101 protein-coding genes, 3 tRNA genes, 4 pseudogenes and 2 riboswitches (2 of these 110 cut by a window edge) are annotated in these 115,343 nt (G+C 58.9%); of the genes and pseudogenes, 55 read left to right on the top strand and 53 right to left on the bottom strand.

Going from position 1 to position 115,343, the window contains the following annotated elements; all coding sequences use genetic code 11:
- On the top strand, positions 1-214 hold the final stretch of the coding sequence (locus tag K3819_RS15760; RefSeq protein WP_221397424.1) for a hypothetical protein. Its footprint begins 233 nt before the window's first position; only the last 214 of its 447 coding nucleotides appear in the window; the start codon falls outside the window, past its left edge; it ends in the stop codon at positions 212-214.
- Positions 215-283: 69 nt separating this feature from the next.
- On the opposite strand, the gene K3819_RS15765 is transcribed toward K3819_RS15760, so the two are convergent.
- The 3 genes from K3819_RS15765 to K3819_RS15775 form a co-directional block, all read right to left on the bottom strand.
- Positions 284-2,638: an autotransporter outer membrane beta-barrel domain-containing protein gene (locus K3819_RS15765; protein WP_221397425.1), complete on the bottom strand. Its 2,355-nt coding sequence runs from the start codon at positions 2,636-2,638 to the stop codon at positions 284-286.
- A 191-nt stretch (positions 2,639-2,829) separates the two neighbouring features.
- Positions 2,830-4,839 carry a hypothetical protein gene (locus K3819_RS15770; RefSeq protein ID WP_085610395.1) on the bottom strand — a complete coding sequence of 670 codons (2,010 nt, stop codon included), beginning with the start codon at positions 4,837-4,839 and terminating at the stop codon, positions 2,830-2,832.
- 133 nt (positions 4,840-4,972) lie between these two features.
- A complete protein-coding gene (locus tag K3819_RS15775) occupies positions 4,973-5,779 on the bottom strand; it encodes a hypothetical protein (RefSeq protein WP_221397426.1) in 807 nt (268 codons plus the stop codon).
- A gap of 257 nt (positions 5,780-6,036) precedes the next feature.
- Between K3819_RS15775 and K3819_RS15780 the strand changes: the two genes are divergently transcribed.
- From K3819_RS15780 to K3819_RS15800, 5 genes are all read left to right on the top strand, one after another.
- Entirely contained in the window at positions 6,037-7,065 is a 1,029-nt protein-coding gene (locus tag K3819_RS15780) for a LacI family DNA-binding transcriptional regulator (RefSeq protein ID WP_311736281.1), read from the top strand.
- A 258-nt stretch (positions 7,066-7,323) separates the two neighbouring features.
- Positions 7,324-8,106 (top strand): sugar phosphate isomerase/epimerase, encoded by a 783-nt coding sequence (locus tag K3819_RS15785; protein ID WP_221399709.1) that lies wholly within the window; start codon positions 7,324-7,326, stop codon positions 8,104-8,106.
- Positions 8,099-9,121, top strand: a complete 1,023-nt coding sequence (locus tag K3819_RS15790) for a sugar kinase (protein ID WP_221397427.1) — start codon at positions 8,099-8,101, stop codon at positions 9,119-9,121. Before K3819_RS15785 ends, K3819_RS15790 begins: the two co-directional genes overlap by 8 nt.
- Positions 9,122-9,179: 58 nt before the next feature.
- The gene (locus K3819_RS15795; protein ID WP_085610399.1) at positions 9,180-10,478 is read left to right on the top strand and encodes an MFS transporter; all 1,299 of its coding nucleotides are present in this window, start codon (positions 9,180-9,182) and stop codon (positions 10,476-10,478) included.
- 21 nt (positions 10,479-10,499) lie between these two features.
- Entirely contained in the window at positions 10,500-11,477 is a 978-nt protein-coding gene (locus K3819_RS15800; protein ID WP_221397428.1) for a D-glycerate dehydrogenase, read from the top strand.
- A 57-nt stretch (positions 11,478-11,534) separates the two neighbouring features.
- Here K3819_RS15800 and K3819_RS15805 read toward each other — a convergent pair whose 3' ends face one another.
- The 4 genes from K3819_RS15805 to K3819_RS15820 all read right to left on the bottom strand — a co-directional run bounded on the left by K3819_RS15805 (position 11,535) and on the right by K3819_RS15820 (position 16,967).
- The gene (locus K3819_RS15805) at positions 11,535-12,722 is read right to left on the bottom strand and encodes a pyridoxal phosphate-dependent aminotransferase (RefSeq protein ID WP_221397429.1); all 1,188 of its coding nucleotides are present in this window, start codon (positions 12,720-12,722) and stop codon (positions 11,535-11,537) included.
- 41 nt (positions 12,723-12,763) lie between these two features.
- Positions 12,764-14,389 carry a methyl-accepting chemotaxis protein gene (locus tag K3819_RS15810; protein ID WP_221397430.1) on the bottom strand — a complete coding sequence of 542 codons (1,626 nt, stop codon included), beginning with the start codon at positions 14,387-14,389 and terminating at the stop codon, positions 12,764-12,766.
- 222 nt (positions 14,390-14,611) lie between these two features.
- Positions 14,612-15,751, bottom strand: coding sequence for a glycerate kinase (locus K3819_RS15815; RefSeq protein ID WP_221397431.1), 1,140 nt, complete (start codon positions 15,749-15,751; stop codon positions 14,612-14,614).
- Between the two features lie 91 nt (positions 15,752-15,842).
- The gene (locus tag K3819_RS15820; RefSeq protein WP_085610403.1) at positions 15,843-16,967 is read right to left on the bottom strand and encodes a sugar diacid recognition domain-containing protein; all 1,125 of its coding nucleotides are present in this window, start codon (positions 16,965-16,967) and stop codon (positions 15,843-15,845) included.
- Positions 16,968-17,138: 171 nt separating this feature from the next.
- Between K3819_RS15820 and K3819_RS15825 the strand changes: the two genes are divergently transcribed.
- The gene (locus K3819_RS15825) at positions 17,139-18,449 is read left to right on the top strand and encodes an MFS transporter (RefSeq protein WP_221397432.1); all 1,311 of its coding nucleotides are present in this window, start codon (positions 17,139-17,141) and stop codon (positions 18,447-18,449) included.
- 110 nt (positions 18,450-18,559) lie between these two features.
- Here K3819_RS15825 and K3819_RS15830 read toward each other — a convergent pair whose 3' ends face one another.
- From K3819_RS15830 to K3819_RS15840, 3 genes are all read right to left on the bottom strand, one after another.
- Positions 18,560-19,429 (bottom strand): hypothetical protein, encoded by an 870-nt coding sequence (locus tag K3819_RS15830; protein WP_221397433.1) that lies wholly within the window; start codon positions 19,427-19,429, stop codon positions 18,560-18,562.
- A gap of 171 nt (positions 19,430-19,600) precedes the next feature.
- The gene (locus K3819_RS15835) at positions 19,601-19,972 is read right to left on the bottom strand and encodes a DUF6124 family protein (protein ID WP_085610405.1); all 372 of its coding nucleotides are present in this window, start codon (positions 19,970-19,972) and stop codon (positions 19,601-19,603) included.
- Positions 19,973-20,446: 474 nt separating this feature from the next.
- Positions 20,447-20,809 (bottom strand): hypothetical protein, encoded by a 363-nt coding sequence (locus K3819_RS15840; protein ID WP_221397434.1) that lies wholly within the window; start codon positions 20,807-20,809, stop codon positions 20,447-20,449.
- Between the two features lie 97 nt (positions 20,810-20,906).
- Here K3819_RS15840 and K3819_RS15845 point away from each other — a divergent pair, with 97 nt between their 5' ends.
- The 4 genes and pseudogenes from K3819_RS15845 (at position 20,907) to rarD (ending at position 25,434) form a co-directional block, all read left to right on the top strand.
- Positions 20,907-21,806 carry a LysR family transcriptional regulator gene (locus K3819_RS15845; RefSeq protein WP_221397435.1) on the top strand — a complete coding sequence of 300 codons (900 nt, stop codon included), beginning with the start codon at positions 20,907-20,909 and terminating at the stop codon, positions 21,804-21,806.
- Between the two features lie 21 nt (positions 21,807-21,827).
- Positions 21,828-22,160, top strand: a pseudogene (locus K3819_RS15850) (aldo/keto reductase); the annotation flags it as partial.
- Positions 22,161-22,266: 106 nt separating this feature from the next.
- Positions 22,267-24,384 carry an acyltransferase family protein gene (locus K3819_RS15855; RefSeq protein ID WP_221397436.1) on the top strand — a complete coding sequence of 706 codons (2,118 nt, stop codon included), beginning with the start codon at positions 22,267-22,269 and terminating at the stop codon, positions 24,382-24,384.
- Between the two features lie 168 nt (positions 24,385-24,552).
- Positions 24,553-25,434, top strand: a complete 882-nt coding sequence (rarD, locus tag K3819_RS15860) for an EamA family transporter RarD (protein ID WP_085610410.1) — start codon at positions 24,553-24,555, stop codon at positions 25,432-25,434.
- Between the two features lie 63 nt (positions 25,435-25,497).
- Here rarD and hppD read toward each other — a convergent pair whose 3' ends face one another.
- Entirely contained in the window at positions 25,498-26,574 is a 1,077-nt protein-coding gene (gene hppD, locus K3819_RS15865; RefSeq protein ID WP_007958955.1) for a 4-hydroxyphenylpyruvate dioxygenase, read from the bottom strand.
- Between the two features lie 246 nt (positions 26,575-26,820).
- Entirely contained in the window at positions 26,821-27,768 is a 948-nt protein-coding gene (locus K3819_RS15870) for a DMT family transporter (RefSeq protein WP_221397437.1), read from the bottom strand.
- Between the two features lie 77 nt (positions 27,769-27,845).
- On the opposite strand from K3819_RS15870, the gene K3819_RS15875 reads away from it, so the two are divergent.
- From K3819_RS15875 to K3819_RS15885, 3 genes are all read left to right on the top strand, one after another.
- Complete coding sequence (locus tag K3819_RS15875; RefSeq protein ID WP_085610412.1) at positions 27,846-28,718, top strand: LysR family transcriptional regulator; 873 nt, start codon at positions 27,846-27,848, stop codon at positions 28,716-28,718.
- 106 nt (positions 28,719-28,824) lie between these two features.
- Entirely contained in the window at positions 28,825-30,360 is a 1,536-nt protein-coding gene (locus K3819_RS15880; protein ID WP_221397438.1) for an EAL domain-containing protein, read from the top strand.
- Positions 30,361-30,594: 234 nt separating this feature from the next.
- Entirely contained in the window at positions 30,595-30,960 is a 366-nt protein-coding gene (locus K3819_RS15885) for a histone-like nucleoid-structuring protein, MvaT/MvaU family (protein ID WP_011334329.1), read from the top strand.
- Positions 30,961-31,166: 206 nt separating this feature from the next.
- Here K3819_RS15885 and K3819_RS15890 read toward each other — a convergent pair whose 3' ends face one another.
- Positions 31,167-31,685 carry a DUF4946 domain-containing protein gene (locus K3819_RS15890; protein ID WP_039768724.1) on the bottom strand — a complete coding sequence of 173 codons (519 nt, stop codon included), beginning with the start codon at positions 31,683-31,685 and terminating at the stop codon, positions 31,167-31,169.
- A 142-nt stretch (positions 31,686-31,827) separates the two neighbouring features.
- Between K3819_RS15890 and gloA the strand changes: the two genes are divergently transcribed.
- On the top strand, positions 31,828-32,349 hold the full coding sequence (gene gloA / locus K3819_RS15895; RefSeq protein ID WP_065260490.1) for a lactoylglutathione lyase: 522 nt from the start codon (positions 31,828-31,830) through the stop codon (positions 32,347-32,349).
- Positions 32,350-32,430: 81 nt separating this feature from the next.
- On the opposite strand, the gene ahpF is transcribed toward gloA, so the two are convergent.
- The 3 genes from ahpF to K3819_RS15910 all read right to left on the bottom strand — a co-directional run bounded on the left by ahpF (position 32,431) and on the right by K3819_RS15910 (position 35,762).
- A complete protein-coding gene (ahpF, locus tag K3819_RS15900) occupies positions 32,431-33,993 on the bottom strand; it encodes an alkyl hydroperoxide reductase subunit F (protein WP_221397439.1) in 1,563 nt (520 codons plus the stop codon).
- Between the two features lie 130 nt (positions 33,994-34,123).
- On the bottom strand, positions 34,124-34,687 hold the full coding sequence (gene ahpC, locus K3819_RS15905; RefSeq protein ID WP_007958941.1) for an alkyl hydroperoxide reductase subunit C: 564 nt from the start codon (positions 34,685-34,687) through the stop codon (positions 34,124-34,126).
- Between the two features lie 136 nt (positions 34,688-34,823).
- Positions 34,824-35,762 (bottom strand): site-specific integrase, encoded by a 939-nt coding sequence (locus K3819_RS15910; RefSeq protein ID WP_085610415.1) that lies wholly within the window; start codon positions 35,760-35,762, stop codon positions 34,824-34,826.
- Between the two features lie 177 nt (positions 35,763-35,939).
- Here K3819_RS15910 and K3819_RS15915 point away from each other — a divergent pair, with 177 nt between their 5' ends.
- A complete protein-coding gene (locus K3819_RS15915) occupies positions 35,940-36,944 on the top strand; it encodes a DNA-binding protein (RefSeq protein WP_221397440.1) in 1,005 nt (334 codons plus the stop codon).
- Here the strand turns inward: K3819_RS15915 and gorA are convergent.
- Positions 36,941-38,299 (bottom strand): glutathione-disulfide reductase, encoded by a 1,359-nt coding sequence (gorA, locus tag K3819_RS15920; RefSeq protein ID WP_085610417.1) that lies wholly within the window; start codon positions 38,297-38,299, stop codon positions 36,941-36,943. The genes K3819_RS15915 and gorA overlap by 4 nt on opposite strands.
- 129 nt (positions 38,300-38,428) lie before the next feature.
- A complete protein-coding gene (gene galU / locus K3819_RS15925) occupies positions 38,429-39,268 on the bottom strand; it encodes a UTP--glucose-1-phosphate uridylyltransferase GalU (RefSeq protein ID WP_039768735.1) in 840 nt (279 codons plus the stop codon).
- Positions 39,269-39,515: 247 nt separating this feature from the next.
- Here galU and K3819_RS15930 point away from each other — a divergent pair, with 247 nt between their 5' ends.
- Entirely contained in the window at positions 39,516-39,704 is a 189-nt protein-coding gene (locus K3819_RS15930) for a hypothetical protein (protein WP_064596939.1), read from the top strand.
- 139 nt (positions 39,705-39,843) lie between these two features.
- Complete coding sequence (locus K3819_RS15935; protein ID WP_064596941.1) at positions 39,844-40,140, top strand: hypothetical protein; 297 nt, start codon at positions 39,844-39,846, stop codon at positions 40,138-40,140.
- Positions 40,141-40,142: 2 nt separating this feature from the next.
- On the opposite strand, the gene K3819_RS15940 is transcribed toward K3819_RS15935, so the two are convergent.
- Together K3819_RS15940 and K3819_RS15945 are read right to left on the bottom strand one after the other, a co-directional pair.
- Positions 40,143-40,373 carry a hypothetical protein gene (locus K3819_RS15940; protein ID WP_011334337.1) on the bottom strand — a complete coding sequence of 77 codons (231 nt, stop codon included), beginning with the start codon at positions 40,371-40,373 and terminating at the stop codon, positions 40,143-40,145.
- A gap of 72 nt (positions 40,374-40,445) precedes the next feature.
- Positions 40,446-40,802: a hypothetical protein gene (locus tag K3819_RS15945; protein ID WP_085610682.1), complete on the bottom strand. Its 357-nt coding sequence runs from the start codon at positions 40,800-40,802 to the stop codon at positions 40,446-40,448.
- Positions 40,803-41,012: 210 nt separating this feature from the next.
- Here K3819_RS15945 and K3819_RS15950 point away from each other — a divergent pair, with 210 nt between their 5' ends.
- The 5 genes from K3819_RS15950 to ada all read left to right on the top strand — a co-directional run bounded on the left by K3819_RS15950 (position 41,013) and on the right by ada (position 44,155).
- Positions 41,013-41,315, top strand: coding sequence for a DUF1883 domain-containing protein (locus K3819_RS15950; RefSeq protein ID WP_007958929.1), 303 nt, complete (start codon positions 41,013-41,015; stop codon positions 41,313-41,315).
- A gap of 34 nt (positions 41,316-41,349) precedes the next feature.
- Positions 41,350-41,520 carry a hypothetical protein gene (locus K3819_RS15955; RefSeq protein ID WP_178076440.1) on the top strand — a complete coding sequence of 57 codons (171 nt, stop codon included), beginning with the start codon at positions 41,350-41,352 and terminating at the stop codon, positions 41,518-41,520.
- Between the two features lie 91 nt (positions 41,521-41,611).
- Complete coding sequence (locus K3819_RS15960) at positions 41,612-42,325, top strand: 2OG-Fe(II) oxygenase (protein WP_409348353.1); 714 nt, start codon at positions 41,612-41,614, stop codon at positions 42,323-42,325.
- 5 nt (positions 42,326-42,330) lie between these two features.
- Positions 42,331-42,993: a DNA oxidative demethylase AlkB gene (alkB, locus tag K3819_RS15965; protein ID WP_409348303.1), complete on the top strand. Its 663-nt coding sequence runs from the start codon at positions 42,331-42,333 to the stop codon at positions 42,991-42,993.
- Positions 42,994-43,081: 88 nt separating this feature from the next.
- Positions 43,082-44,155, top strand: a complete 1,074-nt coding sequence (gene ada, locus K3819_RS15970) for a bifunctional DNA-binding transcriptional regulator/O6-methylguanine-DNA methyltransferase Ada (protein WP_221397441.1) — start codon at positions 43,082-43,084, stop codon at positions 44,153-44,155.
- On the opposite strand, the gene K3819_RS15975 is transcribed toward ada, so the two are convergent.
- Positions 44,156-45,139, bottom strand: a complete 984-nt coding sequence (locus K3819_RS15975) for an MDR family oxidoreductase (protein ID WP_085610421.1) — start codon at positions 45,137-45,139, stop codon at positions 44,156-44,158.
- 213 nt (positions 45,140-45,352) lie between these two features.
- Here K3819_RS15975 and K3819_RS15980 point away from each other — a divergent pair, with 213 nt between their 5' ends.
- The 9 genes from K3819_RS15980 to K3819_RS16020 all read left to right on the top strand — a co-directional run bounded on the left by K3819_RS15980 (position 45,353) and on the right by K3819_RS16020 (position 53,007).
- On the top strand, positions 45,353-46,414 hold the full coding sequence (locus K3819_RS15980; protein ID WP_221397442.1) for a nitronate monooxygenase family protein: 1,062 nt from the start codon (positions 45,353-45,355) through the stop codon (positions 46,412-46,414).
- A 173-nt stretch (positions 46,415-46,587) separates the two neighbouring features.
- Complete coding sequence (gene modA / locus K3819_RS15985) at positions 46,588-47,343, top strand: molybdate ABC transporter substrate-binding protein (RefSeq protein WP_221397443.1); 756 nt, start codon at positions 46,588-46,590, stop codon at positions 47,341-47,343.
- Positions 47,344-48,024: a molybdate ABC transporter permease subunit gene (modB, locus tag K3819_RS15990; protein WP_085610424.1), complete on the top strand. Its 681-nt coding sequence runs from the start codon at positions 47,344-47,346 to the stop codon at positions 48,022-48,024. It abuts the gene before it with no gap.
- Positions 48,025-48,027: 3 nt separating this feature from the next.
- Positions 48,028-49,107: a molybdenum ABC transporter ATP-binding protein gene (gene modC, locus K3819_RS15995; RefSeq protein WP_221397444.1), complete on the top strand. Its 1,080-nt coding sequence runs from the start codon at positions 48,028-48,030 to the stop codon at positions 49,105-49,107.
- 73 nt (positions 49,108-49,180) lie between these two features.
- Positions 49,181-50,218 (top strand): DNA topoisomerase IB, encoded by a 1,038-nt coding sequence (locus K3819_RS16000; RefSeq protein WP_085610426.1) that lies wholly within the window; start codon positions 49,181-49,183, stop codon positions 50,216-50,218.
- A 143-nt stretch (positions 50,219-50,361) separates the two neighbouring features.
- Positions 50,362-51,987, top strand: coding sequence for an ABC-F family ATP-binding cassette domain-containing protein (locus K3819_RS16005; RefSeq protein ID WP_221397445.1), 1,626 nt, complete (start codon positions 50,362-50,364; stop codon positions 51,985-51,987).
- A 71-nt stretch (positions 51,988-52,058) separates the two neighbouring features.
- Complete coding sequence (locus K3819_RS16010; RefSeq protein ID WP_039768766.1) at positions 52,059-52,289, top strand: hypothetical protein; 231 nt, start codon at positions 52,059-52,061, stop codon at positions 52,287-52,289.
- A 120-nt stretch (positions 52,290-52,409) separates the two neighbouring features.
- Complete coding sequence (locus K3819_RS16015) at positions 52,410-52,640, top strand: hypothetical protein (RefSeq protein WP_039768768.1); 231 nt, start codon at positions 52,410-52,412, stop codon at positions 52,638-52,640.
- 82 nt (positions 52,641-52,722) lie between these two features.
- Entirely contained in the window at positions 52,723-53,007 is a 285-nt protein-coding gene (locus K3819_RS16020; RefSeq protein WP_085610429.1) for a hypothetical protein, read from the top strand.
- A gap of 125 nt (positions 53,008-53,132) precedes the next feature.
- On the opposite strand, the gene K3819_RS16025 is transcribed toward K3819_RS16020, so the two are convergent.
- From K3819_RS16025 to K3819_RS16035, 3 genes and pseudogenes are all read right to left on the bottom strand, one after another.
- A complete protein-coding gene (locus K3819_RS16025) occupies positions 53,133-54,182 on the bottom strand; it encodes an acyltransferase (protein ID WP_221397446.1) in 1,050 nt (349 codons plus the stop codon).
- Between the two features lie 67 nt (positions 54,183-54,249).
- Complete coding sequence (locus K3819_RS29695; RefSeq protein WP_085610431.1) at positions 54,250-54,651, bottom strand: hypothetical protein; 402 nt, start codon at positions 54,649-54,651, stop codon at positions 54,250-54,252.
- A pseudogene (locus tag K3819_RS16035) lies at positions 54,651-55,075 on the bottom strand (cell wall hydrolase). Before K3819_RS16035 ends, K3819_RS29695 begins: the two are co-directional and overlap by 1 nt.
- Positions 55,076-55,290: 215 nt before the next feature.
- Between K3819_RS16035 and K3819_RS16040 the strand changes: the two are divergent.
- Positions 55,291-56,241 (top strand): acyltransferase, encoded by a 951-nt coding sequence (locus K3819_RS16040; RefSeq protein ID WP_158090082.1) that lies wholly within the window; start codon positions 55,291-55,293, stop codon positions 56,239-56,241.
- Positions 56,242-56,322: 81 nt separating this feature from the next.
- Here the strand turns inward: K3819_RS16040 and K3819_RS16045 are convergent, their stop codons facing one another.
- A complete protein-coding gene (locus tag K3819_RS16045; RefSeq protein ID WP_143492853.1) occupies positions 56,323-56,460 on the bottom strand; it encodes a tail fiber assembly protein in 138 nt (45 codons plus the stop codon).
- A gap of 663 nt (positions 56,461-57,123) precedes the next feature.
- On the opposite strand from K3819_RS16045, the pseudogene K3819_RS29470 reads away from it, so the two are divergent.
- A pseudogene (locus K3819_RS29470) lies at positions 57,124-57,216 on the top strand (integrase); the annotation flags it as partial.
- An 85-nt stretch (positions 57,217-57,301) separates the two neighbouring features.
- Here the strand turns inward: K3819_RS29470 and K3819_RS16050 are convergent.
- The 7 genes from K3819_RS16050 to K3819_RS16080 form a co-directional block, all read right to left on the bottom strand.
- A tRNA-Leu gene (locus tag K3819_RS16050) sits at positions 57,302-57,388 on the bottom strand.
- Between the two features lie 195 nt (positions 57,389-57,583).
- A tRNA-Cys gene (locus K3819_RS16055) sits at positions 57,584-57,657 on the bottom strand.
- A gap of 46 nt (positions 57,658-57,703) precedes the next feature.
- A tRNA-Gly gene (locus K3819_RS16060) sits at positions 57,704-57,779 on the bottom strand.
- 60 nt (positions 57,780-57,839) lie between these two features.
- Positions 57,840-58,400 (bottom strand): CDP-diacylglycerol--glycerol-3-phosphate 3-phosphatidyltransferase, encoded by a 561-nt coding sequence (pgsA, locus tag K3819_RS16065; RefSeq protein WP_064596971.1) that lies wholly within the window; start codon positions 58,398-58,400, stop codon positions 57,840-57,842.
- A 32-nt stretch (positions 58,401-58,432) separates the two neighbouring features.
- Positions 58,433-60,256, bottom strand: coding sequence for an excinuclease ABC subunit UvrC (gene uvrC / locus K3819_RS16070; protein ID WP_085610433.1), 1,824 nt, complete (start codon positions 60,254-60,256; stop codon positions 58,433-58,435).
- Positions 60,257-60,258: 2 nt separating this feature from the next.
- Positions 60,259-60,900 carry a UvrY/SirA/GacA family response regulator transcription factor gene (gene uvrY, locus K3819_RS16075; protein ID WP_032829778.1) on the bottom strand — a complete coding sequence of 214 codons (642 nt, stop codon included), beginning with the start codon at positions 60,898-60,900 and terminating at the stop codon, positions 60,259-60,261.
- A gap of 127 nt (positions 60,901-61,027) precedes the next feature.
- Positions 61,028-61,471, bottom strand: coding sequence for an N-acetyltransferase (locus K3819_RS16080; protein WP_085610434.1), 444 nt, complete (start codon positions 61,469-61,471; stop codon positions 61,028-61,030).
- A 616-nt stretch (positions 61,472-62,087) separates the two neighbouring features.
- Here K3819_RS16080 and K3819_RS16085 point away from each other — a divergent pair.
- Complete coding sequence (locus K3819_RS16085) at positions 62,088-63,164, top strand: 3-deoxy-7-phosphoheptulonate synthase (protein ID WP_085610435.1); 1,077 nt, start codon at positions 62,088-62,090, stop codon at positions 63,162-63,164.
- Positions 63,165-63,225: 61 nt separating this feature from the next.
- Here the strand turns inward: K3819_RS16085 and K3819_RS16090 are convergent, their stop codons facing one another.
- Entirely contained in the window at positions 63,226-64,338 is a 1,113-nt protein-coding gene (locus K3819_RS16090) for a hypothetical protein (RefSeq protein WP_256575324.1), read from the bottom strand.
- 340 nt (positions 64,339-64,678) lie between these two features.
- Here K3819_RS16090 and K3819_RS16095 point away from each other — a divergent pair, with 340 nt between their 5' ends.
- The 10 genes from K3819_RS16095 (at position 64,679) to K3819_RS16140 (ending at position 77,518) form a co-directional block, all read left to right on the top strand.
- Positions 64,679-65,542, top strand: coding sequence for a triacylglycerol lipase (locus K3819_RS16095; protein ID WP_085610436.1), 864 nt, complete (start codon positions 64,679-64,681; stop codon positions 65,540-65,542).
- A gap of 96 nt (positions 65,543-65,638) precedes the next feature.
- The gene (locus K3819_RS16100; protein WP_007952068.1) at positions 65,639-65,920 is read left to right on the top strand and encodes a peptidylprolyl isomerase; all 282 of its coding nucleotides are present in this window, start codon (positions 65,639-65,641) and stop codon (positions 65,918-65,920) included.
- Between the two features lie 134 nt (positions 65,921-66,054).
- A complete protein-coding gene (locus tag K3819_RS16105; protein WP_221397448.1) occupies positions 66,055-67,923 on the top strand; it encodes an extracellular solute-binding protein in 1,869 nt (622 codons plus the stop codon).
- Positions 67,923-68,984, top strand: coding sequence for a microcin C ABC transporter permease YejB (locus K3819_RS16110; RefSeq protein ID WP_007952064.1), 1,062 nt, complete (start codon positions 67,923-67,925; stop codon positions 68,982-68,984). The genes K3819_RS16105 and K3819_RS16110 overlap by 1 nt, the downstream gene beginning before the upstream one ends.
- Positions 68,984-70,006 (top strand): ABC transporter permease, encoded by a 1,023-nt coding sequence (locus K3819_RS16115; RefSeq protein ID WP_085610438.1) that lies wholly within the window; start codon positions 68,984-68,986, stop codon positions 70,004-70,006. The genes K3819_RS16110 and K3819_RS16115 overlap by 1 nt, the downstream gene beginning before the upstream one ends.
- Before the next feature lie 13 nt (positions 70,007-70,019).
- Positions 70,020-71,594: an ABC transporter ATP-binding protein gene (locus K3819_RS16120; RefSeq protein ID WP_221397449.1), complete on the top strand. Its 1,575-nt coding sequence runs from the start codon at positions 70,020-70,022 to the stop codon at positions 71,592-71,594.
- Positions 71,595-71,634: 40 nt separating this feature from the next.
- On the top strand, positions 71,635-73,050 hold the full coding sequence (locus K3819_RS16125) for a sigma-54-dependent Fis family transcriptional regulator (protein WP_221397450.1): 1,416 nt from the start codon (positions 71,635-71,637) through the stop codon (positions 73,048-73,050).
- Between the two features lie 273 nt (positions 73,051-73,323).
- The gene (locus K3819_RS16130) at positions 73,324-74,715 is read left to right on the top strand and encodes a GntP family permease (protein ID WP_064596987.1); all 1,392 of its coding nucleotides are present in this window, start codon (positions 73,324-73,326) and stop codon (positions 74,713-74,715) included.
- Between the two features lie 7 nt (positions 74,716-74,722).
- A complete protein-coding gene (gene hbdH, locus K3819_RS16135) occupies positions 74,723-75,496 on the top strand; it encodes a 3-hydroxybutyrate dehydrogenase (protein WP_085610441.1) in 774 nt (257 codons plus the stop codon).
- A 63-nt stretch (positions 75,497-75,559) separates the two neighbouring features.
- Positions 75,560-77,518, top strand: coding sequence for an acetoacetate--CoA ligase (locus K3819_RS16140; RefSeq protein ID WP_221397451.1), 1,959 nt, complete (start codon positions 75,560-75,562; stop codon positions 77,516-77,518).
- Between the two features lie 33 nt (positions 77,519-77,551).
- Here K3819_RS16140 and K3819_RS16145 read toward each other — a convergent pair whose 3' ends face one another.
- Both K3819_RS16145 and K3819_RS16150 read right to left on the bottom strand, forming a co-directional pair.
- Positions 77,552-81,415, bottom strand: coding sequence for a hypothetical protein (locus tag K3819_RS16145; RefSeq protein WP_221397452.1), 3,864 nt, complete (start codon positions 81,413-81,415; stop codon positions 77,552-77,554).
- 218 nt (positions 81,416-81,633) lie between these two features.
- Positions 81,634-82,746, bottom strand: coding sequence for a PilT/PilU family type 4a pilus ATPase (locus K3819_RS16150; RefSeq protein ID WP_221397453.1), 1,113 nt, complete (start codon positions 82,744-82,746; stop codon positions 81,634-81,636).
- A 128-nt stretch (positions 82,747-82,874) separates the two neighbouring features.
- Between K3819_RS16150 and K3819_RS16155 the strand changes: the two genes are divergently transcribed.
- A complete protein-coding gene (locus K3819_RS16155) occupies positions 82,875-85,412 on the top strand; it encodes a PAS domain-containing protein (protein ID WP_221397454.1) in 2,538 nt (845 codons plus the stop codon).
- Between the two features lie 50 nt (positions 85,413-85,462).
- Positions 85,463-85,738 carry a peptidylprolyl isomerase gene (locus tag K3819_RS16160; RefSeq protein ID WP_007952044.1) on the top strand — a complete coding sequence of 92 codons (276 nt, stop codon included), beginning with the start codon at positions 85,463-85,465 and terminating at the stop codon, positions 85,736-85,738.
- Between the two features lie 124 nt (positions 85,739-85,862).
- Here the strand turns inward: K3819_RS16160 and K3819_RS16165 are convergent, their stop codons facing one another.
- The 9 genes from K3819_RS16165 to K3819_RS16205 form a co-directional block, all read right to left on the bottom strand.
- A complete protein-coding gene (locus K3819_RS16165; protein ID WP_221397455.1) occupies positions 85,863-86,795 on the bottom strand; it encodes a sugar kinase in 933 nt (310 codons plus the stop codon).
- Complete coding sequence (locus K3819_RS16170; protein ID WP_221397456.1) at positions 86,795-88,015, bottom strand: amino acid deaminase; 1,221 nt, start codon at positions 88,013-88,015, stop codon at positions 86,795-86,797. The genes K3819_RS16165 and K3819_RS16170 overlap by 1 nt, the downstream gene beginning before the upstream one ends.
- 39 nt (positions 88,016-88,054) lie before the next feature.
- Entirely contained in the window at positions 88,055-88,819 is a 765-nt protein-coding gene (locus K3819_RS16175) for an IclR family transcriptional regulator (RefSeq protein WP_085695953.1), read from the bottom strand.
- A gap of 157 nt (positions 88,820-88,976) precedes the next feature.
- Positions 88,977-89,366 (bottom strand): RidA family protein, encoded by a 390-nt coding sequence (locus K3819_RS16180; RefSeq protein ID WP_007912330.1) that lies wholly within the window; start codon positions 89,364-89,366, stop codon positions 88,977-88,979.
- Between the two features lie 31 nt (positions 89,367-89,397).
- A complete protein-coding gene (locus K3819_RS16185; RefSeq protein ID WP_085610448.1) occupies positions 89,398-90,195 on the bottom strand; it encodes an amino acid ABC transporter ATP-binding protein in 798 nt (265 codons plus the stop codon).
- Positions 90,192-90,854, bottom strand: a complete 663-nt coding sequence (locus K3819_RS16190; protein WP_007960241.1) for an amino acid ABC transporter permease — start codon at positions 90,852-90,854, stop codon at positions 90,192-90,194. Before K3819_RS16190 ends, K3819_RS16185 begins: the two co-directional genes overlap by 4 nt.
- Before the next feature lie 9 nt (positions 90,855-90,863).
- Complete coding sequence (locus K3819_RS16195) at positions 90,864-91,526, bottom strand: amino acid ABC transporter permease (RefSeq protein WP_007960243.1); 663 nt, start codon at positions 91,524-91,526, stop codon at positions 90,864-90,866.
- A gap of 51 nt (positions 91,527-91,577) precedes the next feature.
- On the bottom strand, positions 91,578-92,426 hold the full coding sequence (locus K3819_RS16200; protein ID WP_064381340.1) for a transporter substrate-binding domain-containing protein: 849 nt from the start codon (positions 92,424-92,426) through the stop codon (positions 91,578-91,580).
- Positions 92,427-92,699: 273 nt separating this feature from the next.
- Positions 92,700-92,846, bottom strand: coding sequence for a hypothetical protein (locus K3819_RS16205; protein WP_221397457.1), 147 nt, complete (start codon positions 92,844-92,846; stop codon positions 92,700-92,702).
- A gap of 203 nt (positions 92,847-93,049) precedes the next feature.
- On the opposite strand from K3819_RS16205, the gene K3819_RS16210 reads away from it, so the two are divergent.
- Positions 93,050-93,481 carry a co-chaperone YbbN gene (locus K3819_RS16210; RefSeq protein ID WP_221397458.1) on the top strand — a complete coding sequence of 144 codons (432 nt, stop codon included), beginning with the start codon at positions 93,050-93,052 and terminating at the stop codon, positions 93,479-93,481.
- A 174-nt stretch (positions 93,482-93,655) separates the two neighbouring features.
- Positions 93,656-93,820: pseudogene (locus K3819_RS29475) on the top strand (UDP-N-acetylglucosamine 2-epimerase (non-hydrolyzing)); the annotation flags it as partial.
- A 12-nt stretch (positions 93,821-93,832) separates the two neighbouring features.
- On the opposite strand, the gene K3819_RS16215 reads toward K3819_RS29475, so the two are convergent.
- The 6 genes from K3819_RS16215 to cobW form a co-directional block, all read right to left on the bottom strand.
- Complete coding sequence (locus K3819_RS16215; protein ID WP_221397459.1) at positions 93,833-95,389, bottom strand: TerC family protein; 1,557 nt, start codon at positions 95,387-95,389, stop codon at positions 93,833-93,835.
- Between the two features lie 335 nt (positions 95,390-95,724).
- Positions 95,725-97,371, bottom strand: a complete 1,647-nt coding sequence (locus K3819_RS16220; RefSeq protein ID WP_221397460.1) for a phospholipase D-like domain-containing protein — start codon at positions 97,369-97,371, stop codon at positions 95,725-95,727.
- A gap of 40 nt (positions 97,372-97,411) precedes the next feature.
- Positions 97,412-98,074, bottom strand: coding sequence for a VWA domain-containing protein (locus K3819_RS16225; protein WP_221399712.1), 663 nt, complete (start codon positions 98,072-98,074; stop codon positions 97,412-97,414).
- 2 nt (positions 98,075-98,076) lie between these two features.
- A complete protein-coding gene (locus K3819_RS16230) occupies positions 98,077-99,090 on the bottom strand; it encodes an ATP-binding protein (RefSeq protein WP_221397461.1) in 1,014 nt (337 codons plus the stop codon).
- Between the two features lie 8 nt (positions 99,091-99,098).
- The gene (cobN, locus tag K3819_RS16235; RefSeq protein WP_221397462.1) at positions 99,099-102,980 is read right to left on the bottom strand and encodes a cobaltochelatase subunit CobN; all 3,882 of its coding nucleotides are present in this window, start codon (positions 102,978-102,980) and stop codon (positions 99,099-99,101) included.
- A 3-nt stretch (positions 102,981-102,983) separates the two neighbouring features.
- Positions 102,984-104,057 carry a cobalamin biosynthesis protein CobW gene (cobW, locus tag K3819_RS16240; protein WP_064597024.1) on the bottom strand — a complete coding sequence of 358 codons (1,074 nt, stop codon included), beginning with the start codon at positions 104,055-104,057 and terminating at the stop codon, positions 102,984-102,986.
- Between the two features lie 98 nt (positions 104,058-104,155).
- A riboswitch (cobalamin riboswitch) is annotated at positions 104,156-104,366 on the bottom strand.
- 689 nt (positions 104,367-105,055) lie between these two features.
- Between cobW and K3819_RS16245 the strand changes: the two genes are divergently transcribed.
- From K3819_RS16245 to cobM, 5 genes are all read left to right on the top strand, one after another.
- A protein-coding gene (locus K3819_RS16245; protein WP_139834536.1) for an IS3 family transposase occupies positions 105,056-106,593 on the top strand; the annotation gives its coding sequence in 2 pieces (ribosomal slippage) (positions 105,056-105,506 and positions 105,506-106,593; 1,539 coding nt in all).
- A gap of 184 nt (positions 106,594-106,777) precedes the next feature.
- Positions 106,778-106,999: riboswitch (cobalamin riboswitch) on the top strand.
- A gap of 121 nt (positions 107,000-107,120) precedes the next feature.
- Complete coding sequence (locus tag K3819_RS16250) at positions 107,121-107,318, top strand: CbtB domain-containing protein (RefSeq protein ID WP_007959524.1); 198 nt, start codon at positions 107,121-107,123, stop codon at positions 107,316-107,318.
- An 11-nt stretch (positions 107,319-107,329) separates the two neighbouring features.
- The gene (locus tag K3819_RS16255; protein ID WP_039768821.1) at positions 107,330-108,031 is read left to right on the top strand and encodes a CbtA family protein; all 702 of its coding nucleotides are present in this window, start codon (positions 107,330-107,332) and stop codon (positions 108,029-108,031) included.
- The gene (locus K3819_RS16260) at positions 108,028-108,441 is read left to right on the top strand and encodes a cobalamin biosynthesis protein (protein ID WP_039768823.1); all 414 of its coding nucleotides are present in this window, start codon (positions 108,028-108,030) and stop codon (positions 108,439-108,441) included. Before K3819_RS16255 ends, K3819_RS16260 begins: the two co-directional genes overlap by 4 nt.
- A 91-nt stretch (positions 108,442-108,532) precedes the next feature.
- Positions 108,533-109,279 (top strand): precorrin-4 C(11)-methyltransferase, encoded by a 747-nt coding sequence (cobM, locus tag K3819_RS16265; protein ID WP_064597028.1) that lies wholly within the window; start codon positions 108,533-108,535, stop codon positions 109,277-109,279.
- A gap of 144 nt (positions 109,280-109,423) precedes the next feature.
- Here cobM and nfuA read toward each other — a convergent pair whose 3' ends face one another.
- The 3 genes from nfuA to K3819_RS16280 all read right to left on the bottom strand — a co-directional run bounded on the left by nfuA (position 109,424) and on the right by K3819_RS16280 (position 113,455).
- Complete coding sequence (gene nfuA / locus K3819_RS16270; protein ID WP_007959519.1) at positions 109,424-110,008, bottom strand: Fe-S biogenesis protein NfuA; 585 nt, start codon at positions 110,006-110,008, stop codon at positions 109,424-109,426.
- A 91-nt stretch (positions 110,009-110,099) separates the two neighbouring features.
- Entirely contained in the window at positions 110,100-111,101 is a 1,002-nt protein-coding gene (locus K3819_RS16275) for an acyltransferase (protein ID WP_085610456.1), read from the bottom strand.
- Positions 111,102-111,160: 59 nt separating this feature from the next.
- Positions 111,161-113,455, bottom strand: a complete 2,295-nt coding sequence (locus tag K3819_RS16280) for a fatty acid cis/trans isomerase (protein ID WP_221397463.1) — start codon at positions 113,453-113,455, stop codon at positions 111,161-111,163.
- A gap of 158 nt (positions 113,456-113,613) precedes the next feature.
- On the opposite strand from K3819_RS16280, the gene metH reads away from it, so the two are divergent.
- Positions 113,614-115,343, top strand: the 5' end (the start) of a protein-coding gene (metH, locus tag K3819_RS16285; protein ID WP_064597034.1) for a methionine synthase. 1,981 nt of this gene lie beyond the right edge of the window; only the first 1,730 of its 3,711 coding nucleotides appear in the window; the start codon lies at positions 113,614-113,616; the stop codon falls past the right edge of the window.

Consider the following 115,343-nt stretch of genomic DNA (forward strand, 5'->3'; position numbering starts at 1 on the left):
AATAACCGACGACGATCTTGATTCGAACGTGATCTTTAACAACTACGAAGATCCGGAGAATCCGACACTGCAAAAAGCGACTGGCGGAATTCTGAGTTACAAGCTGGACATTGCCGAAAATCAGTTCAGCGGATCCTTCACAGCCGATGTCACCAAAGCCGATGGTAGTGGCACGTTTCCTTGCACTGCGAATTTTGATACCTGGCTCAGCTGAAGATGTGAAAAAAGGCCCTGGCTAATAAACCAGGGCCTTCCTTTTGTTACGTGAGCCTGCGCCAGTGCTCTACCATTTGTATTGAACCCCCACGGTTCCTCCCAAAGGCATCTCTATATTTTTACCACTCATGTATTCGAGTTCTACATGCGCCTGCCAGCGCTCCGACAAATTGTACGCTACACCGCCCCCCAACTCGCCACGAGACCCGGAAAGGTCGTTATTGAACACATTGTTGTTGACCTTGACCTCATTGTTTTTGGAGAACTCGTGAGCAAGCGCCAAGCGAACATAGGGCTGCACGGTTGCGCCGTTAATCAGTTTCACATCGCGTCCAGCCGTAACACCCACTTTGCCGCGCAATGAGCGGGTACGGTCACCCTTAACGCTCAAGCCATTATCCAGACCGTAATCCTTGCCCTTGATTACAGCAGCAGAACCCAGAATAAAGGGCTCCAAGAAGGATCCACGATCAAGCTTTATATGACGGCCGGCTTCGACCGATCCACTGATACCGTTGTTGTCATAATCGCCCTTTGACCGCGAGCCATCGGTCATGCCGACTTTAGCCTCGTTCTGGAAGTGGTTGAGCTTTACAACGCTATCGACATAGTAACCACTCGTTTCATCGATGAAGGTCAGGTACGAACCTATGTAACTGCTAGTGATCGTGCCACTGGTTCCTCGATGCAAGTCCAGATTCGAGGTACTGCGCCCGGCCATCACTCCGAGCAGCCACTGCCCGGCACCCAGGCGTAAAGGCGCATCGGCGCCCAGTGTGAAGCCTTGCTGGCTCTGCTGGTACCCATCACCAAAGGCGTCGGAGACGTTGATCTTGCTGCCATAAACTCTGCCCCAGGCACCGGACTTATCCTGGTTGAATCGGACCTCTCCCATGCGACTGCGGAGTGACATCGCCTCCCCATCCAACACCGTAATGGCGGTGTTGAACAGCGCTGTTACCGCTCGCGTGGATGGGCTGACATTTCGGGCAGTCGGGTCGAGAAACCAGTCGTGACCACTGTCGCTCTGTTTCAATCCGTAGACAAACGCACCGCGATCGACTTCGCCATTGACATTCGCCAGGGAGAAACTGGCGTCTCCTTGTGCAGTGCGTACCAATTGCACGGGTTGTCCGCTGGCCGGCTCTGCTCCGGAACTGTTTACCAGCAGTTGATGATTGCCAGTGGCTGTACCCGTGACGTTCAGGGTGTCGGCCTGGTTCGTCGCGAAATTGACATTCATTTCAAACACGCCGTTACCGGAGAGGTTCTGCACGTCCAATTGATGAAAAGCGCTATCGGTGCCGATCTTGACCGTGCCACCGTTCAGAATCAGGTTTCCGACCTGACTATTGTCCGTCATGTTCCAGCGCGATGAGGAATCAATGGTGGACGACGCCACCCCCGCCATGGCGCCGGTCAATTGCGAACCTTGCGCAAGAGCCACCGAGGCAGTCGCTCCGGTATCCGCTTTCACATCACCGGTCAGCGATCCCTGAGAAAAACTCAATGCGGCCACACTGCTATCTGATACCAGTACGTTACCCGTCAGGTCACTTCGGTCAACGTTCATGCTGACATTGCCGGCGCGCCTGACCTCAAGAACAGTTCCATTACCCCCCTTCAGTGTCGAACCGTTTGAAACATCGATCGATGAAGCAGGCGCGGAGAGGTCCGCGTAGTCAACGACGATGGCCGATCCGCTCTGGCCCTCCACGCTCGAACGATCCAGATGCAATTGGCTCGCCGGGAGTCCGGCCCCTTCAAGCCCCAGTGTTACACCGTTCTGTCCACCCGAAATTTGCGTGTTGTTGCTGGCAGATGCAGTCCCGCTCAGAAGGCTCACACCAGAACTGGCAGCGCCAGTACCTGTGATCGAGGAGTTGGAAAAAGTGAGATTGCTGAATGCCGTCGCGCGTGCGCCGCCCGTTACGCCAGTAATGATGCTATCGCTGACAGTCGCACTTGACCCGGTCGAGGTACTGGTGTTGCGGGCTGCCTGCAACCCGAGACGATTGCTCGAAATAATACTGTTGCCCGAAATGGTCGCGGTACTGTTGAGGAGTTCAAGCCCGGCACGTGCATTACCGCCGCTCACCGTAGTCCCTGCCAGACGCACATCCGAACCTGCGCCTGCGGAAATCTGCTGAGTCCGTGCACCGGTGGCATTCACTTGAGATTGCTGGGCGCTAATATCAAACGTCCGGGCTTGATTGATATTCAACGTTGCATTCTGTGAGAGCTGCCATGATTCCTCATTGTCACCGTTGTTGACGGTGTGAGGCGGGCCACCAACGAGCCCCCCGGCAGTAGCAGAACCGCTGGCTAACAATGAGAAACAGAATGATGAGCTCGTCAGCCAGATTGCCGTCCTTACGCTGGAAGCCACATGTGTGATTTGCCACATAGTAAAAGTACCCAAATTCAGTCCTCCCGAAGGAACGACGATGCTATTTGAACGGGTAAAGATCCTTCACCCACGGCGGCGTTAGCCTACAGGTCCACTTCGTGATGGTCTGTAGGAGAAGTCTGTGAATACCTGCGGAAAATTTTCCGGGCTGAATGAAAGGAGCCTGTCGGAAAACCTGGTTCCCGACAGGCGATTTTATTTCGTTATGGGTTAACCTCGTCACAGTATTTGAAATCACCGTTCAGCAAGGAAACCTCATTGAAAAACTCTTCTGAAGGATTTGGGTGACCGGCGATCAATATCGAATACCAGACTTTGATATAACCGTTGGGCAACCCGGAACCGTTCGGAGGTTGAATAGGCTTCAACCTGGTCAAATAAGGTTTTACATTCAACACAAACTCCGATGGATTCTCACTACCTGTAACCGTGTAAGTATCCTTAAAATCGGTATCTTTAACTGGCTTGGTGCCCAGTGCGTCTTCATACCCCTGTGAATAAACCGTAACGATGGTACCCTCCGGCATGAGCGTGGTATCGATATCTACAGTAACCGGCAATTCAAAATCTGGCCGCGTCAAATATCTGCAGGAGACGAAACCATTAAAGAGCCGAACTCTAGGCTCTGGCAGATCGACTGTTGCCAGATCTACCTGGACTTCAGTCTCTGATGACTCCATGACAGCCGAGCTGAGCGCAGGATTCTCAATCGTCCAGTAGGCATATTTTTTACCAGGCGCTCCAATCACGGCATCAAATTCAGCAGGTGTCATCGTATGGGTCAAGAGCGTCGTCGTCGGTGTCAAATCCAGATCGAAAACTTCAGCGCCATTGATCCAGAGTCGCGCAACGTCCCCCGTTACCGGCACCCAGGGATCGGCTACTTCCTTCATCGGCGTACTGATTGTCACATCCGCAAGTCGATCACTCGAGGTGATATGGTTCAGCTTGTCTGAGGCACCCCTAACCTCAACTTTGACCATCTTTGGATTTTTGATATCCGGAAAACCCGGATTTACCGGGCCAGGGTACAGGAGATTGAGTACAGAATTGACGTCGACGGAAGGCACTGCCGGCTCTATTCCGCGAAGGAAATTATATCTGCCCGTGATCGGTACGGGTGCTGTGGCGTTATTCCAAAGTGCCAGTAATCTGCTGAGTGATATCTGGAATTGCAATAGATTGGCATTATTCAGCGGTAAAGTACCCAAGCCGATTGAGAGAGAGCCATTGGATACAGTCGGAGAAATACGATCAGTATTTCGTGCATTGTCCGGGCGACGGACGTTCAGATAAACCGTTCCCTGCAAATCATTCAGATCAATCGGATCCGGTGAGATACCCTGCGGGAATTCGCAATCGTGAAGCGTGGGAGGTGGAATGCGAGAAACCGTAAAATCGTTCGCAATAGATGGCTCGCTTACATTCCCCGTCAAGTCTTTCAATGTGTACCAGAGGTAATTGAACCCATCCACTTTTGGCAGTTCGCTTGATGGAATATCGACTATATCCGCAATCAATGCTTGACTCAGGAGCAACGTGCCACCTGTGCCATAGTTTTCACCATAGTAAACATCGATCGTGTCATCGTCACTATAGAACTCATAGATTCGACTGACCTGAAGTTTTAAAGTCAAATTATTCGCCAGCCAATCCTCGTCAATTGTTTTGCTCGGGAGGTTTTGATAAATCGCTCTTTCCGGTTGAAATTTCGTACCGGACACCTTATCAACTTCGGGTGGATTCCTATCAACTTCTGCAATCAGCCAATTGGATTTATCTTCATTGCCATCGGTCCCTTTGAATTGCCTTAGCTGAAACTGCCAGGCTGTCGAAGACCGCACCATATCATCATCCAGAAGTGCTGCCGTAGGGATGTCAATAAGAACTTCCGCAGGACGACCCGCGACATTGCCCAGAGTGTCATTGTCGACCATTGTTTCTGTTCCGGTAGTGCCCTTTCTCTGCCACAACTCCCACTCATCACCGTCCTGCGGATCCTGAATCGTGTTCGTTAGAAATTGTACTTGCAAGGTTCCTGAATCCAGGATTGTCTTCGGGACCAGTCTACGCGCCAGCAACCCTACAATCGGGGGATCGGGTAGCCTTGCTCCGAGATTTGAACTGGCAGTACGCAATGCAAAACGCGACTGTTTGGCGAGTTCAACCGACGTCAGCGTCTGACCGCCAGTTGTTGTGGCTTTAACATTCATTTTGGTTTCTCCATGTAAGACAGACAATCCAAGACGTTCAGCAACAAACCCAGAACTGCACAATGGGAAACTTAAATTGCTGTAGCCCAGGGCACAACTTCTTCAGATACATCAATTTTCTATAGTGAAAAACTCAAGGAAACCCCCCGCATGGAATAGGTTCACCTGCAATCATCCGTTCAATTTTTACTACACTTCTGCGAGACCTATAAACTGGAACTCCATTTCGACATATCGTGTACTGGGCTGCTCCGGAATGACCACTTACCATTGGTTTAACATAGGGATCAAACGCAATATCGACAATAAATCCATTAGCAGGATCGCTTCCGGTGATCGTTTTTTTAAACTTATGAATCGGCGTGAGTGCGGGTGGTACGCCGGTTATAGATGCAAAACCTTGCCAATCAAGCTCAAACTCATCCTGATCGGCAAATACCGACTCAGGTAGTATCTTTACTCGAATTTTTTGCGAGACAGGCGTCAAGGAATAACAGTTCAACTCACCATGAATGTTTGCATCAGGAAATTCCGGCCCATGAAGCGACGGTACCAACGTGTGGTCGATGATCAGGGAACGCTTTGGCGAAGGATCCTCATTACCGTTACGCCCCTCCAGAATGTAATAAAGAAGTGCAGAGCCATCAACGCTTATATGCTCTGGTGTTATTGAAAATGTAAACTCGGGTTTATAGTCAAGGTACGTATAGGTCTCGGTAAAAATCTCTGTCTCGTTGCCATTTTGAAACCAGTAAACATGCAAAATGTAATAGTCCGCTGGCTGGCCCGGAGCCGGTTGCACAGGAAAATTTGGCCAAGCTGGCAGTCGTCCGACAGTCCCGCTTATTAAAACCTCGAACGGTATCTTCGCCGGATCGATATCACTTACACCGTCTATTTTTAGAGGTGCGGCAGTTATCTGCTGATCAGGCTTTGACATGGGTATTTTCTCTGGCGAAAGTGTTGTCAATGCACAAGTCGTTCAATCGCGTCTTATGGTTGATTAAGCGCCGACTTCCTGCCGCTGCATACTGTCAGATCTGACAGGTAAAACGACCACCCGTCGGAATAACCTCACTGCGAATCCAAAACACCCATCAAGCAAACTTGACGAGGGAGTAATTTTTCAGGCCAACTGAAACCGGTTTCAGCTTCTGTTTCAGTTGCTGCACAGACATAAAAACAAGGTCCATCACCGTGAACGATTTCTCCGCCGCCCAGCGCAGCCGCGTCACCATGCTCGACGTTGCCGAACACGCTGGCGTGTCCAAGGCCAGCGTCTCGCGCTTCATCGGCGATGATCGCGCCCTGCTCTCCGATGCCATTGCCCAGCGCATCGAGCAGGCGATTGCCGAACTCGGCTATCGCCCCAATCAGATGGCCCGTGGTTTGAAACGCGGCCGCACGCGCTTGATCGGCATGCTGGTGGCCGATATCCGCAACCCTTACTCGATTGCCGTGATGCACGGCGTGGAAACCGCCTGCCGTCGGCACGGCTACAGCCTCGTGGTGTGCAACACCGACCGCGATGACGAGCAAGAACGCCAGCACCTGGCGCTGTTGCGCTCGTACAACATCGAAGGGCTGATCGTGAACACTCTGGGCCATCACCGGGATGAGCTGGATGAGTTGAAGCGGGAAATGCCGCTGGTGCTGGTGGATCGCAAGGTCGATGGGCTGGAAAGCGACATGGTCGGGCTGAACAACCCGCAAGCCATCGAGATGGCGCTCGAACATCTGCAGCAGCGCGGCTATCGCGATGTACTGCTGGTGACCGAACCCTATGACGGCACCAGTTCGCGGATCGAGCGGGTCAGCAGCTTTCAGCAGCAGATTGGCCAGCGCGAAGACATGCGCGGTGCAGTGCTGGAAACCGGCTCCAGTCTGGTTAAAGACCTTCAAACCTTTTTGAACACAACTGCTAACGGCCCGAAAGCCCTGTTCTGCGCCAACGGCGTGGCGGCGCTGGCTTGCAATTTGGCCCTTCGCGAGATTGGCTGCCGGTTGTTCGAGGATATCGGGCTGATCGCGCTGGATGATCTGGATTGGTATCCGTTGGTGGGTAGCGGGATTACTGCCCTTGCCCAGCCAACTGCCGAGATCGGGGCGCAGGCGTTTGAGTGTTTGCTCAAGCGGTTGCGTGGGAATGATGAAGCGGCGCGGACACTGGATTTTGCGCCGGTGCTTATTGAGCGCGGTTCGACCCGTGGGTTTTGTAGTGACTAATACGGCCTCTTCGCGGGCAAGCCCGCTCCCACAGGTATTGGGGTGTACCTGAGATTTGTGAGCGACCCGCTATCTGTGGGAGCTGGCTTGCCAGCGATGAGGCCAAAAAGAACAACACAGCCTTGGCTGATTTTTTTTGAACAAAAATAAAACCGGTTTCAGAGGTAAATAACAATGAATAAACCCGCCGTTTCCAGCAATTTCCCCAACCAAGGCTCGACCCATGTGTCATGCACGGATCATGACTCTTTTGCCCAAGTGACTAAACCTGCCGTTTCCATCAGCCTGTCCAGCTACGGCGCTGACCTCGTTCGCCGCAATGGTCAGGCTTCGTTCATCGAGGTGCTGGCCGCTGCCGGGGCCAATCGCATCGAGTGGCGCGAAGAACTGCTGACCAACGAAATCCCCGATCTACTCGCCACCGCCACACACGCTCAAGGCCTGCAGAGCATCTATTCCTCACCCACCGAACTGTGGCTGGCCGGTCAGTCGCGACCCAATCCCGAACTCATCACCGCGCTGCAAAATGCCGAGGTTTTCCATTCCAAGTGGCTGAAGGTTTCCCTCGGTTTTTTCACCGGCAACAACGATTTGCAGACGCTCGCGCAAATCCTTGCGCATAGTCCTGTTCAGCTTTTGGTGGAAAACGACCAGACCCTGCACGGCGGTCGCATCGAGCCGTTCCAGCGTTTCTTCGCCGCCGTCGAGCAGCACAACCTGCCGATCAAGATGACCTTCGACATCGGCAACTGGCAGTGGCAAGACCAGTCCGCCACCAGCGCCGCACGCTTGTTGGGCCGTCATGTCGGTTACGTGCATTGCAAAGCCGTGGCCCGCCGCGCCGACGGCAAACTGGTGGCCGTGCCGCCCTCCGCCACTGACCTGCATCTGTGGGAACAACTGCTGCGGCACATGGCCCAAGGCGTTATGCGCGCCGCCGAATACCCGTTGCAGGGCAATGACCTGGTGCAACTCACCACCGAACACGTCGCCGCCCTCGCCCGCCTCGGCCAATCCCGTCTGGAGCCTGCTCATGTCTGAGATCGATATTCTGTCGTTCGGCGAAACCATGGCCATGTTTGTCGCCGAACAGAGCGGCGATCTGGCAGCGGTCGAGCAGTTTCACAAACGGATTGCCGGGGCCGACAGCAACGTCGCCATCGGCTTGTCGCGGCTGGGCTTCAGGGTCGCGTGGCTGAGCCGGGTCGGTGCTGATTCGCTGGGACGATTTGTCGTCGAAAACCTGGCCCGCGAGGGGCTGGATTGCAGCCATGTCGAAGTCGACAACGCGCACCCGACCGGTTTCCAGCTGAAGTCGCGCAACGATGACGGCAGCGATCCGACGGTCGAGTACTTCCGTCGCGGCTCGGCGGCCAGTCATCTGTCACCGCAGTCGATCAACCCGACGTTATTAAGCGCCCGGCACCTGCACGCCACCGGTATTCCGCCGGCGCTGTCCGCGTCGGCGCGGGAAATGTCCCGTGAACTGATGACCCGCATGCGCAATGCCGGGCGCAGTGTGTCGTTCGACCCGAACCTGCGCCCGAGCCTGTGGACCAGTCAGCGGGAGATGATCACCGAGATCAACCGCCTCGCCGCCCTCGCCCACTGGGTGTTGCCGGGGTTGAGCGAAGGTCGCTTGCTGACCGGATTTGAAGACCCGGCGGATATCGCGGCGTTTTATCTCGATCAAGGTGCCGAAGCCGTGGCGATCAAACTCGGGCCGCAGGGTGCGTATTACCGCACCCATCTGGATCAAGGGTTTGTCGCCGGCGTGCCGGTCCAGACCGTGGTCGATACGGTGGGTGCCGGGGACGGATTTGCGGTGGGGATGATCAGCGCCCTGCTGGAGCACCAGAGTTTTCCCGAGGCGGTCAGACGCGCCAACTGGATTGGCAGCCGTGCGGTGCAGAGCCGTGGCGACATGGAGGGACTGCCCACCCGATCCGAACTCACCGCTGAATTCGAGGCCGCCTTCGCGAGCAAGCTCGCTCCCACAGGTCTTGTGTACGCCACGGACATTGTGGGAGCGAGCTTGCTCGCGAAGGGGGCATAACAGACACAACATTTTTTGAACCTGCTGCGACAAAAACAACAAGCTCAGGAGCAAGACCATGAAAACCGCAACCCTCGCCACCCGCCGCTGGTGGTACATCATGCCGATCGTGTTCATCACCTACAGCCTGGCGTACCTGGACCGGGCCAATTACGGGTTCGCCGCCGCCTCCGGGATGGCCGCCGACCTGATGATCACGCCGGGCCTGTCCTCGCTGCTCGGCGCGCTGTTCTTCCTCGGTTACTTTTTCTTCCAGGTGCCCGGCGCGATCTACGCGCAAAAACACAGCGTGAAGAAGCTGATTTTCGTCAGCCTGATCCTCTGGGGCGGGCTCGCCACGCTGACCGGCGTGGTCTCCAACGCCTATTGGCTGATTGTCATCCGCTTCATGCTCGGCGTGGTCGAAGCGGCGGTGATGCCGGCGATGCTGGTGTACCTGTGCCACTGGTTCACCCGCGCCGAACGCTCGCGGGCCAACACCTTCCTGATCCTCGGCAACCCGGTAACCATGCTGTGGATGTCGGTGGTCTCGGGCTATCTGGTGCAGCATTTCAGCTGGCGCTGGATGTTCATCATCGAAGGTCTGCCGGCAGTCCTTTGGGCCTTTATCTGGTGGAAGCTGGCCGATGATCGTCCGGCCCAGGCCAAGTGGCTCAACGACCAGGAAAAGCACGATCTGGAAAGCGCGCTGGCGGCCGAACAGGTCGGGATCAAAGCGGTGAAGAACTACGCCGAAGCCTTCCGTTCGCCGAAGGTGATCATTCTGGCGCTGCAATTTTTCTGCTGGAGCATTGGCGTCTACGGCTTCGTGTTGTGGCTGCCGTCGATCCTCAAGGCCGGCGCGCAGATGGACATGATCGAGGCCGGCTGGCTGTCGGCCCTGCCTTATCTGGCGGCAGTGATCGGCATGCTGCTGGTGTCCTGGGGCTCGGACAAACTGCAAAAGCGCAAACGCTTCGTCTGGCCGCCGCTGCTGATTGCCTCGGTGGCGTTCTACGGCTCCTACGCCTTGGGCGCGGAGCATTTCTGGTGGTCGTACACGCTGCTGGTGATCGCTGGCGCCTGCATGTACGCGCCTTACGGGCCGTTCTTCGCCATCGTCCCCGAGATCCTGCCGGCCAATGTCGCCGGCGGTGCGATGGCGCTGATCAACAGCATGGGCGCCCTCGGTTCGTTCGGCGGCTCGTATCTGGTCGGCTACCTGAACAGCTCCACCGGTTCGCCCGGCGCTTCGTACTTGTTGATGAGCGGCGCACTGATGCTCTCGGTGGTGCTGACGATTTTTCTCAAGCCCGGCGCCAGCGACCGGGTGACGGCCAAGCGCGTCGCACCGCGTCCGCAGCCGGCCCATTCCTGAATTGATAGAGAGATGACTGCGATGAAAAAGCAGGTTGTGTTGTACAAGAAACTATCGCCGGCGCTGATGGCGCGCCTTGAGGAACAGGTCAATGTGACGCTGATCGACAGCCTCGACGCCGACGGCCTGATGAAACTGCGCGACGCCCTGCCCGGTGCCCACGGCTTGCTCGGCGCGAGCCTGAAACTGGACGCGGCGCTGCTCGATCTGGCACCGCAGCTGGAAGCGATTTCCAGCGTCTCGGTGGGCGTCGACAACTACGACATCGACTACCTGACCCGGCGCAAAATCCTGCTGACCAATACCCCGGACGTGCTCACCGAAACCACTGCCGACACCGGTTTCGCGTTGATCCTGGCCACCGCCCGGCGCGTGGTGGAACTGGCAAACATGGTGCGCGGCGGTCACTGGCACCGCAGCATCGGCCCGGCGCATTTCGGCACCGATGTGCACGGCAAGACCCTGGGCATCATCGGTATGGGGCGAATCGGCGAGGCGCTGGCCCAGCGTGGGCATTTCGGGTTCGGGATGCCGGTGATCTATCACAGCCAGTCGCGTAAACCGGCGGTCGAGGCGCGCTTTGATGCGCAGTACCGCAGTCTGGAGGATCTGTTGCAGCAGGCGGATTTCATCTGCCTGACCTTGCCGCTGACAGCGCAGACTGAAGGTTTGATTGGCGCCGAACAGTTTGCGTTGATGCGGCCGGACAGCATCTTCATCAATATTTCCCGGGGCAAGGTGGTGGACGAGGCGGCGCTGATCGACACCTTGCGCCATAACCGGATTCGCGCGGCGGGGCTGGATGTGTTCGAGCGTGAGCCGCTGAATCATGACTCGCCGTTGTTGCAGCTGAACAACGTGGTGGCGACACCGCACATGGGCTCGGCGACCCATGAGACGCGCGAGGCGATGGCGCGGTGTGCGGTGGAGAATCTGTTGGTGGCGTTGGCTGGGGAGAAGCCGATGAATCTGGTGAACTCATCAGCTTGGCAGAGCTGAAGCTTTCAGCGCTTGTACCGGCCCGTCGAAGGGGCCGGTACTGTCGGTGCAAAAAATTCAGGCACTGCGCACTTGCAGAAGCTGCCCAGCACAAAAGGCAATCCGCGAACACGCATCCGCCAGTTTCACTCTATCCACCACCAGCCCGATGCGAATATGCCCCGCCGCACTGGGCCCGAACGCTTCCCCTGCCAGCACCGAAACCCCATACCCCTCCAGCAGGCGCTCGGCAAAGTCCTGCGCGCCGAGCCCGGTCTGGCGCACGTCGACCATTACAAACATCCCGCCATCCGGCTTGATCGGGTACAACCCAGGACACCCACGCAACCGCTCGCACACCAGATCCCGACGCAAGCGGTATTCCTCGCGCATCTGCGTCACTTCCGGCAGATCTTTCTCCAGCGCTATCTGCGCCGCTTTCTGCACAAAATCCGGCAACCCGAACAACATGCTCAGCGACAGATTCACCAGATGCTCGGCCAAGGGTTTCGGCCCGATCATCCAGCCGATCCGCCACCCGGTCATGGCATGGGATTTGGATAGGCTGTTAATGGTCGCCGTGCGCTCGGCCATGCCCGGCAGGCTCGCCGGGCTGACGTGCTCGCCTTCGTATAACAATTCGCTGTAGACCTCATCGCTGATCAGCCACAAGTCATGACGGATGCACAGCGCTGCCAGCTCTTGCCAGATCAGCAGCGACAGGCTCGCACCGGAAGGATTGTTGGGACTGTTGAGCAAAATGGCGCGTGTCCTGGGAGTGATCCGCGCCGCGACATCCGCCGGGTCGACGCGAAAACCATTCTCCGGACGAACCGGCACCGGCACCACGGTTGCGCCGCAGGCACCGAACACGCCTTCGTAGGTCACGTACATCGGTTCGGCGACGATCACTTCATCGCCCGGATCCAGCAGACATTGCGCCACCGAATACACCGCGCATTGCGCGCCGGGCAACACGATCACATGCTCGGCATCGACGTCCTGGCCGCTGTTGCGCCGATGGCGCTCGGCGATCTGCTTGCGCAGCTCCAGCCGGCCGCGCACGTCGGAATAATGGGTATCGCCCGCCAGCAGGCTGTCGATGGCGCCGTGGATGATCGGCAGCGGCGTATCGAAATCCGGATCACCCACGGACAGCAGCAACACATCAATCCCTTCGGCGCGCAGCTCCAGCGCTCGGTCGTGAATCCGCCAGGCCGCGGCTCCCTCCCCGGCGATTCGTTGGGTCAAGGCTGAATAGCGCATGTACGTCTCCTGATTGCGCGGTCTCCAGCCTTCACCCTAGGTCAAATCACAAAGCGCGCCACCATCGCATTCAAATCCACCGCCAGACGCGACAGTTCGTGGGTCGAGGCGCTGGTCTGGTTGGCGCCGGCGGCCGATTGGGTGGCCAGATCGCGGATGTTGACCAGATTGCGGTCGACCTCGCGGGACACCTGCGCCTGCTCTTCCGAGGCGCTGGCGATCACCAGGTTGCGCTCGTTGATCTGGTGAATCGATTGGGTGATCTGCTCCAGTGCAACACCGGCGGCGCGGGCCATTTCCAGGGTGGTCTGGGTGCGCTGGTTGCTTTGCTGCATCGACTCGACCGCTTCACCGGTTCCGTTCTGGATGCCGGCGACCATTTTTTCGATTTCCTGGGTCGATTGCGCAGTGCGATGGGCCAGTGCGCGAACTTCGTCCGCTACCACCGCGAATCCGCGCCCGGCTTCACCGGCACGGGCCGCTTCGATGGCGGCGTTGAGCGCCAGCAGGTTGGTCTGTTCGGCGATGGCGCGGATCACGTCCAGCACCTTGCCGATGTCGCGGCCCTGAGCGGCCAGGCCTTCGATCATTTGCGCGGTGTTCTGCACGTCGTGGGTCATGGTCTGGATCGCGTCGACGGTTTTCACCACCTGATCGCGACCTTCACGGGCGGCGTGGGTCGACTGGTTCGAAGCTTCGGAGGTCGATACTGCGTTGCGTGCCACCTCTTCCACCGCAGCGGTCATTTCGTTGACGGCGGTGGCGGCCTGTTCGATTTCGTCGTTCTGCTGTTGCAAGCCACGGGACGCTTCTTCGGTCACGGCGCTCAGTTCTTCGGCAGCAGCGCCCAGTTGCGTGGCGGAGCCGGCGATCTGTTCGATGGTTTTGCGCAGGTTGGTCTGCATCGCCGCCAGCGCTTCAAGCAGGCGCGCCGGTTCGTCCTTGCCGTCGATTTCGATGGCTTTGGTCAGGTTGCCGCCAGCGATGGTTTGCGCGGCAGCGACGGCGCGGTTCAGCGGGGTGACGATGCTGCGGGTCAGCAGCCAGGCCAGCAATACGGTCAACAACGCGGCAATTACAGACACGGCGATGATGCCGGTAATGGCACTGTTGTAATACTCACCCGCCTGAGTGGAAGCGGTCTTCGCGTCGGCGGCGTTGATCGCGATCAGCTTGTTGAGTTGTTCGCCCATCTTGTCGGTGCCGTCCTTGATCTTCGTGTTGATCAGGGCGCGCATCTCGTCGAGCTTGTCCTGGCGCGACAGCTCCATCATCTGGTTCTGCGCCTGCACGTAGTTGTCGAGAGTCGTCGAAAACTCCTGATATAACGCGCGTTCCTCCGGGCCGGCCGGCAGTACCGCGTAACTGGCCTGGGCAGCGCGTACCTTGTCCACCAGCACACCGATGCGGGTCTGGGCTTCCTGCAAACCGGCCGGTTCGCGGTTGACCAGAATGCGGAACGAGAGAATCCGCAGGCGCAACACGTTCTCCGTCACCACCGCGAGTTGGGTGACGCTTGGCAACTGCGTCGAGTCCATCTCCAGGGAAGCCTGACGGATGATCGACATGCGATTGACGGCGAACACGCCGAGCACGATCACCAACAAGGCAATGAAGGCAAAACCGAGGAAGGCACGGGGCGCGATATTCAGATTACGCAGGGACATAGGAGGACTCTCGGATAGTTGAAACTACGAGCGTCCATGCCGTTATCACGGGCCCGTGGGCGGGCTTCGTTCCGGCGTCACTGTTTTGGAAAATCTTGTGTGCGCCTGATTTCTGTATCGGCCAGGCTTGAGGAAGTTTGCGGGGAAAGATGAAATATTTTTCACGGCGCTGCAGGTGTTTCAGCGATGAAACACCCGTTGTTTTAGATGATGGATGACAGGTCAGGTCGGGGATGCCAGGCGCCAGACGCGAGCGATGTCGGTGGCGCGTTCGCGCAATAGACGTGGAGCTTCAGCGCAGGCCTGTTCGAGGGTCATCGGGCCGCTGGTGACGGCGAATGCAGCGTCGATGCCGTGATCGTAGAGCGCTTGATAGCCCTCGCCCAACGTACCGGCAATGACGATCACCGGTACGCCGTGTTGCTTGGCGATCCGCGCCACGCCAAACGGGGTTTTGCCGCGCAGGGTCTGGGCATCGAAGCGCCCTTCTCCGGTAATCACCAGATCCGCGCCCTTCACAGCTTCGGCCAGTCCGACCAGCTCGGCGACCACTTCGACACCGGCTTGGAATCGCGCACCGAGAAACGCCTTGGCAGCAAAACCCAATCCACCTGCGGCACCGCTGCCCGGTTCATCCCGTGCATCCTTGCCCAGCGCTTGCGCGCAGAGCTCGGCGAAGTGACCGAGGGCCTGATCCAGTTGTTGCACTTGCGCCGGGGATGCACCCTTCTGCGGGCCGAAAATCGCCGACGCGCCGTGGGGGCCGCACAGCGGATTGTTGACATCGGCGGCGATGTCGAAACGCACTTGCGTCAGACGCGGGTCGAGCTCGCTCAGGTCCAGACGTGCGAGTTGCGCCAACGCCAGACCTCCCGGCACCAGCGATTGCCCTTGAGCATCCAGCAGTTTCACGCCCAACGCTTGCATGGCGCCGGCGCCACCGTCGTTGGTGGCACTGCCGCCGATGGCCAGAATGACTCGCTGCGCGCCGGCATCCAGCGCGGCGCGGATCAGCTCACCGGTGCCGAAGGTGCTGCTGATACAGGCATCGCGCTGCCCCGGCGGCACCAGTTGCAAGCCGCTGGCCTCGGCCATTTCGATGATTGCGGTGTGGTTGTGTGGCAACCAGCCCCAAGCGGCTTCGACCGCTGCGCCCAACGGGCCACGTACGCGAGTGCGGCGCAGTACGCCTTCGCACGCGGCGAGAATCGACTCCACCGTGCCTTCGCCACCGTCAGCCATCGGGCACTTGACCAGCGTCGCCTGCGGCCAGACCTGCGCCAGGCCCAGCGCAATGGCTTCTGCAACGCCTTGGGCACTCAGGCTGTCCTTGAACGAATCGGGGGCGATGACGATTTTCATGCGAATTCTCCAGTTCCAATGCCCCTCATGCTGCCAGTCGCCTTGCCGGTTGACGCCTGTCCGCTGCACAAGTGGCGCAGGCGTTTATTGTTCATTTCGACAAATCGTCGGTCTGCGGCAGCAATTGCACACCCAGATACAACGCCAGCATCCCGTCGAGCTTCAACGGATCGACCCCGCTCAACTCGGCAATCCGCTCCATCCGGTAACGCAGGCTGTTGCGGTGGATACCCAAGGCATCGGCGCAAGCCTGGCTCTGCCCGTCGTGATCGCACCAACTGCGCAGGGTCGCGAGCAACTGGCCGTTGCTGTCCTTGGCGATCACCTTGCGCAACGGTTTGAGCAGTTCATCCAGCGCATCGTCGTTGCGATGGCGCCAGAGCATCACCGGCAAGCGATAGCGATTGAGAGTCAGGAGCCGTGAACGCGGCAGCACTTCGCGGCCGTAAGCGAGCAAGTCGCCGACCCGTCGATAGCAACGGCGCAACCCGGCCAGCCCATCGGCCTGCCCGCCAACCGCGATACGCAGAATGTTCCAGCCCAGACCATCGAGTTTTTCCAGCAGGCGATCATGCTCGACGTTCTGACTCGCCGGCCGGCACCACAACAGTGACGACTTGGCCGAACTCACGCACCAACTGTCGGGATAGCGCGACATCAGCCAGGCACTCAGCGCCTCGACGGTTTGCCCCGCTCCGTGTTCCAGACCCAGCTCGAACAGATACGGCACCCGCGTCAGTTGCGGTTTGAGCCCTAGCTGCTGGGCTTCATCCACCAAACGCGGCGAATCCCCTGCTTCACTCAACAGCAGTGCCAGCAAATCATCGCAACGCTGCCGCCGCCATTGCTGTTCGGATTGCTGGTTGCGCTGGCCGACCAGCATTTCAGCCGTCATGCGCACTAGCTCGGCGTAAGTGCGCAATTGCTCCGGCTCGCCGGTGATACCCAGCACGCCGATCAAACGCTGATCGAGCAGCAGCGGCAGATTGATCCCCGGCTGCACACCTTTCAAATGCACCGCCGTCTGCGCGTCAATCTCCACCACCCGACCGTTGGCCAGCACCAGTTGCGCGCCTTCGTGGCGGGTGTTGATCCGCTCCGGCTCGCCACTGCCGAGGATCAGCCCCTGGCTGTCCATGACGTTGACGTTGTACGGCAAAATGGCCATGGCCCGGTCGACGATGTCCTGGGCGAGGTCGTGATCGAGTTCGAACATAGGGGCTGGAATCCTTGAAAACAGGCGCGGACGGTTGTTCACCCGCACAGGGTCTGGCGGCAAACCCTGTGCTCAGGCACAAAGACAATCCGGCCAAAGGTGGCCGAGACTCTCAGGGCGATCAACGTTACCCTTTGCATCGCAAAAAATCATAATAAAGAGAGAGCCGCCATGTCGCAGAGCGCCGCTGCCGCCCAGACCATCGTTGACGATAAAAATGCCGTCTACAAACGCATCACCCTGCGTTTGATCCCCTTCATCTTCATCTGCTACCTGTTCAACTACCTCGACCGGGTCAACGTTGGATTCGCCAAACTGCAGATGCTCGACGCGCTGAAATTCAGCGAAACCGTGTACGGCCTCGGTGCCGGTATCTTCTTCATCGGCTACGTGCTGTGCGGCGTGCCGAGCAACCTGGCGCTGACCAAATTCGGGCCACGGCGCTGGATCGCGCTGATGATGATCACCTGGGGCACGCTGTCGACCTGCCTGCTGTTCGTCACCACACCGACCGAGTTCTACACCTTGCGCCTGTTCACCGGCGCGGCCGAAGCCGGGTTCTTCCCGGGCGTTGTGCTCTACCTTTCGCAGTGGTTCCCGACCTTCCGCCGTGGCCGGATCATGGCGCTGTTCATGTCGGCGATCCCGGTGTCCGGTCTGCTCGGCAGCCCGTTTTCCGGCTGGATCCTCAATCACTTCGCCGCCGGCCAGGGCGGTTTGGCCGGTTGGCAGTGGATGTTCCTGCTGCAAGGCATTCCGACCGTGGTACTGGGCGCCCTCGCCTATTTCCTGCTCAGCGACAACTTCGCCAACGCCAAGTGGCTGACCCCGCATGAGCGTTCGGTGCTGGAAGCCGATCAGGCGGAAGACCTGGCGAACAAGCCGAAAACCACCTCCGACTCGCTGATTGCCGTGTTCAAGAACCCGGCGATCTGGGCCTTCGGCCTGATCTACTTCTGCATCCAGAGTGGCGTGTACGCGATCAACTTCTGGCTGCCGTCGATCATCAAGAGCCTCGGCTTCAGCGACAATCTGGTGATTGGTTGGCTGAGTGCGATTCCGTATCTGCTGGCGGCGGTGTTCATGCTGGTGGTCGGGCGTTCGGCAGACTTGCGTAAAGAGCGTCGCTGGCACTTGGTGGTGCCGATGTTGATGGGTGCTGTCGGCCTGCTGATCGCGGTGAACTTCGCGGCGAATCCGGCGATTGCGATTCTCGGTCTGACCATTGCGACTATGGGTGCGTTGACTGGGTTGCCGATGTTCTGGCCGGTGCCGACTGCCATGCTGAGCGCGGGTGCTGCGGCGGGTGGGTTGGCGTTGATCAACTCCATGGGGCAGATGGCGGGGTTCTTGAGCCCTTACCTTGTGGGTTGGGTCAAGGACAGCACTGGGTCGACCGATGCGGCGTTGTATCTGCTGGCGGGCGTGATTGTTGGCGGGAGTTTGCTGGCATTGCGGATGACGCGGACGTTGCGGGCCTGATTACTGGCGAACACACAAAAACGGCCCATTTCGGGCCGTTTTCGATTTCGGGTGTTCTGTTCCGCTCTCTTGGGGGAATACAGTCAAGAACTCCCCGGATCCCCGCGGCCCTAGAATGTGAAATTATCTACAACAATGGCGTTGTTGCGCGGAGTAATAATGTCACATCGGGATATATCTCTAGCATTAAAAACCATTGGATGTGCTATTGGGGAGTCATACGGCCCTGTCACTTGAAGAGGTAGTGTTTGAATCATATTTTGCAAACGGTCATAGAAGACGACCGATCCGCCTGAAAACAAAACTCGCGAGTAATAGAAGGCGATTGTGTTCGTCGGGACTGATAAATCACATCTGAAAACGCCCGTTGCACCTCCGTTTGTCAGTAACACAGCCGCCCTCCCATCGATCTTGCCTGGAAGCAAAGGAACTTCATTGGCAGGCGCGGCATATACCCCCACGCCATGTGCCCCGGAAGTTACCGCTATCTTGAGTCCAGGCGTCGTAAGCAACTGTGGATAGATGGCAATGGGTACATTGTTAAAATCCTCATTTCTTACGGGTGCGACGGGCGCCACAGTCAGAGTCCAGATGTCTGTCGCCGGCAAACTGGCATTTTCCCGCAGTTCAAAGCGATGAGGCCCTTGAGACAGATTCATCAACTGCTGGAGAAGCGCACCGCTTTGATTGAACACTCCACTGGACACCATCACGCCGTTATCCGTGATCACAAATGGAACACCCGCCGGCCCGCTTCCGCCGAACTCTACTCCAGAAGAGGGGGTACTGGTGCCAGGCGGGATCGGGGATCCGCCGGGATACGTCGTGCAGTAAGTAAAGAACGGATTCTGGAATGGAACTCCCGCGGGCCCGCTTCCGCTGAACCCGACTTCAGTGGTGGGGGGAATGGTGCCAGGTGGGATCGGGAGTCCGTCGGAATACGGCGTGGAGTCCGTTGAGAACGGATTTTGGGCACTCATGGGGGCGCTCCTTCATGGGTCGGGTTCAGTCCGCGTGGGCTATGCCATCAAACGTCAATTGCCGAGCGCCCCGCTACTGTCAACTTTGACAGTAGCGACAAGCGGTCATGATTGATTCACCCTTTTTTCTACATAGAAAAACGGCCCGCAGGCCGTTTCTTTTTCAACGCATCAGACAGCCGAACCCGCCGCCACCTCCAGATTATCCAGCACCCGATTTACCGCCAGTTCCGCCAGCATGATCAGTTGCCCGATGCCCAGCAGCACATGCCGCTGCGGCGCGTCGAGCATCCCGGCGAAATCGCTGGCCATGGTTTTGGCGCAGGTCAGGGTTTCGCAGGCGTCGGCCAACAGTTCTTCGCTTGGGATGCCGGGGGCGATGAGGTAGCGGGTGTTAGGTTTGAGCAGCGGCTTTCTGGGGTGGAACGGATTGAGGTAGTGATCGAGCGCGCGTTCGGCGGCTTCGTGAAATTTCTTGGAGTCGAGGGTTTCGTAAGGCGAGGTGGTGTCGGTTTCGGGTGGGTTGGGTGTTGGTTTGATCATCGTGAAACTCCTAAGGCACTTATATAGAGCCACCACTCTCGCTACCAAACGATGGTGGTGGCCAGACGCAGGTTGGTAGACCGGGCCTTAGGAGAAACGGCGCACCCGAAGGTGCCCTGCGAATGACCACCATAAAACAGAGACAAAAGACTCTACAAAATGGAGCACTCTGCACTTAAAGACCCGGGCTACCAAACCCGATCGCTGTTCTTTTCAGCGACGGGACAACGATAAAACCCGGCCCTTGAGCGCACAAGCCGGCGGATTCTGGCGCAGTCGTAGGCAACGGCGCAAGGTTGTGTAGCCTGGGGTGCGTGTCTGAACGTGTCCTTTAAACACCCCTCTTAAACACCCCTACTCCGATCGTTCCCACGCTCCGCGTGGGAATGCAGCCCGGGACGCGGAGCGTCCCTTCCAGAGCCGGAACGCGGAGCGTCCCTTGAGGCATTCCCACGCAGAGCGTGGGAACGAGCATCACGCACTACTTTTCGCGTCCAGCTCAAGCACCACTCCCCCGGGTATCTGCACAAAAATCTGCCAGATCCCGTCCTCCGGCACCTGCGCCACCTGATACGGCAACCCACTGCCCTGCACCCGCTTCAAAACCACCGCCGCGTTTTCATCGGTACGAAACGCAATATGACTCAACGCCGCCTCATCCAGCACGGGCTGTTCAATCACATGCACCAACGCCTCCCCATCCTGATACAACCACCGCCCGGGAAACGGAAACGGCGGCCGCCGCCCCGGCGTCAATCCCAATAACCCGCCGAATGCGTCCTGCAGCATCTGCCCATCAGCAGTGTTGAAGGCCAGATGATCAAATGTCCACGTCATGTCTGTCTCCTGCGGTTATTCAGGATTCCAGTATCTGCGCTTGCCAATCGCGGAAAAATCCCGCAAAACGCCAAGGATCTTCAACGGATTTTTACTAATGAGCTCAATCCTCGATCTGGAAATCTTCGTCCGCACCGCCGACTCCGGCAGCATCTCCGCCGCCGCCCGGGCGCTGGAGCTGACGCCGGCAGCCGCCAGCATCGCGCTGAAACGCCTGGAAACCCGCCTCGGCATTCGCCTGTTCGCCCGCTCCACCCGCAGCATGCGACTGACCGAAGAAGGTCGGCGCTATCTGGAAAGCGTGCGCTTGGCATTGGCCACACTGGCCGAGGGCGAACAGGCACTGAAGCAGCAGACCGAAGGCCTGAGCGGCGTACTGCAACTGGCGGCGCCGTCGGACTTCGGGCGCAATGTGTTGCTGCCGTGGCTGGACGATTTCAAGCGTGAGCATCCGCACATTCAACTGCAATTGCTGCTCAACGACCGGCATGCGGATCTGTTTCGCGAGACGGTGGATGTGGCGCTGCGCTTTGGCGTGCCGAGTGATTCGACGATGGTGGCGTTGCCGATTCTGCCTGAGCATCGCCGCGTGGCCTGCGCCAGCCCTGCATATCTGGAGCGTCACGGCACGCCGCAAAATCCCACCGAGTTGAGCGAGCACAGCGCCCTGCTCTATCTGCGCAATGGCCGGCCCTACAACACCTGGCGTTTTCATCGCGAGGACGAAACGGTCGAGGTCGAAGTACGCGGTGACTACCTCAGCGACGACGGCGAAGTCGCCCGCCGCTGGGCGCTCGCCGGGCATGGGATCGCCTACAAGGCCTGGCTCGACGTCGCCGAAGACGTGCGCGCCGGGCGGCTGCTGACACTGTTCGATGACTGGCATGGCGAGAGCGTGCCGTTCAATCTGTTGTGCCCACATCGCGTGCAAGTCTCGGAACGGGTCAAGGTGTTGCAGGCGTTTTTGCGCCAGCGCTGCGAGGCACTGCGTCGATAAATTCACTTTGCCGCGCCGGGCGCCGGGCGTCAGGACAAACGGATTCTGGAAACCGAATGGCGGGTGGAATCGTTGCGCATTGCCCAGCAGATTCAGCAATACACCCAGGAGCGTGGGGTCGGGATTGTTGAATTTGCGATTGCCTGGGTGCTGAACAACGGCGCGGTGACATCGGCGATCGTCGGGCCGCGCACTGAGGAGCAGTGGGATGCGTACACCAAGGCGCAGTCGGTGAAGATTACAGCCGAGGATGAGGCGTTTATCGACTCGCTGGTGACGCCGGGGCATGCGTCTACGCCGGGGTTTAATGATGTGAGCCATTTTGTTTCAGGCCGCAAACCCCATCAGGCGTAGGATTTCCCCTGAACCTTGAACAGCCGATACAATCGGCTGTTTTTTTTAATCAAGCGCGATCAAACGGAAGCTGATTGATCGTTCGGAATTTGCCAGGGATCAGCACATGTCCAATCGCTCCGCCGAGCTCTTCAGAAAGCCACTGCGCGGGCTGCTGTTCAAATTAACGGGCGATAAAGATCCGCGCCCCCTCACTTGCGCTATAGAGCCCGCAACTTTCGGCCATCGCCGCCCTTTCCTCGCGTACCGGGCCGACATTGACGGACTTCGCGCCATCGCTGTTCTACTGGTGTTGATCTTCCACGGCGGAATGGCGCTTTTCCCGTCCGGTTTCATCGGCGTCGATATCTTCTTCGTGATTTCGGGTTATTTGACCACCGCTATCATCATGAAGTCGCTGCACAACGGTACGTTCACTTTCTCGGGATTCTACACGCGCCGGATCTGGCGACTGCAACCGGCCGTTATTGCATTATTGATCGTCACATTGATGCTCACGACGCTGCTGTACTTGCCCAATGATTACGTCGATTTTTTAAAAAGCGAAAAGTACACCTCGTTAATCATCTCCAACCAGTACTTTTCCAAAGTGACCACGGGTTACGCCACACCGGATGCAGCAAGCCTGCCGCTGTTGCACACCTGGTCTCTGGCCATCGAATGGCAGTGGTATCTGATACTCCCCCTGGGCATCTGGCTGCTCAACCGCTATCTGCCGAACGTTATTTTCAAAGCGGCGGTGCTCGGCCTGACCGTGGCAGCAATGGTGCTCGCGCTGTACCTGTCTTACGCCACTCCTGAGAAAAACTACTACTTCTTCGCTGCGCGGATTTTCGAATTGATGATCGGCTCTTGTGCGGTCATCTTCAGTACGGGCAAGTTCCGGCTCAATCGCCTGAGCGCCTCTGTGGTCTGTGCACTTTCGCTGGTCACGATCATCTATTGCGCCACCCGGGACGATATCTTGCCGGGATTCCCGCAATACCATGCCATTGCCGTGTGTCTTGCCACTGCAGCGTTGCTGTATCAGGGGATTGGTGATGCAAGCATTTTCGCCAAGCTGCTCGCGTTTAGACCCTTGGTGTTTATCGGCACGCTCTCGTACTCCTTGTATCTATGGCACTGGCCGATCCTGGCGGTGATGAATTACATGGGAATCGCGCTAACCCCGTCGATGACAATCATTTACTTCGTTTGCACTTTCGTCACGGCCTGGCTCTCGTATGTGCTGATCGAAAACAAGTTCCGCAAGGCACGATTTGGTTTTGCCAAAACGCTCGTGGTACTGATGATATTGCCCGCTATCGGCCTGTCGCTGCTGCACTCGGCCAGTGTCAGGCACGAGGGCTGGCCGGGCCGCTTCAATCAGGGCTACAGCAACATGCTCAACGATTTGAAAGCATCCGTGCCAGTTGCTCGGGAAGGATGTCTTGGTGTCAGCGATGGTGCCGATCCTGGCTGTATATCGGGCGCCGATCACGCGGCGCCACAAATATTTCTGATGGGCGATTCGTTTTCGAATCACTACTGGGGCTTTGTTGAAACGCTGGCCAGGGATGCCAATCTTGCTGTACTCGCACAGGCTTACCCGGCGTGCCTGGCCTTGCCCGGGATCTACCAGTACGACGCGAAAAAATACAAGAACGCGTTGTTTCAAAAATGCCACGACGCCGCTCAACGCTATTACGAGATGATTGCGAACAAGCACTTCAAGTATGTGATTGTGGGCCAGTTCTGGGAGGCTTATCTGAACGGTGACATCGTCACTAAACGCGATGATCCTCACAGCCTGGAACTGTCTCGACAACGCTTTGGCGTAGCAATCCGCCAAGCACTGGATATTATCGTCGCATCAGGCGCTATCCCGGTGTTTCTGGAGAACACGCTGCCCATGCCATCTGGGATCAACGCGTGCCTGCTGCGCCAGGTCAAATTGCGTGGGTTGATGGGCAGTGTCGAGCAAGGCAATCTCTGCGCTACTACGCCATGGTCCGGCAGCAAAGAACCAGCGCTGGAAACACTCTTTAATGACCTGAAGACTGAGTACCCCGGGTTAATTGTCATTGACCCGAAAACCGTGCAATGCACAGATGATGCGTGCATGAACACGGTCGACGGTTTTCCGGTCTATCGTGACATAGGGCACATCACCGATTACGCCTCTTATAAGTTTGGCGAGATGTACCTCATGAACTTCGGCAATCCCTTGCAAGTTGCGCAGTGATGATTCGTGCCTCCGGACGGGCTCCGCAGCAAGGCTGAACGCTTCGCGCGCAGGCGAAGGTCTACAGGCTGTTTGATGTGTGGCAAATATTGAGCATCTGCCCAATATTCAGCACAAAAACCACGTATCCTTCGCTCCCCGTTTGACCATCACCCCCGCGAGGACAGTTTGTCTAAAGGTATCGCTCTCTCGGTAACAGCCTCGACGCTGTTTGCCGTCATGTATTACTACACCTCGCTGCTCACCCCGTTGAGCGGCGTGGAAATCTTCGGTTGGCGGATGCTGCTGACCGTGCCCTGCATGACCGTGTTCATGCTGGTTTCCGGCGAATGGCGGCGAGTGCTGGAACTGCTGCGCCGGGTTCCTGCGCTGCCCAAATTGATCGCAGGCCTGTTCCTCTCGTCCGCGTTGTTGGGTGTGCAGTTGTGGCTGTTCATGTGGGCGCCGCTCAATGGCTACAGCCTCGATGTGTCGCTGGGCTACTTCCTGTTGCCGCTGGCCATGGTGCTGACCGGGCGCATCGCTTATGGCGAAAGCCTGTCGTATTTGCAAAAGGTCGCGGTGTTCTTTGCCAGCCTCGGCGTGTTGAACGAGTTGTATCAGGTTGGCGGGTTTTCCTGGGCGACGCTGGTCGTGGTCGTCGGTTACCCGCTGTATTTTGTGCTGCGCAAATACCTGAAGTCGGACAACCTCGGCGGCTTGTGGCTCGACATGACCCTGATGCTGCCGGTGGCGTACTGGTTTATACGCGGCGGCGAACAGGGTTTCGGCGTGTTCGATCAGTACCCGGCGCTGACGTGGCTGATTCCGCTGCTCGGTCTGATCAGTGCGTCGGCGCTGGTGGTGTATATCATTGCCAGCCGCTTGCTGCCGTTCAGTCTGTTTGGTTTGTTGAGCTACGTTGAGCCGGTGTTGCTGCTCGGAGTGGCGCTGCTGCTCGGCGAGAGCATCAAGCCCGGTGAATGGCTGACCTACATCCCGATCTGGCTCGCGGTGGTGGTGCTGGTGTTTGAAGGGTTCAAGCACCTGATGCGCCAACGGCGCCCATAAGACGCGCAATAAAAAGCCCGGCCTGCATTTCTGCAGGCCGGGCTTTTTTACATCTGATGCGGATTACTCGGTGGCAAGCACGCCACGACGCACCTGGTCACGCTCGATCGATTCGAACAGTGCCTTGAAGTTGCCCTCACCAAAACCATCGTCGCCCTTGCGCTGGATGAATTCGAAGAACACCGGGCCCATCAGGGTTTCCGAGAAGATCTGCAGCAGCAGACGCTTGTCTTCCTTGTCCGACGCGCCGTCGAGCAGGATGCCGCGCGATTGCAGCTGATCGACAGGCTCGCCGTGGTTCGGCAGACGACCTTCGAGCATTTCGTAGTAGGTGTCCGGCGGCGCGGTCATGAAGCGCATGCCGATCTTCTTCAACTGATCCCAGGTCTTGACCAGGTCATCAGTGAGGAACGCCACGTGCTGGATGCCTTCGCCGTTGAACTGCATCAGGAACTCTTCGATCTGCCCGGCCCCCTTCGACGACTCTTCGTTGAGCGGGATGCGGATCATGCCGTCCGGCGCGGTCATCGCTTTCGAGGTCAGGCCGGTGTATTCGCCCTTGATGTCGAAGTAGCGGATTTCGCGGAAGTTGAACAGCTTCTCGTAGAAGTTCGCCCAGTAGGCCATGCGGCCGCGGTACACGTTGTGGGTCAGGTGATCGATGATCTTCAGGCCGGCCCCGACCGGGTTGCGGTCAACGCCTTCCAGAAACACGAAGTCGATGTCATAGATCGAGCTGCCTTCGCCAAAACGGTCGATCAGGTACAGCGGCGCGCCGCCAATGCCTTTGATCGCCGGCAGGTTCAGTTCCATCGGACCGGTTTCGATGTGGATCGGCTGGGCGCCGAGTTCCAGCGCGCGGTTGTAGGCCTTCTGCGAATCCTTGACCCGGAACGCCATGCCGCAAACGGACGGGCCGTGCTCGGCCGCGAAGTACGAAGCAACGCTGTGGGGTTCGTTGTTGAGGATCAGGTTGATCGCGCCCTGGCGATACAGGTGCACGTTCTTGGAGCGGTGGGTCGCGACCTTGGTGAAGCCCATGATCTCAAAGATCGGCTCTAGGGTGCCAGGTGTCGGCGATGCGAACTCGATGAACTCGAAGCCCATCAGGCCCATTGGGTTTTCGTATAAATCTGCCATGGTTGGCGCCTCATCATTCTTATCAATTAACCAGAGTTATTTGTCAGTAATGCTGAGACCGGTGGGTGGCGCACAGGAGATGCCACGCACACTGCGGGCGAGGAAGTCACCGTAGATCAGTTGAAACCCGAATATCTTCATTGTCGACCCAAGGCTCTTGCGGGCGAGGCTTCTGCTGCCAGAAGACGATTATTATTGTATGCGTAACCCGATTCTACACAGCGTAAATAGGGTTGTCTGCCCTCTCTATAAAATCCGCTTTTTTCGGCCCGGTGCAAGGGGTTTGTTGCACAGCCAGATGCCCGCCAGAATCAGCGCGCCGCCCAGGCACATGGACAGCGTCAGCTGTTCTCCCAACAGGATTGCACCGGCGAGCACGGCGGTCAGCGGATTGAGCGCAATGAACACGCCGGAGCGCGTGGCGCCGATTTTACGGATACCATCGTAGTAACCGATGTAGGCCAGCGCCGAACCGAGTACGCCCAGATAGGCCAGGCTCAGCCATTGGCGTGTGCCAAGAGCGGCCAGCGCTGCAACGTCAACTTCGCCCCGGCTCAGGGCGAGCATCCACAACATCAGAGTGCCCAGCATTATCGAAAGGGTCACGGTCTGCACCGGACCGATGCTCTGGTTGAGACTGCGGGAGAACAGCGAATAAACGCCCCAGCTCAAAACGCAGCCGAGAATCAGCAGATCGCCAATCCACGCGTCCGGCGTTGCGCTCAACAACTGCGGGGTGCGACTGACGATCACCACTCCTGCCCCGCCGATACAGATCGCGATGCCGATGACCTTCAGCCGGCTCAGCCGCTCCTTGAACAGCAGCCACGATGCCAGACCGATCACCGCCGGATTCAGAGCCACGATCAACGAAGCCCGGGAAGCGTTGATGTATTGCAACCCGTAAAAGAAGCACAGGTTGTAGAAGAAGATCCCGAAGAACCCCAGCAGCATCAGTTGCAGCCATTGCCGGGGCGTGGGCCGCACCATCGCAATCCGCGCCAGCCGCAGGAACCCGAGCAACGCCACGCTGGCCAGCAGAAACCGAAGGCTGGCGGCAAACACCGGGCTCAGGCTGCCGGCCAGAAATCGCCCGGCAACCCACGTTCCGCCCCAGATCATGGTGACCAGGGCCAGGTTCAGGTAGACGGGCATGTCCGAAGTGGCCGGACGATCAGGTTCATGACAACTCATAACGCTCCCAACGATGAGACTGACGGATGACGTATCATTCGATTGATTTCTCATCATCGTAAAATGAGTCTTTACTCATGACCCTGACCCAACTCGAAATCTTCTCGCTGGTGGCCGAGCTGCGCGGTTTCACCCTCGCCGCCCATCGTCTGGGAATTTCCCAATCAGCGGTGTCCCACGCCTTGAAATCGCTGGAACAGGAACTGGGCGTCGAACTGCTGCGCCGTCACCAGTCCCAAGTGGAACTGAGCGATATCGGCGAGCAACTGCTGTTGCGGGCCCGGGCGATGCTCGGGCTGGCCAACACCTTGCGTCAGGAGGCGGCGGATGCGCGTGGCATGAAACGCGGAACGTTGCGCATCGGCTCGTTCGGGCCGACGTCCTCGGTCAAGTTGTTGCCGCGGATTCTTCAGCAGTATCGCGAGGCGCATCCCGGGATCGAAGTGCACATCGATGAAGGCCCCGATCGGCAGATCATTCAGTGGCTGGAAGAGCGGCGGATCGATATTGGTTTTGTGGTGCTGCCCGAGGAACGCTTCGACACGTTCGCCTTGATTGAAGATCAGATGGTTGCCCTGCTCCCGCTCGGTCACCCGTTGGCGGCGCACGAATCAGTGACGCTGAAAGACTTATGCAACGATCCGTTCGTGCTGACCGAGGCCGGCTCATCGGAACTGGTTTCACGCCTGTTCAATGCCGCCCGGTTGAGCCCGAACATCCGCTTCCGCTGCTCGCAGCTGCTCAGCACCCTCGACACCGTTGGCCGGGGCGATGCGATGACCGTGGTGGCGGAAGGCTCGTTGCCTTTCGATCCCGACCCGCGCTATGTCAAGCGACCGCTGTCTCCCGCCGTCACCCGGCAAGTCGGTCTGGCGGTGCTGGATCAGCGCCAGGCATCGCCCGCCACGCTGGCATTCATTCAGCTGGCAACTCGGCTGGATTATCGTTGAGCGGCGCAGCTGTCATTGGCCATCTATCATGGGCTCAGACCTTGGGCTTTGCGCGCACGCTTCGCCTGCAATCAAGAGCCCCACTCCATCGCGACAGGATGCGCCCATGCCACTGACCGTCAGGCCTCGCCGCAAGCGCAGCACCCGGATTATCGTGACATTACTGTGTGGCCTGCTGCCGATCGTACTCGGGAGCGTCATTCTCTATATGCAGGCTGAACGCGCGCTCCAGCAGAGTTCGCAACACACTGCCGATGAAGCCCTGCGCCAGTTCGAACTGATGCTCGACAACACTGCCCAGGCCGCCCGCGAACTGTTGCCTCTGGCCGGCCAGACCTGCGAGACCGTCAAGCTGGCCTTGCGCGAACAAGTCACCCGTCGCCCGTTCGTGCGCTCGACCAATCTGGTGTGGGACGACAATCTCTATTGCAGTTCGCTGTTCGGCGACTTCAAGGAAGCCGTGAATCCGGGCGATTACGCCGAAGGCAAGCTGTGGCTCATGAACGGCAACCCGGTGACACCCAATACCGCGCTGCTGGTGTATCGCCTGAGCGAAGGGCGCGGTGGCGCGCTGACCACGCTGGACGGCTACCACCTGAGCAACATCCTGCGCCTGATCGGCCGGCACACGTTGTTGTTGCTGCAAGTCGGCAACAACTGGCTCTCCGCCGACGGCAAAGTGCATCAAGGCGCCCTGCCGGCGTTGCCGGTGGCGCAAAGTACCTTGCACTCGTCGCACTATGCATTTTCGGTCAGCGCCGCGTTTCCGGAAGGCGAAACCTGGCGCTACATGAAAGATGAATACCCGCCGCTGTTCAGTCTGCTGATGTTTTTCGGCGCGGTATCGGGAGCGATCGGCTACATCGTTCAAAAACGCTCCACGTCGCCCAGTCATGAAATGCAGCGAGCGCTGGAGGCAGGAGAATTCATTCCCTACTTTCAACCGGTGGTGCACGGCGACAGCAAACGGTGGTCGGGCACGGAAGTGCTGATGCGCTGGAATCATCCCAAGGAAGGACTGGTGCGTCCGGACCTGTTCATACCCTTTGCCGAACACTCCGGGCTGATCGTGCCAATGACCCGCGCCTTGATGCAGCAGACCGCTTTCATTCTGGGGCCGCTGTCACCGACCTTCGAAGCCCCTTTCCACATCGGCATCAACATCACCGCCAGCCACTGCCACGATCTGGAACTGGTAGAGGATTGCCGTGAATTTTTGTCAGCGTTCCAGCCTGGCAGCATCAGCCTGGTCCTGGAGCTGACCGAACGCGAGCTGATCGAACCGTCCGACATCACCCAACAACTGTTCGCAGAGTTGCGTGCGATGGGGGTGAAGATCGCGATTGACGACTTTGGCACCGGCCATTCAAGCCTTGGCTACTTGAGAACCTTCAATGTCGACTTCCTCAAGATCGACCAGACATTCGTGGCCATGATCGATAAAGATGCCCTTTCCCGGCACATTCTGGACACCATCATCGAGCTCTCCACCAAGCTGGATCTGGGCATCGTGGCCGAAGGAGTGGAAACGCAAGCCCAATGTGATTATCTGGCCGCCCACCATGTCAACTTTCTGCAGGGCTACCTTTTCGGCAAGCCCATGCCAGCGGCCGACTTCATCGAAGCATTAACTCATCATTAACTTGTCTGAATAAATCCTGCCACGCCGACAGCCCGCACCAAATTGATACAAAACAACGTTGTTGTTACATGAAGAAAAAGTCAGGATTTACTCTTGCCACATTAACTACTACAATTTTTCTTACCTGTTGCAAGATGGGCAGGTGAGCCATTATCACCGAGTCGCTTCAAGGCTCTTGGCTTATAGCTTTGTTTGCGGTTGGTATCAGCCAAACACACTATTGGAGTAAAGATATTGTCCAGACTCGCTGAATTTCGTGCAGCTGAAAAGGCCCTTCAGGAACAGCTCAAGCAGCTGGAATCGCTGAAGAACGATGCCGGGCTCAAGAAAGAAATCGAATTCGAAGAAAAGCTCCAGGGGCTGATGAAAACCTACGGCAAAGGCCTGAAAGACATCATCGCCATTCTCGATCCGAACCCGGCGAAATCCGGTCTGCAATCGACCGCCGCACCTAAAACCCGCCGAGCTCGCGTGGTCAAGGTCTATCAGAACCCGCACACCGGCGAGCTGATCGAGACCAAGGGTGGCAACCACCGTGGCCTGAAAGCCTGGAAGGAACAATACGGTGCAGCCACCGTTGATTCCTGGTTGCGCGGTTAATCTCTCGCAAACATGAAAGCCCTGCATATGCAGGGCTTTTTTTGGACAATATTTAACAAATGAAACGATTTTTCTGGCGGGGAAGTTGATTCTCAAACCGCTCCGGTACTGAAACTATGCTTCGGAATGTTGCCCCCAGTACCCAAGATTAACTTTATGTTTAATCAATTCAGGTATCTAACACCACGCTGGCCACGAACAGACGACTAAAATTTCAAGCTGTTTCGCGCAGCCACTATGTCGTCGCCGCTGGCCTTATAAACCTCCGCCTGCCCGGCATACGAAAGTACGTACGCTTTATCCGCCTCGACCGCTGCAACCAATGTTTGCGACAAAACATGACGGCCGTTTTCAGTCACCGTACAAGTGGTCTCAAGCGCTGTGAGCGAACCCAGCGTACTCGGATGAACCCTGTTGCAGACACTCTGATAACCGCTCTGGAAAAAGTCTTTTTGCACCGACTTGCGCATCTCCAGCAACACGCCCTGCAAGTTGACCTGATGACCACTTTCCACGCGGGTCATCGTCAACTCCATCACCATCACCTGATTGCCATCGGCGTCAGTCTTCACTGCCCGCTGACGGGAGACTTCAGGGGAGGTTTCGGGCAGCGCCTCGACCTCCCAGCCGGCGGGCCAGGTGATGCTCGGCGCCTCGGCAAAGGCCGGCAGAGCAAGCAGGGAAAAACCCAGGAAAACGAACAGCGATTTGAAAGGTCGGATCATTACCAGAGGCACTCGCGGATTGAGCCGTAAAGTCTGAGGCCCGCCCGCTCGCAGGGCAAGCCCGCGCTTTCGGTTTGGCGATGCTGCCTGGCATGCGTATCATTGCGCCCATTCACTCGCCCCAATTTGTTACGGAGGGCTCATGAGCCTGCAAGAACTGAACACCTTCCCCGGCGTCACCGCCACCCCGGACAGCGCAACCCGCAACTTCGTGTTCAACCACACCATGCTGCGCGTCAAAGACATCACCAAGTCGCTGGATTTCTACACCCGCGTACTGGGTTTCTCGCTGGTAGAGAAGCGTGATTTCCCGGAAGCGGAATTCAGCCTGTACTTCCTCGCCCTGGTCGACAAATCGCAGATCCCGGCCGACGCCGCTGCCCGCACCGAGTGGATGAAGTCGATTCCCGGCATTCTGGAATTGACCCACAACCATGGCACCGAGAACGACGCAGACTTCGCCTACCACAACGGCAACACCGACCCGCGCGGTTTCGGTCACATCTGCATTTCGGTACCGGACATCGTTGCAGCTTGCGCACGTTTTGAAGAGCTCGGCTGCGATTTCCAGAAGCGCCTGACCGATGGCCGCATGAAGAGCCTGGCGTTCATCAAGGATCCGGACGGCTACTGGGTCGAGATCATCCAGCCGGCACCGCTGTAACGCTGACACCGGGTAGAAAGCACCCCACAAAGAAAAAACCCCATCATCGCTGATGGGGTTTTTCTGTTTCAGGCCCGGGATTTACGCCGGAGCCGAAGTGCGGATCAAGTGATCGAAAGCACTGAGGGAAGCCTTGGCGCCCTCGCCCACCGCAATCACGATCTGCTTGTACGGCACGGTGGTCACGTCACCGGCGGCGAAAATGCCGGGGATCGAGGTTTCACCGCGATTGTCGACGATGATCTCGCCGCGCGGAGACAACTCGATGGTGCCTTTGAGCCAGTCGGTGTTGGGCAGCAGACCGATCTGCACGAAGATCCCTTCCAGCTCGACCGTGCGCAACTCGTCAGTATTGCGATCCTTGTAGCGCAGGCCGTTGACCTTCTGCCCGTCGCCAGTGACTTCAGTGGTCAATGCACTGGTGATCACGGTGACGTTCGGCAAGCTGTGCAGCTTGCGTTGCAATACGGCGTCGGCGCGCAGCTGTACGTCGAACTCCAGCAAGGTGACGTGAGACACGATACCGGCCAGGTCAATGGCCGCTTCGACGCCGGAGTTACCGCCGCCAATCACCGCCACACGCTTGCCTTTGAACAGCGGACCGTCACAGTGCGGGCAGTACGCCACGCCTTTGTTGCGGTATTCCTGCTCGCCCGGCACGTTCATTTCACGCCACCGCGCACCGGTCGCCAGAATCACGCTCTTGGCCTTGAGGGTCGCGCCGCTGGCGAAGTGAACTTCATGCAGCTCGCCATTCTTGCCCGGGATCAGCTTGTCGGCGCGTTGCAGGTTCATGATGTCGACGTCGTATTGCTTGACGTGTTCTTCCAGCGCGGTCGCCAGTTTCGGGCCTTCGGTTTCCTGCACGGAAATGAAGTTCTCAATGGCCATGGTGTCCAGCACCTGACCGCCGAAGCGCTCGGCCGCCACACCGGTGCGAATGCCTTTACGCGCGGCGTAGATCGCCGCCGAAGCACCGGCCGGGCCACCGCCGACCACCAGCACATCAAAGGCTTGCTTGGCGCTGATTTTCTCGGCCTGACGCTCGATGGTGCCGGTGTCGAGTTTGGCGAGGATTTCTTCCAGGCCCATGCGGCCCTGGCCGAAGTTTTCGCCGTTCAGGTAGATGCTCGGCACAGCCATGATCTTGCGATCATTGACTTCATCCTGGAACAGCGCGCCGTCGATGGCGACGTGGCGGATGTTCGGGTTCAGCACGGCCATCAGGTTCAGCGCCTGAACGACGTCCGGGCAGTTCTGGCAGGACAGCGAGAAGTAAGTCTCGAAGTTGAACTCGCCCTTGAGCGAGCGGATCTGTTCGATCACTTCGACACTGGCCTTCGAAGGGTGGCCGCCGACTTGCAGCAGGGCCAGCACCAGCGAAGTGAATTCATGGCCCATCGGAATGCCGGCGAAACGCAGGCTGATGTCAGCACCGGGGCGGTTGATCGAGAACGACGGTTTGCGTGCATCGTCGCCGCTGTCGATCAAGGTAATCTGGTGCGAAAGACTGGCAACATCTTTCAGCAGATCGAGCATTTCACGGGATTTCGCACCGTCGTCGAGTGATGCAACGATCTCGATCGGCTGGGTGACCCGTTCCAGGTACGATTTCAACTGGGCTTTAAGATTGGCGTCCAACATACGGGCGATCTCCTGACTTTATTTGAGGCGAAAAAAAGCCCGAGCGAATCTCGCCCGGGCTTTTCTATTGGGCGGTGCAGCTTACTTAAGTAGGTGCGGAGTCCCGCCCTGCATTGCGCTTGTCACAGACTTAGATCTTGCCGACCAGGTCCAGGGACGGAGCCAGAGTGGCCTCGCCTTCTTTCCACTTGGCTGGGCAAACTTCGCCTGGGTGAGCAGCAACGTACTGAGCAGCCTTGATTTTGCGCAGCAGCTCGGAAGCGTCACGGCCAACGCCGCCATCGTTCAGTTCAACGATTTTGATCTGGCCTTCAGGGTTGATCACGAAGGTGCCACGATCCGCCAGGCCAGCTTCTTCGATCAGCACGTCGAAGTTGCGGGAGATGACCTGAGTCGGGTCGCCGATCATGGTGTACTGGATTTTGCCGATGGCTGGCGAAGTGTTGTGCCAGGCAGCGTGAGCAAAGTGGGTGTCGGTCGAAACGCTGTAGATCTCTACGCCCAGTTTCTGGAAGGCGGCATAGTTGTCAGCCAGGTCTTCGAGCTCGGTTGGGCAAACGAAAGTGAAGTCGGCCGGGTAGAAGAACACTACGGACCATTTGCCTTTCAGGTCAGCGTCCGAGACTTGTACGAAGTCGCCGTTTTTGAACGCGGTAGCTTTGAACGGTTTTACTTGGCTGTTGATGATAGGCATTGATGACTCTCCGTCAGGGTTGTGAATTCGATGGGTGAATCCTACCCAGTCACTCGACGGATGGCTCATTGGCAAACCTGATGCTGCTGATTTGTTTTCGCTATTAGCTGAGGATATTAATAGAAGAAAACGATATCTACGGCGACAGCGGCTTATCCGTAATCCGGGCCATCCCGTGAAAGGGGCTCGCTTCAACATAGCGCATGGCGGACTTCATATCCTTCCATCCCACGTAACTCATCAACGATTTGAGGTCCCAGCCGCTTTGATGGGCCCACGTTGCGAAGCCGCGACGCAGGGAATGGCTGGTGTAGCGCTCGGCAGAGATCCCGGCGCGCTCCAGGGCCTGACGCAGCAACGGAATCACGCTGTTGGCGTGCAAGCCCTCTTCGCTCAGATTGCCCCAGCGATCGACGCCGCGAAACACCGGGCCCCGCACCAGCGCCGCTTCGGTGATCCATTCGATATAAGCCTGCACTGGGCACAGCTTCAACAGCGCCGGGGCCTGATAGGTCTGCCCGAGGTTTTCCCGATCGCCCTTGCTACGCGGCAGGTACAGGGTGATGCCGCTGCCGGCGTGCGCCTGCACGTGCTCGATCTGCACCCGACACAGCTCATCGCTGCGAAAGCCACGCCAGAAGCCCAGCAGGATCAAAGCGCGGTCGCGGCAGGCTCGTAGCAGCAGCGGCCGGTCCTGTTTTTCCCGGGCGTCTTTCATTTCCTGCTCTAGCCAGGTGACGGTCTGCTCAAGATCTCGCAGCTGGAGTGGCTCGGCCTGTTTTTCCTGCGCGGGATGCAGGGCGCGAATGCCCTTGAACACTTTGCGTACCACCGGCGACTTGGTGGGATCGGCGAAGCCCTGACTGTTGTGCCACTGCGCCAGCGCCGACAGGCGCAACTTCAGCGTGTTGACCGACAGCACGCCCGCATGCGCCACCAGATACCGCGCGATGCTGTCCGCTGTCGCCGGCAGAAAACCTCCCCACGCAGATTCGAAGTGTTCGATGGCCGCGCGATAACTGCGGCGAGTGTTGTCACGGGTGGCGGCTTGCAGATAGCGATCGATATCGCTCATGGGCTGATTTTCTCGTGGTGTACTGAGGGTTCGTGCGAAAACCGATTTTATGGGTTTCACATGGGGTAATACCAGTATATCCCGTCCGTTTATCGGTGCTTCTTTTACTTTATTTTCAACATAGTACACTACATACTTTAGTGGCATGTACCACAGTACGAAATGGTAGGAGCAAATATGGCCCGTGGCGGCGTTAATAAAGCAGTGGTCCAGATCGCGCGCGCAGCGATCCTCGCCCGTGGCGAACACCCCAGCATCGACGCAGTACGCATCGAACTTGGCAATACGGGTTCAAAAACCACGATTCATCGCTATCTGAAAGAGCTGGATGACGGCAGCGAACCGGCCGATCCTTCGGCAGAACCCATCGATGACGAGCTGCTGGCACTCGTTACGCGCCTTGCCCAACGCCTGAAAGAACAGGCGCAGGAACCGATTGACCAGGCGCGCGAGCAGTACGAGCAACAGCGTCAGGCACTGGAGGACGAACTGAATCAGCTTCGTCAGGATCATGTGCAACTGGAGAAGAAGCACGACATTCAGGCTGCCGCGCTGGCCAAGGAATCCGAAGCGCTGAGCGATACCCGCTCGATGTTGCAGACCGAGCAGACCCGCAACGCCGGGCTGAATCAGGCACTGTCAGACTTTGAATTGCGCCTGCAGGACAAGGACGAGCAGATCCGCTCCCTGGAAGAGAAGCACCTGCATGCCCGCGATGCGCTTGAGCACTACCGCAACGCCATCAAGGAACAGCGCGAGCAGGAGCAAAGCCGTCACGAAACTCAGGTTCAGCAGTTGCAGATGGAGTTGCGCCAGGCGCAGCAAAGCGCACTGGTACGTCAGGACGAGATCACTCAGTTGCACCGCGACAACGAACGTCTGCTGACCGAGAATCGCGGCACCGTGCGCGAATTGAGCCTGGTGCAGGATCAACTCAAACAAAGCAATCAGCGCCAGGATCAACTGCTGGAGCAAGCGTCTCGCGTCGACAGCGAACGCACCCTCCTCCAGGAACGTTTGCGTGTGGCACTGCTGGAAAGCCAGACGCTCAAGCAGAACGTCGACGAGCAGTCGCAGCTCAATCAGTCACTGGAAAAGGAATTGGCCACGGCACAAGCCAGCCTGCGCCTGGCCACCACCGTTGCGGCAGCACCAGACGCAGTAGAACCGAAAAAGACTTAAGCGCCGACCGGCGTACGCATGGTGACAAACTCTTCGGCCGCCGTCGGGTGCACCCCGATGGTGTCGTCGAAGTCACGCTTGGTGGCGCCAGCCTTCAATGCGATTGCCAAACCCTGCACAATCTCGCCGGCATCCGGCCCTACCATGTGACAGCCCAGCACCTTGTCAGATTTGCCATCGACCACCAGCTTCATCAGCGTGCGCTCCTGGCAATCCGTCAGAGTCAGCTTCATCGGCCGGAAGCGGCTTTCGTAAACCACGACTTCGTGCCCCGCTTCCCGGGCCTCTTCTTCGGTCAGGCCGACGGTGCCGATATTCGGCAGGCTGAACACCGCCGTCGGGATCATCTTGTAATCCACCGGACGGTATTGCTCAGGCTTGAACAGGCGTCGCGCCACTGCCATGCCTTCGGCCAGCGCCACCGGCGTCAACTGCACGCGACCGATGACATCACCCAGTGCCAGAATTGACGGCTCGGTGGTCTGGTATTGCTCATCGACCTTGATGAAGCCCTTGTCGTCGAGCTGCACATCAGTGTTTTCCAGCCCCAGATTGTCCAGCATCGGACGCCGACCGGTGGCGTAGAACACACAATCCGCTTCCAGTACGCGACCATCCTTGAGAGTCGCTTTCAGGCTGCCATCCGACTGCTTGTCGATGCGCGCAATATCGGCATTGAATTGCAGATCCATACCGCGCTTGATCAGTTCTTCCTTCAAATGGTTACGCACCGAACCGTCGAAACCGCGCAAGAACAGATCCCCGCGATACAGCAACGTCGTGTTGGCGCCCAGCCCATGGAAAATCCCAGCAAATTCGACGGCGATGTAACCGCCACCGACCACCAGCACACGCTTGGGCAGTTCTTTGAGGAAGAACGCCTGGTTCGAGCTGATCGCATGCTCATGCCCCGGTATCTCCGGGATCTGCGGCCAGCCACCAGTGGCGATCAGAATATTCTTCGCAGTGTATCGCTCACCGTTGACCTCGACTTCGTGCGGACCAACGATTTTCGCGTGCGCTTCATGCAGGGTCACGCCACTGTTGACCAGCAGATTGCGATAAATGCCGTTCAGGCGATTGATCTCGCGATCCTTGTTGGCAATCAGCGTGGCCCAATCGAAATTCGCCTCGCCCAGGCTCCAGCCAAAACCCGAGGACTGTTCGAAGTCTTCGGCGAAATGCGCGCCATACACCAACAGTTTTTTCGGTACGCAACCGACGTTGACGCAGGTGCCGCCCAGATAACGGCTCTCGGCCACCGCCACTTTCGCACCGAACCCGGCAGCAAAACGCGCAGCCCGCACACCGCCGGAACCGGCGCCAATCACATAAAGGTCAAAATCGTAGGCCATTTCTATCTCCTCGGCAGGCGATCAGCATACCCGCCGTCGTCCGTTGGGCAAGCACTCCTGCCGATATAGGGGCGGAAAATGAAAAAGCCACCCGAAGGTGGCTTTTTCGTACAGGCAGATCAGGCTTTATCAGTAAGCCTTGCCAGTCTTGTAGAAGTTCTCGAAGCAGAAGTTGGTTGCTTCGATGTAGCCTTCCGCACCACCGCAGTCGAAGCGCTTGCCTTTGAACTTGTAAGCCATCACACAGCCGTTCTGGGCTTGTTTCATCAGGGCGTCGGTGATCTGGATTTCACCGCCCTTGCCTGGTTCGGTCTGTTCGATCAGGTCGAAGATGTCCGGAGTCAGAATGTAACGACCGATGATCGCCAGGTTCGACGGCGCGTCTTCCGGCTTTGGCTTCTCGACCATGCTGTGTACGCGGTAGATGTCGTCGCGGATCATTTCGCCAGCGATCACGCCGTACTTGCTGGTTTCCTGCGGATCGACTTCCTGAATGGCAATGATCGAGCAGCGGAACTGCTTGTACAGCTTGACCATCTGGGTCAGTACGCCGTCACCGTCGAGGTTGACGCACAGGTCGTCCGCCAGTACCACGGCGAACGGTTCGTCGCCGATCAATGGGCGACCGGTCAGGATCGCGTGACCCAGGCCTTTCATTTCGGTCTGGCGGGTGTAGGAGAACGAGCACTCGTCCAGCAGCTTGCGGATACCGACCAGGTATTTTTCCTTGTCAGTGCCCTTGATCTGGTTTTCCAGCTCGTAGCTGATGTCGAAGTGGTCTTCCAGGGCGCGCTTGCCACGGCCGGTCACGATGGAAATTTCGTTCAGGCCAGCATCCAGAGCTTCTTCGACGCCGTACTGGATCAGTGGCTTGTTTACCACCGGCAGCATTTCTTTGGGCATGGCCTTCGTCGCTGGGAGGAAGCGAGTACCGTAACCGGCTGCTGGGAACAAGCATTTCTTGATCATATAAGTCCTTGAAAGGGCTGTGTGTACGAGTTTCGGCGCAGTCTAATCAGGCGGCGTGCACCTTACAATGCCCCGCACTGGCTAACCGATGTCAACATAGAGAAATAATCTGGCGGATAGTTCAATCCGCTCACAGAGGCTGCGCATTCAGCTTAGCCCAAAGATCTCGGAACGCCGCATCGACCTGCGCCCGCTCGCCCATTTACCGTTATCATGGCGCCTTTGAACCAGCCAACGAGGCCGCTAGATGTCCGCAGCAAAAATCATCAACGGGTACACCGTCGCCAAGGCGAAAGATGGCCAGTGGCATATCACTGCCGCCAACGGCGAAGACGTGTCCGGCCCGTTGCCCACAGAGGCGATGGCGATTGAAGTCGCCGCGGTGCTCGATTACACGCCCGCAGCTCCGAAACGTCGCGGCAAGGAACAAGACTGATCGGTAATGATGAAGGCCGGCCCTGCCATTGTGCAGGGCTTTTTTTGACTGCGCGAAAAGAAGTGGCCAATCGCTATAACCTTTTCCTGCCGGCGCTGTCATAGCGTCTAGCCCCCTCCTCCTCGAAGATGACATTGCCATGACCAACCGTTCCCTCATCAGTTTCCTGCCGCTGATTGCACTCGCCGCCCTGACCGGCTGTGCCACTTCGCAGACCACTTACCTGAACAATGGCGAACAAGGGTTGAGCATCGATTGCTCCGGCGAGGCCAATTCCTGGGCCACCTGCTATGAAAAGGCTGACGCGTCCTGCGCCGGCACCGGTTATCGCATCGTCGGGACTGACGGCACACCGGCGCCCAAGGAAGACGACAAGACGCTGGGCGTCGACGTCGGCAACTACAAAAACCGCAGCGTGGTAGTGGTCTGCAAGTAGACTTACATGTGAATTTCGGCGAACTTGATCCCCAGCCCGCGCACGACCTCGATCAGGTCGTCGAGCCGATTGAATGATTCGACTTCGTCGTTATCGTCGACCAGGAAGTAACTGCGGCCGGCGCTTTTCTTGAAAAACACGATCCACTCCCCCGGATTCGCCGGGTTCTGGATCACATGGGTAGCCGCAATAAGCCCTTCCTTGTGTCGCTCCCGCACCTGCTCTCTCTTCATTCACCGCTCCGGAAATGAAAATGCCGCCACAGCAACGCTGTGACGGCATCAATGTTGACTGATGACAGTCTATCAGCCGGAAATGCAGGCGGTGGCGGCTTTGCGCACATCCCCTGGACGCAGCGGCACATTGGACATCCGCTCATGCAGCTTGATGCTACTGCCACCGGAACGATCCTCGATATCGAACACCGCTGCCGGGCCCGACCCCAGCTTGCCCGGCACAATGACCCGAACCTCGTCCTTGTGCCGCTCTACCTGCAAGGCACCCCGGCTGTCGGCCAGCTTCTCTGACAGGCACTCAGCATATTCATGGGGCTTCTTGCCGGAAATGACGTTCATGGTCGGCAGTGTTTCATTGATTTCCGAAACGCTTGCGCAACCACCCATTGCCAATGCCAACGGCAGAATCACCACACCCCACTTCATACAAAACCTCCAATAAAGACCCTCCGACAGCATGAATGCCGTTTTTCTCCGAGGCTCACTGCATTTAACCCACATCGAATCGTGAATTCTGTTTTTAATTGTCAAAGCGCTGCCCGACGGCCGGATAATAACCTGTCCGGGCTGATAAACTGCGCCGATCGACAATGCTATCGTTTTGATTTTGTAGAAAAAGCCCTTCTGGAGGCGCCCATGAAATTCATTCACCAGCGCGAGCACCTCAACGAAGACGACATCGTCGTCATTCAATGCTCGCAAACCTGCAACATCCGCTTGATGAACGACGCCAACTTCCGAAGCTTCAAAAATGGCGGGCGCCACACCTATCACGGCGGCGCCTTTGACACGTTTCCAGCCCGCATCACCGCACCCAGCACCGGTTTCTGGAACATCACCATCGACACCGTCAACCGCCGCGCGATCAGCGTGACCCGCAAGCCAACCCTGACGCACTCGATCAAGATCATTCGCCGCTCGAGCTCCAAACTCAGCTGAGCGGTTCCGCCAACGCAGACAGGTAAGCATCAACGTGGCCCAAACAACCAAATACGTGATCAAGTACAAACTCAACGGTGAACGCCGCTTCGAGTTCGCCCAGCTGGAAAACGGCACGACGGAAGAAGCCAAGGCCGCACTGGATGCCCTGCACGGCCAGAGCGCTGATGAGATCAGCGACATCAGCGTCAGCAAGGCCCTGTAAGACCCGGGTGACAATTCGACCGCAAGCGGCGGAGTGTTGCGGCCGGGTGGACGACCCAGACTGATACCTGAATGCAAGCCAAGGAATCAGCATTTCACCCTCACCCGCCTCCCCGCTCGATGAGCTCGACTGGATCGCCCTGGAGCAGCAACTGGATCAGGACGGTTACGCCGTCATCCGCACGCTGCTGCGCCCGGAGACCTGCGATCGATTGAGTGCGCTTTACCCACAAAGCGAACCGTTCCGGTCCCAGGTGATCATGGCCCGCCATGGTTTCGGACGCGGGGAATACAAATACCTGCGCTATCCGCTTCCATCCGTGGTGGAACGCCTGCGCAGCGCGCTTTACTCGCGACTCGTGCCTCTGGCCAACCGCTGGCATGAACGAATGGGGCTGCTGGAGCGTTTTCCAGCGCAACACAGCGAATTTCTCGAGCGCTGCCACGCCGCCGGTCAACTGCGGCCTACCCCGCTCTTGCTGCAATACGGCCCGCAGGACTACAACTGTCTGCATCAGGATCTGTACGGCGAACATGCGTTTCCGCTGCAAGTGGCGATTCTTCTGTCAGAACCTGGCGAAGATTTCACCGGTGGCGAGTTCGTCATGACCGAACAACGTCCGAGAATGCAGTCGCGCCCGCTGGTGATGGACCTGAGAAAAGGCGACGCGCTGATCTTTGCTGTCAATCAGCGGCCAGTCAGAGGCGTGCGCGGTGATTATCGGGTGACCATGCGCCACGGCGTCAGCCGACTGCACAGCGGAAAACGGCATACTCTGGGCATCATCTTCCACGACGCGACCTGACGATCATGCAAACCACCTTCGATCTGTTCGCCGACACAGAATCCGAGCAGCCCCGGCGCGCCGAACAGATCGGCGAGCAATCCTGGGTGCTGCGCGGTTTTGCTCTGCCGCGAATCGAGCAGTTGTTGCCGGCCCTGGAATCGATCATAGCCTGCGCTCCGTTGCGCCACATGATGACGCCCGGGGGCTTCAGCATGTCGGTGGCCACCAGCAGTTGCGGTGCACTGGGCTGGATCACTGATCGCAGCGGTTACCGCTATTCATCCGAAGATCCAGTGAGCCATCGACCCTGGCCGGCGATGCCCGAGGTGTTTCGTGAACTGGCCCAGGCGGCGGCGAAAGGCGTCGGATTTGCCGACTTCACGCCGGATTCCTGCCTGATCAATCGTTATATTCCGGGCGCGAAGATGTCGTTGCATCAGGACAAAGACGAAAACGCCTACGAAGCGCCGATCGTTTCGCTGTCATTGGGCCTGCCCGCGACGTTCCTGTTCGGCGGTTTCGCGCGCGGCGACAGGAGCCAGAAAATCCCGTTGCTGCACGGCGACATGGTGATCTGGGGCGGCGCCGACCGGTTGCGCTACCACGGCATCCTGCCGATCAAACCTGGCCGGCACCCGCGCCTGGGCGAACAACGCTTCAATCTCACGTTTCGCACCGCCGGATAATTCTGCAAAGTTTGACCGCAAGGCTCGGAGTGTTCCGGCCGGTGGCACTGGTTAACCTGAAATTCAACAGGTCAACGGACTCTCCATCATGAAAACGCTTACCACCTCGCTGAACACTGAAGACGATCCACGCTGGGCCGCTGTCGTGGCGCGCGACCCTCGGGCGGACAGCCAGTTTGTCTATGCCGTGAAAACCACCGGCATCTATTGCCGCCCCAGCAGCCTGGCTCGCTTGCCGAAACCACAGAACGTCGAGTTCTTCGATACCGCCGAAGAAGCCGAAGCCGCAGGCTATCGCCCAAGCAGACGAGTGAGCAAGGATCAGACCGAGGTCGCCGCGCAGCATGCCGCCACCGTTGCGGCAGCCTGTCGCCAGATCGAAGCGTCGGACAGCCTGCCCGCACTCAATGATCTCGCCGAGACCGCTGGCCTGAGCGCCTTTCATTTTCATCGCGTGTTCAAAGCAGCGACGGGCCTGACGCCCAAAGGCTATGCAGCCGCGCATCGCTCGCGCCGGGTTCGTCAGCGTCTGGCAGACGGCGGCTCGGTGACCGAAGCGCTGTATGACGCCGGCTTCAATTCCAACAGCCGTTTTTACGAGTCGGCCGATCAGTTACTGGGTATGAAACCCGGTGACTTCCGGGCCGCCGGCCAGAACAACGACATCCGCTTCGCCGTCGGCCAGTGCTCGCTCGGCGCCATTCTGGTGGCGCAGAGCGAGCGCGGGATCTGCGCGATTCTGCTGGGCGACGATCCACACCAATTGGTGTGCGACCTGCAGGACCAGTTTCGCCGGGCCAACCTGATCGGCGCCGATGCCGAGTTCGAACAACTGATCGCCCACGTCGTAGGCTTCATCGAAGCGCCTGCCATCGGACTGGATTTGCCGCTGGATGTGCGCGGCACAGCATTTCAGGAGCGGGTGTGGCAGGCGCTGCGCGAAATACCGGTCGGCAGCACCGCCAGCTACGCGGACATCGCCTTGCGTATCGGCTCACCAAAAGCCGTGCGCGCAGTGGCCCAGGCTTGCGGCGCCAACAGTCTGGCGGTAGCGATCCCCTGTCATCGCGTTGTGCGCAGTGACGGCAATCTGTCGGGCTACCGCTGGGGCGTGGAGCGCAAGCGCGAATTGCTCGAGCGTGAAGGCAAACCCCGACTGTAATCAGCGATTCACATCAACTACAACTCGCCCCCGGAGTTGCCCCGCCAGCAACTTCGGTGCCGCGTCGATAGCTTCGCCGAGGCCGATTTCATGACTGATCAGTGGCAACAGGGCAAAATCCAGATCCTTCGCCAGACGATCCCAAGCCTCGATGCGCCGCGCCTTGGGCTGAGTCACGCTGTTGATCCCGGCCAGCGTCACGCCACGCAGAATGAACGGCGCCACGGACGCCGGAAAATCCATGCCCTGAGCCAGACCGCACGCAGCCACTGTACCTTCGGCCCGAGTGCTGGCACAGGCATTGGCGAGCGTGTGGCTGCCGACCGAATCGATGACGCCCGCCCAACGCTCCTTGGCCAGCGGCTTGCCGGGTTCGGACAGGGTGGCGCGATCAATGATTTCGCTGGCACCCAGTTGTGTCAGGTATTCGTGTTCCGACACCCGACCGGTCGAAGCGACCACGCGGTAGCCAAGCTTGCTCAACAACGCAATGGCAAAACTGCCGACGCCGCCGTTGGCGCCGGTCACCAGCACTTCGCCCTGTTGCGCTGTCACGCCGTTACGTTCCAGCGCCATGATACACAGCATCGCCGTATAGCCCGCTGTGCCGATGGCCATGGCTTGCGCAGCGGTGAATGCCTTGGGCAGCGGAATCAGCCAGTCACCGTTCAGTCGCGCCTTCTGCGCCAGGCCACCCCAGTGGCTTTCGCCGACGCCCCAGCCATTGAGCAGCACCGCGTCGCCAACCTTGTAGTCCGGGTGTGAGCTGACTTCGACGGTGCCCGCCAGATCGATCCCCGGCACCATCGGAAACTTGCGCACCACCGGGCTGCTGCCGGTGATCGCCAGGCCGTCCTTGAAGTTCAGCGTGCTGTAAGCGACATCCACTGTCACATCGCCCTCCGGCAACTGCTCGTCGCTGATTTCCTGCAGGTTGGCGCGATAACCGCTGTCGTCTTTATCGATCAGAATGCCTTTGAACATGACTGCCTCTTATCGGTGAAATTAAGGATGTCGAGGCATTGGAATAGCACATTGCAACATTTTGCCCCACTCGACTTTTAGCCAATCGGGCGTGAACACCGAGCCAGCGCCCGCTGCTCAAGCTACAAATCTGTGCTGGTCATGGGGGTGGCTTTGCGTTAAAAAACCGGCTGCTACCGTCCCTGCCTGTTTTGTCGTCGGAGAAGCTATTCCATGAGCCAATGGCCTGATACCCGCATTCTTGACCTGTTCGGCATCGAACTGCCGATCATCCAGGGCCCCATGGCCGGAGCCACTAATTCATCCATGGTCATCGCAACTTGCAACGCCGGTGGCCTCGGGTCGATGCCGGCGGCGATGCTGACCATCGAGCAACTGCGCGAAGAACTGAAGACCATTCGCCAAGGCACGAGCAAGCCATTCAACGTCAATTTTTTCTGCCATCAAGCTCCGGGCGCGGATGAGCAAAAAGCCCGTGAATGGAAAAACCTGCTGGAACCCTACTATCGCGAACTGGGTGTCGATTTCGATGCGCCGACGCCGGTGTCAAACCGTGCGCCCTTCGATGCGACCGCCTGTGAAGTGCTGGAAGAATTTCGCCCTGAAGTGGTGAGCTTTCACTTTGGCCTGCCGGAAAAATCCTTGCTGGATCGGGTCAAGGCCACTGGTGCGAAAATCATCTCGTCGGCAACCACCGTCGACGAAGCGATCTGGCTCGAGCAGAACGGTTGCGACGCGATCATCGCCATGGGTTACGAGGCCGGCGGCCATCGCGGGATGTTCCTCAGCGCTGACCTGAGCAGTCAGGTCGGTACGTTTGCCCTGGTGCCGCAAGTGGTCGACGCGGTGAGCGTCCCGGTGATTGCGGCCGGTGCGATTGCCGATGCGCGCGGCGTCGCGGCAGCGTTCATGCTCGGCGCTTCGGCGGTTCAAGTCGGGACGGCGTATCTGTTTACCCCGGAAGCGAAAGTCAGTGCGTCGCATCACAAGGCCTTACGCACCGCCAAGGAAAGCGAGACGGCGGTGACCAACCTGTTTACCGGACGCCCGGCGCGGGGGATTCTCAATCGGGTGATGCGCGAACTGGGCCCGATGTCGGACAAGGCCCCCGCTTTTCCGCTGGCTGGCGGTGCCTTGATGCCGCTGCGTGCAAAAGGCGAAGCAGATTTCATCAACCTCTGGGCCGGCCAGGCCTTCACACTCGGCAAAGACCTCGGCAGCGCTGAACTGACCCGGCAACTGGCTGAGGGCGCACTGGCAAGACTGACGCGGTGATGAACCCGAACGGGTGAGGAGCGTGGCGCCTTCGCCCGGTTTAAAAGCAGTGCTTCCTGTTTGGCGGCATTTCGCTATATATTTCGCTATATAGCGTTTCACCCCTTCGCATCGGCGCAGTCTACCTTCCAATAACAACTGCCCACTGCACTTGCCACCCACGGAGCCGTTTCATGATCAATCGTGCCTCACGCTTTGCCCCTGCCCTGCTCGCGGTATTCGCCATCGGCGCGGCGCAGGCCGACGAAGTGCAAGTCGCGGTCGCGGCCAATTTCACCGCGCCGATCCAGGCGATTGCCGCTGACTTTGAAAAAGACACCGGGCACAAACTGGTCGCAGCCTATGGCGCCACCGGTCAGTTCTACACCCAGATCAAAAACGGCGCGCCGTTCGAAGTTTTCCTGTCGGCCGATGACACCACCCCGGAAAAACTCGAAAAAGAAGGCGACACCGTCAAGGGGTCGCGCTTCACCTATGCCATCGGCACCCTGGCGCTGTGGTCGGCCAAGGAAGGTTACGTCGACGCCAACGGCGATGTCCTGAAGAAAAACCAATACCAGCACCTGTCCATCGCCAACCCGAAAGCCGCCCCTTATGGTCTGGCTGCCACTCAGGTGCTGGAAAAACTGAAACTGACCGACGCCACCAAAGCCAAGATCGTTGAAGGCCAGAACATCACCCAGGCCTACCAGTTCGTGTCCACCGGCAACGCCGAGCTGGGCTTTGTCGCCCTGTCGCAGATCTACAAGGACGGCAAGGTCAGCAGCGGCTCCGCGTGGATCGTTCCGGCGAACATGCACGACCCGATCAAGCAAGACGCCGTGATCCTCAACAAAGGCAAGGACAATGCCGCTGCCAAGACGCTGGTTGATTACCTCAAAGGCCCGAAAGCCGCTGCGGTCATCAAGTCCTACGGTTACCAGCTGTAAATGTCGCTGACGAGTGCCGATTTCGCGGCGATCTGGCTGACCCTGAAACTGGCGTCCCTGACCACCGCGATCCTGCTGATCATCGGTACGCCGATTGCCCTGTGGTTGTCGCGCAGCCGTTCCTGGCTGCGCGGTCCCATCGGCGCGATTGTCGCGCTGCCGCTGGTGCTGCCACCGACGGTCATCGGTTTTTATCTGCTGCTGGCCCTTGGCCCCAATGGCTTCATCGGGCATTTCACTCAGTGGCTGGGGCTTGGCACCTTGACCTTCAGCTTCACCGGCCTTGTCATCGGTTCGGTGCTCTATTCCATGCCATTCGTGGTGCAGCCGTTGCAAAACGCCTTCTCCGCAATCGGTATTCGTCCTCTGGAAGTGGCGGCGACCTTGCGCGCCAATCCCTGGGACACTTTTTTCAGCGTGATTCTGCCCATGGCTCGCCCTGGCTTCATCACCGCGGCAATCCTCGGCTTCGCCCACACCGTCGGCGAATTCGGCGTAGTGCTGATGATCGGCGGGAATATTCCCGACAAGACCCGGGTGGTTTCCGTACAAATTTACGACCACGTCGAAGCCATGGAGTACGCACAGGCGCACTGGCTGGCCGGGGCGATGCTGGTGTTCTCGTTTCTGGTATTGCTGGCGCTGTATTCCAGCCGCAAGACCCGCACGGGCTGGAGCTGATCGATGATTGATGCACGCCTGAAACTGGCCTGGTCGGGCTTCAGCCTCGACGTTGATCTGCAGCTGCCCGGTCGCGGCGTGACGGCGCTGTTCGGTCAGTCCGGCTCGGGCAAGACCACGTGCCTGCGCTGCATTGCCGGGCTTGAGCGCGCGCCGCAAGCCTTTATCCGCATCAATGACCAGGTCTGGCAGGACAGCGAAAAAGGCATCTTCGTGCCGCCACACAAACGTGCGGTCGGCTATGTGTTTCAAGAAGCCAGCCTGTTTGCGCATCTGTCGGTGCTGGCCAATCTGCAGTTCGGCCTCAAACGCATTCCCAAGGCGCAGCGCCGGGTCGACATGGCCCAAGCCACCGAACTGCTGGGCATCGGCCATTTGCTGGATCGTCACCCACAGCATCTGTCCGGCGGCGAGCGCCAGCGTGTCGGCATCGCCAGGGCGCTGCTGACCAGCCCTAAGTTGCTGCTGATGGATGAGCCTTTGGCGGCCCTGGACAGTCAGCGCAAAAGCGAAATCCTGCCCTACCTGCAACGCCTGCACGACGAACTGGAAATCCCGGTGCTGTATGTCAGCCACGCGCAGGACGAAGTGGCCAGGCTCGCCGATCATCTGGTGCTGCTCAGCGACGGCAAAGCGCTGGCCAGCGGTCCGATTGGCGAAACCCTGGCGCGGCTCGATCTGCCGCTGGCCATGGACAATGACGCCGGGGTGATCATCGAAGGCCAGGTCAGTGGCTACGATGCCGACTATCAATTGCTCACCCTGCAACTGCCGGACTCGCCACTGAGCATTCGCGTGACCCACGCGCCGATGACGACGGGCCAGAGACTGCGTTGCAAGGTTCACGCGCGCGACATCAGCCTGACCCTGCAAAACAGCGAGTTCAGCAGCATCCTCAATCGACTGCCGGTTACGGTCGTCAGCGAGCAGCCGGCCGACAACGCCGCCCACGTGCTCATCCGCCTCGATGCCGGCGGGACACCGTTGCTGGCGCGCATCACTCGCTATTCACGGGATCAGCTTGGCGTGCATCCGGGCCAGTCATTGTGGGCCCAGATCAAGGCCGTCGCGGTGCTGGCGTAAACCCGCGGGCACGTCCGTCATGGCGTGCGGTCAATGGTTTTAACAGCCTGATTGCCGCGAAGGAAAATCCGCCATGCCCGATACTGCGCTCACCGAGGTATTGCCTTCGGATCTGCATTACGTCGATGACACCCAGCCGGGTATTAGCCGAAGAAAACTGCGCGGAAAATTCGCCTATTTCAATCCCGAAGGCCAGCGCATCACCGACCCTGACGAGATCAAGCGCATCAACTCGCTGGCCGTTCCGCCGGCCTACACCAACGTGTGGATCTGCGCCGACCCGTGCGGCCATCTGCAAGCCACCGGTCGCGATGCCCGTGGACGCAAGCAATATCGCTATCACGCTCGCTGGCGCGAAGTGCGCGACGCGGACAAGTATTCGCGCCTGCGCGAATTCGGGCTGGCGCTGCCCAAGTTGCGCAAACAGCTGGAAGCGCTGCTGGCATCGCCCGGGTTCAGCCGCGACAAAGTCATGGCCACGGTCATCACGTTGCTCGACGCCACCCTGATTCGCGTCGGCAATACGCAATACGCGCGGGACAATCGCTCCTACGGCCTGACCACCCTGCGCAGCCGGCATGTCGAGGTCAACGGCAGCGCGATCCTGTTCCAGTTTCGCGGCAAGAGCGGCATCGAGCATCAGATCACAGTGAAGGACCGGCGATTGGCGCGGATCATCAAGCGCTGCCTGGAAATACCAGGGCAGAACCTGTTTCAGTATCTGGATGAAAACGGCGAGCGACACACCGTCAGCTCTTCCGACGTCAATACCTACCTGCAAACCCTGACCGGCGCGGATTTCACCGCCAAGGATTACCGGACCTGGGCCGGCAGCGCATTGGCGTTGGCGGTCCTGCGAGAGCTGCAATGGGAGTCCGAGAGCGAGGCCAAGCGGCATGTGGTCGAGATGGTGAAAGGTGTCGCCCGCCAACTGGGCAACACGCCGGCGGTCTGTCGCAAATGCTACATCCACCCGGCGGTGGTCGAGCACTTCATGCTCGGCGCCTTGGCCGAATTGCCGAAGCCGCGCGTCCGCAAGGGGCTGCGCAAGGAAGAAGTCGCGCTGGCCCTGTTTCTCGAACGCATGGTAGAGAAGGCAACAGCGCCTTGAAGCCTTCGCCCATCTCGAATAGGCTACGCCCTCCTACCTCCTCAGGACGACCGCAGAAGTGAACAACTAAGCCTTCAAAAATGTAATCGCGACACGCCGCTCAAGGCGCCTGTCAGTGCTCACAACATTTTTTGGAGGTGCCGATGACTCACGTCTCGCGTACGCCTGCTCTCGTCTCCCTGAACCAGCTGGGTTTTCAGTTCGCCAATGGCGAGACGATTTTCACTGCACTCAACCTGAAATTCGATCACACCCCGACCGCCATCGTCGGGCGCAATGGCGTTGGCAAAAGCGTACTGGCGCGCCTGATCGCCGGACAGTGGCAACCCACCACCGGTAGCGTGACGCGTTCCGTAACGACGACCTACGTGGCGCAAACCTTTATTGGCGCACCCGGCGAAACGGTCGCCGAGACCACCGGCAGCGCCGCCATTCTTGAGGCGCTCGAGCGCATGAAGAATGGCGGCGGATCGGCCGAGGATTTCGATCTCATAGGTGAACAATGGGACCTGGCAGAGCGCCTGCGGCGTATGCTCGATGACGCCGGGCTGACCGAGGTTGCCCTCTCCGACGAGACCGGCAAACTCAGTGGCGGCCAGCAAGCACGAGTCGCGCTGATTGGCGCGTTTATCAGCCAGGCTGAATTGCTGATCCTCGATGAGCCGACGAACCATCTGGATGCATCGGGACGGCAATGGCTGATGAACTCGCTTGAGCGCTGGCACACCGGGTTGATCGTCGTCAGCCATGATCGGCAATTGCTCGACCGGATGCAGCGTATCGTTGAGTTGAGCGCGTCGGGGGCTATCGAATTCGGTGGCAATTACTCGGCATTCCGCGAGCACCAGCGAATCTATCAAGCGGCGGCGCAGGCACGTCTCGATCAGGCCAGAAGCGAGCGTCAGCGCGAGCGGATTCGACTTCGCCGCGAGCACGACACGATACAACGCCATGCCGCCAACTCCCGACGCAATGCCGAAACCGCCAATATTGCCAGTTTCGAATACGTCGCGATCAAGGGCGCCGCACGGGAAATCATGGGGCATGTCCGTCAGGGACATCAGGCCCGCAAGTCCGAGCTCGATGCCCAGGTACGCGAGGCTTATGCCAAGGTACAGCCCGAGGACAGCGTGCTGATCAACCTGCCCGGGAGCGCCGTGCCCAACAACCGTCAGATCTGCACGCTGAGTGAAGCCCGATTGCCGTGGCTGCCGGGCGATGCACTGAATCTCACGATCCATGGCCCGATGCGGATCGCTGTCAGCGGTCCCAACGGCTGCGGCAAATCAACCTTGCTGAAGGTGCTCGCCGGGGAACTCGCACCCATCAACGGAACCGCCACAACACACGTGCCCTTAGCATTCCTGGATCAGCAGTTGGCCCAACTGGACGATCAGCGCTCCATCACCGAACAGCTGATGATGCAGGGAACTGCGCTGACCGAGGGCACTCTGCGCAGCTATCTCGCTCACTTGCAACTGGATGCAAGCCGCGCCACGAGCCCCTGCGCGTCATTAAGCGGTGGCGAACGCCTGAAAGCGGCGTTGGCACTGGCCTTGTGGCGATCGGATCCTGCGCAGCTGTTGTTGCTGGATGAGCCGACCAATCACCTGGATCTGCCTTCCGTGGAAGCATTCGAGCGGGCATTGCAGACATTTCCGGGCGCCATTGTCGCCGTTTCCCACGATCAGGATTTCCTTGAGGCGTTGAATCCGACCCACCACCTGCGCTGGCGGCAGTCAGGCTGGCAACTGCACCCGACGAACTGACTTGTCTATTTTTTGCACGATTGGTCAGGGCTTCTATAGTTGATCTGGTAGGAATCAGCTGCGGTGACGCCATGGAAGACATATTTGTCGTGAAGCGCTGCAACAAGATTGTCATCCACGGCCGGCGCGCCGGAGAAACGCTCCATGAGCCCGCCGAAGCCTTGGGCTGGTATCGCATCTGCGACACGCGAACCGGTGGTTTCATCGGCGATGGTTTCGACCGGGAAGAAGACGCCCGCAAGGAATGCCATCGGCTCAACACCGCCAGCTCGCAAGTGACCGCCCCCGAGTCGTCGGGCTGATAGCTGTCATTTACGGGTCTATACTCAAACCAGCTGAAGGAGCAGCGCCCCAACGGCAGAGAGCTCGCGCTTGGCGAGCTTTTTGCTGCTACCGAGCGGATTAATGAACGGAGGTGCTCCATGTCCGAAAAAGAGTCCATCACCACTCTGCTGACCTTGCTCGAGGCTCGGGAGGCGCGTCTCGCGGCAGCTTGCAAAGAGATCGCCGACTGGGTCGATCATCAAGGCGGACACCCGACCGCTCTGCGCATCCGCGACCGGCTGAACGATATCGACAAGGACACTCCCCTCATTCGCAGTACCTTGTCGTCGCTCAAACCCATTGATCGGCCACTACCACGCTTCAGATAGCTCGTCGATTCGCCTGGGGCATGAGAGAACGCCCTTGGTCGTGAGAGGTCAAAACCTTTACACGTCACCAAGGAGACGTCCCATGGTCATTCATTTCAAAGTCGACGGGCATCTGGCCTGTGGGCACAAGGGCAACAACCTCTCCTCCAGCAGCGAACTCAATCGAGTGAAGTGCCGTAGTTGCCGCAATACCGATGCGTACAAGGATGCGCGCAAAAATCAGCGCAATGAGGCGCGGCGCGCGGCTCGCCAATCCTGGGCCGCACACACGGCGTCCGACTGGCGTTCCGAGTGGATCGAGCGGTTGACGGCTATGGCCGGGCTTCAGCGTTTGCCTAGAGGATTTAGCGGGCAGGCGTTTGTTTGAGCACGAAAAAGGGCTTGCATGAGGTATGTCATGCAAGCCCTTGATATTCATGGTGCCCGAAGCTGGAATCGAACCGGCCAGCGGCATCAGCGTTCGTACTGGGCAACCTATCCAGTAGATCAGCGCTAACGGCTGCTTTCCAACACCTTTCCTGATGCTATTTCCGATCGGATTGGCACTAGGAAAATTTTTTGTAGCGGCCTTTCTAAAAACCTATAACTCAGCCAAGAGACTAACAAAGTTAACGAAAGAAAAAAAACAAAGTTAACCGCGTAACTACTTACTGGGGGCACCCACTCAAGAAAAGGCAAAAGAACGAAGTAATGAATCAGATACAGCGAGTATGAAACCTTTCCGACCCACCTTAAAGGGCGACACGAAAGTATTGCTGACAAATAATATCTATCCGAAACAGCAATAATAAACAGAAACAAGAACTGCACCATAACGATATAGCTTCGCCACGAATCAACTTCAAGCCCAATAAAAATCTTAGAAAACTTAGGAAACATGACCGGAACACTAATCAGAAGCAAAACTCCAACAACTGACTTTAACCTTGTTGAATTAGAAACTGGCTTACTGTTTGCAAAAATAGCAATGACCACACCAAATACAAAATAGTGGCACCTATTGAAAAAGTCATAACCATAGCTAAGGCCGCCAGCTACCAGCAGGCAGGTGATTGCTAAAAGAGAAGCTGCGATTACAGCACTCCCAGCTTTTGATGCTGCGAACCATATAGCAACGAAAGCTATGTAGAAAATAAATTCGATCTGAATGGTCCAAAGCACACCGTAGCCACGATCAATTAATGTGATTTGACCTAAGTACGCACTAAACGAGTCAATGTCTGACATTGCTATTTTTCCGGGAAATCCGGACCAAGACAAAAAAGAAGGAAGCGCGGCAATTATTATAAATAGTGGATAAACTCTTGCAACGCGCTTAAACGCATATTCCAACAGATTAGATCTAGTGAATTCCTGACCAAGATGAAGCTTGGCAATTAGAAATCCTGTGAGCATAAAGAACAGCATTACCCCAGCCTGCCCTCCACCCTCTCCTAAAACCCCTCCTAGCACGCCAGTCAAGTTACTATAATGACTAACGACCACTAAGAGGGCAGCGAAGCCTCTAAACCCATCAAGATTATTAATATGCTGCTGCTGCATCAAATTCACGCCAAAACAATTTTTCTCATTCTATCTGCAAAACCATCGAACACGAAGCTTTGGATAATTATTCAAAATGTGCAGGCGCCAGCGCTCTGATATAGGCCTGACAGGCCTGCAGGGCAATCAGCCCGCGATCGCCTTCGCCGGTGGTGGCGACAATTCGTTGAGCATGCGCTGGGTCAAGTTGGGCGCGTACGGCTGCATGATCCACGCCGCCGGTGACGACGGTTGCAGACACTGAACAGCCACCGGCTGAACCCGCATCGATGAGGACTGACAGCCGCTTGTCCTGCTCGGCCTGCTGCGCGGTGGTGGCGGCCATGGTCAGCTGATTGAGGGTTTCGGCGTGCAACCGGGCCTGCTCGGCCAACTGTTTGCCGTAGCGCCAGTCCCGGGACAGCCAAGCGCTGCCGGCGCCGATCAGCACCAGCACCACCGCGCATACGGTTTTCCACGGCGCCACCATCACGGAACGTCCTTGAAGAAGACGTGCCCGCCCAGCTTGAGGGTCTGTCGCGCCTTCGCGGCCCAAGCCGGCGACGTCTTCATGGCGAGCGCGTAGTAGTGCGTGGCACCGTTGGTGGGGTCCTGCACTTTCCCGTCGATCACCTGGTCGTCGGCAATCCGCGCCTGGGCCAATTCGCGGAAAGGGATCTGTCGCGCACCGCTAAGGAACAGAAAGTTCGGATCGTTCTTGTTCCAGCAGCTGAACCGGTACGGCTTCTGGCACACACCGGCGTAGCCCTCCCCCCACCACGAATTGTTTTTCCATCGAATACCCGATTACGGATCGTCCAAGCCACAGCCACCTGCCCGGCCGTTGATTCACCACGGGCTTCCCCCCACGGCGTGCGCGCGAGGACGTCTCGATCTTTTTCAGTTACAGGCATCATTTTCTCCAAGCGAAAAAAAGCCGCCGGACTGACGGTTGCTAAGCGCAAAAACACGCGATTTTTCATTCGAAATTAATTAATGTAGCGGGCCACACATTTCCCATATACAATTTCGCGCTTTATTAAACATACAATCTTATCTAAACGTATCCATGCGCTCGCCGAGTAAATACCCAAGAGAAGCTTACGGATCAACCTGGCATAAAATGACCATGAGTAGAACGGACTCGCCCACTTCGGAATACTTCCCTAACTTTGATATCCTACGATTACTTTTGGCACTAGAAGTGGTTGTAGCGCATCTATACTTATACTCAACTCCAAACACCGCTTGGACTGGCGTACTGATTATGGCGGTACCTGCTTTTCTTGCCATCAGTGGCGTTGTTGTGCTGAAAAGCTACAGCGATAGAGTATCGCTTAAGGATTTTGCAAAAAGGCGAGCACTAAGAATACTTCCAGCGCTAATAGCATCTTTGCTACTGACATTTGTCTTATTTGATTCGCAGGTCGCTTTAAACTCTATAACCACTTGGCTTTCAGGTGGGATTTATATTCCAGAAAAGGGCTACACGAACCAAGCTCTTTGGTCTCTCGCCTGGGAAGAGCTTGCGTATCTAACATTAGCAGGGCTATGGGCAATTGGTGCATACCAGAAGCCTAGATTTATTTGGCTAACGCTTGTTGCATCTGCTTTAACCGTACTGATATTGTCATCTACTGGATTTGGTTCGTTCCCCGTAACGCTCACCCTGCTAGCGCAGGCTTTTTTTGTAGGAAATCTGGCGTTTATATACAGAAAAAAACTACATATTGCTGGACGATTTGCGCCTTGGGCGTTCCTTGCGCTTACTCTTTTAATACCGCCCTTCCCATTGCGCCATTTACTTCATGCAGTGGCTGTGGTTTGGGTGGGGATCGCAGGTTTAAGAATTATCGCCTTTCGCATTCCAGACATAAGTTACGGCGTCTACATCTATCACGTACCGATATTATTATTTATTACTGAAAAATGCCGAATCACGGACATCCAAAGCGTAAGCTGGATATTAATGACTGTTCTTCTACCAACTTGCATAGCAAGCTGGTATCTCATTGAAAGACCTTTTATTCGCTACAAACGCAACAAAAAAGCTATTAGAACCGTCAATCCAGGTGCTTGAGATTTTGATGGTTAACTTAGCCTGTGACCGAATCCGCCAAGAGCGGATTCGGTCATGGTTGTTGCGTTGAGTCAGTCCGGCTTACACCCGGGCGATAGTGGTCTCGCCGTTGTAGGGTTCTGGCTGCTCCGGCCACGCTGGCGCTGATGGCCAGATCGGCTGACCGGTCACGCGGCCGAGAAAAACCCGGTACTTTTTCCATTCGGCCAACATCGCCACGCGAAGGGCTTTCTTCGACCTCCTCCGGCAAGGCGCAATCGCCGTCGATGGCGCCGTTGATTGCATCGACCCGACCTTGCAGTGCAGTTACCTGGGCAGTTGCCAGCCGGGTTCGCGCATAGAGGTCCGCCGTCATTTCTCGAAGCAGCCCCTGCTCAGCGATTGCATCGATTAGTGACTGCGGAATTCATCGACAAGGCTTTCGCCTTCGGCCAGATCGGCCTCGGTAAAGTCGTCGCCTACAGCCCGCCAGCCGTAGCTCGTGATTGCATATGGCATCATCGGTCCACCCCATAGCCAGAAATATCGATTGAAAGCGAACCACCTGAACCCGAATTGAAGTACCAGAGGTTCCCGGAGTCATCCAACGTCGTGCCACAGGACATTTTCCCGCCTGGTTCTGACCCGATCGTGGTTACGTTGAAATTGCCGGGGGGCGAGGCTTGCCACAGGGGTGCCGTTGTTGTTCATGTTCAAGCGAACGGTTTCCGTCACGTTGATCGGCACGATTGCCGAAGTGACGATAGTGGTCGGGGTAGTAGCCGTTCCGTTTGAAAGAACCCGGTATGGTGCTGCGATCAGGTTGTCTCGGTAGTTGAGAATTCCGTCGCTGCCCATGGCGAAGCCCAAACGCCGCCGTTTTTACCAGACCGGAATGCGCCGATGAATCGCCGCGACCAACTTGGGCATACTACTGTCGTGATGAGCGAGCAGTACATTCGGAATCGCAAGGGCAAAAGGGTCATGCCCACGAAGTTAATTGCGGACCACTGTCAAAATTGCGGACCGGAAACAAACAAGGGTTTGCATCAGCTTTCGCTCGCAAACCCTTGATTTTAGATGGTGCCCGAAGCCGGAATCGAACCGGCACGCCCTTACGAGCGGGGGATTTTAAGTCCCATGCGTCTACCAGTTTCGCCATTCGGGCGGCAGCGCGGTGTAGCTTTACTCTGATGACGATTCACAGTCCTGACAGGAACTGCACGTCGCCGGCAGAGGGGGAAATATATACATCACTTCCCGGTGAAGCAAGTTTGCAGTTGCCGTTTCAAAGACTAAATCTTTCCGTGCAATGCAAATAAAAAAGCTCCGTAAATCATGGATCTACGGAGCTTGTTTATAGTGGAGGCCGAGGTCGGAATCGAACCGGCGTAGGCGGATTTGCAATCCGCTGCATAACCATTTTGCTACTCGGCCTCAAAACATTTGCTGTCAGTAGCGCAACAACAAACGTTGTACAAATTGGAGCGGGAAACGAGACTCGAACTCGCGACCCCGACCTTGGCAAGGTCGTGCTCTACCAACTGAGCTATTCCCGCTTGGTGTGGCGCATTCTATAGATTCCAGATGCCCCGTCAACCCTTTGATTCAAAAAAGTTTTATTTCTTTTCTACATCAGTCTTCAGATGTGGCCAGGCTGCGCGAAGGTATTGAACCATCGACCACAGGGTCAGACCTGCAGAGATCATCAGCAACGCATAACCCATGAGAACCCAGAAACTGAAAGCCTTGGGGTTGGCCAGGAGAATCACCAGTGCCAGCATCTGCGCAGCAGTTTTCCATTTACCCAGATTGGATACGGCCACATGAGCCCGGGCACCGAGTTCGGCCATCCATTCACGCAACGCCGAGACCACGATCTCGCGACCGATAATGACAGCTGCCGGCAGCGTGAGCCAAAGGTTGCCATGCTCTTGCACCAGCAAGACCAGTGCGACGGCGACCATGAGCTTATCGGCTACCGGATCGAGAAACGCACCAAAAGGCGTGCTTTGTTCCAGGCGTCGCGCGAGGTAGCCGTCCAGCCAGTCCGTCGCTGCCGCAAAGGCGAATACCGAACTTGAGGCCAGATAGCTCCATTGGTAGGGCAGATAGAACAGCAGAATGAAGATCGGAATGAGCAGGACGCGGAGAACGGTAATCAGATTAGGGATATTCATCGGCACAACTGGCTACGAGGTGAATGGGCATTCTACTCACTATGCAGGTTTGCATAAATCGACTCTGCTAGCTTTTTGCTGATCCCCGGTGCTTTGGCGATCTCTTCGATGCTTGCACGAGACAGCTCCTGCAATCCACCAAAATGTTTCAACAAGTCCCGCCGCCGGGTCGGCCCTACGCCAGCAACGCCTTCCAACGTTGACGTGCGGCGGGTCTTGCCGCGCCGTGCACGGTGGCCGGTGATCGCAAAGCGGTGGGCCTCGTCACGGATTTGCTGGATCAGGTGCAGCGCCGGCGAATCGCCACGCAAGGTGAATTCGTTTGCCGCATCATTCAGATACAAAGTCTCGAAGCCCGCCTTGCGCGTGGCACCCTTCGCGACCCCCAGCAAGATCAGATCCGGAACAGCCAGTTCGTTGAGCACGTCACGCGCCATCGACAACTGCCCCTTGCCGCCGTCCACCAACAGGATGTCCGGTAACTTGCCCTCGCCTTCCTTCAGCTTGCTGAAGCGTCGGGTCAGGGCCTGATGCATGGCGGCGTAATCGTCGCCAGCGGTCACACCTTCGATGTTGTAGCGGCGATAATCCGACTTGATCGCCCCTTCCGGCCCGAACACCACGCAGGAAGCGACCGTGGCTTCACCGCTGGAGTGGCTGATGTCATAGCATTCCAGCCGTTGCGGCGGCTCGTCGAGGTTCAACACTTCTGCCAACGCTTCGAAACGTGCGGCAACGTGTTGACGGTTGGCCAACCTTGCGCCAAGCGCCTGCTCGGCATTGGTCACGGCCAGCTGCTGCCAACGAGCCCGCGTTCCCCGGACCCGATGACTGATGGTCAACTCACGTCCGCGGAGTGTGTGAATAGCCTCGATCAACGCAGGAAAGTCTTCGTGAACGACATTGACGATCAACTCGCTCGGCAAGTCGCGCTCCGGGCTGCTGATGAAGTATTGCCCCAGAAACGCAGCCATGACTTCGGCTACGTCTTCTTCGATCCCGACCTGGGGGAAGAAATTCTTGCTGCCAAGCACCCGCCCTCCCCGCACGCTGATCAGGTGGACACAAGCACCGCCCGGATTGACGAACGCGGCGATCACATCGATATCACCCGTTCCGCCTTCCATGCTCTGCTGATCCTGCACTCGACGCAGCAAGGCAATCTGGTCGCGCAGTTCGGCGGCGCGCTCAAATTCGAGGTTAACCGCAGCCTCTTCCATCGCCGTCGACAGCTCATTGGTCAACGCATGGCTTCGCCCTTCGAGGAACATCACCGAGTGACGTACGTCCTCGGCGTAAACCTCAGGCTCGACCAGCCCGACGCAGGGTGCCTTGCAACGTTTGATCTGATATTGCAGGCACGGTCGGGTCCGGTTCTTGTAATAGCTGTCCTCGCACTGACGCACGAAGAACGTCTTCTGCAGAAGGCTGAGACTTTCGCGAATCGCGCCGGCGCTCGGGTAGGGACCAAAATATTTACCCTTCGCCTTTTTCGCCCCGCGATGAATGCTCAGGCGTGGGAATTGCCCGTCAGACAAAAAGACATAGGGATAGGATTTGTCATCGCGCAACAGGATGTTGTACGGCGGCCTCCACTCCTTGATCAGAGTCTGCTCAAGCAGCAACGCCTCTGTCTCGTTGGAAGTAATGGTGGTTTCGACTTGGGCGATACGCCCGACCAGTGCCGCCGTTTTCGGCGCCAGGCCCGTCTTGCGAAAGTAACTGGCCAGGCGTTTCTTCAGGTTCTTGGCTTTGCCTACGTACAACAGACGCGCGTCGCTGTCGAACATGCGATACACGCCGGGGCGCCCGCTGACGGTCGATAAAAAAGCGCCCGAATCGAATGTCTCAGTCATGGTCAGAGGCTGGCATCAACCATGCCGTGACGAACCGCCAACAGCGTCAGTTCGACATCGCTGCTGATCGAGAGCTTTTCGAAAATGCGGTAGCGATAGGTATTCACGGTTTTCGGCGACAAACACAATTTGTCGGAAATGATCTGAACCTTCTGGCAGCCGACAATCATCAGCGCAATCTGGATTTCCCGTTCCGACAACGCATCGAACGGTGAATCATTGGTCGGCTGAAAGGATTTGATTGCCAGTTGCTGGGCAATCTGCGGGCTGATATAGCGCTGGCCGGCGAACACCAGGCGAATGGCCTGAACCATTTCCGGCAATCCGGCGCCCTTGGTCAGATACCCCGCCGCACCGGCCTGCAACAAACGTGTAGGAAACGGATCTTCCTCACACACGGTGACTGCAACCACTTTGATGTCGGGATGGCTGCGCAACAGTTTGCGCGTAGCTTCGAGGCCGCCGATGCCCGGCATCTTGACGTCCATCAGCACCACGTCGGGCTTCAACTCACGAGCCTTGATGAGGGATTCTTCCCCGGACTCGGCCTGGCCCACCACCTGCAGGCCATCGATGTCGGCCAGCATACGTGTAATGCCTGTACGAACGAGATCATGGTCGTCGACCACTAGCACCCTAATCAAGCAGACACCTCGCGATATGGTCTTATTGGGATGCCGGACACCTTAGCAAAAAGTGCGGGGCAGACCTAGCAGCAAGCGACATATAAAAAGTTTCAATTCTTCATCGAGGGCTTGCCAGACGTGCGTTTCAGAGCACAGGTGTACTCACGTCAAGCTGCATTCGCAGGAAACACTCATCCTCACCCTGCACCAACATTCCTTTTTTTCGATACAGGTTTTGCGCCGGATTGTTTTTGAACACCGTCAGGCGCAACGCCGGGCGACACTCCAGCCGCGCCATCGCAACAACCTGATCGATCGCCCAGGATCCTGCGCCCTGGCCTTGAGCGCTCTCGACGATCTGCAATTCGCGGATGTACAGGGCCCGAGCATCACGGCTCAGACTGAAATACCCCGTCAACTCGCCTTCCTGAAGGATCAACCAGTTGTCGCGCCCGGCCCAGGCGACATCGAACGCCTCGTCCTGCCACAGCAAGTCATAGTGAATGTAGTAGCGGAGCATGTTTCGGCAAGTCAGCTCTCGCACAAACGACAGGTCGGCGGCCGTTGCCTGGCGCAATTCAAAACTCATTCCTGCCTCGATACGCGTCAAAAGCAGAGTGTGGCACACCCAGGCGAGCGCTCAACCCATAAAGTCCTTCTTGCTACTCCAATAGCATTTTCTGATTGCTGACGCGCAGCAGCCTCTAGTAAGCTCGGCGCATTCATCGGAGACAGCTCATGTTCAACGCCCTTTCACAGCTTCATACCACCAGCGCCTCGCGCTCGGTTGCGGCTGCCCGGGTGAACGGTGCCTCGGCTCCAGCAAGCTTTTATTTTGGGTATTGGTTTAGCCACTGGCGCGCCTGATACCCAACCGGCGCCCATTTGAACGGGTCGCCTACCAGAGATTTCTCAACCCCCGGTCGGCCTCCCGACCGGGGGTTTTGTTTTTTCAGGCCCGAACTTTTTTCAGCAACACACCAGACACTTTGAGGATTCAACCAATGAACTACGCCACTTATTACCGTTACGACAGTTTTTCCGCCTGGCGATTTACCAGCCTCCGCTCGGGACAACCTGCCGCCTCCGATCGGTCACCCACAGGTGGCAAGCCAACACACGTAGCCAATCCGGCCAATTGTCGAACACCCCAGTAGGGCCGATTAAGCGGGAAGCCCCCGCCGTCCGCCCAGGAATTACCGAATATGAACTCGTCCGTTTCTGCTCTGCCACTGTCCACGCTGAACTCTGCCAACGAAGCACTGACCCTGCGTCTGCCAAGTTCGCTGCAACTCAAGCAGCAATTGCCGCTCAGCAATGCCCTGAACAATCAAGTCGTTGCCCACCGCCAGGCGGTCCGAGCGATTCTCAATGGTGAAGACCAACGCCTTTTGGTGATCGTTGGCCCTTGCTCGATACACGACCCCGAATCCGCACTTGAATACGCCGAAAAGCTCGCACAACTGGCCAGCGAAGTCCGTCAGGACATGTTGCTTGTCATGCGCGCCTACGTTGAAAAGCCTCGCACCACCGTTGGCTGGAAAGGCCTGGCATACGATCCTCATCTCGACGGTAGCGACGACATGGCTGCGGGCCTGACGCTATCGCGCGAACTGATGCTGGAAATGATCCGCCTAGGACTGCCGGTCGCCACTGAACTGCTACAACCCATGGCCGCCGGATACTTCGACGACTTGCTGAGCTGGGTCGCCATCGGCGCCCGCACCACTGAATCACAGATCCATCGTGAAATGGCCAGCGGGCTTGGCATGCCGGTCGGCTTCAAGAATGGAACCGATGGTGGTGTCGCCATTGCCGTCGATGCGATGCGTTCGGCAGCTCATCCCCACCGCCATTTCGGCGTGGACAGCCAGGGCCATCCGGCAATCATCCCGACTTTGGGCAACCCGGATACGCATCTGGTGTTGCGGGGTGGACATCAGGGGCCGAACTACGACCGTGAAAGCGTTTCCAGGATCAACAGCGAATTGAGCCGACTAAAAATTCCGAGCCGGATAATGGTCGACTGTAGCCACGCAAACAGCGGCAAGGACCCGCTTCGTCAGCCTGAAGTGTTCAATCATGTAGTGGAACAGCGTTTGCAGGGCGACCGCTCGCTGATCGGCATGATGCTTGAATCGCACCTGTTCGAAGGATGCCAGCCCTTGAGCGAGTCGCTTCGCTACGGGGTTTCGGTAACCGATGGCTGCCTCGGGTTCGATGCTACGAGGCAATTGCTGCTGGACGCCGCCCACCGTATGCGCAAACAGACTTCGGTCTGATGATGAGCACCGCCCTCCGCCGAATTTCAAGCGGAGGGCGGGCTACGTTCGCAACGCTAGATCAAGCCTGTACGCGAACCAGAGTCACCGCAGACTCCTGACTGACATCATCCAGCCGTTCGACCGAGTAGGACAGTCGCACAACAGTGTTCACATGCTCTCGCCAGAACCGGTAAGGCACGATGAAAACCAACGGCTGCATGGCCATCCCCCCGATGATTTCGCGGTCGTCCCGGTGGAAGAACGACTCGCCGTCACACTTGAGATAAACCAGCTCACCCTCCTCTACCTGCGCATCACTTATCATCACGCTGACGCCATCGGTGGCGTCATGCATATCAAGCACGCCGTCTTCCGCTTCAAGCACTCGGGGTGCCGGTAGCTCATCTCGTGCCAATGGGCCAATGCTGATCCGCGTAGCGCCTGACTCGCGAATGGCTCCGCTTTTCTGCTCTACACGGTAGTGAACCAACACCTCGCCGCCCAAATGCGGAGCGATGAATTCGGGCGCGACTCCGAACACCAAGGGCTGACCGACAGCAAAGAACTCAACTATAAGAATGTCTCGAAATGATGCCTCCGGCGAGGGCCCCTGCCAGATCAACTCTACCCGGTCGCCTGCACTCATTCCGGCATAGGGTTGAAGGATGGCAGTCGTTCCGTCGGGTACGCGAGCCGGATCGAGACTGCCCCCGACGGCATCCTCCACGAGGACCGGTAGCAGACTGTAGCGGACGTCTCCGACGTCCAGCAGCGTACGCATTGAAGAACCAGGCGCCGATCTCGTGACGCTGTTCAATGTCCAGAACACCTCCAGCGTGCCCCCGTCCAATGCTGCGATGTGAACGTCCCGCACGATCAGAACGACATCCTTGCCCAGCTGACTTTCACTGACGGATCTCGCAATGTCGTGCCGATACGGCAGGCCTTCTGTATCGAAACCATGCCAGCTCAACACGACCCTGTCACCGCATGCCATTCCAGACCAGGGCGCAATCCGCACGACAACCTTGCTCAATGACGGATCAACGACAGCGCCGACAATCGAATCCAGTGTGGGCGCTGGCAACGGCAAAGCCCCTGCGCCCTCCCGACAGGGTCCGAACGACTGAACGCTGCCACCCTCCATCCCTTTGTCCTTTTCTTGCAAGACCGCTCCTTGTAAATCATTCATCAGTTGCCTCTCCATTCCCTGGAAATGACACGTCGCCTGAGCTCTGCGTCGAAGAGCCTCCATTTAAACCGCTTCACCACCGATCGGATGTCAGCTCCTTACTGTTCGAGCCATGACCAAACGCACTAAAGGAAGTAGGCAAAAAAGGGAAAAGTACTTTCGATGAGGCGGGAGCTGTCTGAATGTTCCGAAGCGGAGTTCATGCAGCAGTGAAAATTCATACACGCATTGATCCAGTTTCCAACGCATGACGGCGATTCTTCAGGCATCCCCAGCCTCACGACTGTTTTAGAGTGGCAAGCAGAAAACATCGACGATCATCTGCGATCAAGGACGAAAAATGCTACTAAATGCGACAACCAATCATCCTATTCTTTTGGTGCATGGCCTGTTCGGATTCGAGCGCATTGGCCCGTTCGAACTTTTCCACGACGTAAAACAGGCGCTCAAGGCTGCTGGCGCGCAGGTGTTTGTGCCCCATCTGTCGGTCATCCATGACAATGAAATACGTGGGGAGCAACTGCTCTCGCAAATCAACGCAGTGTTAAGGGGCACAGGCGCGGCCAAAGTCAACCTGATCGGCCACAGTCAAGGCGCACTCACGGCACGCTATGCTGCAGCGCTAGCCCCACACAACGTTGCGTCTGTTACGTCAGTCAGCGGGCCAAACCATGGCTCGGAACTGGCGGACTTCCTGCGCAAGGCGTTGATACCTGGAAGACTTCCGGAGGTCGTGGCACAGAATGTAGCGACCCGGTTTGCCGATTTTCTGTCACTGCTCAGCGGGCAAAAGGCATTGCCGCACAGCGCACTGGCTGCGCTGGGTGCCTTGACAACGGAGGGGGTCGGCAACTTCAACGACAAATACCCGCAGGGTCTGCCCGAGGTCTGGGGCGGTCACGGTGCAGAATGGGTGAATGGCGTTCGCTATTTTTCATGGAGCGGCGTCGTACCCGAAGAGCCGTCGCTCGACCCTGTCCAGGGCATCTGCTGCGCCCTCTCGGAATACTTCATTACAGAACTCGCCCAGAACGACGGACTTGTCGGTCGCTTCAGCTCTCACCTGGGCACCGTGATCCGCTCCGACTACTCCCTCGATCACCTGCATACTCTGCGGCGGGCAAGCGGACACCACGCCATGGCTAACGACTCGATACGTCTCTATGTCGAGCACGCCTTGCGCCTTCAAGCCGCTGATCTATAGATGTCTCATCAGACCAGCGAACGGAACTTTGCCGAGAAATCGGCCACTGAATCCGGTAGGCTCCACCCTTTATCGATTTGATTGGAGAATTTCCCCATGGCTAAAGCCACTGCCCGCCACATCCTGGTTTCCAGCGAAGCCAAGTGCAACGAACTCAAGGCCCAGATCGAAGGTGGCGCTGATTTCGCCGAAGTGGCCAAGGCCAACTCCACCTGCCCGTCCAGCCGTCAGGGCGGCGACCTGGGTTCGTTCGGTCCTGGCCAGATGGTCAAGGAATTCGACACCGTGGTATTCAGCGCACCGATCAACGTCGTGCAAGGCCCGGTGAAGACCCAGTTTGGCTATCACCTGCTGGAAGTCACCAGCCGTCAGGACTGATTTCAGCCCGACCTGCTGTGCAACGGCCCGCCTGATGGCGGGCCGTTTTGTTTTGGTTACACCGCACCGCTGGCGAACGGCGCGCCGCTCGCGTACAAATTGCGCTTATCGATTACCCGGCTTTAAGGCTGACAATGCGACTGGCTTTCCCGACATTGATGTTCACTGCCCTAACCCTGCTGCTTGGGATCACTGGTGTGGACGCCGCACCGCAGCATGCGATGACCGTCTATGGCGAACCGGCAAAGTACCCGCCCGGCTTCAGTCACTTCGATTACACCAACGCCCAGGCGCCAAAAGGCGGGACAATGCGCCGCTCGGCCATCGAGATCGGCCACTTCGATCATGTGCTGCCGTATATCGACAAAGGCATCGGCGTCAGCCAGATCGACGGCCTGCTGTATTCCCCGCTGGCCCAGCGTTCGCTCGACGAGCCCTACACCGTATACGGCCTCGTGGCGCAGAAAATGGAGCGCTCGGATGACGGCCTGTCCCTGCGCTTCTTTATCAATCCCAAAGCCCGCTTCGCCGATGGCAAGCCGATCACCGCCGAAGACGTGCGCTACACGTATGATTTGCTGATGACCCAGGGCAGCCTGCGTTATCGCACCCAGTTCGCCGACGTCAAAGGCGTGGAAGTGGAAGCCCCGTTGACCGTGCGTTTCGATTTCAAGAGCAACGAAAACCGTACCCTGCCACTCGACATCGCGACCCTGCCGGTATTTCCCGAACACTGGTGGAAAACCCGTGATTTCGCCGGCGGTGGCGGCTATGAACCGCCGCTGGGCAGCGGCCCGTATCGGGTCGGCAAAGTCGATTCCGGGCGCAGCATTACCTTCGAACGCAACCCGGACTGGTGGGGCAAGGACCTGCCGGTCAGCCGTGGCCTGTACAACTTCGATCATTTCAGCATCGAGTACTTCGGCGACACCGACGTCGCCCGCCAGGTCTTGCGCGGTGGCGCCTATGACTACAACCGTGAATTCTCCGCCACCGGCTACTCCATCGGTTACGACAGTCCGGCCCTGAGCGACGGTCGCCTGCAAAAGGCTCATCTGGCCACCGAGGCACCGCAGTCGGCCCAAGGTTTCGTGTTTAACCTGCAAAAGCCGATGTTCCAGGATCGCCGCGTTCGACAGGCCCTGGCCATGCTCTGGGATTTCGAATGGAGCAACCGGCAGATGATGCGCAACATGTACATTCGCCAGCAGAGTTACTTCTCCAACACCGACCTGGCCGCGCGCCAGCTGCCGGATGCCGCCGAGCTGAAGATTCTGGAACCCTTGCGCGGACAGATTCCCGACGAGGTGTTCACCCAGGTCTTCGAAGCGCCGAAAACCGACGGCAGCGGCCTTATCCGCGACAAACAACTGCAAGCGTTGGAGCTGCTGGAACAGGCCGGCTGGAAACCCGATGGCGACCAGTTGGTCAACGACCGTGGCGAGCCGTTGAGCTTCACTTTCCTGGTCAGCCAGAACGGCATGGACCGTCTGCTGCTGCCGTACAAGCGCACACTTAAACAGATCGGCATCAACCTCGACATCCGTCGCATCGACTCCTCGCAATACGTCAACCGTCTGATGAGCCGCGACTACGACATGATTGTCACTGGTTACCCGGTCACCACCTCCCCCGGCGGCGAACTGTTGAACTACTTCGGTTCGGCATCGGCCAACGACCCCGGTGCCAACAATTACATGGTGCTGAAGAACCCGGCGGTCGACACCTTGATCAACGGCCTGATCCGCGCTTCGACCCAGGCCGATATGCTGCGTTACGCCCATGCACTGGATCGGGTTCTGCAATGGAACTACTACTGGATTCCCAACTACTACCCGCCGGGCACGTCCACCGTGTGGTGGAACCGTTTCGGCATTCCCACCGTGCAGGCGAGCAATGACGAAGCGATCGAGAGCTGGTGGGAAATCAGCAGCACGCCGCTGACCAACCAGCAGATGACGGCCGAGAAAATCAGCCGTGGCAGACCCGGAGGGCCGCACTGATGTGGGCTTACATACTGCGGCGCCTGCTGCTGATCATTCCGACGCTGGTGATCATTCTGCTGGTCAATTTCGTGATCATCCAGGCCGCGCCAGGTGGTCCGGTTGAACAAGCCATCGCCCACTTGCAAGGCATTGGCGGCGCCAGCGTCGGTGGCGGGGCGAGCGAGACCATGAGCGGCACGTCCCGCGCCAGTCGCGGCCTCGATCCGCAGCTGATCAAGGACATCGAAAAACAGTACGGCTTCGACAAACCGGCCCATGAACGCCTGTGGCTGATGCTCAAGAACTACGCGCAGCTGGATTTCGGCAAAAGCTTCTTCCGCGGCGCCACGGTCACCGACCTGATCCTGCAGAAAATGCCGGTGACCATTTCCCTCGGCCTGTGGGCGACGCTGATCACCTATCTGGTGTCGATCCCGCTGGGCATCCGCAAAGCCGTGCACCACGGCAGCCATTTCGATATCTGGAGCAGCACGGCGATCATCATCGGCTACGCCATGCCGGCATTCCTGTTCGCGATGTTCCTGATCGTGGTGTTCGCCGGCGGCACCTCACTGAACTGGTTCCCGGTGCGCGGCTTGGTGTCCGACAACTTCGAATCCCTGTCGACGCTGGGCAAAATCACCGACTACTTCTGGCACCTGGTGTTGCCGGTCACGGCGCTGGTGATCGGCGGTTTCGCCACCCTGACCATTCTCACCAAGAACTCGTTCCTCAATGAAATCACCCGGCAATACGTGGTCACCGCGCGCGCCAAAGGCCTGAGCGAAAACCGGGTGCTCTATGGGCATGTCTTCCGCAACGCGATGCTGCTGGTGGTGTCGGGTATTCCCCAGGCGTTCATCAGCGTGTTCTTCGCCGGTTCGTTGCTGATCGAAGTGATCTTCTCCCTCGACGGCTTGGGGCGCATGAGTTACGAAGCGGCGGTGTCCCGTGATTATCCGGTGGTGTTCGGCTCGCTGTTCATCTTCACCCTGTTCGGCCTGCTGATAAAACTGATCGGCGACCTGTGCTACACGCTGGTCGACCCGCGCATCGACTTCGCCGCGAGGAATGCCTGATGTTCAAGCTCTCGCCTCTGGGCCGTCGCCGTTTCGAACGCTTCAAGAAAAATCGCCGGGGCTGGTGGTCGCTGTGGTTGTTCATCGGGCTGTTCCTGCTCAGTCTCGGCGGCGAACTGATCGCCAACGACAAGCCGCTGATCGTCAGTTATCAAGGGCAATGGTATTTCCCGGTATTCAAGCGCCACACCGAGCAGGAGTTCGGCGGACAACTGCCGTTCCAGGCCGATTACCGCAGCGATTACGTGCAGAAGCTGATCCGCAAGGACGGTGGCTGGCTGCTGTTTCCGCCGATTCCGTTCAGTGACGACACCCCGAACTACGACCTCAACAAACCGGCACCGAGCCCGCCGACTTCGGTCAACTGGCTGGGTACCGACGATCAGGCGCGGGACGTCCTGGCCCGGGTGATCTTCGGCGCGCGGGTGTCGATCCTGTTCGCCCTGATGCTGACGTTTGTCAGCGCCCTGATCGGCATCGCGGCCGGCGCCCTGCAGGGCTATTACGGGGGCTGGGTCGATCTGCTCGGCCAGCGTTTGCTGGAGGTCTGGTCGGGCTTGCCGGTGCTTTACCTGCTGATCATCCTTTCGGGATTCGTCGAGCCGAACTTCTGGTGGCTGCTGGGGATCATGGCGCTGTTTTCCTGGCTGGCGCTGGTGGACGTGGTCCGCGCCGAGTTTCTGCGCGGGCGCAACCTCGAGTACGTCAAGGCTGCCCGGGCCCTGGGTTTGAGCGATCGCAAAGTGATTGTCCGGCACATCCTGCCCAACGCAATGAACGCGACCCTGAGCTACCTGCCGTTCATTCTGACCGGGGCGATTTCGACCCTGACCGCGCTGGACTTCCTCGGCTTCGGCATGCCTGCCGGCAGCGCGTCTCTGGGTGAGTTGATCGGTCAGGGCAAGCAGAACCTGCAGGCGCCGTGGCTCGGGTTGACCGCGTTTTTCACCCTGGCGCTGATTCTTTCCCTGTTGGTATTCATCGGCGAAGCGTTGCGCGATGCCTTTGACCCGCGCTCATGAACGGACCCTTGATATGACTGACAACCTGATCGAAATCCGTGATCTCAGCGTCGCCTTCCATGGCCAGACCGTGGTGCGCAACCTGTGTCTGGACATCCGCCCCGGCGAGTGCCTGGCACTGGTCGGCGAGTCGGGCTCGGGCAAGTCTGTGACGGCTCATTCGATCCTGCAATTGCTCCCTGAATGCGATGCCCGGACTACCGGCAGCATCCGTTATCGTGGGCAGGAACTGGTCGGCGCCGACCCAAAGACCCTGCGCGACCTGCGGGGCAACCGCATCGCCATGATTTTCCAGGAGCCGATGACCTCGCTCAATCCGTTGCACACGATTGAAAAGCAGATTGGCGAGACCCTGTTGCTGCACCGTGGCCTCGGCGGCAAAGAGGCTCAGGCACGGATCCTCGAACTGCTGGAACTGGTGGGCATCCAGAAACCGAAAGAACGGCTGAAGGCTTATCCGCATCAACTGTCCGGTGGCCAGCGCCAACGGGTGATGATCGCGATGGCCCTGGCCTGCGAGCCCGAACTGCTGATCGCCGACGAACCGACCACAGCCCTCGATGTGACCGTACAGCGCAAGATCCTGTTGCTGCTCAAGTCCCTGCAACGGCGCCTGGGCATGTCACTGCTGCTGATCAGCCACGACCTCAATCTGGTGCGCAGCATCGCCCAACGGGTGTGCGTGATGAAGGCCGGGGAAATCGTCGAGCAGGCGCCGTGCGAAACCCTGTTCACCGAACCGAAACACCCTTACAGCTGCGTGTTGCTCAACGCCGAACCGGAAGGCGAAGCGCTCCCGCGGGACGAACGCGAAAACGTGCTCGAAGTCGATGACCTGCAGGTGGATTTCACGGTCGGCGGCGGGTTGTTCCAGCGCAAGCAATACCTGCGCGCGGTGGACGGCATCAGCCTGAACATCCAGCGTGGCAAGACGCTGGGCATCGTCGGCGAGTCCGGTTCGGGCAAGTCGACCCTCGGTCAGGCGATCCTGCGGCTGCTGGACTCCAAGGGCAACATTCGCTTCCAGGGCACGGCACTCGACGGTCTCGACCAGAAGCAGATGCGACCGTGGCGCCGGCAGATGCAGGTGGTGTTTCAGGATCCGTTCGGCAGCCTCAGCCCGCGCATGTCGGTGGCACAGATCATCAGCGAAGGGCTGGAAGTGCATTGCCAGTCCACCGCCGACGAGTGCGACGATCAGGTGATCCGCGTGCTCAAGGAAGTGGGCCTCGACCCCGAAAGCCGCCATCGCTATCCCCATGAGTTCTCCGGTGGCCAGCGTCAGCGCATTGCCATCGCCCGGGCGCTGGTGCTCAAACCAGCGCTGATCCTGCTCGACGAGCCGACGTCGGCACTGGATCGTACCGTGCAGAAACAGGTGGTCGCCCTGCTCCGCCAGCTTCAGGAAAAACACGGCCTGACCTATTTGTTCATCAGTCATGACCTGGCTGTGGTGCGGGCGCTGGCCCACGACATGATCGTGATCAAGGACGGCAAAGTGGTCGAAAGCGGCGCCAGCCATGACGTGTTCGACTCACCGCAGCATCCCTATACCAAAGAGCTGTTGGCGGCGGCGCATCCGGGATAGGCATAATCGCGCCACCTGACTTCCGCCAATGGACGCCGCCATGAACACCACCGAAAGCCTCAAGGATTACCAACGGGTCCGCACGCTGGCGATCCGTTCGTTGTTCGAGATCATCGAGCAATCCAGTGAAGGCACGGTGATTGTCGACCGCGATGCGAACATCGTCTGGATGAACGAGCGCTACGCCCGGCGCTTCGGTCTCGACTCCGCCGCCGGGGCCATCGGTAAACCCTGCGAAAGCGTGATCCCCGGCAGCCTGCTGCGCGAGGTAGTACGCACCGGGCGGCCGATTCTGCTGGACATGCAGGACACCCCGAAAGAACCGCTGGTGGTGATGCGCCTGCCGATCCATGACGACGCCGGCGCGGTGATCGGCGCCATCGGTTTTGCCCTGTTCGACGAACTGCGCACGCTGTCGCCGATGCTCAAACGCTACCTGAGTATGCAGGAAGAACTGGCCTCGACCCGTTCGCTGCTGCGCGCCCGGCAGACCAAATACAACTTCGCACACTTCATCGGCACCAGCGCTGCCAGCCTTGAAGTCAAACGTCGTGCCCGTCGCAGCGCCAGTGCTGAGTCACCGGTTCTGTTGCTGGGCGAAACCGGCAGCGGCAAGGAGTTGCTGGCACAGGCCATCCACGGTGCTTCGCCACGGGCGCACAAGGCCTTCGTCAGCATCAACAGCGCGGCGATTCCCGAAGCGTTGCTTGAAGCTGAGTTCTTCGGCACAGCACCGGGCGCCTTCACCGGCGCCGACCGCAAGGGCCGCACCGGCAAGTTGCAGATTGCCCAGGGCGGGACGCTGTTTCTCGACGAAATCGGCGACATGCCGCTACCGCTGCAAAGCAAATTGCTGCGGGTGTTGCAGGAAAAGGAATTCGAGCCTGTAGGCTCCAACGACGTGATCCAGAGCGATGTTCGGGTGATCGCCGCGACCTCGACGGATCTGGAAGCGGCAATCAAGCGTGGCGATTTCCGCGCGGATTTGTATTACCGGCTCAACGTGCTTCCGATTCAGGTGCCGCCGCTGAGGGAGCGGCTGGATGATCTGCCGGCGCTCAGTGAGGCGATTCTTGAAGAGCTGCGCAGTCAGCACGAACTCAACCGTGAAGCGCTTGAGCTACTGGGTCAGCACGCCTGGCCGGGGAATATCCGCGAATTGCGCAACGTGCTGGAGCGAGCGGCGCTGCTCAGTGATGACCTGATGCTGACGGCGGATGACATTCGGGCGGCGATTGGCACGTTTACACCGGTTGAGCGAACACTAGCGTCTGTGTCAGAGCCAACAATAAACGAGACCTACAGTCAGGCCCGCGAGCGGTTTGACCGGCAGTTGATTCAATCCACCCTCGCGCAATGCGGGGGCAAGGTGATTGAGGCGGCTGAGCGGTTGGGACTGGGCCGTTCGACGCTTTACAAGAAAATGATTGCGCTGGGGATCGCCGAGTCTCAGTAAAGAGACTCAAATCCCAATAAAGAGACAAAATCAAAAGCTTCGCGGGCAAGCCCGCTCCCACAGGGGAATTCGCTCAACTGTGGGAGTGGGCTTGCCCGCGAAAGCGTCCTCTCAGTCAGAGAAGTCTCCAAACAGAGACAAAACCCCAAAGACCGCCACCAAAAATCAAACTAACTCCTTTTATTTCAACAAGTTAACCATCTGGCACAAATCTCGCTTTAACTCTCCCCACACCCGTTCCACCCACAAAAATAACAATCGAAGGAGCACACCATGAGTGTGATCATCGCCTTGGCAGCCCTCGCGCTGCTGATGCTCGCGGCCTACCGTGGCTACAGCGTTATCCTTTTTGCCCCGATCGCCGCCCTCGGCGCCGTCCTGCTCACCGACCCGTCTGCCGTCGCCCCTGCTTTCACCGGGGTGTTCATGGAGAAGATGGTCGGCTTCATCAAACTCTACTTTCCCGTGTTCCTGCTCGGCGCCGTATTCGGCAAGCTGATCGAGCTGTCGGGTTTCTCCCGCTCGATCGTCGCGGCAGCGATTCGTCTGCTCGGCACCCGCCAGGCGATGCTGGTGATCGTGCTGGTCTGCGCGCTGCTCACCTACGGCGGCGTTTCGCTGTTCGTCGTGGTGTTCGCGGTCTACCCGTTCGCGGCGGAAATGTTCCGCCAGAGCAACATCCCCAAGCGCCTGATCCCGGCGACCATCGCCCTCGGCGCGTTTTCCTTCACCATGGACGCCCTGCCCGGTACGCCGCAGATCCAGAACATCATTCCCAGCACCTTCTTCAACACCACCGCGTGGGCGGCACCTTGGCTGGGTGTGATCGGCACGATTTTCGTGTTCTGCGCCGGCATGCTGTTCCTGCAGCGCCAACGCAACAAGGCGCAGCGTGCCGGTGAGGGCTACGGCACCGAACTGCGTAACGAACCGGAAACCGCCGAAGACCTGAAACTACCTAACCCGTGGATTGCCCTGTCGCCGCTGCTGGCGGTGGGGATCATGAACCTGCTGTTCACCCAATGGATTCCGCAGTGGTACGGCAAGACCCACAGCCTCGCGCTGCCTGGCATGACCGCGCCGGTCACCACCGAGATCGCCAAACTCACGGCGATCTGGGCGGTGCAGGCAGCCCTGTTGGTCGGCATCCTGATGGTGCTGGCGTTCGGCTTTCAGGCGATTCGCAGCAAACTCGCCGAAGGCAGCAAAAGTGCAGTCAGCGGTGCGTTGCTGGCGGCGATGAACACCGCGTCGGAATACGGTTTCGGCGCCGTCATCGCCTCGTTGCCGGGTTTTCTGGTGCTGGCCGACTGGCTCAAGAGCATTCCCAATCCGCTGGTCAACGAAGCGATCACCGTGACCCTGCTGGCCGGTATCACCGGTTCCGCTTCGGGCGGCATGAGCATCGCGCTGGCAGCGATGTCCGAACAATTCATCAGCGCCGCCCATGCCGCCAACATTCCGCTGGAGGTGCTGCATCGGGTGGCCGCGATGGCCAGCGGCGGCATGGACACTCTGCCGCACAACGGCGCGGTGATTACCCTGCTCGCCGTCACTGGCCTGACTCACCGTGAGGCCTACAAGGACATTTTCTGTATTACGCTGATCAAGACCCTGGCGGTTTTCGTGGTGATCGGCACTTTCTACGCCACTGGCATTGTGTGAGGTATTGATGACGACTCTTTCTGGCAAGACCGCACTGGTTACCGGTTCCACCAGCGGCATCGGACTGGGCATCGCCCTGACGCTGGCCAAGGCTGGCGCCAACCTGATCCTCAACGGTTTTGGCGACGCGTCGAAGGTGATCGCCGAAGTCGAACAGTTCGGCGGCAAGGTCGGCCATCACCCGGCAGACGTCAGCGACCCTGCGCAGATCGCCGACATGGTCGCCTACGCCGAGCGCGAGTTCGGCGGCGTGGACATTCTGGTCAACAACGCCGGTATCCAGCACGTCGCGGCAGTTGAAGAATTTCCGGTAGAGCGCTGGGACTCGATCATTGCGATCAACCTGTCATCGGTGTTTCACAGCACTCGCCTGAGCCTGCCGGGCATGCGCGCCAAGGGTTGGGGACGGATCGTCAACATCGCTTCGGTGCACGGTCTGGTCGGGTCCACCGGCAAGGCCGCATATGTGGCGGCCAAGCATGGCGTGATCGGCCTGACCAAGGTGGTCGGCCTGGAAACCGCCGCCAGCAATGTCACCTGCAACGCCATCTGCCCGGGCTGGGTACTGACGCCGTTGGTGCAGAAGCAGATCGACGATCGCGCGGCCAAAGGTGTCGACCCGCAGCAGGCGCAACACGACCTGCTGGCAGAGAAACAGCCGTCGCTGGAGTTCGTCACCCCGGCACATCTGGGTGAGCTGGTGCTGTTTCTGTGCAGCGAGGCCGGCAGCCAAGTGCGTGGCGCAGCGTGGAACATCGATGGCGGGTGGCTGGCGCAGTAAGCTTGCAACTGATCGCTCCCACATTGCAGTGGGAGCTTTCTGACCAACAATAAGAGGCAAACCATGTCCGACATTCTCTGGCAGCCCGATGCCAAACGCATTGCCCGGTCCCGCATGGACGGCTTTCGGCGCTTCATCAATCAGCGCCACCACCTGAAGCTCGACGATTACCCGGCCCTGCATCAATGGTCCATCGACCAGCGCGAAGCGTTCTGGCAGGCGATCGTGGACTTCTTCGGCATCAGTTTTCACACCCAGCCGGACGCCGTGCTGCGTGGAGGCCTGAAAATGCCGGGCGCCGAATGGTTTCCCGGCGCCACCCTGAATTTCGCCGAACACTTGCTGAGTCGCCGCGACGATGCCATCGCCGTGATCGCTATCGGGGAAAACGGCCAGCGTGAACTGCTGAGCTGGGCCGAACTGGCCCAGCAAGTCGCCGGGTTCCAGGCCAGCCTGCAAGCGGCCGGTGTTGTGCTCGGCGACCGGGTTGCAGCCTGCATGCCCAACACCTGGCAAACCCTGGTGGCGATGCTCGCGACCACCAGCCTGGGGGCGATCTGGTCTTGCTCGTCACCGGACTTTGGCACCCACGGCGTGATCGACCGTTTCGGCCAGATCGAGCCCAAAGTGCTGATCACCTGCGCCGGTTACCGCTATGCCGGCAAAGAGATTGATCAGACCGTCAAGATCAACGAAATCCTCGAACAGCTGCCCTCCCTGCAACAGCTGATCATCGTGCCCTACGCACGAACTCATGCCCAGGCCACGGATTACCGCACCCCCGCCAATGTCACGCTGTGGGACGACTTCTATGAACCCGACGATGAGCCGCACTTCGTCCCGGTGCCGTTCGACCATCCGCTGTACGTGCTGTATTCCAGCGGCACCACTGGCGTGCCGAAATGCATCGTTCACAGCACCGGCGGCGTGCTGCTGCAACACGTCAAGGAACACGGGCTGCATGTCGACCTCGGCCCCGGCGACCGCTTGTTCTACTACACCACTTGCGGCTGGATGATGTGGAACTGGCTGGTCTCGGCGCTGGCGGTGGGCAGCGCGGTGGTGCTGTATGACGGCTCACCGTTTTACCCGGACAACGAGCGGTTGCTGGAACTGCTGGACGACGAACAGGTCAGCGTGTTCGGCACCAGCCCGAAATTCCTCGCGACCCTGGAAAGCAGCGGCATCAAACCGCGCGAAAGCTACGACTTGACCCACCTGAAAATCCTGCTTTGCACCGGCTCCGCGCTGTCGCCGCAAAGTTATGACTTCGTCTATCGCGACTTCAAACCAGATGTGTGCCTGTCATCGATGTCCGGTGGCACGGACATCGTGTCCTGCTTCGTCAACGGCAACCCGATGTCGCCGGTTCGCCGGGGCGAGATCATGGGCAAGAGTCTGGCCATGGCGGTGGAAGTGTGGAACGACGCCGGGCAACCGGTGGTTGGCGAAAAAGGTGAGCTGGTGTGTACCCGACCGTTTCCGGCGATGCCGATCGGACTCTGGAACGATCCCGACGGCGAAAAGCTGCGCAAATCCTATTTCAGCCAGTTCCCCGGGGTCTGGGCTCAGGGTGACTACGCCGAACAACTGCCCCACGGCGGGATGCTGATTCACGGCCGCTCCGACGCCGTGCTCAACCCTGGTGGCGTGCGTATCGGCACGGCGGAAATCTACCGCCAGGTGGAGAAAGTCCCGCAAGTGCTGGACAGCGTCGCCATCGGCCAGCAGTGGCAGGACGACGTGCGCGTGGTGCTGTTCGTACGCCTCAAGGAAGGCGTAGCGCTGGATGAGGCGCTGCAACAGCAGATCCGCCAGGTGATCCGCGCCAACACCACGCCGCGGCATGTGCCGGCAAAGATCGTTGCAGTCACCGACATTCCACGCACGATCAGCGGCAAAGTGGTTGAACTGGCGGTTCGCAATGTCGTGCACGGTGAGCCCGTGAAAAACACGGATGCCTTGGCCAACCCCGAAGCATTGGAGCAGTTTCGGGATCGACCAGAACTGACTGGTCAGTGAAATGGGGCATCCTCTGAGTGGATGCCCCAGCGATCAAAGGTCGAACGCCAGCAGGACTTCTCCTTCAATCTGCTCGCCGTTGCTGGCCGTCACGGCGCTCTGCAGGGTTTCAAGGTTGCGACGGAATCGCCAGTTGTACTCACCCGACGCCTGATCCAACAACAGGGTCATCACGGCGTAGGTATCGGCATTCTCCAGGGCGCGACTCTTGTCGTATTTTCCCGACGCGCCTTCGCCGCTCGATGCTTTGAAACTGCCCCGGCTCGCATCCACACCGGCATCGGCCTGGATACTCGTCGGGACGCGCGCGTGACCCCGCGCCAGATTAATCAACGGTGCGACGTCCAACTTATAATGCTCGGCCTCGATTGCCGGCTTCATGGGGGCAATTGCAAGCTGTCGGAATTTCGGATCGATTTTAATGACTTCATGAATCAGGTCATCGGCAATGACGTTGGGACTCATATGTGCATTGTGGAAATGATCCTGCAGATTTTCTCCGTACACCTTCATAAACCGATGAGTCTCGGAGGCAGGCATGCCCGCCCGCTTCCACGCGAGGTAAAGCGCGGAGTCGACAAGCATCGTTCGGCCATCCTCCTGAACCGCTTGCAGAAAGCAGTTGCCGACTGAAAAGCCGTCAAAATCGGTCTTGATTAACTTGAGATACGTCAGCATGTTGTCTCGCCCCCTGGCACTGCTGCCGAACAGCAAACCGGCTACCAGGTCGGTCTTGAGCTGATCGACATTATTGATCAGAGCCCTCAAGGCTCCATCGACCTTGCTGGAGGCCCTGGGCAAGGCTCTGCCGATGATATGGCCGGTATAGGCATCCGGCAATCTTCGGAAGGACTGATGGGGTCGCAACGCATGGGCAAAAGTGAAATGACTCAGCTTCGGCCCCCAGGCCCGCCCTGATCGGTTGATTGCGAACCAGTGAGTACCTTGCTTGAGCGCCCGGACATTCAGTACTTGAGCCGACGTAGCCGATGGCCGCCAGCTACCCTGGCACAGTCTTGCGTAATCACTCGCCTGCCACAGATCGACAGACGCTGCATGGCCCACAATTCGACGCAACTGGAACCTGGCGGACGTGAGGGTCTTCACACCATTTCGAACAAGCCGCGCACCGCCTCGTCCCAGTAGTTTGCCGCCGGTTCTGGCCATCGCGCCAAAGCCATCGAGTGGATTGAAGACCGAAATCGTCGTGCTCAAGGCGAACCTGGCCAGACTGGCAACCTTAGCCGTAGTCGACACCGAACGCGCGATCACGCTCATCACTTTGCTGGCGACGCCAACAGCGGTTCCGAGCAGTCCGATAGCATCCATGACGCAACCAAACACACCGCTGGCGATACGGTCCTTGTCACCGGAGGTCAGATCGGCGATACAGCTTCTGAAAGGCACTACCAGATTCAGAACGTACTCCCCGAGTTTCTCCAGACGTTGCCTTTCTTCTTCCAGCGGCGTCGGCAGCAATGCGACGGATTCGACATCCTTGTAGGTCGCTGGCGGATGATGATCGACGATAAAGGCTGCCAGCGCCGTTAATTGAACGTCGTCAAAACTTTGATAGGCAGTACCGTTGTATTCGGCCGAACGATTTATTTTGCGCAGTGTTCCCAGTTTGTCGATGACACCGCGACTGTCGTTGGCACTGGCGCTTCTGCGCCCTTCGGTGAAACACCCCAGGTCCGTCGGCAGCGTCAATACCGCTGCTGCCGGCACGTACGCTTTCAGATTCCCGTCATAGTCCAGACGCGAAGCCTTGTTCATGGCACCGCAAAGGCGGACCAGTTCAGCCAGTCGTTCATTTTTGCGACACACACCCTGCAAGGTGAGTACTTCATAGCAGAGCAGTTCATTGCCGCCCTTCAAGGCACACATGACAACGCCGTAACGGCCGGTCGCTTCATCTCGAGCCTGCTGAGTCTCCGACAGCACCGTCCTGGAAACTGACGCGGCGCCCGTCAAGCCATTCTGTGTGGACACCGGCGGCGTGTGATAAATACCGACGGAGGGTCGCAGGGTGAAGAAACTGACATCACCGTTCAGAAATACCCGACGATCCGCCGAAGGCATTCTGGAAATGGCCAGCTTCAACGTGGTGGTCATTGCACCTTTCAGGTTGTCATACCACCGCGAAACCTCCTTGATGACAAAGGGCTTGATCGGCGCCAACGCGTATATCGGCGCGCCGAACTGTCTGAAAATGCTGGGTTGATTCATCAGGTCCCATTGCCGGCTCGTAAGTTCTCCCGAAGCATGGATTTCAACCATTGATCTGGCTTTCGGATCGGGTTTGGTCACTTTATCCAGTACAGGCGGTATGTCCAACGCGAACGGTGGTGCAGGCACCTCGCCCGCCTCACGCACTCGCCGTTCAAAAAGAACGTCCTTCTCCAGGAAATCGCATCCCGGAAGGGCTCTTTTCAACTCTTGCAATGCGCAGGTCATTTTGTCAGGCAATGGTCTGGCCAGCACCTCGGCTGTCCGGGCTAACAGTTTCATGTGCGTTTCATAATGGCCAAACACCACATTCGATGCGCTCTGAGGGTCCGCAGCCAAGGCGTCATGAGTGATGATGCCGTTGATAAGCCCCCAATCGAGCACCGGGTCAATGACCGCAATGGCTCGTAGATCACGCAAGGCTTTGCTCGGCGGTTCCATATTTCCAAACACTTGGATTTTGCTGGCATCCATTACACGGGCCAGCCCTTTGGTTTTCAGCTCGAGGGTCGCCACTGCACTGCAAAAGCTGATCCAGCCGACAGAGCCGACCAGCATATCTTCGCTGATGCCTTGCACCAGAAATTCCGGTGCCTGATCACTGAGCATGATATGGGCGGCCAAAGCGGCGGCTTCCCGGGACACTTTTCTTGTAGTAATCAAATGATTTTCGAAGGCTTTGAAGACTGCATAAGGATGCAGATCGCAGTTAGCGGGCTGGTAAAGATCAAACCCACAAATAACGTTTCTGTTGGCAGAGCCCTCAGTTGAATCCAGATCGATAATGATGGCGCTCAACATCAATTGACCCAGTTCTTCCGACCCCATGGAGCCTATGTCATCGGCGCCATACCAATCCAGTGCCTGGATATATTTTTTCGCCAGAAGTTGAGTGTCCTCGTGAAACAACATTTGCTCTATCAACCATCCATTATCACCATTGGCTCCTGCCAACGCGCTTGCGGCGCCCTTGTATACCTTGTCCAGCAATCGGACATCATGGATTAATAAAGTAGCTGTAAAAGCCTTGATGCGACTTTTTTCTGCATCTGTCAGAACGGCGGACAACTCATCTTCGCCACTGATCTGCCCCCAATAATTCCCAAACCAAGGATCAAATTCTTCAAGGCTTAGATGCTCGATAAGCTTTTTGCAATCGCCCACAGTGGCAGGAATATCGAACTCATAGAATTTCAGCCATTGTTCCAGCGACCCTTCATTGGTGTCCCAGATCACTCCACCTGTCTGCGCCGCGCACCGCGCCAACAAGTCCAAGTCATTGCGGTCTTGGTCGAGGGTGGCGTACAGCGGCAACGGGGGCAGCAGCTTACCTTTGGAAAAAATCAGCAGTTCACCCTCTTCCGTCAAGGCGGCGTGGCTATAGGTTTCGATAGCAAGTGCATTGATAACGTCCTGTATGAATGCACGCTCCTGCAGTTCCTCGATGCGGCCAGCCAGCGGTGCATGCAGATTGTAAATTGACGAGCCCTTGACCATGTTAAAAAAACTGCCTGACAGATCCAGCTGAACATCATCGGTCTCGCCATACTTGCCGACATCCTTATTCAGTCGCTCTATAACTAATAGTTTCTCCTCACAATCAGCTGCCAAACGTTTTACATCCGCTCCTGTTATCGAGACAGCAGAAGCATTCCATTGAATTCTCATAAACAATCCTTAAAAAATATCTGACAAAAAAACAGGCAAATAACCTTTAAACAGACTCAGGCAAATGCTGTTTAAAATCGATCTTTACGATGTCAGTTAATTTTTCAGAACCATTCAAAAGTATGCAAACCTCAAAAACACAATAACAAAACCAGCACAACGCTCTTTATTCTTCAAAATTGCCAGACCTTAAGGAAAACATTTTTTACAGTTACCGGCTATTCATCAAGCAGCCCCCAACTTTCCGAAGACGTTTTGTCGGCACGTACATTCTGCTCATTCAACTTCAGTAAAAGACGCAAGTTATTGACCGAGTCAGCATTTTTCAACGCTTCGTTTTCACTGATTGCACCTTCAATCACCAGTTGATGCAGGGCGCTGTCAAAGGTGCGCATACCAAGTTCTCCGGACTTTTCCATGATGACTTTCAGATCGTCCAACTGGTTGTTCTTGATCAGGTCGGCAATCGTCGGCGATCCCAGCATCACTTCCACGGCCGCGCGCCGCTGCCCATCGACGGTTCGTACCAGACGCTGGGACACGAGAGCCTTGAGGTTGTTGCCCAAGGCGTGCATCAGTTGAGGACGCCGCTCCTCGGGAAATAAATTGACGGCTCGATCCAGCGCCTGACTGGCGTTGACAGCATGCAATGTGGAGAGAACCAGATGCCCGGTTTCGGCGAACGCCAATGCATGCTCCATGGTCTCGCGGTCGCGGATCTCGCCGATCAGCACCACGTCCGGAGCCTGGCGCAAGGTGTTCTTGAGCGCCGCATGAAAGCTACGTGTGTCGACCCCGACTTCGCGCTGATTGATGATCGACTTCTTGTGTCGATGGATATACTCCACCGGATCCTCAATGGTGATGATGTGCCCGCTGCTGTGGCGATTGCGATGATCGATCAGCGCCGCCAGGGAGGTAGACTTGCCGGAGTCGGTAGCGCCCACGAACAGAATCAACCCCTGCTTGAGCATCACCGTTTCGAGCAGCACTGGCGGCAATTTGAGGTCTTCGAATCGCGGAATGTCGAGTTTGACGTTACGGATAACAATCGACACGTCGTTGCGTTGTTTGAAAATATTGACCCGAAAGCGGCCGATACCCGTTCGAGAAATCGCCAGGTTCATTTCCAGATCCCGGTCGAACTCACGGCGCTGCTCGGCGTCCATCAGGAAGGCGGCGACACTGCTCACCTCGCCGGGTTTGAAGGGCTGGTCGCTCAAGGGCGTCAGTACCCCGTCGAACCGCGCACTGGGTGGTGCACCGGTGGAAAGAAACAGATCCGAACCGTGACGGCTCGCCAGCAGTTTGAGCAGTGCGTCGATTTCCATGGCAAGAAACACCTGTGAAGCTTTCAATGAATCGCAAGGCCCGTCGTCGTGACGCAACGGGCCTTACAGCGTCTACCGCACTAGGATAGTAGACGCCGCCTCACCGACCGATGCTCAGGATTGATGTGATGAACGCTGTACCAAACACCAACGACGCCCAGGCATTGATTGCCCGCACCAACTGGAGCCGCAGCCCGCTGGGCGCGGCCGGCACCTGGCCACAGAGCTTGCGCACCGCGGTGGACATCGTGATTCACTCGCCGATGCCGATGCTGCTGTTGTGGGGTCCGCAGTTGACCCAGATCTACAACAACGGCTTTGCGCTGCTGGCCGGCAGCAAGCATCCGCACGCTTTCGGACAGCCGGCACACCAGATATGGCCGGAACTTCGAGACTTTACCGACCCGATTTACAGCGCAGTCCTACAAGGACAGGTGCGAACCTACAGCGAACGGCGCTTCACCTTGCAACGGGACGGCAAGGATTCCGACTTCTGGCTGGATTTGACCTACAGCCCGATCCGCGATGAAAGCGCGCAAGTGGCTGGCATTCTGGTCACCGCCATCGAAACCAACGAACGCCGGCGCATCGCCCTGGAACTGCAGCAGCGTTCCGAAGACAGCCTCAAGGCCCAGCGCGAAAGCGAAGAGCGCCTGCAACTGGCGCTGGCAGCCACCGATGCGGTCGGCACCTGGGATTGGGACATCGGCGAAGACCGCTTCATCGCCGATGCACATTTCGCCCAGTTGCACGGTATCGATCCGGCGCTGGCCGGTCAGTTGCCGATCAGCGAATACCTGCAAGGCGTGCACCCCGAAGACCGCGCAATGATTGCCCGCAGCATCAAGCACTGCATCACCCACGGCACCGAATACGCCGAGGAATACCGGTTACTGCAAGCCAATGGCGAGCTGCGCTGGGTGTTCGCCCGCGGGCGCTGCTACAAGGATCATCATGGCCGGCCGATGCGTTTTCTAGGCGCCGCGCTGGATCTGACCGAGCGCAAGCACACCGAACAGGCATTGCGCCAAAGCCAGACCGAGCTGCAACTGATCATCAACGCCATGCCGATCCTGATCAGCTATGTCGACCACGAAGAACGCTTTCGCCTGAACAACGCCGCGTACCTCGACTGGTACGGGCTCACGCCTCAAGAGCTGTACGGTCGCACGATCCGCGAGGTGATCGGCGAAGAGGCCTATTTCCTGCGGGCGCCGTACATCGCCGAAGCCCTGGCCGGCCGGCCTTGCTCGTTCAGCCTGTACACGCCGCACCGCGACGGCAGTCAGCGGCACGCCCTGATGAACTACCTGCCGCGCCACGGTGCGGACGGTGCGGTGAACGGTTTCTACATCTTCGTGATCGACGAGACCGAACGTAAAAAGACCGAAGAAGCCCTGCGCAACCTCAATGAAACCCTTGAGGAACGCGTGAGTGCGCGCACCGAACAACTGGCCCAGGCCAACCAGCGTTTGCAGAACGAGATGTTCGAACGCGAACGCGCCGAAGACGCTCTGCGCCATGCGCAGAAAATGGAAGCGGTCGGCCAGCTCACCGGCGGCATCGCCCACGACTTCAACAACATGCTGACCGGCATCATCGGCAGCCTCGACCTGATGCAGCGCTATATCGCCAATGGCCGCGCCGATGAGATCGGCCGTTTCACCGACGCGGCGGTGTCCTCGGCCAACCGCGCGGCGGCACTGACCCACCGTCTGCTGGCGTTCTCCCGGCGCCAGTCGCTGGATCGCAAGACCCTCGACGTCAACGAACTGATCCGTTCGCTGGAAGACCTGATCCGCCGCACCAAGGGTGATCCGATCGAGCTCAAGTTGCGCCTCGCCGACAATGTCTGGTCCGTCAGTACGGATGTCAGCCAACTGGAAAACGCCCTGCTCAACCTGGTGATCAACGCCCGCGACGCCATGCCCGACGGCGGCGAGCTATTAATCGAAACCGCTAACGTCTACCTCGACGGCAACGACATCACCACCCTCGAACCGGTCAAGGCCGGCGACTACTTGATGCTCGCGGTGAGCGACAACGGCACCGGCATGACGCCTTCTGTGCGCTCCAAGGCGTTCGATCCGTTCTTTACGACCAAACCCATCGGGCAAGGCACCGGGCTCGGGTTATCGATGATTTATGGCTTTGCCCAGCAATCGGGTGGACACGTCAGCCTCGACAGCCTGCCTGGCCAGGGCACCTGCGTGCGGCTGTACTTGCCGCGCCTCCACGCGCCCGAACCCGAGCAGCCATTGGCGGAAACGGTCAGCGAGACACCCACCCCCGCGACCGGCGAAACCGTGGTGGTGGTCGAGGACGATCCGGCGGTGCGCATGCTGGTGATGGACCTGCTCAAGGAGCTGGGTTATCGCGCCCATGAGGCCGAAGACGCCAGGAGTGCCCTGCCGCTGCTGGAGTCGGACATGCGGGTTGACCTGCTGGTGACCGACGTCGGCCTGCCAGGCATGAACGGCCGGCAGCTGGCTGAGATCGCCCGCCAGCATCGTCCTGGGCTCAAAGTGTTGTTCATGACCGGTTACGCGCAGAAAGCCGCCGAACGCCAGGGCTTCCTCGAAGACGGTATGGACATGGTCGCCAAACCGTTTTCCATCGAACAGCTGGCCGGCAAGATCCGCACGATGATCAGCCAAAACCCGTGACTTGAGGCATAATCCGCGCCCCGCCGTCACCCCGCTACAGGTATTGCACGATGAAAGCCCAAGCCCGCCACATTCTGGTGAAAACCGCCGAAGAGGCTGAAAAACTCAAACAACGCATCGCCAATGGTGAAGCGTTCGATGTGCTGGCGAAGAAGTTTTCGACCTGTCCGTCCGGCAAGCGCGGCGGCGACCTGGGTGAAGTGCGGCCGGGACAGATGGTCGGCGCGATCGATGCGGTGATCTTCAAAAAGCCGCTGCGCACGGTGCACGGGCCGATCAAGAGCAAGTTCGGCTATCACCTGGTGCAGGTGTTTTACCGCGATTAAGTGTTTGGCTTCAGGGCCAATCGCGAGCAGGCTCGCTCCCACAAACAAATCGTGAACGACACACAATCACTGAGGGAGCGAGCCTGCTCGCGATCCGATTGCCCGGCAATCGGCCATTCACCGATTACTTCGGAATCAGAGCTCCGGGTACTTGAATAACGTGGCTCGCTAGCAGATGACCGGCCTGCGCCGCTTCCCTCGGGCTCCCCCCAAGCAAACGACTCGCCAGATACGCCGCACTGAACGAATCCCCCGCCGCCGTAGTGTCCACCACTTTCTCGACCTTCTGCGCCGGCACTTCAAACGCTTCCCCGTCGCAACGGATCAAGCACGTTTCGGCACCGCGTTTGAGCACCACTTCCGGCGTGCCGATCTGCGCGTACGCTGCAAACACCGCGTCACAGTCCTCGAAATGAAACAGCGCCTGCTCGTCGTCCACCGTCAGCAATGCCAGATCGACATGGGGCAACACGCTGCGATACGCCGCCCGCGCCGCCTCCACTGAAGCCCACAGTCGCGGCCGATAGTTATTGTCGAAGACGATTCGCGCGTCACGCTGACGGGCTTCGATCAAGGTTTGAATCAGTTTTTCACGGCCCTGTGTGCCGAGTACCGCCAGCGTGATACCGCTGAAATACAACACGTCATAATCCGGCAGCGCCGCCAGAATCGGTGCGGCCGCTGGCGTAGTGAAGCAGTCGCGAACGGCGGCTTCGTTGCGCCAGTAAAGGAAGCGGCGCTCCCCGGCAGCGTCGGTCTGGATGCAATACAGGCCAGGCAAACGACCGGGCAAGCGCTGGACCAGATCCAGGCCAATGTTTTCATCGGCCCAACTGCGGCACATCGCATCACTGAAGCTGTCATCACCCAGCGCCGTGACGTAATCGACCTGCGCCTTGTCGCCCATGGCGCGGGACAGATACACCGCCGTGTTCAGCGTGTCCCCGCCAAAGCTCTGTTGCAGGCTGCCATCGGCACGTTGCTGGAGTTCGATCATGCATTCGCCGATCAGGGCGATGCGCGGGTTGTTCGGACCCAACGGACTGAGCGTGTTCATCAGAAACAGGTTTCCATGGTTTCGATCACCGACAACTCCTCGTCCACCAGCAGCCCTACGCGCCACTTGTCGAAGGTCAGGCACGGGTGGGAAGTGCCGAAGGAAATGATGTCGCCCACGCGCAATTCCACGCCCGGCGCCACGGTCATGAACGCGTGCTGGTCCATCACCGCCGTCACCTTGCAGGCACCGACATCGTCGCCCACCGCCGGCAGCACACCGGCCTTGTAACGCAGCAACGGCACCGGCATCCCGGCATCGAACGCCACGTCACGCTTGCCCAGGGCAATCACGGCAAACCCCGACTCCGGCATCGACTGCACGTGGGCCCAGACTTCCAGCGCCGGACGCAGCCCTTCGTGCAGGTCACTGCGACGATCGAGCACGCAGCACTGCGCCTCTTTGTAAATGCCATGGTCGTGGGCCACGTAACTACCGGGACGCAACACGCTGAGGAAACGTCCGCCAGCGTTCTGCGCTTCGAACGATTCGGCAATCAGGTCGTACCAAGCCGAACCCGACGCGGTGATGATCGGCTTGGCGATAGCGAACGCGCCGCTGTCCTGCAACTGCACCGCCAGACGCACCAGCGAGGCGGCGAATTCACGGATGCCGGTGACGGCGTGATCGCCATGGATCACGCCCTCGTAGCCCTCAATACCTGTCAAGGCCAGCGCCGGTTGCGCACCGATGGCCTTGGCCAGTTCGATGACTTCCTGCTCGCTGCGGCAACCGCAACGGCCACCGACCACCCCGTACTCGATCATCACGTTCAACCGCACGCCACGCGACGCGAAGTAAGCGCCCAGATCGGCGACGTTGTCCGGGTGATCGACCATGCAATAGAAATCGAAGCCCGAATCCGCCGCCAGCAGGTCGGCAATCAACGCCATGTTCGGCGTACCGACCAGTTGGTTGGCCATCAACACCCGGCGCACGCCGTGGGCGTATGCGGCGCGGGTCTGGGTGGCGCTGGCCAGGGTGATGCCCCACGCGCCGGCGTCGAGCTGACGACGAAACAGCGCCGGGGTCATGCTGGTCTTGCCGTGGGGCGCGAGTTCGGCGCCACTGTCGCAGACGAATTTCTGCATCCAGCGGATGTTGTGCTCCAGCGCTTCGCGGTGCAGCACCAGCGCCGGCAGGCTGATGTCACGCACCAGTTGCGCGCCGACGGCGGCATCGCCCTTTTCCACGGCAGCAGTGTTGTTGGCAGTCGTCATGGTCGAACTCCTCACAGTCGCGCCCGCAGGCAGGCGCGGTTATTCGTTGATTCGCCGGGCGAGGCTGTTGGCGCTCTCGATCAAGACCCGGCGATAGTCGTTGTAATGGGTCTTGGCATCGGCGCGCGGGGCGACGATGCACAGGGTGCAGATGGCAACGCCTTGAGGGTCTTTGACCGGGGCGGCGAAGCAGTGGGTGAAGGTGTCGGCGACACTGTCGAAGGAGAAGAAACCGTCGATGCCGGCCTGACGGATTTCCGCCAGAAACGTCTCCATCGGCAGGCGTTCGCCATCCGGCAGGATGAAGTCGTCGGGGTCGATCAAATCGCTGATCTGCTGGTCACTCAAGTGCGCCAGCAGCAGGCGTCCCGAGGCGGTCCACGGGATCGGCGCGTTTTCGCCGATATCGGAAGAAATGCGGAAATGCCGCTCGCCCTCCTTCATCAGCGCCACCGTGTATTTGCGCCCGTTGAGCAGGCACATCTGCGCGGTTTCCCGGGTCTGGCTGACGATCTCCTGCAGCGCGTGATCGGCCTCGCGACTGAGGTCGAAGTGACGCAAATGCGCCTGCCCAAGGAAGTACAGCTGACGACCGAGATAGACGTGACCGTCCTTGCCCACCGGCTCCAGGATCCGCCGCTCGAGCAATGACGCCACCAGTTCGTAGACCGTGGATTTCGGGCTGCCGATGCCGTTGGCGATGTCGTTGGGGCGCAGTGGCTGGCCGATTTCCTTGAGGAAATCGAGGATATCGAACGCCCGGTCCAGACCGCGTGCCCGGCGCTTGATGGTGTCTTCGGTCATTTCAGTGGTTCCCCATTCAAAGTGCCGGGAGTTTATCGCGAAAGATCGTTCCCATGCTCCGCGTGGGAATGCAGCCAGGGACGCTCTGCGTCCTTTGGAACGCGGAGCGTTCCTTGAGGCATTCCCACGCAGAGCGTGGGAACGATCCGCGTACTGATCAGGCCTTTTTCTTGTACGCAATGCAGTCGATCTCGACCTTGCAGTCGACCATCATGCTTGCCTGCACACAGGCCCGGGCCGGTGCGTGTTCGGGCTTGAAGTATTCGCCAAAGACCTTGTTGAAACTGCTGAAATCCCGCGGATCGTCCAGCCACACGCCGGCACGTACCACGTCTTCCAGGCCATAACCGGCTTCTTCGAGAATCGCGATCAGGTTTTTCATGGTCTGGTGCGTCTGCTCGACGATGCCGCCCACAATGATCTCGCCATCCACCGCCGGCACCTGCCCGGAAACATGCAGCCAGCCATCGGCTTCAACGGCGCGGGCGAATGGACGCGGCTGGCCGCCAGCGGCGGTGCTGCCGGTGCCGTAACGAGTAATGCTCATGGGTGTTTCTCCTGATTGAAAAAGTGAAAAGTCAGAACCGCGTGCTTTTGAGAAATTCCGCCAGCCGCGGCGATTGAGGACGCTCGAACAGTTCCTTGGGAGGCCCCTGCTCTTCGATGCGCCCCTGATTCATGAAAACGATCTTGTCCGATACCTCGAAGGCAAAACGCATTTCGTGGGTCACCAGCAACATGGTCATGCCGTCCTCGGCCAGGCCTTTGATCACGTTCAGCACTTCGCCGACCAGTTCCGGATCGAGGGCCGAGGTGACTTCGTCGAACAGCATCAGGCTCGGGTTCATCGCAATCGCCCGGGCAATCGCCACGCGCTGCTGCTGACCGCCGGACAACTGGCCGGGAAAGTGATTGCGCCGTTCCAGCAGACCGACCCGCTCCAGCCATTTTTCGGCCAGGGCCACGGCTTCGTCCTTGTGCATCTTTTTGACTTTGAGCAGGCCGAGCGTGACGTTCTGCAACGCGGTCAGGTGCGGGAACAGGTTGAATTGCTGAAACGCCATGCCGGTCATCGCCCGATGACGGGCAATGACTTTTTCCGGGTGGCGCACGCGTTTGCCGTTGAGTTCGTCATAGCCGATGGATTCGCCGTCGAGCAGGATCTGCCCGCCCTGAAATTCCTCGAGCATGTTCACGCAACGCAGCAGCGTGGTCTTGCCCGAGCCACTGGAGCCGATCAGCGTCACCACGTTGCCGCGCTGCATGTTCAGGTCGACACCCTTGAGCACTTCGACCGCGCCGTATTGCTTGTGCAGGCCACGGATGTCCAGCAGCGGCTGAGCGTTCTGGAGGTTGGAAACTTGAGCTTGAGTCATGGCAGGGCCACCCGCTTTTCAATATGCCGGCCGAGTAATTCGATGCCGTAGTTGATGACGAAGAACAGAAAACCGGCGAACAGATAAAACTCCAGGGTCATGAACGTCCGGGCGATGATCTGCTGGGTGCTGAGCAACAGCTCGGCCACGCCGATCACCGACAGCAAGGTCGACGCCTTGACGATTTCCGTGGACGAATTGACCCAGGTCGGCAGGATCTGCCGCAGCGCCTGCGGCAACAGCACGTAACCGAGAGACTGATAGAACGTCAGGCCGATGGCCTTGCCGGCTTCCATCTGCCCGCGTGGCAATGCCTGCAACGCACCGCGCACGATCTCGGCGACGTGGGAGCCGCAAAACAGCGTCAGCCCGAGTGCACCGGCCTGAAACGCGCTGATCTGCCAACCGAGCGCCGGTGCCATGTAAAAGCACGCCAGCACCAGCACGAACACCGGGGTGCCGCGAATCAGATCGACATAAAAACGGAACGGCGCGCGCATCCAGAACTTGCCGTAGGTCAGCACCAGCCCGGCGAATACGCCGATGACGGTGCCGAACAGAATCGCCAGCGCCGACACCTGCACGCTGGTCAGAAAGCCTTGCCACAAGGCTTCACGGGCAATCCACAACTCATGCAACCAACTGGGGGATTCGTACATCGCAGCCTCCTATCGGCGGATTGCCAGACGCTGCTCGAGGTAACGCAGCAGCATGGCAATGAGGTAACAGGCCGCGACATACAACGCCGTGGTCACCAGCCAGGTTTCGATCACCCGGTAGCTCTCGACGTTGATCTTGCGCGCGTAATAGGTCAGCTCCGGCACCGCGATCGCAGCGGCCAGCGAGGTGTCCTTGAACAGCGAAATGAAGTTGTTCGACAGCGCCGGCAGCACGTTGCGCAACATCACCGGCACGGTGACGTAGGCTTTCACCTGCCACTCGCCCAGACCGATGGCCAGCCCGGCTTCACGCTGGCCCTTGGGGATGCTCAACAAACCGCCGCGGAACACTTCGGTCAGGTACGCCCCGGCATACAGCGACAGGGTGATGATGAACGACGGGATCTTGTCCAGCCGGATCCCTAGGCTCGGCAACGCAAAGTAGATCAACAGAATCAACACCAGAATCGGCGTGTTACGGATCACCGTCACATACACCGATGCCAGCACCCGCAAGGCGCGATGCCTGGACAGCAAGGCAAACGCCATCAGCAGGCCGATCACGCAGCCGATGGCGATCGACACCAGCGCCAGTTCGAGGCCCAGACCGAGCCCCGCCAGCAAGGTGTCGAAATCGCGCCACACGGCGGCAAAGTTCAACTGATAGTTCATGGTCGGCAGTACCTTGAGCGGGGCGCATCAGGGCGCCCCACTCTCACGGGATCATTTGAATTCGACTGGGAAACCGATGGCAGGCGATGGCAGATCGACGCCGAACCATTGCTTGAACGAGGCGGCATAAGTCGGGAACTCGACGCCGGTCATGGCTTCATGCAGCGCGGTATTGACGAAGTTCAGCCAGTCCTGATCGCCACGTTTGACGGCGCAGGCGTAGGTCTGCGGACTCCAGGCGTAAGTCGGGCTGCGGTAGCGGCCAGGGTTCTGCACCATCAGGTATTTGACCGAAGACTGGTCGGTGGCGGCGGCATCGGCGCGGCCGGAGTTCACCGCCTGATACATCAGATCGACGCTGTCGTACTGATCGACCTTGGCCTTGGGCAGCGCCTGATGCACCAGCTCCTCGGCGTACACGTTCTGCAGCACGGCCACGGTCACGCCGTCGCCCCCGGCCTGCAGGTCTTCGATTTCCTTGTACTTGCTGTTGTTCGGCAGCAGCAGGCCGACGCCTTCGCGGTAGTACGGCAGAGTGAACGCCACTTGCTGCGCACGGCTGGCGGTGACGGTGATGAACTGGCAGCTCATGTCGACCTTGTCGGTCAGCAGGTTGGGAATCCGCGCATCGGATGACTGCACCACGAACTCGACCTTGCTCGGATCATTGAACAGACCTTTGGCCACCATCCGGGCGATGTCGATATCAAAGCCCTGCAACTTGCCGTCCGCACCCTGGAAGTGCCACGGCGCATTGGTGCTGCCGGTGCCCACAATCAGTTTTCCACGGGCCAGGACGCTGTCGAGCTTGCTGTCGGCCGCCTGGGCCATACCCATGACAGCGGACGAAGCCGCGAGAACAAAAACACACGCGTTGAACAAGGAAGGTCGGCGATGCATGGCAAGCACTCCAAAGGATTGTTTATTCCGCTATACCGGAACACGGTTTGTTACTACGGAATAGACAGCAGAAAGTGTGCCACAGGATTCGCGGGGAATCTGCACCCATTTGAAAATTCACAGGAATCAAAGAGATACGTAAAACGGAAAAATAGAGAAACAGCGAGAGAGCGGAGCGTGCGCTACCGTTGGCTACAACAATGCGGGTAACAGGTTCCCAGTCGGTGCACGGGTGATCGATTCAGGGGCAGCGTTTATCTCCGAGAACCAAGCTCAAAGGTCGTCTATCGAAACTTTTATGTTCGGATCATTTTCCCGCTCCTTGCAGAGAGCTATCAGCTCCAGATCCTCAAGGCGATTCATAAGTGCCTCATCGATTCGTACTACGGAAACTGCTTTCAAACCTGCATCGCTGCCCATCAGAAGCTCCTTTGATAAATGCCTGAAAAACGATACCAGCTGCCTGGCCTCCACGGATCTGAGTCTTCTGAGGGAATGCTCTTGCATCAAAGTAGGACGAAATCATCCTTTGCGGGACCTACCTGTAATTTCTGACAGTAGACCGCCGTTTTGCACTGCTTTAACTTCAAAGGCCTTCCAGACTCATTGACCAGGAGGCTCCAATGACGACACCGACTCGATATTCAGCGTTGCCCCCGACGTACCGGAAAGTCTTGAAAGCCAGGCGTCTTGTCGTCCTGTATTTCTTCAATGAGCATTGCGCTGCCTGCGTGTTTTCCAGCCCCGTTTTTCTCGAGATCGCCAAGCCCTTTCGGGCCTGGATGGATATCTTCATGCTCGATACCGCACAGTCGTGTCGGCATCCGGATGTCACGGGCACACCGACCGTGTTGTTCTACAAGGAAGGCGTTCTGGTCAAAAAACTGAAAGGCATCGGTTCGGAAGAATCCCTCCTGCACGACTTCACCCAATTCCTCGGCAAAACCCGACACCCCGCTGCGCCGCGCAAATCGGCCCATGACCTGAACTGGCTGCGTCACACCCTCCGCACCCTCTGCACCGTCCACCGCGCAAAACGGTGGAACCTTTCCTGAAAGTGCAATCCAAGCGCCATCAGGCAGTTGCACCTTCGCTCCTATTGATCTGTAACAACTAGCCTCGAGACCGGATTGGACAAGCTCCCATCCGGCTGCTTTTCTTTATTTCTCAGAAAGAGATGAGTGCTGCCGGCCCTCGGGTCGCAGCCATGCTACGTCCAGGAAGGGTCAATGTCCTTTGAAGTCATGATGGTTTTCGGTACTCGCCCGGAGGCCATCAAAATGGCTCCGCTGGCCCGGATACTGCGTCAGTGGCCCGACATCACACTCAACATCTGCTCCACCGGTCAGCATCGCGAGATGCTGACTCAGGTACTGGAGGCCTTCGAACTGACATCAGTGAGGCCATCAGGCCTCACGCACCAGCAACACTCGCGTCACGCGACGTTCTTCGACCGCCATTACGGTCATGCCCCAGCCTTCATGTTCCAGTCGATCGCCCTTCATCGGCAGGCGATCCAGCAGGCTCATCACCAGCCCGGCGAGGGTCTGGTAATCCTCGGTCGGCTCAGCGCGAAAACCGGTGTGCTCGCGGATGCGGGTCAGGTTCAGCGCACCATTGACGATGTACCCGCCCTGCTCCTCGACTACGTCGGGGCCGGCGATTTCGCTGGCATCGGGCAATTCACCGGCAATCGATTCGAGAATGTCGGTCATGGTCAACACACCGACGAAGTCACCGAACTCATTCACCACAAAGGCAATGTGGGTCGAGGCCGCACGCATTTGTTCCAGTGCGTTGAGGATCGAATAACTGTCCAGCAGATTGACGGTCTTGCGCGCCAGGTGTTCAAGGTTTGGCTCGTTGCCGGCCAGATACTCCTTGAGCAGTTCCTTCTTGTGCACGAAGCCCAGCGGCTCATCGACCGCGCCGTTACGAATCAGCGGCAAGCGCGAGTAGGACGAATGCATCAGTCGCGTGCGAATAGCCTCCGCGTCATCCGCCAGATCAATGTGATCGACATCGGCGCGCACTGTCATCAAGGCGCGAATCGGTCGTTCGGCCAGTTGCAGCACACCACTGATCATCACCCGCTCGCGACGGTCGAACAGCTCCGCGCTCGGCGCTTCACCGTTGTCCAGCAAGTCGGAAATCTCCTCGCCGACCTCTTCCGCCGCCAGTTTGCGACCACCCAACAGACGCATCACCGCATGGGCCGTGCGCTCGCGCATCGGGCGCAAGCCCTGCATCGAGCGCTTGCGACGAGCGCGGGCGATCTGGTTGAAGATCTCGATCAGGATCGAGAAACCAATGGCCGCGTACAGATAACCTTTCGGTATGTGGAAATCCAGGCCTTCAGCGGTCAGGGCAAAACCGATCATCATCAGGAAGCCCAGACACAGCATGATCACCGTCGGGTGGGCGTTGACGAAGCGGGTCAGCGGCTTGCTGGCAACGATCATCACACCAATGGACACGACCACCGCGATCATCATCACCGCCAGTTCATCGACCATGCCCACGGCAGTAATCACCGCGTCCAGGGAGAACACCGCGTCGAGCACGACGATCTGCGCCACGATCGGCCAGAACAGCGCATAAGCGGCGTTGGTCGAACGCTCGCCGATATGGCCTTCCAGCCGTTCGTGCAATTCCATGGTCGCCTTGAACAACAGGAACACACCACCAAACAGCATGATCAGGTCACGGCCGGAGAAGCTCTTGTCGAACACCTCGAACAACGGCTGCGTGAGGGTAACCAGCCAGGAAATACTCGCCAACAGGCCCAGACGCATGATCAGCGCCAGGCTCAAGCCGATGATGCGTGCGCGGTCGCGCTGATGCGGCGGCAGTTTGTCCGCCAGGATCGCGATGAACACCAGGTTGTCGATACCCAGTACCAGTTCCAGCACGATCAGTGTCAACAAGCCCAGCCATGCCGTGGGATCCGCTAACCATTCCATAATCTGTTTCTGTCTCTCTTCAGTGAATTCAGGCTGCCGGACACGGCAAAGTGCGACGCGAAAGCTCGAAGGCTGCGCCAACAACGATAGTCGGGAGTCGGAAGACTGGATGCTGGAAGTGTGTCAAGACCGCGCCGTGGCGCGAGGGGAACGGGGTTCCTGGAATAGAACTGGGAGGCTCCGAGAGGGTGTTCATGCAAATCCTGAATGAAAAAAGGCCTTGAAGCGTACAGGCTCTGATGACTTTTCCTACAGCTGGAAATCATTTCAAAATCTGTACGCCGCCTGCCTATCGCCGCTCTCGTCAGCATCGGCAGCCAACGGATGCGCAAGGGCTAACGCCCGGAAAACCGCAGGCGAGACAACTGGCGCAGATCGTCCTCGACGTAGTAGTCGTTGGTCCAGCTGTCATCCGCCGCCAACGGCTGTACCTGCTTCAACGCCAGTTTCTTCGCGAAGTAGCGAAAACGGTAATGCTCGTAGAACCGCAGCAGTTCCAGGCCGTAACGGTCCGCCAGATCGGTGTCACCGCGAATGATCAGGTAGTTCTCGTCATTTCCGTTGCTGGCGGAGGTGCTGAGGTTATGGCTGCCGCTGATGAGGGTCGGGCTGTCGCTGGTGAAATCGGTGACCACCGCTTTGGTGTGCACCAGCAGGTTGCCTTTCTGGCCTTTCATGTTCTCCCGCAGCCAGCCTTCCAGCCCGGTGTTGAGCAACGCGGTGGCGGCGAATTCGGCGGTTCGGTCGGCGTGGAAGCCGGTGATGCGGCTGACCGTGTTTTGCAGGCCGTAACGCAGTATGTCGTCGTGGGGCTGGCCGAGCAACGCGTTGAGAATCGCGTCGGGCAAGGCGAATGCGGTGACGAACAGCAGGTCTTTTTTCGCCCCCTCGATGATATCGACGAACTCCCGCAAGTCGGCGCCGCCGGTGCGCGGGGAGAACCCGGCGAACAGGGGTTGCGCCGGGTTCATCGGGTTGTGTTGGGTAATCCAGTCGCGGGTGGCGCCGACGTCCGCCGGCTCAGCCCAGATCTGCTCGAAGGTTTTCAGGTAACTCGTACCGATCGCCTCATCGTCCAGCACATGCACCACGTTGGCCTGGCGGTACACGCCGTTGGCGGTGAAGTTGGTGCTGCCGCACAGCACCGCTTGCGGCTGACGCTCGCCGCCTCCGTCGAGGCGGCTGAGGACGATGAACTTGTTATGGAAAATATTGTGGGTGACCCGCCCGCGCTTGCTGGTCGCCGGCAGTTTCGCAAGACTCGCTTCATTGATCGTGGTGTCTTCGTCGTCTGGCCGGGCGTGATACAGCACGCGCACCTGAACACCTCGATCGAACGCCGCGTTCACCGTGTCGATAATGGCTTGCAACTGGTATTCGTAGATCGCGATGTCCAGCGCCCACTGAGCGTCCACCGCTCGTTCGATAAAGCCTTGCAGGCGCCCGAGCAGACCGTTCTCCAGCCACTGACGCGCCGCATCGGGCCAGGCTTCGATGGGCAGGTTTTTGTTGGCACTGATCTGTGCGTCGAGATCGGGGAATTTGCGCTGAAACGCCTGGCTCGCTGCCACAGCACGATTGAAGATCACGCTCTGATTGGCGGGATGACCGTCGTCGGAGCGGATCGTCAGCTCCAGCGCCTCACCGAGTTGCAGCGCATCCGGCGTGCCATACGCCAGGTGCACGCGGTAGTGAATCGTCATGCCTGGATTGACCGCGTAATCGGCCCAGCGAAATTTCTGCAACGGCGCCTTGTCGCTCGGCGTGGCGTGAAACTGCGCGAAGGTATGGGCCTTGCCGGGAAAAGTCAGGCTGTTGAACAGGAACAACCACGGTTTGTCGCCCTGCTGTTTCTCGATGGCAAACCCCAGCAGGCCTTTGCGCCGGGGTTCGGCGAGGTCCATGGCGAGCAGCACACCGTTGGTGCCGGCGTAGGCCTTGACGCGAAAATCATCCTGCGGATTGGCGACCAGTACGCGCATGATTCACTCCTTGTGATTTGGCCTCACTGCAGCATAGTCCTCAGACCGACAACAACTCGTCGATATGCCGGTAATCCGCGTCCAGTGCGGTCGCCAATTGCCTTGCGCGCTTCAGCCGGATCGGCCCGCGCTCGATATCGATCAACAGGCCCGGACACGCGAGTGCTGGCAGTTGCGGCCAGTCTTTCAAACGACCATCGGTGATCACCAGCAACCGTTGCTGTTCAGCGGGGAAACGCTTGCGCCGCACCGTCAGCCAATGCCCGGCTTCCGTCAGCGCTGCCAACAGAGGCGTGCCGCCTCCCGCACCCAATCCATCGAGCCACGCACGCAACCCGCTGGAAGCCTTTAGCCCTTGCACCTGCCATTTCGGCGCGGCGCCGCTTGCGGTCAGCAACGCAAGGCGTGCCCGCTGCCGATAAGCGTCGTCGAACAGTTGCGCAAGCACGCCCTTGGCATCGCTCAAGGCTTGATGGCGACGGGTCGAAGCGGAGGCGTCGACGATCACCAGCCACAGTTCATGGGGTGTGCGGGTGCGCAGTTGAAACAGCAGATCCGCCCGGGTTTTCGGGCGGCCATTGAGCAAGGTACCGGGCCAGTTCACCGAGCCATTGCGAGCGGCATGACGCTTGCCCTGGCGGCCGTTATCGAGGCGTCCGGCGCGGGGTCTGGCATTCGCCCCCGCGTCGGATCGGGGGCGAATGCCTAAGGCTTTTTTTGTAGGTGTGGCGGCCAGGCCGGGACTTCGCGGCGTGCGCCGGTAGCCAGTGCCGGCGCCGGCATTTCACCCCACTGTCCCTGCCCTTCGCTTGGATCAGTCTGGGAGCCGGACGGTGATTGCGCCGGTGGCTGCGCACTGGAGGAGGACTGTTCGCGACGACGATGACGCAATGCGAACTCAGCCACCGCATCGATATCCTGCTCGGCGATGGCGTCCGCACCGCGCCACGCCGCATGCGCCCGCGCGGCACGCAGCCAGACCAGATCGGCGCGCAAACCGTCGACGCCCGCCGCGAAGCAGCGCTCGGTGATCTGTGCCAGCGCCGCGTCATCCAGCGGGATGCCCGGTAAAACCTTGCGGGCGTTCTCGCAGCGCTGACGCAGAGCTTGCTGTTCAGCCTCCCACTGCGCACAGAACGCCTGCGGATCGCTGTCGAAATCCAGTCGACGCCGGATGATCTGCCCACGCTCGGCCGGCGCCGTTTGACCGCTCAGGGCGACGTTCAAACCAAAGCGATCCAGCAATTGCGGACGCAATTCACCCTCTTCCGGGTTCATCGTGCCGATCAATACGAACTTCGCCGAGTGCCGATGGGAAATGCCATCGCGCTCGATCAGATTAGTGCCGCTGGCGGCCACATCGAGCAGCAAATCCACCAGATGATCCGGTAGCAGATTCACTTCATCGACGTACAACACGCCGCCGTCAGCCTTCGCCAGAACGCCGGGAGAAAACTGCGCACGACCGTCGCTCAACGCCGCGTCCAGATCCAGCGTGCCGACCAGTCGCTCTTCAGTGGCGCCCAACGGCAAGGTGACGAACTGACCGCTGGCTAACAGATCCGCCAGGCCCCGGGCGAGCGTCGACTTGGCCATGCCGCGCGGGCCTTCGATCAGCACGCCGCCGATCTTCGGGTCGATGGCCGTCAGGTACAGCGCCAGTTTCAGATCATCGGCGCCAACCACGGCGGAGAGCGGGAAATGCGGGGTGTCGGTCATGTTCAGTCTCAGCTCTCTTCTTCTATGTCCAGCAGCAGGCTTTCCAGCGCCTCTTTGTAGGCGCCCGGTGCCTGCCACATCCCGCGCTGCTGCGCTTCGAGCATGCGTTCGGTCATGTCGCGCAGTGCGTGGGGATTATGCTCGCGCACGAACTCGCGGGTCGCCGGGTCCAGCAGATACGCATCGGCCAGCAAGGCGTACTGATGGTCGTCGATCAGTTGCGTGGTGGCGTCGAAGGCGAACAGGTTGTCGACCGTCGCCGCCAGTTCGAATGCGCCTTTATAGCCGTGGCGCTTGACCCCGTCGATCCATTTCGGATTCGCCGCCCGGGAGCGGATGACCCGGTTCAGTTCCTCTTTCAAGGTGCGGATCTTTGGCAGGTCCGGCTGACTGTGATCGCCGTGATAACTGGCCGCCGCTTCGCCGCGCAGGCTTTCCACGGCGGCGAGCATGCCGCCCTGGAACTGGTAATAGTCGTTGGAATCGAGCAGGTCATGCTCGCGATTGTCCTGGTTTTGCAGCACGGCCTGCACCTGGCTCAGGCGCTGGACGAATTGCTCGCGGGCGGCGGTGCCCTCATCGGAGCCACCGTAAGCATAGGCGCCCCAATTCAAGTAAACCTCGGCCAGATCTTCTCGGGTTTGCCACAGACGACCGTCGATGGCGCCCTGCACACCCGCGCCATAAGCGCCGGGTTTGGCACCGAAGATCCGCCAGCCGGCCTGACGTCGGGCAGCCTCGTCATCCAGCCCCGACTGACGCAACGCCTCACGTTCAGCACGTACCTTGGCGGCCAACGGGTTGAGGTCATCCGGCTCGTCCAGTTCGGCCACGGCTTGTACGGCGGCGTCGAACAGGCGAATCAGGTTGGCGAACGCGTCGCGGAAGAATCCTGAGACCCGCAGCGTGACATCGACCCGAGGCCGGTCGAGCAGGCTCAGCGGCAGAATCTCGAAATCATCGACCCGCTGACTGCCGGTGGCCCACACCGGACGTACGCCCATCAGCGCCATGGCCTGGGCAATGTCATCGCCGCCGGTGCGCATGGTCGCGGTGCCCCACACAGAGAGGCCGAGTTGGCGCAGGTGATCGCCGTGATCCTGCAGGTGTCGCTCGAGAATCAGGGTTGCCGACTGGAAGCCGATTCGCCAGGCCGTGGTGGTCGGCAGATTGCGCACGTCCACCGAATAGAAATTGCGCCCGGTGGGCAGCACATCGAGGCGGCCGCGACTGGGGGCGCCGCTCGGGCCGGCCGGGACGAAGCGGCCGCTCAGGGCATCAAGCAGGCCACGCATTTCGGCCGGGCCGCAGGCATCGAGGCGTGGGGCGATCACTTCGCGGAGGTTCTCAATGATCGCGCTGACTTCAGCCCAGCGCGGTCCCTGTGGGAGCGGGCTTGCCCGCGAAAGCGATATGTCAGTGAAAGAAATATTGACTGACACGACGCCTTCGTCGGATCGCCGCCCGGGGACAAGCCCGCTCCCACAGGGATTGTGCAAGGCTTGATTTTGGTTGAGAGCCTGTTCAATCAAATGCGCTGCGAACAGCTCCAGACGTTCGCGAGTATCCCCCGCCGTGCGCCAGACTTCATCGCTCAGCGATTGCAGTTCCATTGGGCGCGGGCCGGTCCAGGAATCAGCCAGTGCACAATCCAGCGGATCGAACCCCAACTGAAACGCCTTGGCCAGCGCCCGCAACAGACTCGACTGTGCCCCTTTGCCATCCCCACGCGGAATCCGCAGCAGCGCCAGCAAGGTGTCGATGCGCAAACGCCCGGTCGGCGACTCGCCGAAGATGTGCAGGCCATCGCGGATCTGCGATTCCTTCAGATCACACAGATAGGTATCCAGACGCGGCAGCCAGATCGCCGCATCGGCATCGCTGTCGAGGGCTTCATCGAGTTGCAGTTCGCGATCGATCTGCGTGTCACGCACCAGTTGCAGGATGTCGCGCTGCAACTCCCGGGCGCGGCGCGGATCGAGTAACTGAGCTTCGTAATACTCGTCAGCCAACAGTTCCAGATTACGCAACGGGCCATAGGTTTCGGCGCGAGTCAGCGGCGGCATCAGGTGGTCGATGATCACCGCCTGAGTGCGACGTTTGGCTTGGGCGCCCTCGCCCGGATCGTTGACGATAAACGGATAGATGTTCGGCAGCGGCCCGAGCAGTGCGTCCGGCCAGCAGTTCTCCGACAGGCCCACGCCTTTGCCGGGCAGCCATTCGAGGTTGCCGTGCTTGCCGACGTGGATCACGCCATGGGCGCCGTAGGTCTGGCGCAGCCAGAAATAGAACGCGAGGTATGCGTGCGGCGGCACCAGATCCGGGTCGTGATACACCGCGCTCGGATCGACCTGATAACCCCGCGCCGGTTGAATGCCGACGAAAGTCAGGCCAAAACGCAGGCCGGCGATCATCATCCGCCCGTCCCGGCACATCGGATCATTTTGCGGCGAGCCCCAGCGCTCCAGCACTGCCGTGCGGTTGGCTTCGGGCAGTGCGTTGAACATCGACAGGTAATCATTCATCGCCAGGCTTTGCTGGCATGGGCGCTGATCGAGGGTGTCGAGATCATTGCTGACACCACCCAGCAGTTGCCGGATCAGTTCGGTGCCGCTGTCCGGCAGTTCGGCGGGCAGCGGATAACCTTGGGCCTGCAATGCCCGCAGGATATTCAGCGCAGCGGCCGGCGTGTCGAGGCCCACGCCGTTGCCGATGCGCCCATCCCGGGTCGGGTAATTGGCGAGGATCAGGGCGATGCGCTTTTCAGCGTTCGGCACCCGCGCCAGATCGACCCAGCGCCGCGCCAGTTCGGCGACGAAATCCATGCGCTCGGGTTGGGCCCGATAACACACCACGTCGGACTGACTGCGCTCGCTGCGCCAGGCCAGATCCTTGAAGCTGATCGGCCGACTGATAATCCGGCCGTCCAGTTCCGGCAAGGCGATGTGCATCGCCAGATCCCGGGGGCCGAGGCCCTGCTCGCTCTCGCGCCAGCCAGGCTCGTTGTCCTGGGCGCAAATCGCCTGGATCACCGGAATGTTGCGACGGAACGGCCGCAGATGCGGCGCTTCCGGACTGGACTGGGCGAAACCGGTGGTGTTCAGAATCACCGAGGCCTCGACTTCATCCAGCCAGTCCTCGACCACCGACAGGCAGCCAGGCTCTTTCAAACTGGCCACGGCGATCGGCAGCGGATTGAGTCCGGCCGCCTGAAGCCGTTGGCAGAACACGTCGATAAACGCCGTGTTGGCCGCTTGCAAATGCGAGCGATAAAACAACACCGCCGACACCGGTTGACCGGGCAGCCAATCGGCTTGCCAGTCACTCAGTGTGGCGGTGTTTTTGTTCGGGTGATAAATCGCCGTGCGCGGCAGCGTTTGCGGCTCGCCCCACACGTAATCCCGCGCCAGCCAGCGACTGGCCAGGCAACGGAAAAAGTCCAGCGCATTGTCCATGCCGCCCTGACGCAGAAACTGCCAGAGCCGGTCGCGATCCTCTGCGCCCACGGTACTCAAGTCGCTGAGCTCCGGGTCGGGACGGTCATCGCCCGGCACCAGAATCAACTGCACGCCACGTTCGGACAACTCGACCAGCCGCTCGACGCCATAACGCCAATAAGCGATGCCGCCGTGCAGCGAGATCAGAATCACCTTGGCGTGGCGCAGCACCTCATCGACGTAGAGGTCGACCGACGCATGGTTCTGCACCTGCATCGGGTTGGCCAGGCGCACGCTCGGGTAATCCTCGGGCAGTTGCTGCGCGGCTTCGGCGAGCAGCGCGAGGCTGGAATCGCCGCTGCACAGGATCACCAGCTCGGCGGGGGTTTGTCCGAGGTCGGCAATGTTGTCGTCCGACACGAAACCGCCGGGCTGGGTCCTGAGCAGGTGCATGGCTTAAACGCTGAGCGCGGCGCGCAGTTGCGCTTCGAGTTGAGCGGCATCCAGTTCCTGACCGATCAACACCAGACGCGTCACGCGTGCCTCATCGGCGCCCCATTGACGGTCGAAGTGTTTGTCGAAACGCGTGCCCACGCCCTGGATCAGCAGGCGCATCGGCTTGTTCGGGATCGCCGCGAAACCTTTGACCCGCAGGATGCCGTGTTGAACCACCAGTTGCGTCAGCGCGTCGAGCAACAGGCTCTCGTCGGCTTGCGGCAGTTCGATGGAGATCGAGTCGAAGGCGTCGTGATCGTGGTCATCGTGATCGTCATCGCCTTCACCGTGGTGGTGATCGTGATGGCTGTGGCGGCTGTCGATGTGTTCTTCGGAACCGGCGCCCAGACCAATCAGCACGTCCAACGGCAGACGACCGTTGCTGGCTTCGATGATTTTTACCGCTGGCGGCAGTTCTTCGGCGACTTCCAGACGGACGCGCGCGAGGTCTTCAGGGCTGGTCTGGTCGGCCTTGTTGAGGATCACCAGGTCGGCGCTGGCCAGTTGGTCGGCGAACAGTTCGTGCAGCGGCGATTCGTGGTCCAGGTTCGGATCGAGTTTGCGCTGGGCATCGACCTGATCCGGGAACGCGGCGAAGGTGCCAGCGGCCACGGCCGGGCTGTCGACCACGGTGATCACCGCGTCAACGGTGCAGGCGCTGCGGATTTCCGGCCATTGGAAGGCTTGTACCAGCGGTTTTGGCAGGGCCAGGCCCGAGGTTTCGATCAGGATGTGGTCGAGGTCGCCGCGACGGGCCACCAGTTCGCGCATCACCGGGAAGAATTCTTCCTGCACCGTGCAGCACAGGCAGCCGTTGGCCAGTTCGTAGACGCGGCCGGTGGCTTCTTCTTCGGTGCAGCCGATGGTGCATTGTTTGAGGATTTCACCGTCGATGCCCAGCTCGCCGAACTCGTTGACGATCACCGCGATACGGCGGCCCTGGGCGTTGTCGAGCATGTGCCGCAGCAAGGTGGTTTTGCCCGAGCCGAGGAAGCCGGTGACGATGGTGACGGGGAGTTTGGCCAGTGTTTTCATCGGATGCCCTTTGGCAAGGTGGCGGGCATACGGGACGAGACCGGCAACGCGGGTGCGTGCCTGGAGAGTTCGCCACCGGATCACCCCGCCCGGTTGAAAGTGAGAATCTGTGACGAGGCAGGTCTCCTGGCTGACGGTGTTCGGGCCTTGGCCCGGTATTCGCTGCGCCTTCCCGCTGGCTCTGGATGGAGTTGGCAGTGGCGTGGCAGCGAACAGCACCGTTCACAGTTGCGGGGGCAGCCGCGGCTTGGACCGCGTTCCCTTCTTAGCTTCGGCGTGGGCCGAAGAACCTCGAAAGCGCAAGGCTACGCATGGGTTCGTGATGGGTCAATGGGCGTGGCCTTTTGGTTTTGTGTGTATATCCGTTGCTGCGGTAACGGCTTCTTATGGTTTCGCTCTTACAGCGACTCACTTTTCCAAACGCCGAAAAGTAAGCAAAAGGCTTTTGCCCCGGCGTACGGCACTTCGCTTAGGCTCAGTGTTCCCTCGCTACGGTGTCCATCAGGGGGCATCGCCTACGGTTTGCTTCGCTGCACCTCCTCTCGATGTATGCGGCTTCGCCGCACGGCGCTGCGCGCCTACCCCCTGATGGACACCTCCGCTCGGCCTGCCGAAGGGGCTAAAGATCAAAAGCCAGAGCCAGAGCAGAAGCCAGATCAAGAGCCCCCGCTCCTCACCACTCACCACGATGAGCGTTAGCTCGAGTACCGCTTTTGATCGCAGGGCCCGTCGGCAGGCTGAGTGGAGGGATTGATCCGGGGGTGGGAGCGCAGCGACCGTGCGGCGCAGCCGCATGCATCGAGAGGAGGTGCAGCGAAGCAAACCGTAGGCGATGCCCCCGGATCAATCCCGGAGCGAAGGAACCCCGAGCCTAAGCGAGGGGCCGTACGTCAGGGTTAGAGACCTTTTGGTTACTTTTGGCAAACGCCCTCTGTGTCAGGCTACCTGTCGCCCTTGTTGATTGACTCGTTCATTCAAGAGGGTGAAGGTGCATAACAATGTCCAATTTAGGCAAGCGCTACGACAGCGACTTCAAAGACTGGGTCGTTTTGCAAATGATGCCGCCCTTTAATCGGTCAGTGGCAGAACTTGCCGTTGCACTCAATCTCACGCCACAGTCGCTGCGAAACTGGAGACAAATGGCCAGAGACAAAGGCTTGATCGTTCCAGGAAACGGCAAAACCAGTGACCAATGGTCTAGCGCCGATAAATTCAATGCTGTTATGGAAACCGCGCCGTTGAGCGAGGTGGAAATTTCTCAGTATTGCCGAATAAAGGGCATTTACCCTGAGCAAATTCAGCAGTGGAGACTGGCCTGTCAAAACGCCAATCCGGTCGTTGATCTCAACTCTCGAACCTCTAAAACGGCCGAGCAACGGCGTATCAAAATACTCGAGCGTCAATTGATCCAGTCAGATGCCGGACGTGCGGAGGCGGTGGCCTTGCTGGAGCTCAGAAAAAAAGCCAATGCGATCTGGGGCAAGGACAAGGAAGACTGATTAACGCCGCTGATCGTACGCAAGCCATGAAGTTGATTGCAGACGCAGTGCAGAGCGGCGCTCGTCGATATCGAGCCTGCAATGAGTTGGGGTTGAGCCTGCGTACAGTCCAGCGCTGGCGATATGCTGACTGTGATGGGCGACTGCTGGCTAAACGGGCAGCTCCGGCTAACAAGCTCAGTGAGTCGGAATGCCAAGCGGTACTTGATGCTGCCAATCAGGCTGGCTACGCCAGCCTTACTCCGCACCAGATCGTCCCCAAACTGGCCGATGAAGGCATCTATCTGGCTTCGGAATCGACGTTTTACCGAGTGTTAAAAGCGGCTCATCAAAACGTGCGTCGCGGCCGAACCAAAGCCCCGAAACGTAGGGTGCTGACGACGCATTGTGCCGATGGCCCCAACCAGGTGTGGTGCTGGGATATCACTTGGTTGCCAAGCACCGTCAGAGGTCGATTTTTCTACTGGTACATGGTCAAGGATGTCTACAGCCGCAAACTGGTCGCCAATGAAGTGCACGAAGTGGAATGCGCCGAACACGCATGCGAGCTGCTTAGAAAGGGATGCTTACGTGAACATACAGCGGGTCGCCCGCTGGTGCTGCACTCGGATAACGGACACGTGATGAGAGGTTCTTTGCTGCGTGAAAGCATGGTTGCACTTGGCGTCGAGCCTTCTTTTAGCCGGCCAAGGGTAAGTAACGATAACGCATATGCAGAGGCACTTTTCCGCACTGCAAAGTACTGCCCGCTCTGGCCGGATCAACCATTTGATACGGTCATTGATGCGAGGCTTTGGGTGCAGAAATTCATCGAGTGGTACAACGAAGATCATCGCCATAGCGCTTTGAAATACGTGACGCCAAACGAGAGGCACGAAGGCAAAGCGACGATGCTATTACAAGCAAGAGCAGCGCTTTATGAGGATGCCAGGAAAGCTAATCCGAGCCGTTGGAGCACTCGGACACGCAACTGGAAACTAGCTGATGCGGTGTATTTAAACCCAGAGCGCCCTGACTTTAAGGGCTCAACTGGCTAACAACGATTGGAACAAGGCGACAGGTGCCTTGACACGCACCGCGTTTGCCAAAAGTGACCCGCCGTAAGGGCGGAACCCTAAGCAGCCATAACCGCAGCAACGGATCTGCCCCCAATCCCAATCCCAATCCCAATCCCGATCCCGATCCCGATCCCAATTGACTCAAATCCCCCGCCCATGCTCTCCTACACAACTTGTTACGGGTGCCCCTCACAGGGTGAAACGGGAAACCGGTGAATCATGTGCTTTACTCTAAAGCCATGTCAGTCCGGTGCTGCCCCCGCAACGGTAAGCGAGCGAAGCGTCAGATCCACTGTGCCCACAGGCATGGGAAGGTGACGCTTGCAGGTCGGCAGACAGCCACCCCTCGCGAGCCCGGAGACCGGCCCGCAACACACAGTGCGCATCCTTGCGCCACTGAACCTGACAAACCCGCGGTGGGCGGGCGCTGTTCGAACCTCTGCGTGCGCGGCCGCAGGGGTTTTCATGCGCTCTATTCACCCGCTGACATTCCAGAGGGAAGCGCCATGTCGATCATCAGCAGCACCGGCAGCAATTCGGACAAGATCTCCAGCACCACCACCCTGAGCCAACGCCTGACCGCCGCCGTCTGCGCGTCGATCCTCGGTGCGTGCCTGGTGTATTTCGCCGGTTTCTCGCACATCGAAGCGGTGCACAATGCTGCTCACGATACCCGCCACAGCGCTGCGTTTCCGTGCCACTGAGACCTGACGACATGATCAAGCGTATTGCGCAGACCGCGGGTTTCACCGGCCTTCTGGCTGCCCTGCTCCTGACCTTGCTGCAAAGCTTCTGGGTATCACCGCTGATTCTGCAGGCCGAAACCTTCGAGAAAGCCGAACCGGTTGCCGAAGTTCACGAACACGCTGCCGGCACTGCCGCCCACACCCACGATGCCGAAGCCTGGGAGCCGGAAGACGGCTGGCAGCGCGTGGTGTCCACCACCGGCGGCAATCTGGTGGTTGCCGTGGGTTTTGCCCTGATGCTCGCGGGCCTGTATACCCTGCGTGCGCCGACCAAAACCTCGCAAGGCCTGCTCTGGGGCCTGGCCGGTTATGCGACTTTCGTGCTTGCACCGACCCTGGGCCTGCCACCTGAGCTGCCGGGCACCGCCGCCGCGGATCTGGCCTCGCGTCAGATGTGGTGGATCGGCACCGCCGCTTCCACCGCTGTCGGTCTGGCCCTGATTGCGTTCAGCCGTCACTGGCTGATGAAGATCCTCGGCGTGGCGATCCTTGCCGTGCCGCACGTGATCGGCGCGCCGCAACCGGAAGTGCACTCGATGCTCGCCCCGGAAGCCCTCGAAGCTCAGTTCAAAATCGCTTCGCAGTTGACCAACGTCGCGTTCTGGTTGGCCCTGGGCCTGATCAGCGCGTGGTTGTTCCGCCGCAAAAGCGAAGGTCAGTACCAGGCATGACCGATGACAGCGCAGCGCCGACCTTCGTGGTCGGCCTGGGCTGCCAGCGCGGCTGCCCGGCCAGCACGCTGCGCGCCTTGCTTGATCAGGCATTACAGGCACATCGAATTGATCTGGAGAAGGTCAAGGCGCTGGCCAGCATCGACCTCAAGCGCGACGAACCTGGCCTGCAGGAACTCGCCGCCCAACTGGCGCTGCCGTTGCTGTATTTCAGCAGCGAAGAACTGGCCAGTTATCAGCAACGACTGAGCCATCATTCACAGATTGCCTTCGAACGCACCGGTTGCTACGGCGTAGCGGAAAGTGCCGCGCTGGCGCTCGCCGAACAGTTGATCAGCGGCCCGGCAAAACTGCTGATACCCCGGCAAAAATACGCCCAGGCAACTCTGGCATTGGCCGGCGCAGCGTAAAATCCCGATAATTCGCGCTTTCGATCATGAGCATTCTTCATCTGAAGGGCTTGTGACGCACCGCCCTGCCCCTTCTCTACAGGATCCAACGATGACCGTTTACTTCATCGGCGCCGGCCCCGGCGACCCGGAATTGATCACTGTCAAAGGCCAGCGGCTTATCCGCAGTTGCCCGGTGATCATCTACGCAGGTTCGCTGGTGCCGACGGCGGTGCTGGAAGGTCATTGCGCGGAAACCGTGGTCAACAGCGCCGAACTGCACCTGGAACAGATCATCGACCTGATCAAGACCGCCCATGCCAAGGGCCAGGACGTGGCGCGGGTGCATTCGGGCGATCCGAGCCTGTATGGCGCGATTGGCGAGCAGATTCGTTATTTGCGCGAGCTGGATATTCCGTTCCAGATCATTCCCGGTGTGACCGCTACCGCCGCGTGCGCCGCGCTGTTGGGCGCTGAACTGACCCTGCCGGACATCTCGCAAAGCGTGATTTTGACCCGATATGCGGACAAGACCGCAATGCCGGTTGGCGAAGAGCTCGGCAGTCTGGCGCAGCACGGAGCGACCATGGCGATTCATCTGGGGGTCAATCATCTGGAGAAAATCCTGGCTGAGCTGCTGCCGCATTACGGCGCGGATTGCCCGATTGCGGTGATTCACCGGGCGACGTGGCCGGATCAGGACTGGGCGGTCGGGACGCTGGAGGATATTGCCGCGAAGGTTGCCGCCAAGGGGTTTCGGCGTACGGCGTTGATTCTGGTTGGGCGGGTGTTGGGTAGCGATCACTTTAGCGAGTCGTCGCTGTATCGCGCGGGGCATGCACATCTTTACCGCCCATGACGGCCCTTTCGCGAGCAAGCCCGCTCCCACATTCGATCGCATTCCAAATGTGGGAGCGGGCTTGCTCGCGAAGGCTTCATTGAATCTCACGCATAAAAAAACGGCGCTCACGGGGCGCCGTTTTTTCATGCCGCAGCGAACACCTTAGTAGTAGGCGTTTTCTTTCTGCGTGTGGTCGGTCACGTCGCGAACGCCCTTGAGCTCCGGAATGCGCTCGAGCAAGGTGCGCTCGATGCCTTCCTTCAGGGTCACGTCCGCCTGGCCGCAGCCCTGGCAACCGCCGCCGAACTGCAACACGGCTATGCCGTCTTCAACCACATCGATCAGGCTGACCTGACCGCCGTGGCTGGCCAGCCCCGGGTTGATTTCGGTTTGCAGGTAATAGTTGATGCGCTCGTTGATCGGGCTGTCGGCGTTGACCATCGGGACTTTGGCGTTTGGCGCCTTGATGGTCAGCTGGCCGCCCATGCGGTCGGTGGCGTAGTCGACGACGGCATCATCGAGGAACGCTTCGCTGAACGAGTCGATGTAAGCGGTGAAGCTTTTCAGCCCAAGCGCCGTATCTTCAGGTTTCTCTTCGCCCGGCTTGCAGTAGGCAATGCAGGTTTCGGCGTACTGGGTGCCAGGCTGGGTGATGAAAACGCGGATGCCGATGCCCGGGGTGTTCTGCTTGGAGAGCAGATCGGCCAGGTAATCATGGGCGGCGTCGGTAATGGTAATAGCGGTCATGGAAACTCCTCGCAGGCTTGGGGCGGAGTTTACGCCAATCGGCGCGCGGCACAAAGTCCTAGTATTTACGTAGGAATAGTTCGCAAATCGGCTAAGCGCCCGATTCGCCGTCAATCCTTGCTTTAAGCCACTGATAACTGCGCTTTTCCACCCATTCGTAGCTCAGCCAGGAACCGATACCGATGGCCAGCGCACAGACAACAAACATCAAATACGGGTTGATCCCATAGCGTCGGGCCAGATAACCGCCAGCCGACAGCACCAGCACGTGCATCAGATACACCGAGTACGAACAGTCGCCCAGCAGCTTGAGCAGCCTGTTGCGCTCGACATGGCGCTCCAGCGCCAGGCTGGCCATGACCAGCACCGCACTGGGCACGCCCCAATTCAGCAACCGGGGATCGGGCGGCAAGTAATAGATCGCCAGCAACGCCGCCCCGATCCCCAGCAACGGCAGCCAGAGCGCCGGTCCGATCCAGCCGCGGCGATAGAACATGCCGATACTGATCCCGAGCAGGAACTCATAAACGATGTCCGAGCGATAAAACTCGCTGACCCAGCCAAATCCGGTCCAGGCCTGGCACACCGCGAACAGCAGCGCCGCGACCACCAGCAAGCGCACCTGCAACCGAAACAACAGCGCCCAGGCGAACAACACGTAAAACAGCATCTCGTAATTCAGTGTCCAGCCGACATTCAGGGTCGGGTAGATCCCGTAGCCGCCGGGGTTTTCGGTCGGGATAAACAGCAACGACAGCAGCAAATGACTCCAGTCCACCGTCTGATCCGGCAGCAACGGCCGGGCGAATACCACCAACAAAGCCATCAGCACGGTGTAGAGCCAATACGCCGGGACAATCCGGAAAAGTCGATACAGCAGAAACCGCGCGGGCGGCAGCGCCTTGCCTTCGGTGGACAGGAAAATCACCAGCCCGCTGATCACGAAAAAGATATCGACGCCCACGGCGCCCTTGTCGATGAACAGCTGACCTATCGGCCCCCGCGCCTCGAAGTCGAAGAAAATCTGCATGAAGTGATGGCAGACCACCGCCCACGCGGCGAGCGCTCGCAGGGCCTGCACTGAAATCAACATCGATGGCGCTCCCGATCCCGTACTTCACAGGATTGGGACAACCGCCATCGCTCAAACGATCAAAGATTCTCGTACCGGTTCATATCCAGCACGCCCTCTTCCACCGGATCGGTTTCGTGGATGTACTGGCTCAAATCATGGAAATAGAACCAGAACTGCGGATGACTGCGGCGGATGCCCCAGCGCTCGACGATTTTCTCGAACTGCGCCGCGTCCCTTGCACCTTCCATGGCATCGACAAACGCCGGCACCTGATCTGCCGGGACGTTGAACATGAAATTCGGGTAGCTGCTGAGCACGCCCGGGTAGATCGTCAGCGTGTCCAGCCCCGGTTGATAGCGCAGCGATTCGCCGAGCAGGAACGCCACGTTGCTGTGCGCGCGGTTGCGCAGCAGGCTGTAGACCTCGCGTTTGCCGCTGCGGGTTTCAACCCGGAGCATGGTGGCTTCCGGCAATTGATCGATCACTTTCAGGCCCGCCGCCGGGCGCGAAGCCAGGCGACTCAGCGCCTGTTCGGCGTTTTGCAGCGCCGGGTCGATGTTCGGGCGCGAGCAGTAGGCGTCTTCGCAACGGTTGATCGGATCCGGACGCGCGTTGAGATCGCCGTAGCGCGCCAGCAATTGCATGGCGAAATCGCGTTTCGGGTCTTTCTCGTCGAGTTTCAGCGCGGTCGGCTTGTCATCGTCTATGGCTTCGTAATCGAGCCACATCTTGAACTGGCCGCTGCTCTGGTACCAATCGTCGAGGTAGCCCTCGCGGGAATCGGCGGGCATCAGGCGCAGGAAGTTCTGTTCGGCGCCGTTGCGGATCAGGTCGAAATACAAGCGCGTTTGCGCCTGATGGGAGACGTTGCCGAACACATCGAAATTCACTGCCAACTGGTAATAGGTGCGTTCCAGCAGCGGATAGTCGAACAGCCACAGGGTCTGCGGTACTTCGCCGATCAGGCCCTTGGTCACCGAAGCGCTGTCGAAGTGGCGGAAGATGCTGAGCAAGGCGTTGTCGTTGCCGGCCCACAGGGTCGACCAGCTCGGCGCCGGCAGATCCGCATAGCTGTCACGGCGCAGGGCTTCGTATTGGTTTCGCTTGTTGCGGTAGTTGTGCCACAGGCTCAGGACACTGCCGACATCGTCGTTCTGCCCCGGCATGGCCAGCAACGGCGTGGTCTGGCCGCGATAGTTCGGGTCGGTGATGTACAGATCGTGTTCGGGTGCCTGGAACAACGCCCAGAAGTTGTCGCGGATCACGTCAGTCGCGATCTGCCCACGGCACACCGGGCCGCGAATGAAGGTGCGCACGAAGTATTCGGCGTTATCGAGCATGAACTGATAGCGCGCCTGCGCCGGAATCGCCTCAAAGGTCGCGAACGGGTTGGCCCGGCTCTGCGGCCCGTAGCCCGGCAAGGCATTGACCTGCCAGTTACCGTTGTAGAACAGGCTTTTGACCCGCGCCATCTTCGCCGCGCTCAGCGGATAAGTGATGTGGGTCTTGTGCACGATCACACCCTGCACCGGCCACAGGCGGTAATACACCTGAGTACCCGGATCGTCGTTCGGGCGACGGGTGGCGATCAGATCGATTGGTTGCCCGGTCGGCGTGCGCGAGCGCACCCACTGGAAGTAATGCCCCGGCTCGCCGTCCTTGAAATAGAGGTGCGCCAGGAACCAGTGCTCGAACAGCCAGCGCCCGACCAGACTTTCCCGCGCCCCAGGCTGGTTGAGCAGATTTTCCCACTGGACGATCTGCATCGCCTCCTTGGCGCTTGGCGCCAGGCCTTGCTCATCGATCGGTGCGCCGGAAGCGAGCCAGCGTTGCAGTGTCTGATATTGCTGATCGGTCAGCCCGGTCACCGCCAGCGGCATGCCCTCTTTCGGATGGGCGCCGGCATAGCCTTCGAACTCGGCGGGCATCGCGCACAGGTTTTCGCGGTTGAGCCCCAGCACAATGTCTTGCGGCAGTTTGGCGTTGGGGGTCAGCGGCGTTTTGTGTCCCAGCTCCAACATGCGCGCCATCAGTGCGGCCTGGCTGCCCTGGGCGTCGAGCACCGAGTAGAAGTCTTTCTGCTGCCAGGCCCGTTTGCCGAAGGCGTCATAGAACAGCCGCGTGGTCGGCGCCGCCTGGGTGCGTTCGCCATCGTAGACCGGCATCTTGCTCGCGCCCCGCGCGGCGCCTTCACCGCTGCCCAGATTCAGCTGACAGGCAGAGTCGTAGCACGCATGGCAGGCCACGCACTTTTCGGTGAAGATCGGCTGGATGTCTCGGGTATAGGAAATAGAAGAAGAAATAGCGGGACTTTGCGCCGCCGCGCCAAAGCTAAAAAACAGCAATGCAATGCTGATGACGCGGTACGACATGTCCCTGACCCTGATCCTGAAGAAAAACGCCGCGATTCTACCGTTATGACGCTCGTACCAACATGAGCGATATTCATGCAAAAGCGTCACATGCTCTAAAACCGCACAGGTTTGTTATGATCCCGGCCCTTCGTCATGGTCTTTTTCGAGTAGCCCCAATGTCCGATCGCAGCGTCCGCCTTCAAGCTCTCAAGCAAGCTCTCAAAGAGCGCATCCTGATTCTCGACGGCGGCATGGGCACGATGATCCAGAGCTACAAGCTCGAAGAGCAGGATTATCGCGGCAAACGCTTCGCCGACTGGCCGAGCGACGTCAAGGGCAACAACGATCTGTTGGTGCTGACCCGCCCGGACGTGATCGGCGGCATCGAGAAAGCCTACCTGGACGCCGGCGCCGACATCCTCGAGACCAACACCTTCAACGCCACGCAGATTTCCATGGCCGACTACGGCATGGAAGAACTGGTCTACGAACTCAACGTAGAAGGCGCCCGCCTGGCGCGCAAGGTTGCCGACGCGAAAACCCTCGAGACCCCGGACAAGCCGCGTTTCGTCGCTGGCGTGCTCGGCCCGACCAGCCGCACCTGCTCGCTGTCGCCGGACGTCAACAACCCGGGCTATCGCAACGTTACCTTCGATGAACTGGTGGAAAACTACACCGAGGCCACCAAAGGCCTGATCGAAGGCGGCGCCGACCTGATCCTGATCGAAACCATCTTCGACACTCTCAACGCCAAAGCCGCGATCTTTGCCGTGCAAGGCGTGTTCGAAGAACTGGGCTTCGAGTTGCCGATCATGATTTCCGGCACCATCACCGACGCCTCCGGCCGCACCCTGTCGGGCCAGACCACCGAAGCGTTCTGGAACTCCGTGGCCCACGCCAAACCGATTTCGGTCGGTCTGAACTGCGCCCTCGGTGCCCGCGAATTGCGTCCGTACCTGGAAGAGCTGTCGGACAAGGCCAGCACCCACGTTTCGGCGCACCCGAACGCCGGCCTGCCGAACGAGTTCGGCGAGTACGACGAACTGCCGGTGGACACCGCCAAAGTCATCGAAGAATTCGCCCAGAGCGGTTTCCTCAACATCGTCGGCGGTTGCTGCGGCACCACCCCGGGCCACATCGAAGCCATCGCCAAAGCCGTTGCCGGCTACGCGCCGCGGCAGATTCCGGACATTCCCAAGGCTTGCCGCCTCTCAGGCCTGGAGCCGTTCACCATCGATCGCAGCTCGTTGTTCGTCAACGTCGGCGAGCGGACCAATATCACCGGCTCCGCGAAGTTCGCCCGCCTGATCCGTGAAGACAACTACACCGAAGCCCTGGAAGTCGCCCTGCAGCAGGTCGAGGCCGGCGCCCAGGTGATCGACATCAACATGGATGAAGGGATGCTCGATTCGAAGAAGGCCATGGTGACCTTCCTCAATCTGATTGCCGGCGAGCCGGACATCTCCCGCGTGCCGATCATGATCGACTCCTCGAAATGGGACGTGATCGAAGCCGGCCTCAAATGCATCCAGGGCAAGGGCATCGTCAACTCGATCAGCATGAAAGAAGGCGTCGAGCAGTTCATCCATCACGCCAAACTGTGCAAGCGCTACGGCGCCGCCGTGGTGGTGATGGCGTTCGACGAAGCCGGCCAGGCCGACACCGAAGCGCGCAAGAAAGAGATCTGCAAACGCTCCTACGACATTCTGGTCAACGAAGTCGGCTTCCCGCCGGAAGACATCATCTTCGACCCGAACATCTTCGCCGTGGCCACCGGCATCGAAGAACACAACAACTACGCTGTGGACTTCATCAACGCCTGTGCCTACATCCGTGACGAGTTGCCGTATGCCCTGAGTTCCGGCGGCGTGTCCAACGTGTCGTTCTCGTTCCGCGGCAACAACCC

This window comes from Pseudomonas sp. 3-2 (genome assembly GCF_019710535.1).
Lineage (GTDB): Bacteria > Pseudomonadota > Gammaproteobacteria > Pseudomonadales > Pseudomonadaceae > Aquipseudomonas > Aquipseudomonas pharyngis.

What these genes read in the sequence shown, in the direction of transcription:
- K3819_RS15770 (WP_085610395.1), bottom strand. Translation starts at nt 4,839, where the DNA reads ATGAATGTTAAAGCCACAACAACTGGCGGTCAGACGCTGACGTCGGTT.
- K3819_RS15775 (WP_221397426.1), bottom strand. Translation starts at nt 5,779, where the DNA reads ATGTCAAAGCCTGATCAGCAGATAACTGCCGCACCTCTAAAAATAGAC.
- K3819_RS15790 (WP_221397427.1), top strand. Translation starts at nt 8,099, where the DNA reads ATGTCTGAGATCGATATTCTGTCGTTCGGCGAAACCATGGCCATGTTT.
- K3819_RS15795 (WP_085610399.1), top strand. Translation starts at nt 9,180, where the DNA reads ATGAAAACCGCAACCCTCGCCACCCGCCGCTGGTGGTACATCATGCCG.
- K3819_RS15800 (WP_221397428.1), top strand. Translation starts at nt 10,500, where the DNA reads ATGAAAAAGCAGGTTGTGTTGTACAAGAAACTATCGCCGGCGCTGATG.
- K3819_RS15805 (WP_221397429.1), bottom strand. Translation starts at nt 12,722, where the DNA reads ATGCGCTATTCAGCCTTGACCCAACGAATCGCCGGGGAGGGAGCCGCG.
- K3819_RS15810 (WP_221397430.1), bottom strand. Translation starts at nt 14,389, where the DNA reads ATGTCCCTGCGTAATCTGAATATCGCGCCCCGTGCCTTCCTCGGTTTT.
- K3819_RS15815 (WP_221397431.1), bottom strand. Translation starts at nt 15,751, where the DNA reads ATGAAAATCGTCATCGCCCCCGATTCGTTCAAGGACAGCCTGAGTGCC.
- K3819_RS15820 (WP_085610403.1), bottom strand. Translation starts at nt 16,967, where the DNA reads ATGTTCGAACTCGATCACGACCTCGCCCAGGACATCGTCGACCGGGCC.
- K3819_RS15825 (WP_221397432.1), top strand. Translation starts at nt 17,139, where the DNA reads ATGTCGCAGAGCGCCGCTGCCGCCCAGACCATCGTTGACGATAAAAAT.
- K3819_RS15830 (WP_221397433.1), bottom strand. Translation starts at nt 19,429, where the DNA reads ATGAGTGCCCAAAATCCGTTCTCAACGGACTCCACGCCGTATTCCGAC.
- K3819_RS15835 (WP_085610405.1), bottom strand. Translation starts at nt 19,972, where the DNA reads ATGATCAAACCAACACCCAACCCACCCGAAACCGACACCACCTCGCCT.
- K3819_RS15840 (WP_221397434.1), bottom strand. Translation starts at nt 20,809, where the DNA reads ATGACGTGGACATTTGATCATCTGGCCTTCAACACTGCTGATGGGCAG.
- K3819_RS15845 (WP_221397435.1), top strand. Translation starts at nt 20,907, where the DNA reads ATGAGCTCAATCCTCGATCTGGAAATCTTCGTCCGCACCGCCGACTCC.
- K3819_RS15855 (WP_221397436.1), top strand. Translation starts at nt 22,267, where the DNA reads ATGTCCAATCGCTCCGCCGAGCTCTTCAGAAAGCCACTGCGCGGGCTG.
- hppD (WP_007958955.1), bottom strand. Translation starts at nt 26,574, where the DNA reads ATGGCAGATTTATACGAAAACCCAATGGGCCTGATGGGCTTCGAGTTC.
- K3819_RS15870 (WP_221397437.1), bottom strand. Translation starts at nt 27,768, where the DNA reads ATGAGTTGTCATGAACCTGATCGTCCGGCCACTTCGGACATGCCCGTC.
- K3819_RS15875 (WP_085610412.1), top strand. Translation starts at nt 27,846, where the DNA reads ATGACCCTGACCCAACTCGAAATCTTCTCGCTGGTGGCCGAGCTGCGC.
- K3819_RS15880 (WP_221397438.1), top strand. Translation starts at nt 28,825, where the DNA reads ATGCCACTGACCGTCAGGCCTCGCCGCAAGCGCAGCACCCGGATTATC.
- K3819_RS15890 (WP_039768724.1), bottom strand. Translation starts at nt 31,685, where the DNA reads ATGATCCGACCTTTCAAATCGCTGTTCGTTTTCCTGGGTTTTTCCCTG.
- gloA (WP_065260490.1), top strand. Translation starts at nt 31,828, where the DNA reads ATGAGCCTGCAAGAACTGAACACCTTCCCCGGCGTCACCGCCACCCCG.
- ahpF (WP_221397439.1), bottom strand. Translation starts at nt 33,993, where the DNA reads ATGTTGGACGCCAATCTTAAAGCCCAGTTGAAATCGTACCTGGAACGG.
- ahpC (WP_007958941.1), bottom strand. Translation starts at nt 34,687, where the DNA reads ATGCCTATCATCAACAGCCAAGTAAAACCGTTCAAAGCTACCGCGTTC.
- K3819_RS15910 (WP_085610415.1), bottom strand. Translation starts at nt 35,762, where the DNA reads ATGAGCGATATCGATCGCTATCTGCAAGCCGCCACCCGTGACAACACT.
- K3819_RS15915 (WP_221397440.1), top strand. Translation starts at nt 35,940, where the DNA reads ATGGCCCGTGGCGGCGTTAATAAAGCAGTGGTCCAGATCGCGCGCGCA.
- gorA (WP_085610417.1), bottom strand. Translation starts at nt 38,299, where the DNA reads ATGGCCTACGATTTTGACCTTTATGTGATTGGCGCCGGTTCCGGCGGT.
- galU (WP_039768735.1), bottom strand. Translation starts at nt 39,268, where the DNA reads ATGATCAAGAAATGCTTGTTCCCAGCAGCCGGTTACGGTACTCGCTTC.
- K3819_RS15930 (WP_064596939.1), top strand. Translation starts at nt 39,516, where the DNA reads ATGTCCGCAGCAAAAATCATCAACGGGTACACCGTCGCCAAGGCGAAA.
- K3819_RS15935 (WP_064596941.1), top strand. Translation starts at nt 39,844, where the DNA reads ATGACCAACCGTTCCCTCATCAGTTTCCTGCCGCTGATTGCACTCGCC.
- K3819_RS15940 (WP_011334337.1), bottom strand. Translation starts at nt 40,373, where the DNA reads ATGAAGAGAGAGCAGGTGCGGGAGCGACACAAGGAAGGGCTTATTGCG.
- K3819_RS15945 (WP_085610682.1), bottom strand. Translation starts at nt 40,802, where the DNA reads ATGAAGTGGGGTGTGGTGATTCTGCCGTTGGCATTGGCAATGGGTGGT.
- K3819_RS15950 (WP_007958929.1), top strand. Translation starts at nt 41,013, where the DNA reads ATGAAATTCATTCACCAGCGCGAGCACCTCAACGAAGACGACATCGTC.
- alkB (WP_409348303.1), top strand. Translation starts at nt 42,331, where the DNA reads ATGCAAACCACCTTCGATCTGTTCGCCGACACAGAATCCGAGCAGCCC.
- ada (WP_221397441.1), top strand. Translation starts at nt 43,082, where the DNA reads ATGAAAACGCTTACCACCTCGCTGAACACTGAAGACGATCCACGCTGG.
- K3819_RS15975 (WP_085610421.1), bottom strand. Translation starts at nt 45,139, where the DNA reads ATGTTCAAAGGCATTCTGATCGATAAAGACGACAGCGGTTATCGCGCC.
- K3819_RS15980 (WP_221397442.1), top strand. Translation starts at nt 45,353, where the DNA reads ATGAGCCAATGGCCTGATACCCGCATTCTTGACCTGTTCGGCATCGAA.
- modA (WP_221397443.1), top strand. Translation starts at nt 46,588, where the DNA reads ATGATCAATCGTGCCTCACGCTTTGCCCCTGCCCTGCTCGCGGTATTC.
- modB (WP_085610424.1), top strand. Translation starts at nt 47,344, where the DNA reads ATGTCGCTGACGAGTGCCGATTTCGCGGCGATCTGGCTGACCCTGAAA.
- modC (WP_221397444.1), top strand. Translation starts at nt 48,028, where the DNA reads ATGATTGATGCACGCCTGAAACTGGCCTGGTCGGGCTTCAGCCTCGAC.
- K3819_RS16000 (WP_085610426.1), top strand. Translation starts at nt 49,181, where the DNA reads ATGCCCGATACTGCGCTCACCGAGGTATTGCCTTCGGATCTGCATTAC.
- K3819_RS16005 (WP_221397445.1), top strand. Translation starts at nt 50,362, where the DNA reads ATGACTCACGTCTCGCGTACGCCTGCTCTCGTCTCCCTGAACCAGCTG.
- K3819_RS16010 (WP_039768766.1), top strand. Translation starts at nt 52,059, where the DNA reads ATGGAAGACATATTTGTCGTGAAGCGCTGCAACAAGATTGTCATCCAC.
- K3819_RS16015 (WP_039768768.1), top strand. Translation starts at nt 52,410, where the DNA reads ATGTCCGAAAAAGAGTCCATCACCACTCTGCTGACCTTGCTCGAGGCT.
- K3819_RS16020 (WP_085610429.1), top strand. Translation starts at nt 52,723, where the DNA reads ATGGTCATTCATTTCAAAGTCGACGGGCATCTGGCCTGTGGGCACAAG.
- K3819_RS16025 (WP_221397446.1), bottom strand. Translation starts at nt 54,182, where the DNA reads ATGCAGCAGCAGCATATTAATAATCTTGATGGGTTTAGAGGCTTCGCT.
- K3819_RS29695 (WP_085610431.1), bottom strand. Translation starts at nt 54,651, where the DNA reads ATGGTGGCGCCGTGGAAAACCGTATGCGCGGTGGTGCTGGTGCTGATC.
- K3819_RS16040 (WP_158090082.1), top strand. Translation starts at nt 55,291, where the DNA reads ATGAGTAGAACGGACTCGCCCACTTCGGAATACTTCCCTAACTTTGAT.
- pgsA (WP_064596971.1), bottom strand. Translation starts at nt 58,400, where the DNA reads ATGAATATCCCTAATCTGATTACCGTTCTCCGCGTCCTGCTCATTCCG.
- uvrC (WP_085610433.1), bottom strand. Translation starts at nt 60,256, where the DNA reads ATGACTGAGACATTCGATTCGGGCGCTTTTTTATCGACCGTCAGCGGG.
- K3819_RS16080 (WP_085610434.1), bottom strand. Translation starts at nt 61,471, where the DNA reads ATGAGTTTTGAATTGCGCCAGGCAACGGCCGCCGACCTGTCGTTTGTG.
- K3819_RS16085 (WP_085610435.1), top strand. Translation starts at nt 62,088, where the DNA reads ATGAACTCGTCCGTTTCTGCTCTGCCACTGTCCACGCTGAACTCTGCC.
- K3819_RS16090 (WP_256575324.1), bottom strand. Translation starts at nt 64,338, where the DNA reads ATGAATGATTTACAAGGAGCGGTCTTGCAAGAAAAGGACAAAGGGATG.
- K3819_RS16095 (WP_085610436.1), top strand. Translation starts at nt 64,679, where the DNA reads ATGCTACTAAATGCGACAACCAATCATCCTATTCTTTTGGTGCATGGC.
- K3819_RS16100 (WP_007952068.1), top strand. Translation starts at nt 65,639, where the DNA reads ATGGCTAAAGCCACTGCCCGCCACATCCTGGTTTCCAGCGAAGCCAAG.
- K3819_RS16105 (WP_221397448.1), top strand. Translation starts at nt 66,055, where the DNA reads ATGCGACTGGCTTTCCCGACATTGATGTTCACTGCCCTAACCCTGCTG.
- K3819_RS16110 (WP_007952064.1), top strand. Translation starts at nt 67,923, where the DNA reads ATGTGGGCTTACATACTGCGGCGCCTGCTGCTGATCATTCCGACGCTG.
- K3819_RS16115 (WP_085610438.1), top strand. Translation starts at nt 68,984, where the DNA reads ATGTTCAAGCTCTCGCCTCTGGGCCGTCGCCGTTTCGAACGCTTCAAG.
- K3819_RS16120 (WP_221397449.1), top strand. Translation starts at nt 70,020, where the DNA reads ATGACTGACAACCTGATCGAAATCCGTGATCTCAGCGTCGCCTTCCAT.
- K3819_RS16125 (WP_221397450.1), top strand. Translation starts at nt 71,635, where the DNA reads ATGAACACCACCGAAAGCCTCAAGGATTACCAACGGGTCCGCACGCTG.
- K3819_RS16130 (WP_064596987.1), top strand. Translation starts at nt 73,324, where the DNA reads ATGAGTGTGATCATCGCCTTGGCAGCCCTCGCGCTGCTGATGCTCGCG.
- hbdH (WP_085610441.1), top strand. Translation starts at nt 74,723, where the DNA reads ATGACGACTCTTTCTGGCAAGACCGCACTGGTTACCGGTTCCACCAGC.
- K3819_RS16140 (WP_221397451.1), top strand. Translation starts at nt 75,560, where the DNA reads ATGTCCGACATTCTCTGGCAGCCCGATGCCAAACGCATTGCCCGGTCC.
- K3819_RS16145 (WP_221397452.1), bottom strand. Translation starts at nt 81,415, where the DNA reads ATGAGAATTCAATGGAATGCTTCTGCTGTCTCGATAACAGGAGCGGAT.
- K3819_RS16150 (WP_221397453.1), bottom strand. Translation starts at nt 82,746, where the DNA reads ATGGAAATCGACGCACTGCTCAAACTGCTGGCGAGCCGTCACGGTTCG.
- K3819_RS16155 (WP_221397454.1), top strand. Translation starts at nt 82,875, where the DNA reads ATGAACGCTGTACCAAACACCAACGACGCCCAGGCATTGATTGCCCGC.
- K3819_RS16160 (WP_007952044.1), top strand. Translation starts at nt 85,463, where the DNA reads ATGAAAGCCCAAGCCCGCCACATTCTGGTGAAAACCGCCGAAGAGGCT.
- K3819_RS16165 (WP_221397455.1), bottom strand. Translation starts at nt 86,795, where the DNA reads ATGAACACGCTCAGTCCGTTGGGTCCGAACAACCCGCGCATCGCCCTG.
- K3819_RS16170 (WP_221397456.1), bottom strand. Translation starts at nt 88,015, where the DNA reads ATGACGACTGCCAACAACACTGCTGCCGTGGAAAAGGGCGATGCCGCC.
- K3819_RS16175 (WP_085695953.1), bottom strand. Translation starts at nt 88,819, where the DNA reads ATGACCGAAGACACCATCAAGCGCCGGGCACGCGGTCTGGACCGGGCG.
- K3819_RS16180 (WP_007912330.1), bottom strand. Translation starts at nt 89,366, where the DNA reads ATGAGCATTACTCGTTACGGCACCGGCAGCACCGCCGCTGGCGGCCAG.
- K3819_RS16185 (WP_085610448.1), bottom strand. Translation starts at nt 90,195, where the DNA reads ATGACTCAAGCTCAAGTTTCCAACCTCCAGAACGCTCAGCCGCTGCTG.
- K3819_RS16190 (WP_007960241.1), bottom strand. Translation starts at nt 90,854, where the DNA reads ATGTACGAATCCCCCAGTTGGTTGCATGAGTTGTGGATTGCCCGTGAA.
- K3819_RS16195 (WP_007960243.1), bottom strand. Translation starts at nt 91,526, where the DNA reads ATGAACTATCAGTTGAACTTTGCCGCCGTGTGGCGCGATTTCGACACC.
- K3819_RS16200 (WP_064381340.1), bottom strand. Translation starts at nt 92,426, where the DNA reads ATGCATCGCCGACCTTCCTTGTTCAACGCGTGTGTTTTTGTTCTCGCG.
- K3819_RS16205 (WP_221397457.1), bottom strand. Translation starts at nt 92,846, where the DNA reads ATGGGCAGCGATGCAGGTTTGAAAGCAGTTTCCGTAGTACGAATCGAT.
- K3819_RS16210 (WP_221397458.1), top strand. Translation starts at nt 93,050, where the DNA reads ATGACGACACCGACTCGATATTCAGCGTTGCCCCCGACGTACCGGAAA.
- K3819_RS16215 (WP_221397459.1), bottom strand. Translation starts at nt 95,389, where the DNA reads ATGGAATGGTTAGCGGATCCCACGGCATGGCTGGGCTTGTTGACACTG.
- K3819_RS16220 (WP_221397460.1), bottom strand. Translation starts at nt 97,371, where the DNA reads ATGCGCGTACTGGTCGCCAATCCGCAGGATGATTTTCGCGTCAAGGCC.
- K3819_RS16230 (WP_221397461.1), bottom strand. Translation starts at nt 99,090, where the DNA reads ATGACCGACACCCCGCATTTCCCGCTCTCCGCCGTGGTTGGCGCCGAT.
- cobN (WP_221397462.1), bottom strand. Translation starts at nt 102,980, where the DNA reads ATGCACCTGCTCAGGACCCAGCCCGGCGGTTTCGTGTCGGACGACAAC.
- cobW (WP_064597024.1), bottom strand. Translation starts at nt 104,057, where the DNA reads ATGAAAACACTGGCCAAACTCCCCGTCACCATCGTCACCGGCTTCCTC.
- K3819_RS16250 (WP_007959524.1), top strand. Translation starts at nt 107,121, where the DNA reads ATGTCGATCATCAGCAGCACCGGCAGCAATTCGGACAAGATCTCCAGC.
- K3819_RS16255 (WP_039768821.1), top strand. Translation starts at nt 107,330, where the DNA reads ATGATCAAGCGTATTGCGCAGACCGCGGGTTTCACCGGCCTTCTGGCT.
- K3819_RS16260 (WP_039768823.1), top strand. Translation starts at nt 108,028, where the DNA reads ATGACCGATGACAGCGCAGCGCCGACCTTCGTGGTCGGCCTGGGCTGC.
- cobM (WP_064597028.1), top strand. Translation starts at nt 108,533, where the DNA reads ATGACCGTTTACTTCATCGGCGCCGGCCCCGGCGACCCGGAATTGATC.
- nfuA (WP_007959519.1), bottom strand. Translation starts at nt 110,008, where the DNA reads ATGACCGCTATTACCATTACCGACGCCGCCCATGATTACCTGGCCGAT.
- K3819_RS16275 (WP_085610456.1), bottom strand. Translation starts at nt 111,101, where the DNA reads ATGTTGATTTCAGTGCAGGCCCTGCGAGCGCTCGCCGCGTGGGCGGTG.
- K3819_RS16280 (WP_221397463.1), bottom strand. Translation starts at nt 113,455, where the DNA reads ATGTCGTACCGCGTCATCAGCATTGCATTGCTGTTTTTTAGCTTTGGC.